Genomic DNA, 115,343 nt, shown 5'->3' with positions numbered 1-115,343 from the left:
CGCGAGCAGGTGCGCGTGGCGCAGGACCTGGCCGAACGCGAGAAGGCGTCGCGACGGCCGAACTAGGCCGCCGCGTGAGCCGGTGACCGCGTGACCTGATGGCCGCGTGACCTGGTATCCGGGTGAACCACGGCCCGGCGCGCGGGGTCGGACGGGTGCCCGAGCCCCGACACGTCAGTGCGGCATCGGCGTGAGGCTCAGGCGGCTGGGGCGCTCGAGCAGCCAGAAGCGGTAGAAGTCGTCGCGCATCAGGCGGTAGTTCGCGTTCGTCGTGTGCGCGTACATGTTCCGGATGTCCTCCGGACGCTGGTACGACGTGCGGAGTTCCGGCGTGAGGTCGGACCGGATGGCCGAGGGCGAGGTGCCCTTCGAGCTGCAGCCGACCAGAGCGCTGAGCGCGAGCACGGGAACGACGAGAGCGGCAGCACAAGCGCGACGCGGCATGGCAAACTCCTGATTCGACTCGGTGGCGCCGCTCCCTGTCCGGGCGCGACGCGCGGCCTGAAGTTGTACCCGAAACTGCCGCGGGCCGTCAAGCCGCCGGGCAAGTTCTGGTACGGACTCTGTTCGCTCCCAAACGGGTCGCGACGCCGGCCGACGATACGCCGCCGGGACGGAGGCGGTTGCGGCTGCCGCTGTGGCAGGCGAGCGGGCCGGGCGTGTGGGGCGCGGGTGCGGGGTGCTTCATGCGACGGGCATGCGTTCGGCGCACGGCTTGCATGGTTCGAGCGCAGGAGGGCCGCCCATGCGTGCAGACCGATTGACGACCATTGCCCAGCAGGTGCTTTCCGACGCGCAGAGCGACGCGGTGGCGCGGCGCAGCCCCGAGGTGTCGGGGCTCCACATCCTGGCGGCGATCATCAAGGACCGATCCGGGCCGGGGTGGTCGATCCTGACCCGCGCGGGCGTGGAGCCGATGCGCGTGGCGCAGGTGACGGGGGCGGAGATCGGGCGGCTGCCGACGACCTCGACCAACGCGGGCGTTCCTGGGCGGCAGGTGCTGGACGTGGTGACGCGGGCCGAGCAGGAGAGCACGCGCCTGGGTGATGCGTATATCAGCAGCGAGCACCTGCTGCTGGCGCTGTGCGACGCGCCGACGCCGGCGAAGGACGTGCTGAGCACGCTGGGCGTGTCGAGGGGGCGCGTGGAGCAGGCGGTGAAGGAGATCCGGGCCGCCAGCGGGGTGACGAACGTGACCGATCCGGACGCCGAGAGCAGCTTCGAGGCGCTCAAGAAGTACGCGATCGACCTGACGGAGAAGGCCCAGCAGGGGAAGGTCGATCCGGTGATCGGGCGCGACGAAGAGATCCGGCGCTGCATGCAGGTGCTGGAGCGCCGGACGAAGAACAACCCGGTGCTGATCGGCGAGCCGGGCGTGGGCAAGACGGCGATCGCCGAGGGGCTGGCGCTGCGGATCATCAACGGCGACTGCCCGGAGAACATGCGGGGCAAGAAGATCATGGCGCTCGACGTGGGCCAGTTGCTGGCGGGCGCGAAGTACCGGGGCGAGTTCGAGGAGCGCCTGAAGGGCGTGCTGCGCGAGGTGCAGGCGTCGGCGGGGCGGATCATCCTGTTCATCGACGAGCTGCACACGATCCTGGGGGCGGGGGCGGCCGAGGGCGCGGTGAGCGCGGGCAACATGCTCAAGCCCGCGCTGGCGCGGGGCGAACTGCGCTGCATCGGCGCCACGACGCTGGACGAGTATCGCAAGCACGTCGAGAAGGACCCGGCGTTCGAGCGGCGATTCCAGCCGATCATCGTCGACCAGCCGAGCGTCGAAGAGACCGTCGCGATCCTGCGCGGGCTCAAGCCCCGGTACGAGGCGCACCACGGCGTGCGGATCCTCGACGAGGCGATCCTCGCCGCGGCCCAGCTCAGCCATCGGTACATCGCCGACCGGTTCCTGCCCGACAAGGCGATCGACCTGATCGACGAGGCGGCGGCGAAGCTGCGCATCGAGAACGACAGCATGCCGGGCGAGCTCGACGAACTGCGCCGGCGCGTCATGCAGCTCGAGATCGAGCGCGAGGCGCTCAAGATCGAGGCCACGCAGGGGGGCGAGGGCACGAAGCGCGAGCTCGACCGCATCGAGAAGGAGCTGTCGGAGCTGCAGGAGACCAACCGCACGCTGACGGCCCGGTGGGACGAGGAGAAGAAGGAGCTCGACGCCGTCAAGCGCGTGAAGGAACTGATGGCGGCGAAGCAGGTGGAACTGGAGCAGGCGCAGCGCCGGGGCGACCTGGAGGCCGCCGCCCGGATCCGCTACGGCGATCTGCGCGACCTGGAGGCGCGGCTGAAGGAGGCGGAGCGGGGCCTGGACGCGCGCCAGGCGCGGGGCGACGCGATGGTGAAGGAAGAGGTCGACGCGGAGGCGATCGCGGGCGTGGTGGCGCGCTGGACGGGCGTGCCGGTGTCGCGCCTGGTGGAGAGCGAGCGCGACAAGCTGCTGCGGATGGAGGAGAACCTGCGCGGTCGCGTGGTGGGGCAGGACCATGCGCTGACGGCGGTGGCGGACGCCGTGCGCCGGAGCAGGGCGGGCCTGAGCGACCCCAATCGGCCGGTGGGGAGCTTCCTGTTCCTGGGCCCCACGGGCGTGGGCAAGACCGAGACGTGCAAGGCGCTGGCGGAGTTCCTGTTCGACACCGACGAGGCGGTGGTGCGCATCGACATGAGCGAGTACGGCGAGAAGCACGCCGTGGCGCGGCTCATCGGCGCGCCGCCCGGGTACGTCGGGTTCGACGAAGGCGGGCAACTGACCGAGAGCGTGCGGCGCCGGCCGTACTGCGTGATCCTGCTCGACGAGATCGAGAAGGCGCACCCGGACGTGTTCAACATCCTGCTGCAGGTGCTCGACGACGGGCGCCTGACCGACGGGCAGGGGCGCACGGTGGACTTCAAGAACGCGATCGTGGTGATGACGAGCAACTATGGGTCGGCGCAGATCCAGGAACTGACCGCGCAGGGCGCGGAAGACTGGGAGATCGAGGCGGCGATCCGCGAGATGCTCAAGCGCGGGCCGGCGGGGATGATGGCCGAGGAGTTCGGCAAGGCGGCCGGGCTGCCCAGCCGCGTGACGGAGGTGATGAGCCGCGCCGCGATGACGATGTCGGGCGGGCTGATGCGCCCCGAGTTGCTCAACCGCATCGACGAGGTGGTGATCTTCCACCAGTTGCGGCGCGAGGACCTCGGGCGCATCGTGGACATCCAGTTGGAGCGCCTGCGCGGGCGGCTCAAGGAGCGCGGCATGGCCCTGGACCTCACCGACGAAGCGAAGGCGCAGTTGGCGAGCGAAGGATGGGACCCGCAGTACGGGGCGAGGCCCCTGAAGCGGACGATCCAGTCGCGGATCGAGAACGCGCTGGCGAGCCGCATGCTCGCTGGCGAGTTCGGCGCGGGCGACACGGTGCGCGTGGCGTGGGACGGCGGGCGGTTCGTGTTCGCGAAGGCGTAGGCCGGCGGTCGCCTTGCCGGAACGAGGCGGTCGGGTTCAGGTTGCGCGAAAGTCGGGCGCGCGCGGGGTCGGGAGGCCCGTTGCACGTCGGCGGCGGCGGTACGCTGGCGGCGCCATGGCCCGTCGCGCGTTCACGCTCATCGAGCTGCTCGTCGTCATCGCGATCATCGCGCTGCTCATCGGCATTCTGCTGCCCTCGCTCGGGTCGGCGCGGCGTGCCGAGCGGTCGACCCGCTGCATGTCGAACATGAAGAACCTGGTCGCCGGCTGGACGATGTACGCCGACGCGCACCGCGAGGTGCTGGTGGCGCACCGCGCGCCCGGGCTGCCCGGGGGCACGTCGAGCCCCGACAACTGGCACGAGGTGGGCAACGGGCTGAAGTTCCGCCCGACGTGGATCGCGCGCATCGGCGGGTACGTGGGCATCTACGCCTTCGCCGAACCCCGCACGGACTTTGATCGCCAGGACTTCGACAGCCGCGTGTACGTCTGCCCCGAGGCGCCCGAGCGCGTCGACGAGCGCAACAGCACGTACGGGTACAACTACCAGTTCCTGGGCAACAGCCGCCAGACGGGCGGGGTGTGGCACAAATATCCCGTGCGGATGTCGGCGATTCTCCAGACCTCGCGCACGGTGGTGGCGGGCGATGCGTCGGGGTCGTCGGCGGATTTCCCGCCCGAGCAACGCCGCCCGTACGAGAACGACGGGCGCACCGAGGCGGCCCTGGGCAACGAGGGGTACACGATCGACCCGCCCCGCCTCACGCCGACCTCGGACCTGGGCACCGCGCCGTACCGCAACGGGATGGACGCGCGCCACTCGTCGAAGAAGGCGGCCGCCATGTTCGCCGACGGGCACTCGGGCGTGCTGGGGCTCACCGACCTGGGCTATCGCGTGCTCGGCGACGGCCGCCTAGCGCGCACCGCCACGGGCCCGCGCACCGACGGCGGGCCGGGCGACGGCCCCGACCCGCGCAACGACCTCTTCGGCGGCACGGGCACGGACATCGACCCGCCCAACCTGCCGTAGCCGGCGCGTGACGCGCTGGCGTGACGCCTGCGCCGCCCATGCAGAACACTGCTGCAATCCAGGCAACCGAAACCAACCCAGGCGGGCGGTCAGTCGCGGCGCGTGTGGTCTTCCCAGCGGGTCTTGAGCGCGTGGGAGACGCCGAGGTGGTCGAGGACCTTGCCGACGACGAAGTCGACGATGTCCTCGATGCGCGTGGGGTGGAGGTAGAACCCGGGGTTGGGTGAGCAGATGGTGGCGCCGGCGAGCGCGAGGGATTCCATGTTGCGGATGTCGATGAGGCTCAGCGGCATCTCGCGGTGGCAGACGATCAGCGGGCGGCGTTCCTTCAGCGTGACGGCCGCGGCCCGGCAGAGGAGGTTCGAGCCCGAGCCGGTCGCGACCGCGCCGAGCGTGGCGGAACTGCACGGGAGGATGACCATCCCGCCGTGGAGGAACGACCCGCTGGCGATGAGCGCGCCCACGTCCTTGTTGGGGTGGATGAAGAGTGTTCCGGAGGGAAGTTCCGAAGTTCCGGAGTTCCGAAGTGAGGGAAGTTCCGGAGTTCCGGAGTTCCGAAGATCAGAGGATGACCCCTGCGCGGTTGCCCGGCCGCCGAGCAGTTCTTCCGGCGTGAGGTTCTTGATGCCCGCCTCGTCGAAGAGCAGTCGCCGCCCGTAGTCGGAGACGACGAGGTGCACGTCGTGCCCGTTGCGCAGGAGGAGGTCGAGCAGGCGGAGGGAGTAGACGGCCCCCGACGCCCCCGAGATGCCCAGCACGAACGGGCGTGGGGGAGGTGCGCGGTGAGTGCGGGTGTCGTCAGGCACGGGCGAGTGTCTTTCGGGGTTGCGTCGGGGCGCGTGCTCAGACCTCGGGGCGTTCGGTGGGAAGCACGCCCCACAACCGCCGGAGGTATTCGTTCCACAGCCCGTACGGATGCGTCGCGGTGCGGGGGGTCTGTGCGTCGTAGTGCAGCAGGGCGTGGGCGGCGAGGTCGACCGAGCCGTAGCACTCGTGCATGATCGTCGCGATGATGAGCAGCTCGCGGGGGGAGCGCTCGCGGAAGCGGGTGAAGTCGCGGACGTAGATGGCGTCGGCCCAGAGGTGCTGGCGGAGCGTGTCGAGGGGGTTGCTGTTGAGGACGATCGGCTTGAAGGTGCGCCCGCTGGGCGTCAGCAGGCTGTGCAGCACGAACCCCTGGGCGCGCAGGTGCACGTCGACGTCGCCGAAGAGCGGCTGGCCGACGTACAGCGGCACGAACTCGACCTCGGTCTGGACGACAACCGTGCCGCTGAGCAGGCGGGGCGCGCCGCGGAAGACGTCGAGCTCCGCGCCCTGCACGTCGATCTTGAGGTAGTCCATCGCGTCGATCGCGGCGACGTCGTCGAGACGCGTCGTCTTGACACGCTCCGTCTGCACGACGCGCGTGAGTTCCTCCAGCGCGTTGAAGAGGCGCAGCAGCGGGGTGTTCGGCGGGTAGAGCGAGGACGTCATCGTGAGTTCGCAGATGTGGAAGTCACGCTCCGCGCCGTCGCCGACGACGTTGGGCAGGTAGCGGCATTTGCCCGCGTGGCGCCCGGACGTCTCGAGCTGCTCGCGTGCCGCGTCGTCGGGCTCGAACCCGGTGAGCGTGCCCGCGCCCGCCGCGAGCAGGGGCTCGTAGGGCGGCTCTTCGCCGATGTTCGACGCGCCGACGTCGACGATGCGCACGCGGGGCGTCAGTTCGCCGAGCATCTCGATCAGGCTGAAGGGGAGTCGGCTCATCGGAGATGGGCGCGGGGGCGCCGCCGGGCTCAGTAGCTCGAGCGGTCCGGCGGGTTGACCTGGTCCTGCTCCAACTGCCACTCGAACTGGTCGACGCGGTCGAACTCGGGCATGGGGTAGGGCGGCGGGATCTGGACAGGCTCGTCCGGGGGCCAGGCCCGCGCGTGCACGACGCGCCAGGGGGAGAGCCCGCCGGTGAGGCGGACGGTCACCGTCTGGTAGATCGGGGCGCCGTCCGGGCCGGGCCCGAGCTCGGGCATCGGGCGGAGCACGTCCACCGTCGCCTTGTCGAAGCGCATCCAGACGCGAGTGATGTGAAAGACCGGGTCGGGCCCGAGCGTGTTGGTGGGCGAGGCGGGCTGCGCCTGCGGGCCGACCTGCTTCACGAGGCGGTCGTAGAACGTCTGGCGCAGGCCGCGGGGCGGGTTGACCACCAGCGGGTAGGGCGCCTGCAGCGACATCGCTTCCTCGACGGTCTCGGCATTGGCGCCGAGGTCGCCGGGCGGGTAGCGGGTGGCGACGTAGCGGACGGCCTCGACCATGCAGGTGAGGGCCGCGGGCTTGTTGGGGTTCTCGGGGATGCCCCTCGCGGTGGGCACGCCCGGGGACGAGACATACTGCTGGCAGCCCACGCCGCCGACGCCGGCCAGCACCGCACACCCCGCCAAGAGGGCCCGCGCCGCGAAGCGCCCCAGCCCGCCGCCCGAAATCGCATTCATGCCGAGTTCCCCGTGCGAAGGGCGCCGTCCGTGGGCCGCTCGCGCCGGGAGTTTACGCCGGTGCCCGAAGCGAGCCGGTCGCGGCGGGCAATCGCGGGCGGAGCGAGCGGACCCGCCGAGGGCGGGTGCCGCCGTACACTCGCCCCGCATGGCCCGAACGGCCCTGATCACCACGCCCCACGCCCGCTGCCTGCTCGGGCTGCAGGCCGCGCCCGCCGAGTTTCTTCGTCGGCTGCTGGCGCTCTCGCGAGACGCCGCCTCGCCCGGGCCGGGCGTTCCCGGCGCGATCGTGGCGAACCTGTTCTTCGAGGATTCGACCCGCACCCGCACGAGCTTCTCCGTCGCCGCCCGCCGGCTGGGGGCCGAGGTCGTCGACCTCCTGGGGGGCGTCTCGAGCGTCAGCAAGGGCGAGACGCTGATCGACACGGCGCGCAACGTCGAGGCGATGGGCGTGGCGGCCCTGGTGGTGCGGGCGCGTCAGGCCGGCAGCAGCGCCATGATCGCGCGGGCCGTGCGCATTCCGGTCATCAACGCCGGCGACGGGCGGCACGAGCACCCGACGCAGGGCCTGCTCGACACGCTCACGCTCGCGCAGGCCTTCGGGCGCGAGGGCGACTTTGACCTGGCGGGCCTGCGCGTCGCGATCGTGGGCGACGTCGCGAGTTCGCGCGTCGCGCGCTCGGCCATCGCCGCGATGACGACGCTGGGCGCGGACGTCACGGTCGTCGGCCCGCCCGCGCTGGCGCCGCGCTCGTTCGAGAGCCTGGGCGCGCACGTCTCGCACACGCTCGACGACGTGCTGCCCCGCATGGACGCGGTGATGATGCTGCGGATCCAGTTCGAGCGCCACGCCGGGGGCACGCCCCCGCCCGCGGGCGTGCCGCCAAAGTCCGCGGCGATCGCGTCGGTGCGCGAGTACCGCGCGTTCTACGCCCTGACGCCCGAGCGCGCCGAACGCATGAAGAAGCGCGCGATCGTCATGCACCCCGGGCCGATCAACCGCGGGATCGAGCTCGACGAGGCCGTCGCCGACGGCCCGCGGAGCGTCATCCTCCGCCAGGTGTCCAACGGCGTGCTGGTGCGCATGGGCGTGCTGCGATGGTGCCTGGGGGAGGCGTGAGCCTCTCGCCCGCGAAGGCGGCCCAGGCGGCGCAGGCCCGGGCGCTGCTGGCGCAGGGGAAGGGCGAGCAGGCCCGGGCGGCGGCGCTGCGCCTGGCGCAGGGTTCGCCCCGCAGCGCCGAGGCCGCCCTGCTCGTCGCCGACGTCTGCGAGTCGCTGGGCGCGTACCCGCAGGCGCTGCACTGGGCGCAGCGGGCGGCGGAACTGGCGCCGGCCGACGCGGGCGTGCAGGAGCGGGCGGGCTACCTGGCGTCGGTCGAGGGTGATGCGCGCCGGGCCGAGGCCCTGCTGCGGGCGGCGCTGGCGCTGGAGCCGGGGCGTGCGAGCGCGCGCCAGCACTTGGCGGGCGCGCTCTGCGACGCGCGGCGTTTCTCCGACGCGCGTGACCTGCTGCGCGCGGGGCTGGCGCTCGAGCCCGGGCACGTCGGGCTGGCGAGCATGCTGGCCGGCACGCTGCTGAACCTGGCGCGCGTGGACGAGGCGCTGGACGTGATCCGCGTGCACGCCGCCCAGCACCCGGACAGCGCGGGGCTGGCGATGGGCGAGGCGCTGCTGCTGAACTACGCCGACGTGCCGGCGGGCGAGGTCTTCGCGGCCCACCGTCGTTTCGGCGAGGCGCTGTCCCGTTCGATCACCGATCCGCCGTTCGCGCACGCGAACACGCGCGATCCCGCGCGCCGCCTGCGCGTGGGCGTCGTCTCGCCGGACCTCCGCGCGCACTCGGTCGCGGCGTTCGCGGCGCCGATCCTGCGGCACCACGACCGCGAGGCCATCGACCTCGTCGTCTACCAGACCAACTACGCCAGCGACGACGTCACCGCGCGCCTCCGCACGCTCGGGGGCGCGTGGCGCGTCATGGACACCGCCACCGACGACGCCCTCGCCCGCGCCATCCACGCCGACTCGATCGACGTGCTGATCGAACTCTCGGGCCTCACGCACGGGCACAGCCTGCCCGCGCTCGCCCGGCGGCCCGCGCCGGTCATCGTCACGTACATGGGCTATCCCAACACCACGGGGCTCGGGGGCGTCTCCGAGCGCTGGGTCGATGCGCACACCGACCCGCCCGGCGCCGAGGCGTTCTGCGTCGAGCGCCTGCGACGCCTCGATCCGTGCTTCCTGTGCTACGACCCGCCAGCGGACGCGCCCGCGCCGGCGCCGCGCGCGGCGGACGCGCCCGTCACGTTCGGTTCGTTCAACTCCGCGCAGAAGATCAGCAGCGCGACGGTCGCGCTGTGGCGGGGCGTGCTCGGGCGCGTGCCCGGCGCGCGACTGCTGCTCAAGGCCGTGAACTTCGAGGACGCGGCGCTGCGCGACGATCTGCGCGCGCGCCTCGCGCAGGGCGGGATCGCCGCCGACCGCGTCGAACTGCGCCCTCCGGTGCGCGACAAGGCCGGGCACCTGGCGGCGTACGCCGACGTCGACATCGCGCTCGACCCGTTCCCGTACCACGGCACGACGACGACGTGCGAGGCGCTGTGGATGGGCGTGCCCGTGGTGACGCGCGCGGGCGACCGGCACGCGTCGCGCGTGGGCGCGACGCTGCTGCACGCCGTGGGGCGCCCCGAGTGGATCGCGCCGAGCGACGAGGCGTTCATCGAGATCGCGGCACGCCTGGCGCACGATCGGGGTGCGCTGGCGCGCGAGCGCATGGACCTGCGCGAGCGCGTGCGCGCCTCGCCCCTGTGCGATCAGCCCGCGTTCTGCCGGCGGTTCGAGGGCGCCATCCGCGATGCGTGGCGGGCGTGGTGCGACGCCGCCAGTACGGCGCGGGCCGGCGCGCCCGCTCGCGCCGGAGGCGGCACATGACGCTGGTGCAGGCGCTTCTGGTCGCGGCGGGCGGGGCCGTGGGGTCCGTGGCGCGGTTCGCGCTCTCCCGGGGCGCGGTGGCGCTCGTGGGCGCGTCGTTCCCGTGGGGCACGCTTGCGGTGAACGTGCTCGGCTGCGCGGCCGCGGGCGTGCTGCTGGGCGCGGCGTCCAGAGACCAGGGCGCCTCGCCCGCGCGGTTGTTCCTCGTCACGGGCGTGCTGGGCGGGTTCACGACGTTCTCGGCGTTCGGGGCCGAGACCGTCGCGCTCGCGCAGCGCGGCCAGTGGGGCGGGGCCGGGCTCAACGTGCTGGCGAACGTCGTGCTGGGGCTTGGGGCGGCCGGGCTCGGCTTCGTGCTCGCGCGCCCGTGAGCGGGCGAACGTCGTGCGAGACAGAGCAAGCGAACGCGGAGGAAGACAGAGGCCTGAAGGCTGAGAGCACGGAGAGCCTACAGCGATCAGATGGAGAAGCGGAGGTTCAACGCGAAGATCGCGGAGCGCGCAAAGGCGGAGAGCTCAAAGACAGAGAGGCTACACAGACGAAACCACAGGCAGAGAGATCAGAGGCAGAGAGATCAAGACTGAGCGATTGAGACCATCAGGTGTCTGCATGCAGCAGTGAACACGCTACGGGATCGCGCCGGGCGCGATGAGCCGTGCCGTCCCGTCACTCTTTCTCTTCTCTGTCTTCCTCTGCGTCCTGTTTTCGCGGGGGCCGATCACTCGCCGCGCAGGGCGTCTTTCAGGAACTGCACGATCCGCGCCTGCAGGCGCATGGCGGTCTCGGGTTCGTTGGGCGCGTGCGTCACGCCGGCGAGGGGCAGGAAATCGAACGCCCGCCCGGCCCGGAAGAGCGCGTCGGTCATCTTGAGGCTGTTCACCATGTACACGTTGTCGTCGGCCGTGCCGTGGATGATGAGCAGCGGCACGCGCAGGTCCTTGCAGTACGTCAGCACGTTCGCGCTCGCGTACCCCTTCGGGTTCTCCGCCGGCAGGCCCATGTAGCGCTCGGTGTAGTGCGTGTCGTAGTCGATCCAGTCGCACACGGGCGCGCCGGCGACGCCGACCTTGTAGACGTCGGGCCGGCGCATCGTCGCGTGAGCCGCGAAGTAGCCCCCGAACGACCACCCGCTGATCCCGACGCGGGAGGCGTCGAGGGCGGGCATGCGGGCGCACAGGGCCTTGAGCACCTCGGTCTGCTCGCGCAGCGGGATGTCGATGACGTCCTTGTGGATGGCCCGCTCCCAGGCGCGCCCGCGCCGGGGCGTGCCCCGCGCGTCGATCGACACCACCGCGAACCCCTGCGCCGCCAGCCACCCGTCCATCAGGTACGCCCACTGCGAGGCGTTGACGTCGTTGACGTGCGGCCCGCCGTACACGCTGTTCACGACCGGCAGCTTCGCCGCCCCGTCGTGCCCCGGGGGCAGGACCACCGCCGCGTGGTACGTCCGCCCTTCCCACCGGACTTCTTCGAGGCGGACCTCCGGCGTGAGCAAGGGCCGCTCGACGCTGGCGGGGATGGGCGCGCCCGACCGCGCCCCGCCGGTCAGCACTTCCCACGATGGCCCGCTGGTGAGCGTGGCCGAGGAACGCACCCACGTGTCGCCCTCGCGCGCGAACTCGCCCGCGAACTGCCCGGGCACGTCGCGCGGCGTGATGGCCTCGGGCGTGCCGCCGCTGGCGGTGAGGGCGACGCGGTACAGGTGCACGTGCGCCGGGTGCTCGCTGGCGGAGACGACGGCGAAGCCCCGCGCCTGGTCGACATGGACGAGCCCGTTGAGGGGGAAGCCCTCGGGGGTGAGGGCCGCGACGAGCGTGCCGTCGCGCGCGCGCTTCTGCAATCGCCAGGTATCGCCGCCCCCCTGCTCGGTGAGCCAGAGGAAGCCGGATCCGTCGCGGAGCCAGGCGGGGGTGTTGGAGGTGAGGTTGAGCCAGGCGTCGTCGCGTTCTTCGAGCAGCGTCGAGGTCGCGCCGGTCGCGGGGTTCACTTCGAGCAGTCGCTGCACGGTCTGCCGCCGGTTCTGCACGAGCACGGTGAGCGGGCCGTGCTTGGGCCAGTCGACGCGGGCCACGTACGGGAACTCGGCGCGATCCCACTCGATCCACACGGGCGTGCCCGACCCGCCCGCGCTGAAGACGCCGAGGGTGACGCTCGCGTTGACGCCCCCGGCGCGCGGGTACGGCCAGGTCTGTCCGGGCGAGCCCGGGTTGAACGGGTCGGCGATGTGGAAGAGCTCCATGCCCGCGGTGTCGGTCTTCTGCACGACCAGGCGCGTGCCGTCGGGCGACCACCAGAACCCGTGTCGCCGGTCCATCTCTTCCTGCGCGACGAACTCGGCCTCGCCGTACGTCACGCTCCCGGCGGCGCCGGGCGTGATCTTCACCTGGGTCTGCGCGCCCACGTCGATGACGTACACGTCGCCCTCGCGGACGCAGGCGATCTTCGTGGCGTCGGGCGAGAATCGCGGGTCGAGCGCGAAGCCGCCCTCGTCGGGCATGACGCGCGGCGCGACCGTGCCGCCGAGCGCCGCGGCGAGGTTCAGCACGTACATCCGCCCGGAGAGCGGGACGAGCAGCGACGAGCCGTCCTCGGAGAGCGCGTAGAAGGCGATGCCCCGGGCCGCCAGGCGCATGCGCTCGCGCCGGGCCAACTCCTCGGGCGTGAGGTTCTCTTCCTTCCCGCCGAGCAGCGACTCGGCGGTGAGGAGCACGCGTTCCTTGCCCGTGGCGACATCGAACGCGTAGAGGTCGCGCACGAACGAGCGCGCGGGCGAGCGGAGGTAGAGCACGGCGTCGCCCTTGGGCGTGAGCGAGATCGACGCGGGCAGCCCGAGGCGGAACCGGTTGGTCTTCGCCCACTGCTCCAGGAACTCGGGGTGCGCGAGCCCGTCGAGGCCGCCGTTTCGCGCGCCGGCGATGGGCGGGGCGTCGCCCGGCGGGGTGGGAGAAGCCTGCCCGAGAATCGCCGCCGCGACGAGCGTGTGGATCAGCATGCGCTCAGGATACCGGGTGCGCCCGCGGCCGGCGTCATTCGCCGCCCGGCGGCGTGCCGCCTTGCGCGGGTGGTTGGTCGTCCGGCGGTTGTCCATCCGGGCCCTGGCCGCCGGGGGGCGGGGCTTCGGCGGGAATGCGCACCGGCCCGGGGAGGGCGTCCGTGCCGGCGTCCGCGTCGGCGCCGGAGCCCGCCGGCGCGAGGAGGCTCTCGAGCGGCCCGCGCAGAACCTCGTTCTTGTACGCGGGGAGTTGGTATGCCCAGCCGCTCCACTTTTCGTTGAGCCGCGCCGCCTCCTCGCGAATCTCGGCCGACGCGCCGTCGGTGGCCTCCGCGCTGAATGCCGCCCACGTCTTGGCGTCTTTCTCGGTCGTGCGGATTCGCACGACCAAGCCGTCAAACGTTCGCAGTTCGGCCGTGATCGTCGGCGTGCCTTCCGCGATCTCGCCTTCCCCGAATACGCCGCCCGCGGGCAGCACGTCGTCCAGCGTCATAAAGGCCATGACGTTCGCGAGGCGCGTGAGCACGAACTGGTCCTTGAGCGAGCGCCCCTCGGGCATGGGCGTCAGCGTGAACGCCGTGTCTTCCGCCGAGGCGCGCGACACCGTGTACGCCCCGCCGGGCGCCCCGGACACGCCCGCCGCCATCACCCGCTCGTTCTCGATCGCGCCGATGTCCCGATCGAGGTAGTGCTGCGTGTCGCTGCGCACCTGCCCGAGCCCGCGCACGAGCAGCGACGCCGCCTCGCCCGCGCGGCGTGCGAACCGCCCGACGCTGTCGTCGGACGACTGCGCGCCGCTCTCCGCCTTGCCGACGATGATCGACGCGATCGGCGTGGCGCCCTCGCCCTCGATGACGACGCCCGTGGACGCCGCGCCCGGGGCGGCGGGGTCCTCGACCCCCAGGCGCGGGTAGAACTCGGGGTTCGAGGTCTTCACGTCGGCGACCGTCGCGCCGTCGATGGAGCGGAGCAGGTCGCGCACCGCGCTCTCGCTCGCGGGGTACCCGCCCTTGCTCGCGACGACCCAGCGGTCGCCCGCGCGTTCGAGGGTCGTCACGGCGTCGCCCTGGCGGACGGTGACGCGCCGGATGCTCGCGCCCTTCGAGGCGAGATCGGGGACGAGCGCCGGGCGCTGCCGGGGGTCCGGGGCGGCGGTGCGCGGGGTGCTCGCGAGCCAGGCGGCTCCCGCGGCGACGATCAGCGCCGCGACCGCGAGCGCACCGATGGTCTGTGTCTTCATGGGCGGGTCTCCCGGGCTCCTACAGCGCCCGCGCGCGTCGCGCGCGCCGCAGGATGGCGAGCAGGATCGCGATGAACGCGACGAGCAGGGGCATGAGGGCGGTGTTGATGAACTTGAGCTGCAGCCCGAGGGTCTCGATGTCCGCGCGGAGGGTGCGGTTCACCTCGCGCAGCTTCTTGCGGGTGTCGAGCATCGTCGCGCGGAACTCCTCGACCTTCGCCCGCTGCTCGGGGGTCAGCATGGGCGAGCCTTCCGCGTCGCTCCGGGCCGCCTGCAGCTTGTCGAGCTCGGCCTGCGTGTCGCGGAGGCTCTCTTCGAGCATCGCCTGCTCGGCGAGGGCCCGCTGGTCGGCGTCGCGCTGCATGCGCTCGACGACGGTGAAGGGCCTGTTGGTGTCGCGCCGCGCCCGCACCGTCGTCAGGTCCTTCCCGCCGGTCAGGTTCTCGAGCGCGCCGAGCACGAAGTCGCCGTTGTCGGCCAGGCGCTGCACCATCGGGCTGCCGAAGAAGTCCTGGCGCCGGATCCACATGCCGTCGGCGAGCATGTCGACGTCGCCCGCGATGATCATCGTCACCGGCCCGGTGCTCGCCGCCATGTGCGCCGGGAGGTCCGCCGGCGCTTCCTGCCCCTCGGGCGGCGGGGGCGGGCCGTCGGGGAACGCGCTCGTCACCGCCCCCTCGACACGGGCGGCCAGCACCAGCGCCGCTGAGCCGGGCGTGAACTTCTTCTGCAGCGCCTTGGGATCGGGCGGGAACCCGATGTCCGTCGTGGGCATCGCCATCGCCGTGCCGGTCGTCGAGATCAGGGGCGTCAGGGCGAGCGTCGAGCCCTCCGCCGTGTTGAAGTACCCGCTGCTCGCGAGCATCACGCGCCCGAGCACGCCCGTCACCGCGTCGTCCGAGGCCATCTGCCCGGCCCGCGCCTCCAGCCACACGACGTAGGGCACGGGCTCGGGGTTGTTCCGGTCGCCCGCGAAGACCCGCAGCGCCATGGCGGCGTCCGCCGCGACCATGCCGTCCGGGCTGTCGATGCCCCAGGCCTTGAGCAGCGGCTCCAGCGACGACGACCGGTCACCCCCGAAGGCGAACTGCCCGCCGGTGTCGTCGTTCTCGCAGTTGGGGTCCTGGAAGAGCAGCAGGTGCCCGCCCCGCATGACGAACTGATCGATCGCGTACAGCGTCGAAGGCGGCAGGTCCTTGGGGTGCACGACCATCAGCGCGTCGAGATCGTCGGGGATCGAGGTCGGGGCGTTCAGCATCCGCACGTCGAACAGGCCCTTCATTTCCTCCATCACGCGCCACGCCGGGGTCTGCGTGGGCTGGCGCGTGCGCGGGTCGATGGCGAACCCGCCGTCGATCCGCAGCGACGAGATCACACCGACCGCCTTGCGCGTGGGGTTCGCGAGCGAGTAGACCAGGCGCGCGACGTCGTACTCGAGGAACCGCTCGCGCCGGGGGTCAAAGAACGCGATCACCTCGCGCGTGTCGATGGTGTTCGTGCCCACCAGCCCCAGGTACAGCGTCCTGCCCGCGTCGAGGGGGACGCCCGTGAGCCCGGCGCGCACCGCGTCGTCCTCGGCCTCGGAGAACGGCGCGGGGTCTACCTCGCGCAGCACCACCTTGCCCCGCGACGCGCCGGCGAACTCGCGCAGCAGTTCGCGCACGCGCCGCGCGTACGACTCCAGCTCCGGGCGCCCCGTCGCGGCCGACGCCGCGTAGTACAGCGTCAGCGTCACCGGCTCGGCGGGCGACCGGGCGATGTTCCGCGAGCCCTGCGTCAGCGTGAAGATCGAGCCCTGCGTGGTGTCGAGGCGCGCGCCCGCCAGCAGGCGCTCGCTCAGCATGTTGACGCCGATGAAGAGCGCCAGCACGCACGCGAACAGCACGATGGTCTGGAGGCGTGCGGACACTACTCCCCCTTCCCCGCGTCAAGGAGCGACGCGTTCAGCACCAGGCACCCGCCGATGAGCGAGCCGAAGAACACGAGGTCGCGCAGGTCGATCACGCCCTTGCCGATGGAGTCGAATCGCGTCAGGAAACTGAACGACGCGATGGTCTCGAGCACGCTCTGCGGCGCCCACGGGCTGAAGACGTTGATCACCGGCCCGTACCCCGCGAGCAGGAACCCGAAGCACACCACCACGCTCACCACGAAGGCGATCACCTGGCTGCGCGTCGCCGCCGACACGCACGCGCCGATCGCGAGAAAGCCCCCGGCCATCAGGAAGCTGCCGATGTACCCCGCGCCGATCGCGCCGTTGTCCGGGCTGCCCAGATAGTTCACCGTGAGCCACATCGGGAACGTCAGCACCAGCGCCACGCCGCAGAACAGCCACGCGGCCAGGAACTTCCCGGCCACCGCCCCGGCCTTGGAGACCGGCAGGGTCATGAGCAGCTCCAGCGTGCCGCCCTTGCGCTCCTCGGCCCACAGACGCATGGACACCGCGGGGATTAGGCACAGGTACAGCCACGGGTGGAAGTTGAAGAACGCCCGCAGGTCGGCCTGTCCCTGCTGAAAGAACGCCCCGATCTCGAACGTGAACACGCCCGTCAGGATCAGGAAGATCACGATGAACACGTACGCCACCGGGGTGACGAAGTACCCCGCCAGTTCGCGCTTCAGGATCGGCAGCCAGCCCCTCACCGCGCGCCCTCCTTTGGCGTGCCCGTCGCACGCGCACCGCCCGTTCCGTGCGCCCCCCCGTCGCCGCCCGCGCCGGCCGTGAGATCGCGGAAGACGTCGTCCAGCCGCCCGCCCTCGACGCGCAGGGTCTCGAGGCGCCAGTTCCTGGCGCGCACGAACTGCCCCGCGGCCGACGCGAGGTCCGCGCCGGTCGCGGGGATGAGCGTGCACGTGGCGCGCACGCCCTCGCCCGTCGGCACGCTGGAGGTGTTCTCGACGCTGGCGACGCCCGGCACGCGCGCGAGTTCCTCGAACACGCCCGCCCCTGCGCCCCCCCCCGCGCCAGGCAGCGGAATGACGCACAGGGTGACCGCGCCGTGGTAGCGCGAGCGGGCGGCCAACGCCGCGGGCGTGGTATCGGCCACCACGCGTCCGCGTGCGATGACGATGGCGCGGGTGCAGACGGCGTCGACTTCTTCGAGGATGTGGGTGGAGAGCACGATCGCGCGTCCGCCCGCGCCGGCCATCTCGCGGATGAGCTTGCGCACCTCGTGCTTCTGGTTGGGGTCCAGCCCGTCCGTGGGCTCGTCCATGATGAGCACGGGCGGCTCGTGGAGAATCGCCTGCGCCAGCCCGACGCGCCGCTTGAAGCCCTTGCTGAGGGTGTCGATCGGCTGGCGCAGCACGCCTTGCAGTTGGGTGCGCTCGACCGCGCGGGCCAGGGCGTCGGCCCGGGCGGCGCCGCCCAGCCCGCGGACCTCGGCCGCGAACGACAGGAACGACGCGGGGGTCATGTCCGGGTAGGCGGGGGCGCCCTCGGGCAGGTAGCCGATGCGTTCCTTGACGCCGATGGGGTCGTCCTGGACATCGAGCCCGCAGACGCGGACGGCGCCGGAGGTGGGGCGCAGATAGCCGGTGACCATCTTCATGGTCGTGGACTTGCCGGCGCCGTTGGGACCGAGAAAGCCCACGACCTCGCCCGCGCGGACGTCGAACGTGACGCCGTTGACCGCGAGGATGGCCGCCCCGCCGCCGCCGAACTTCTTGGACAGGTTCCGTATCGAGATCAGTGGTTCGCTCATGGCGTGATGCCCGGGAGCCGCGGATCAGGAATGCAGGGGCCGATTCGTAGGCGCGTGGGGTGGCCCGGGTCTACAAGACGCCGGCGGGCGGCAGATCCGTCAGAGACGGTACGGGCGTCGTGATCCGACGCGCCCCGGCCCGTGCGGCGCTCGGGTGCTGGCAAGCGGCGCACCTGAAACGCACCTTTACAGGGCCAGCCGACCCGGCGTTCGACCGGGCGGGCACGCGGAGGAACGACCAGCATGTTCGCCATTCAGGAGTCCCACCAGTTGCCGGACACGATGCTCACGCTCAGCCGCGTCGGCGACGCGGCGATCGTCAGCCTCACGTGCCCGGCCATCCACGACCAGCAGACCGGCGTGCTCGAGCGGTTCCTGCGCGATCTCGCCCCGGGGGTCGGCGGGCGGATCGTGCTCGAGGTCGCGTCCGTCGGGCGGTTCAACTGCTCGTGGATCAACGCGCTCATCGCCCTCTCGCGCGACTGCACGCGCATGGGCGGACGCCTGGTCATCCTGGGCATGCCCACCCGCGACGAGCGCCTGCTGCGCTCCACCGGCATCGACCGCTTCCTCGACCTGGCGTCGGACCGGCGCGAGGCCCTCGCGCGCTTCGACGCCGGATCCGCCGCCCCGTGGCGATTGGGCGTCGAGCGGCTTCTTGACATGCCCCAAGGAAAGGCCGCCTAACAACACCGATCGCCTGCCGAACAAATCTCGTATTCGCGCGATCCCCGCCGTTTCGGCAGAATCCGATTCCCCGGCGTGGCGTATGAGAGTGTGGGCACGCGTCCGCCCGGCGGGGGCGGCGTGGTGGTTCTCTCCAGTTCGCCCGGCGCACCTTCGTTGATGGATGTGACCATGGAAGCAACCCGTTTGGGCGGCGCGGCGGTCGTGGCGGCGATGCTCGCGGGATTGGCGGGGGGCGTGTGCTCCGCGCGGCCGGCGGCCGCCGCGGATGTCGCGCTCCCGTCCGTCGTCGCCCGCCAAGGGGTGCTGAACCTCCGTACGGGCGACGTTACCGTGGCGGCCCTTCCCAACGCGCTCGAGGCGGCGGGGTTTGCGCCCGGGCGCCATGTGCTGGTGACCGACGGACCGATGACCCCCGAACGCCGCGCCGCGCTGTCGCGCGCGGGCGTGCGTCTGCTGTCGTACCTCCCGCTGAACGCGTGGATCGCGGACGTGTCCGGGTCGACGCCGCGGGGCGTGGGCGCGCTGGGGTTTGTCACGTGGGCCGGCGCGTTCCGGGCCGAGTGGAAACTGGAGCCGGCGCTGCTGGCGGGCGTTCGCGCGCCCCAGACGCCCGAACGCCGCGCGATCGCGCAGGACGGGCGGGTGCTGGTGTGGGTGCACCTCTTCGCGGACGGCTCGCGCGAGGCGACGCTCGCGGGCATCGGGCTGCTGGGCGGCGCGCGGGTGATGTCGGACGAGCTCGTCGGGGGCTCGTGGATGCTGGGGGTGGACATCGCGCGCGACCGCCTGGGCGCGCTCGCCTCGCTCGAGGACGTGCAGTTCGTCGAGGAGTTCCCCGAGTACACGCTCCGGAGCAACGCGGTCACGCGCTGGGTGGTGCAGAGCAACGTGCAGAACGTCACCCCGCTCTACGCCCGCGGGCTGACGGGCCTGGGCGAGATCATCGGCGTGATCGACGGGCGGGTCGGGGTCCAGCACTGCGCGTTCTTCGACAGCCTGAACCCCATCGGCGTCGACCACCGCAAGATCGTCGCGTACAACGCGACGCCCGGGTACAACCTGCACGGCACGCACGTGGCGACGACCGCGCTGGGCGACGCCGGCAGCACCGGCGACACGCGGGGCGTCGCGTACCAGGCCCGGATGGCGTTCAACACGCACCCGGACGCGACCGAGCTGAGCATGTACGAGCGGTTCGAGACGCACGTCATGGACGGCGCGCACATTCACACGAACAGCTGGGGCGCCGACTGGACCCGCGAGTACGACGGCGGGTGCCGGGGCATCGACAGCGTGCAGCGCGACTTCCCCGACATCCTCATCGTCCACGCCGTCTCCAACTCCGCCACCGTCAACAACCCGGAGAACGCCAAGAACAGCCTCGCGGTGACGGCGTCGGTCAACGCGCCCAACCAGCAGAACTGGTGCGACGGGGGCGACGGCCCGACGCAGGACGGGCGCCGCAAGCCCGAGATCGCCGCGCCCGGCTGCGCCATCCAGTCCGCCTCCGGCTCGACGGGCTGCGGCACGACGACCCTCTCGGGCACGTCGATGGCCACCCCCGCGGTCGCGGGTGTCGCCACGCTCGTGCGTCAGTACTACCTCAAGGGCTTCTACCCCTCGGGGCTCGAGAACCCGTCCGACGCCCTGCTCCCCTCGGGCCAGCTCATCAAGGCGACCCTGGTGAACAGCGCCGTCGACATGGCGGGCGTCGCGGACTTCCCGTCCAACCGCGAGGGCTGGGGGCGCGTGCTCGCGGACGAAGCGCTCTACTTCGCGGGTGATGCGCGCCGCCTGGTCGTCGAGGACGTGCGCAACACCTCGCCCGACGCGATCTCCACCGGCGATGTCGCGTCGGTGCGCCTCTCCGTCGGCGCGGGGCAGGCGCTCAAGGTCACGATGTCGTACGCCGACGCGCCCGCCGAGGTGAACGCGACGTTCGTCCCCGTGAACGATCTTGATCTCGAGGCCCGGTCGCCCTCGGGCGTGGTGTACCTCGGCAACGTGTTCTCGGGCGGACAGTCGACGCCCGGCGGCACGCCCGACACGCTCAACAACCTCGAGCAGGTGCTCATCAGCGCGCCCGAGAGCGGCGAGTGGACGATCCGCGTGCGCGGGCGCGCGGTGAACGTGGGCATGCAGGGCTACGCGCTGGCCATCACCGGCGACGTCGCCCCGATCGTGTGCGACCCCGACGTGAACGCCGACGGCAACATCGACCAGGACGACATCGTGTGCCTCATCCAGACCGTGGGGGGCGGGGCGTGCGCGCAGGTCAACCCGGACTTCAACGGCGACGGCAACGTGGATCAGGACGATGTCGCGCTTCTCACGCTCATCGTCGCGGGAGTACCGTGCCCGTAGCGGCAACCGCGCCGCGAAACGCCGCGTAGAGCAGGGTGTCACGGGCGGCCTTCGGGTTGGCCCGCGGGACGGCGAGGGAAGGCTCTCGCAGGCTCGATGCCGGTTCGCAGGAGAGACCTGGAAACACAACGTCGAACGGGACGCCGCGTGAAACGCGCGGCGTGGTGCCCCATGGCACCGGCGCCGGGTGGTCGCGGCGCGCCCGCTTGAGGGGAGTTGGCGGGAGGTGAGAGGCGGCCCGGGGGTCGAGAGGGTCCCCGGGCCCGCATTCCGCGGTCGGGCGGCGCGCGGGGCTACATTCGCGCGATGCCCACGGTCTTCCTCGACGGCCGCTTCGTCCCCGCCAGCGACGCCTGCGTGTCGGCGTTCGACGCCGGCTTCCAGCATGGCGTGGGGCTCTTCGAGACCATGCTCGCCGTCCGCGACGGTGCGCGCGTCGTCCACCTGCACGAGCACCTCGAGCGCCTCCGCCGCTCGGCGCGCACGCTCGGCCTGAGCGACTCGCTGCGCGTCGGCGCGCTCGCCGAGGCCGTGCGACGCACGGTCGATCGCGCCTTCCAGGACGACGAACGCAGCGCCCGCCTGCGCGTGCGCCTCACGATCACCGGGGGCGACCTCAACCTGCTCTCGCGGGGCGAGACGCGCGCCGAGCACCTGCCGACGCTGCTCCTTGCCGCCCAGCCCGCGACCGACTACCCCGCGGAGATGTTCGAGTCCGGCGTGCTCGCGACCCTGGCCGACCTCCGCGTCAACCCGCTCGACGACACGCAAGGGCACAAGACGCTGAACTACTGGGGTCGGCTGCGCGAACTGCAGGCGGCGGCCGCGAAACGCGCCGGCGAGTCGCTCGTCTTCTCCATCACCAATCACCTCGCGGGCGGGTGCGTGTCGAACGCGTTCGTGGTGCACGCCGGCGAACTCTGGACGCCCATCGCGCGCGGCGAGGAGGAAGACGTCGCGTCGCAGGGCGACGAATCCGCCGTCGCTCCCGCCGACCCCGACGTGGGCCCGCCCGACGAGCCCGCCCACGCCGGCGCCGGTCCTGGGGCGCAGCGCGGCGCGGTCATTCCCAGCCCGGTGCTGCCGGGCGTCGTGCGCCGCTGGGTGATGGACTGGGCGCTGGCCGAGGGACGCACCGTCCGCCGGCGCATGATCTCGCTGGACGACGTGCTTCGCGCCGACGAGCTGCTGCTGACGAACTCGTCGTGGGGCGTGCTGCCGGTCACGCGGTTCGAGTCGCGTCCGATCGGCACGGGCGAGGTGGGCGAACTGGGCACGCGCCTCGCGGCGGCGTGGCGCGATCTGATCGCGGCCGGGGGCTGAGCACGGGGGGCGGGCGCACGCCGTCGCGCCCGGCGCGATACGCTCGCGGCGCATGGCGGGCCCAGTGGACGTGCCGTTCGACATGACCCGACGCGGGCGCGTGGGCGTCGTGACAGGCAGCCGCGCGGAGTTCGGGCTGCTGCGCCCGGTGATGGCGGCGGTGCGCGACCACCCGCACCTGGAACTGCTGTGCATCGCGGCGGGGTCTCACCTGGTGTCGCCCGCGCTCACGTACTACGAAGTGAAGCGCGAGTTCCCCATCGCCGCGGCGGTGCCGATGCAGACGCCCGGGCGCACGGGGCGCGACGCCGACGTGCAGGCCCTGGGCCTGGGCATCACGCGCTTCGGGCGGGTCTTCGCAGACCTCGCCCTTGATTGGGTGGTCGTGCTGGGCGACCGGATCGAGGCCTTCGCGGCGGGGGCGGCGGCCAGTGTCGGGGGCGTGGCGCTCGCGCACGTCCACGGCGGCGACCGGGCCGAGGGCGTCGCCGACGAGGCCATGCGCCACGCGCTGACGAAGCTCGCCCACGTGCACTTCCCCGCGACGAGCGCCAGCGCCGAGCGCCTGCGTCGCATGGGCGAGCCGGCGGCGTTCGTGCACGAGGTGGGCTCGCCCGCGATCGACGACCTGGCGAGTTACCCGGCGATCAACGACGAGACGTTCCGCCACCTGGGCGAGCCTGACACGCTGGTGCTGATGCACCCGATCGGTCGCGACGACGAGCGGGAAGAGGCCGCGATGGCCGAGGTGCTCGGCGCGTGCGCCGGGCGGCGGGTGCTGGCGCTGCACCCGAACCTGGACCCGGGCCGCGGCGGCATCGTGCGCGCGCTGCGGGATCTGATGGCGATAGACGACCAGACGCCCGCGCCCGGCGACGGGCGCCCCGTGGCGGCCCCGCACTTGGAACGCCGCGTCTTCGTCGGGCTGCTGAAGCGCCTGGCGTCGGGCGGCGGGGTGATGGTCGGGAACAGTTCGGCGGGGCTGATCGAGGCATCGGCGCTCGGGCTGGCGGCGGTGGACGTTGGGCGTCGCCAGGCGGGGCGGGAACGCCCGGCGTCGGTGGTCCACGTGGACGCCGAGCGTTGCGACGACGTGCGGGCCGGGGTCGAACGGGCGCTGGCGTGGCGTGCGCCGGCGGGCGGGCCTGTGCACCCCTACGGCGACGGGCACGCGGGCGAGCGGATCGCGGCGGCGTTGGCGCGGGTCTATCCCCGCGATCCCGACCTGCTGCGAAAGCGGTGCGCGTACTGACGCGGCTCCCGGATAACCCGGCCTCCGGACGCCCGAAGGTCCGTCGCGGGCGAAAGTGACGCCCCGCCTCCGCCGATGGAGACACTGCCCGGGTCCATCGCCGGGAGGGAGTCCATCATGACCGTCGCCACCCAAGACCGGGTTCAGGTTGTCGCGAACGCGATCCGCGAGATCAGCCACATCGCCACGCTGCCCGAGATCACCGTGAAGGTGGTCGAACTGGTCGAGAACCCCAAGTCCACTGCGCAGGACCTGCACAAGGTCATCTCGGCCGATCCCGCGCTGTGCTCGCGCATCCTGAAGGTCGTGAACTCCTCGTTCTACGGGCTTCCGGGGCAGATCGCGTCGATCAACCGCGCGATCGTCATGCTGGGCCTGAACGCCGTCAAGAACATCGCGATCGCCGCCAGCCTGGCCAAGCTCTTCCGGGGCGGCGACCTCTCGCCGACGTTCTCGGCCCGCGACCTCTGGACGCACTGCAACGTCACGGCGGCGGGGGCGAAGATCGTCGCGAACTCGCTCAAGCTCGGGCTCTCCGACGAGGCCTTCCTCGCCGGGCTCATCCACGACATCGGGATCATGGTCGAGATGCAGGCGGACCGCGCCAAGCTCATCGAGGTGCTCCGGCGCGTCGGGGCCGACAGCAAGGGCGTCCCCGCCAACGACATGCTCGAGGCCGAACTCTCGGTCTTCGGCGCCACGCACGAGGACTTCGGCGCGGGCCTGTGCGAGAAGTGGAAGTTCCCCAAGAGCTTCGCCAACGTCACCGGCTTCCACCACCGCCCCATGCAACTCCCCGCCGAGAGCCGCACCCTCGTCGCGATCGTGCACGTCGCCGACCGCATCGCGGCCGATCTCGGGCAGGGCTTCCGCCAGGACCTCATGAACACCCTCGTCGCGCCCGACGTGCTCGACACCCTCAAGCTCACCACCGAGAAGTACACCGAACTGCGCAACCAGGTCGGCGCGCAGTCCAAGGACGTCGCCAACCTCCTCATGTGAACACCCCCGCGATCCCGGTCTCTTCGGGCGCGGCATGATCTCTCTCTTTCTCCCTCCGGGCGGCCCGCGCGGACACGCGTGGGCCCCCTTTTTCTTTCCGGCGCTAGACTTCCGCCCTCCCCATCCCGGGAGCACACCTCGGAAGCCGCCATGCCTTTCACGATCAAGCCCGACGACGCCCTGACGGTCGATGCCGACACCACGACGTACCTCAAGGACCACGTCGACACCGGCGACCGCTGGGTCCTGAACTTCGGCCCCCAGCACCCCGCGACGCACACGACGCTCCGCCTGGTCATGGAGCTCGACGGCGAGCGCATCGCCCGCGTCACGCCCCACATCGGCTACCTCCACAGCGGGTTCGAGAAGCTCGGCGAGGCGCTCGACTACAACCAGTACGTCACGATCGTCAGCCGGATGAACTACCTCTCGCCGGTCTCGAACGACATCTGCTGGCACCACTGCGTCGAGAAGCTCTTCGGCATCGACATCACCCCCCGCTGCAAGGTGCTCCGCACCATCATGGCCGAGGTGGGACGCATCCAGGACCACCTCCTGTGCGTCGGGGCCGCGGGGCTCGACCTCAACGCGTTCACCGGCTTCATCTACGCCTTCAACGTCCGCGAGAAGATCTACGACATCTGCGACTTCATCTCCGGGCAGCGCTTCCACCCGGATTGGACGCGTGTCGGCGGGCTCATGCAGGACCTGCCCGACGAGGAGACCTTCAAGGCGATGGTGAAGGCACTCATCCGCACGGAGGTGCCGCTGGCCCTCAAGGACCTCGAAGGCCTCCTGAACCGCAATCGCATCTTCATGGATCGCACGCAGGGCATCGGCGTCCTCACGAAGGAAGAAGCCATCGGCTGGTCGCTCTCGGGGCCCATGGCCCGCGCCAGCGGCGTGGTGCGCGACCTGCGCAAGGACGACCCGTACCTCTGCTACGCCGACAACTGGGACGGGCTGGGGGCCGAGAAGGTCACCTTCCGCGTGCCCGTCGCGGAAGAGGGCGACGCGTACTGCCGCTACCTCGTGCGCGTCGAAGAGATCAAGCAGTCGTGCGCGATCATCGAGCAGCTCATCGACAAGATCCCCGGCGGCAGCGTCGACGCCTTCGCCGACAGCAAGGTCGTGAAGCCCAACAAGAAAGACGTCTACGGCAGCATCGAGGGGCTCATCCAGCACTTCGAACTCATCATGACCAACCGCGGGTGGAAGGCGCCCATCGCCGAGTGCTACGGCGCGAACGAGACGGCCAACGGCGAACTCGGGTACTTCATCATCAGCGACGGCAGCCCCCGCCCCTGGCGCGTGCGCACCCGCCCGCCGAGCTTCATCAACTACGCCGTGGTGAGCAAGCTCGCCGAGGGACACCTGCTCAGCGACATCGTCGCCGTGATCGGCTCGATCAACGTGGTGGCGGCGGAGTTGGACCGGTAGGACGCCGGCCCGCCCCGAGAGGAGGGTGCCGGAATGAACACGTCAGCAGCACGCGTCGCACGCGCGGCAGGCATGGTGTTCGCGCTGGGCGTCGGCATGCTTGGCGCGGGCGGATGCCAGCCTTCACGCTGGGTCGTCGTCGTCGAGAATCAGTCCGCACGCCCCGTCAACGCGTGGTACTCGATGGAAGAGCCGGCCGCGGCGGTCATCGGCCCCGGCTCGCAGGTCGGGCTCGAATCGCGCCGACCTTTCGAGGCCACCCTCGGCCGTTGGGACGACGGTAAGGTTGAGTACGGCGCGAAGGTCGAATCCGTGAGAGGTGGCCCGTCGATGGAACCCTCGGTCGTCGCGTTCGACGAGGACGGGCGTCTGCGCTGGCGCGTGCGGACCGGCGCCGATGAATGGCGCGTGCTCGACGTCCCGCGGAGCTACGAGCATCTCCAGACGGTCAGGCCGTTCATGCCGTGAGAGGGCGAGGTGCAACCAGCGCTCATGCGCCGCTGATCGCCGCGAGTTGTCCGCGTGGGTGCGCTACTCGACGTCGCCGAGCAACTCGGTCAGGGCCGCCTCGAACTTGTCGGGCGTGTCGTACGTGCCGGCGGCGATCTCCGCCTTGACGCGATCGACGAGATCCTGGCGGACGGGCAGGTCACGCAGCTTGCTGAGATATGTCGCCACGGCGGAGAACTCCACGCGATCGGCACCTCGTCGGATCGCCGGCCCCTCTTGCTGCGTTGAGCGCGGGCGATCGCTGCTGAGGCCCGTCGCACGTCCTGGTCCCTGCGTCGAAAGAGGCATGATCTCCATGTCCGGCTTCACTCCTGGATGACCCGGGCACGGTCTCGCCCGCTCCGCGCGGCGGCCCGTCCGCTTGTCCATACGCATCGCCGTCCCCGGCGGAGCGGTACGCTCTCGCAGCGTCCCGCCGCGCACGCCGGTGGGCACTGTGCCCCACCCGCGGGACAACCTATCGGCCCTCGTTCAATGAACCCTCCAAAATGCGATTGTCGCGCGGAGATTGCGCTAGACTGGTATCTCTCAAGGACTTGCGCATGATAACCCCCCCGCGGACTGGACAGAAATTTTCGTACGCCGTCGGCCTGGCGCTCGTGCTCGGCGCGCTCCTGCTGGGCGGGTGTTCGCGTGGCGAACCCGGCGCCGGGGCGTCCGACGCGGATCGCGCGCGGCTCGCTGACCTCGCGCCCGAAGGCCGCGCCGTCTTCTCGCCCGGGTCCGGCGCCCGTGATGCAGACTCGCCCGACCCGACGTGGACGATCGTGCTCTCGACCATCCCCGCGTCGCAGGAGGGCCTGGAGGTCATGCGCACGGTCGCGACCGTCCGTCAGCAGGCGGGCCTGCCCGAGGCGCGCCTCCTCCGCCGCGGCCGCTCGACCGTCGTCGCCTACGGCTCGTACCCCAGCGCGACGGACGAACGCGCCCGCGCCGACCTCGCCCGCGTGCGGGCGATCGAACTCAACGGCGAGCGCCCGTTCGAGCACGCGGTGCTGGCGCCCCCGGCGTTCGAGGGCGTGCAGGGCGGGCGCCCGGAACTGGACCTCGCCGGCGTGCGCGCCCGGCGCGGGGGCGACGCGCTCTACACCCTGCAGGTGGCGGCGTACGAACGCAGCGACGGCAAGGACCCCACCGACGCCGACCTCGCCGAGATCCGGGCCGCCGCCGAGAAGGCCGCCGAAACCCTCCGCGCGGACGGCGCGGACGCGTACTACTGGCACGGCCCGCGGCGCAGCATGGTCACCGTGGGCATCTTCGGCCCGGCCGACCACGACGTGCTCCGCCCGGAGCGCGACAGCCCGGCGCTGCGGGCGGCCCGCTCGAAGCACCCGCTCAACCTGGTGAACGGGCGTCCGCTGCTCGTGCGGACGCGCGGCCAGACCGAGTCCACGCCCCAGCCGAGCTTTCTCGTCGCCATTCCCGAGTAATGAGAATCGAGCGACCCGCGCGGACGCCCGGCTCGTAGAAGACGGGTGAATATGCCGATACTGCCGGGGGCCGGCCAGCCCGCCCGGAGTTCCGCCATGCCCGGCACGCCCAGCACCGACCTTTCGCCCGAGCTCCGCGAGCACATGGCCCGCATCAAGGCCAAGGCGCTCGAGTACGGGCTCAACTTCTTCGAGGTCGTGTTCGAGGTGCTGCCCTTCGAGGTCATGAACCAGATCGCGGCGTACGGGGGCTTCCCGACGCGGTACCCGCACTGGCGGTGGGGCATGGAGTACGAGCGGCTCAGCAAGCGCGACGCGTACGGGCTGGGGCGCATCTACGAGATGGTGATCAACAACGACCCCGTGTACGCGTACCTGCAGGAATCCAACGCCGTCACGGACCAGAAGCTCGTCATGGCCCACGTCTACGGGCACGCGGACTTCTTCAAGAACAACCTCTGGTTCGCGAAGACCAACCGCAAGATGATGGACGAGATGGCGAACCACTCGACCCGCGTGCGACGGCACATCGAGCGTCACGGGCACGAGGTGGTGGAACGGTTCGTGGACGCCTGCCTCACGATCGAGAACCTCATCGATCCGCACAGCGTCTACAAGGGCGCGGTCGACGCCCGCCCGCCCTCCCCGCGCGACGACGACGGGCAGTCGTCCGACGCCTTCCACGCCGAGAAGCTCCCCGCCAAGGACTACATGGACCCGTTCATCAACCCGCAGGAGGAGCTCGACCGCCAGAAGCGCGAGCACGAGGCGGAGATGAAGGCCCAGCGCGCCCGCACCCCCGCCAGCCCCGAGCGCGACGTGCTGCTCTTCCTGCTGCGCCACGCGCGCCTGGAATCATGGCAGCAGGACGTGCTCGCGATCGTCCGCGACGAGGCGTACTACTACGCCCCCCAGGGCATGACCAAGGTCATGAACGAGGGCTGGGCGACGTACTGGCACTCCAAGCTCATGACGCAGCACTTCCTGGAAGCGCGGGAGATCGTCCACTACGCCGACCAGCACTCGGGCGTCGTCTACATGCCCCCGGGTGGGTTCAACCCGTACAAGATCGGCGTCGAGCTCTTCAAGGACATCGAACGCCGCTGGAACACCGGGCAGCACGGCCCGCGATGGGAAGACCTGCGCGAGCTGGGCGCCAAGGACGCCTTCGACGACAAGTCCATGCGCGGGCGCGACAAGATCTTCGAGGTCCGGCGCATCTACAACGACGTGTCGTTCATCGACGAGTTCCTCACCGAGGAGTTCGTCGAACGCCACCGCATGTACCAGCACGCCCGCGACCCGCAGACCGGCGAGATCAAGATCGTCTCGCGCGACTTCGCCCGCGTGAAGCAGACCCTCCTCCACCACCTCACCAACGCCGGCCAGCCCTTCATCTACGTCGTCGACGCCAACTACCTCAACCGGGGCGAGCTCGTCCTCGCGCACAAGTTCTCCGGGGTCGAGGTCGACGCGGCGCGGGCGGCCGAGGTGCTGCGCTCTCTCCGCGTCATCTGGGGACGCCCCGTCCACCTGCTCCTGCGCGTCAACGAAGAGCCCCACATGCTCACCCTCGCCGAGCACGCCGGGAAGATCACCAAGGAACGCGTGAACGAGGACACGCCCCGCCCCGCCCACAGCGTCTAGGCGCCGCGCCCCTGGTCCCGGGCCTTCGCGAGCATCTCGCGCAGCATCGGGGCGTTCTGGCGCAGCACCCGCGCGTTCGAGAGCCCCGAGGGCGTGATCGCCCCGAAGGGCGACATGATCGTCCAGTCGGTGAGGCGCGTGAAGGGATGGCGCCCGCGCTGGCCCTGGCGCATCGACGCGATGTCGTGCGGCTGGTTCACGAGCGTCGCGTCCACGCCGTCGTCGAAGACCTCGTGCACCTCGAACCACAGGTGCTCGCGCCCGCCCTCGCCCTCGGCGTCGGTCGGGTAGCCCATCTTGACGAGCGCGGGCAGCTCGAACTCGCGGAACTCCTCGAGGAACGCGCGGAAGACCCCCGTGGTCGCCGCGGCGCGGGCGCTCATGAGATCGGTGGCGGCGGAGGAGATCCGGAGCACGACGCCCTCGAGCGAGCCCTCCGAGCAGAAGCGCGACGGGCGCACCCCGCCGCCCTTGCCCAGCATGCGCGACATCAGGCCGCGCTTCGCCGGCTCGCACAGCACGCTGCGCGCGTCGGTGTGCCCGGGCTCGTTCCCGCCGCCCCGCAGCGCGACGTCCTCGGGCGGGGCCTCGCGGTCGAAGTCCGCCGCGGGCACCATCCGGACGACGCCCCCGGGGTGGGCGATCATGAACTCGGGCGTGTCCGGCTTCACCGCGCCCTCGAGGACCGCCTGGGCCATGGCGCTGACGAACCCGGAGCAGTCGGCGCTGAACTCCTTGCTCGGGCGCACGATGTCAAAGTCGAACGCGCCCAGCTCGCCCAGCCCGTGCGTGTGGATCCACGACGCGCGGGGCGATTCGGCGTTGGTGTCGTCGCACACGGCGTGGATCGCGAAGATCGCGGCGATGTCGAGGTCGGCGTCGTGCGACAGCTCCTCTTTCAGCATCTCGCGCGTCCAGAACAGCGTGGACAGGTGGTCGAGCGCGACCACCGCGTCGCGCCCCATCGCCGACGCCATGAACTTCAGCAGGTTCTTGCGGTCGCGCAGCACGTTCTTGCGGGCCGCGGGAACGCTGAACGACACGCCCTTGCCCGCGGCCTTGGCCTCGCCCTTCTCCGCGTCCGTCAGCCCGTTCTGGTAGTCGATGAACATGGGGTCAAACGGGGGCTGGTCCTGCCCGCAGATCATCGTCGCCTCGCCCCACTTCGCGTGGCGGAGCGTGAGGACCCAGCTCGCGGGCGAGTTGTTCGCGCGGGGCGTGATCTCCACGCCGTGCCGGCGCATGAAATCGAACTCCTCGGCCCGGGGCACGAGGTTGCCGCGGAAGAAGACGGTCCCGATCGACGGATTTTCCCTGCGCAGGAACTCGAACACGCCCCACCCCCCCGTGAAAGTTCGCGCGCCAGAATACCAGCGCGTGTCGCCCTCGGAGCGCGCGCGCCCCGGCAACAATCGGCCATGACGTACACCGCCCTCGCCCGACGCTATCGCTCGCAGCAGTTCGACGAGGTGGTGGGGCAGGAGCCCATCGCCCGCACGCTCCGCAACGCCATCGCCTCGGGACGGGTGGCCCACGCGTACCTCTTCACGGGCACGCGGGGCGTGGGCAAGACGACCATGGCCCGCCTCTTCGCCAAGGCGCTCAACGGGGGCTCGCCCGAGGTCGACGCCGCCATCATGAGCGGGCAGGACACCGACACCGTCGAGATCGACGCCGCCAGCAACACGGGCGTCGACAACGTCCGCGAACTCATCGCCAACGCCGCGTACCGACCGCTGCGGGGCAAGTACAAGGTCTACATCATCGACGAGGTGCACATGCTCTCGACGCAGGCGTTCAACGCCCTGCTCAAGACCATGGAAGAGCCCCCCGAGCACGTCAAGTTCATCCTCTGCACCACCGACGCTCAGAAGGTGCCCGCCACCATCCAGTCGCGCTGCCAGCGCTTCGACTTCCGCAACATTCCCGCGGCCCAGATCGCCGAGCACCTCGGCCAGGTCGCCCGCGCCGAGGGCGCCGCCGCCGACCCCGAACTCCTCCACCAGGTCGCGCGCCTCGGCAACGGCTCCATGCGCGACGCCCTCAGCCTCCTCGACCGCCTCCTCGCCGGGGGCGACAAGAAACTCACCCTCACGCTGCTCGAAGAGCTCCTGGGCCTGCCCGACCGCGAACTCATCGGCCAACTGATCGACGCGCTGGGCGCGGGCGATCCCGGCGTCGCCCTCGCCCGCGCCGACGACCTCCTCCGCAAGGGCGCGTCCGTCGACGTCCTCTTCGACGCCCTGCTGCTGCGCCTGCGCGACCTCATGGTCCTGGCGGCGTGCGGCGGGGCGACCCCGCTCGTCGAGCTCTCCGACGCCGCCCGAAGCGAAGAACTCGCGCGCGCGCGCCCCTTCGACGTCGCCGGGATCATCCACATGATCGCGCTCTGCGAGAACGTCCAGCGCGCCGCCAAGGGCTCCAGCGTGCCCAGAGCGCTCCTCGACGCCCTCGTCGTGCGCCTCGCCATGACCGACCGCGTCGCCGACGCCACGGCCATCGTCGCCGGAAAGGCCCAGGAGCAGCCGGCAAAAAAACGCTGACGCCGGCGCCCGCGGCCTTGCTCCCCACGGCCCGCGACGCCGGCGTTGAACCCACGCCCCCTCGACCACAGCCGCCCGCCCACACGGCCTCAGCCCCCGTGCTCCCGCCCGCCCCGGCGCCCACCACCCCCGGGCCACGCGACCCCGCCGGCGACCCCTGGGCCCAGGTCCTCTCCGCCGCCGCCCCCAACCGGCGGCTGCGCGTCCTCCTCAACGACTGCACCGTCGCCCGCGTCGAGGACGACCTCGTGGTGCTCTCCGTCAGCGACGCACTGCTCGGGGCGGCCCAGGCCAACGAGAAAGACCTGTGCGCGCTGCTCGCCAAGGCCTGGGACCGGGCCGTCCGCCTTGAACTGCGCTCGTCGAATCCTCCCGCGCCTTCGGGCGCCGCCGCCGAAACCCCGGCGGCACCCGGCGGGGCCCCGGGCCCGGACGCGCCGGCGAAGGCCGCCGAACTCCCGCTCGTGCGCCACGCCATGGAACTCTTCCAGGCGAGGCTCGTGAGCGTGCAGGCCCGCAAGCCCAAGGGCGAGTGAGGCGCGCGCCGGGCGACAGCCCGCGCGACCCGGCGCGCCGGTACCATCGCGCATGGCCGAACCCACCACTCCCCTCGCCGCCGAGATCGCGCGTGTCGCGCTCCTGCGGGGCTCGTTCACGCTCCGCTCGGGACGCACGAGCACCTACTACCTCGACAAGTACCTCTTCTCCACCCGCCCCGAACTGCTGCGCCAGCTCGCCCCGCTGTTCGCGGCCAGGGTCCGCGCGCTGGAATCGCGCCTCGGCGTGCGCGTGGCCCGACTGGCCGGGGCCGAACTGGGCGGCATCCCGCTCGTGACCGCCGCCAGCCTCGAGACCGGCCTCCCCTGCGTGTTCGTGCGCAACCAGAAGAAGGACTACGGCACGGCCAAGCAGTTGGAAGGCAAGGTCGGGCCGGGCGACATCGTCGTGCTGCTGGAGGACGTGGCGACCACCGGCGGGCAGGCGCTGGAGGCCGTGCAGGCCCTGCGCACCGCCGGCGCCGACGTCCGCGCGGTCGTCGCGACCATCGACCGGCTGGAGGGCGCCCGCGAGAACGTCGAGGGCGCGGGGCTGGCGTTCGAGGCGCTGTTCACCACGCGCGACCTGGGCGTGGCGGAGTAACACCCGCTCGCGCGGCTGCTTCTCCCCTGCGTTGCTCGCCTTTCCTGCGTTGCCCTCTGGCTGTCTCGCTGTCTCGCTCTCTCGCTCTCTCGCTTCTTCCTTCCGCTCACTTCTTTCCGATGGTGTCGTTCAGGAACTGCACCATCCGCTCGTAGAAGTACACGCGGTTGTCGAGCTTGGCGAAGCCGTGCCCCTCATCGGGCGCGATGAACACCCGCGGCATGATGTCCATGTTCTTCGTGGCGAACGCCTTGTCCTTCATGGCGACGCTGAGCTGCATGGCCTCTTCGACGGGCACGCGCGGGTCGTTGAACCCGTGCGCGATGAAGATCGGCACGTTGAGCTTGTCGTAGTACGACGAGGGCGATACCTCGGCGAGGAACTCCGGGTCGCTCAGCGGGCCGTACTCCACCTCGCGCAGCTTGCGCCGGTACCCGGCGGTCTTCTCGAGGAAGGTCTTGAGGTTGACGATGCCAACGATGTTGACGCCCGCGCCGAAGAGGCGCTGCGTGCGGTCGTTGCCGTCGACGTGCTTCTGGTCCTGCACGAGGCACGCGACGGACATGTACCCGCCGTACGACCCGCCCCAGGTCGCCATCTTGCCCGGCGCGCTGTAGCCCTCCTTGTCGAGCCACTCCGCGGCCTCCACGCCGTCGCGCACGCTGTCCCAGCGGTTCTTGTAGTCGTCCATCATGTGGAACGCGCGCCCGTAGCCGACGCTCCCGCGCACGTTCGGCAGCAGCACGCCGTAGCCCTTGGACACGAGGTACTGGATCGGGGCGGCGAAGGTCGGGCGGTGCTGGCCCTCGGGCCCGCCGTGGTAGTGCACGAGGAACGGGATCCGCGTGCCCTTCGCGTAGCCCGGGGGCAGGTAGAGGAACGCGGGGATCGGCGTCCCGTCGAAGCTGGCGTACGTGATGAGCTCGGGCAGCGGGAACGAGCCGAGGTTGATCCCCTGCGTGTCGGGGTAGGTCAGTTGCCGCGTGAGCGGCGCCCCGAGCTGCGCGCCGGGCTTGGGATAGGTCGTCGCGAACGCCGCCGAGGGCGTGCGCGCGTTGTTCATGGTCCACACGAGCGTGCGGTTGCGCAGGCCCGCCGAGCCGACGACGCCCTGCTCGGCGGTGGGGGCGGGCATCTCGCGGAGGTCCGGCAGCGAGTAGACGTGCACGACGCCGAACCCGTTCTCGTTCGTGTTGACGACGAGGAACTCGCGCTCGTGGTCGACGCCCGCGCCGTCGACTTCCACCGCGCTCAGCGAGGGCAGGGGCTCGCTCACCGCGCCGCTCGCCAGGTCGCGCAGGTACAGGCGCCGGATTCCCTGCTCGTTCGCGTCCGAGACGAGGAACACGCCCTTCTCGTCGGGCGTGTAGCCGGCGACGGTGCACGACGCCGTGCCGCCGCCCTCCGGGCGGATGGTGATCTCGCGGCGCTGCCCGCTCGCGACGTCGAGCTCGAACACCTGGCTGTCGGAGATCGACGTGTACTTGCCCACCAGCACGCGCCCGCCGTCCCGCGTGACGTCGTCGGCGCTCCACGACCCGGTCTCGCTCAGGATCCGCGTCGTCTTCCCGCTCGCGAAGTCGTGGCGGTACAGGTGGAAGTCCGTCGGGCTGTCCTGGTTCGCCGAGTAGATGAACCCGCTGCTGTCGTGCAGCCACGCGTTGATCGACGCCTGCACCTTGGGGTCGGCGAGGATCGGCCGGGTCTTGCCCGTCGCCGGGTCCATGTGCGTGAGCTGCGTGTTCTCGTTCCCGCCCACGGCGTGCATCAGGATCACGTGGCGCGAGTCCGGCGACACCGAGAACCCGCCCAGCCCGTCCGTGTAGTTCGTCAGGCGTTCGAACGTCGCCTCGCCCGGCTTGTACGACGGGGCGGCGTCGGCCTTGCCCTTCCCCTGCGCGGGCGTCACGCGGTACAACTGCCACACCCCGTCGGGCCAGTCGCGCAGCAGCAGCGACCCGTCGGGCATCAGCGTCGGCGCCCCGGGCGCCCGGATCTTCAGGAACTGCTCGATCGATGGGGCGCTCGTCCCGGGAGCCCCCCGCGCGGGCGCGCCGCCCCCCGCCGGCTGGCCCCCCTGCACGACACCCACCATGGCCGCCAGCCCGACCACCGCCGCCAGCCCCACCGCGTACGCACGATGCATGCCGTCGCCTCCTGGTTTGTCCGGGCCGCACGCCCGTCAGCCCCGATCGTTCAGAACATCCACCGCCCAAAGATGCCCCACAGCATCAGGCCCGTCAGCAGCACCGCCACGACCACCACCCACGTCTTTGCGCCCGTGCCCCGACGCTCCTCGCTCGACACGGCATGGCCGCACTTCCAGCAGATCGCCACGTCGTCGTACAGTTCGGCCCCGCACTCGCGGCAGGTCGTGGTGACATCGCCGAACGCCTCGACGTCCGCGTCGCTGGGACCCTCGTCGAACTCGTCGTCCGGCCCTGTGCCGGCGCGCCGTGCCATGCCGGGGAGTCTACACCCGACGCCCGGCGCAAAGCACCCGTCAAGTTTCATGGGCCCGCCGTCAGGTTTACTGGCCAACCCCGTTCGCGCGTGTATGGATTATCTTCCGGCCAGCGCCTGGCCCGGAATGTCGGAGGGGTTCCCATGCGCCGTGTCTTCGTTCCCGTGGCCTTCGTTCACGCGGTCCTTGTCCCCGTCCTCGCCGCCGGCACCGCCGTCGCCCAGCCCGCCGTCGACCAGGACAACCTGCTCCCGGCCTTCTTCTTCGGCGGCGCGATCATCCGCGAGGTCGGCCGCGCCCAGACCTTCACCGTCGGGCTCGGCGGCACGCTTACGTCGGTCGACCTGCAGCTCTGGCGCAGCCCCAGCACGCCGCTGCCGGACGTCACGTTCACGCTGCTCGGCACCACGCCTCTGGGCTTTCCCGATCCCGCCAACGTCCTCGCGACCCGAACGATCCCCATCACCAGCATCCCCGAGTCGACGTTCATCCCCGACCCGCCCTTCCCGCCGATCACGGTCGACCTCGCGGCCGACATGATCCCCGTACAGCCCGGCGAGGTGTACGCGATCGCCCTCACCCGCGCCGGCCTGGGCTCGCCCCCCTGGGTCCTCTGGGGCAGCAGTGGCGGCGAGTCGTACGCCGGTGGCAACGGGTACTTCATCCAGCCCAACGGCCAGGGCTGGCAGATCGGTGACGCCGATTTCGGCTTCCGCACGGTCGTCAATGTGCCCGCGCCCGGGGCCGCCGTCTTCGCCGGCCTGCTCTTCGCTCCGCTCGCCCGTCGGCGGCGGTAAGGCCCTCTCGTGGGCGACGCGGCCTTTCGCGCGGTTGTCCTGTCGTTGCGCCGGGTTTCGTGCCGGGTTCGCGCCGAGTTTGGGCGTGGCTTTGTCGCGCCGGCCCGCTCGCGCGGGGAGAAAAGAACTCCCCCCGATCGACGGCCAGGACACCGGCGGCACCGGGCCCGGAACGCTTATGGCTGCTGCGGTCAAGCCCTGACCAGGTTCACGCCCAAACCCGTGCACCGGGCCCGGCCGTCGATCGGGGGAAGCGGGCAAGCGTAGCGCCCTACCCCTCCAGCCGTCCCCGCCACGCCGCCAGCGTCTCTCCACGTGTCAGGTCGAACTTCAGCGGCGTCACCGTGATGCACCCCCGCAGCAGTTCGTCCACGTCCGAGCCCGCGTCGGTGCCCATGAAGTCCAGCCCGTGCCCGGCCGCCCAGTAGTACGCGCCCCCCGCCGGGCTTACCCGGCGCTCGTACTTGTCCACCAGCCCGTGCGTGTTCATCGGGCACACCCGGATCGGCGGCACCTTGCCCGCATCGACCGCCGGGCCGCTCCCGTCCGTCGCCGGCACGTTCACGCTCAGGCACTCGTGCGGGCGGGGCAGCCCGCCGGCGAGAATCCGGTCGATCGCCGCGCGGCACCACGCCGCCCCAACCTCGTAGTTCGCCTTCCCGCGACCGCGGATCATGCTGCACGCGATGCTGGGCACGCCCAAGAACGCGGCCTCGATCGCCGCGGCGACCGTGCCCGAGTAGATCACGTTCACGCCGACGTTCGCGCCGTCGTTCATCCCGCTCACCACCAGGTCGGGGCGCGATCCCTCGCCGAACCGCTCGGGCCACAGGTTCGCGATCGCCAGCTTCACGCAATCCGCCGGGCGTCCGTCCACGCTGAGCCCCTCGAACTTTGCGCTGCCCGCGAGCTCGACCGTTTCCTCGCCCACCATCAGGGGCGTGTGGTAGGTCACGCCGTGGCTCGTCGCCGACTGCACCGTGAGCGGCGCGATGACGTGCACCACGTCGCGCGGGGCGCGGCTGGCCTCGTCGGGCACGCGGGGCATGCCCCCGTGCCGCCGGTGCAGGTCGATCAGCGCCTCGTACATCGCCCCGATGCCGGGCGCGCGGATGCCGTCGTCGTTGGTCAGCAGGATGCGCATGGGCGACGGTACGCGCCGCGCGGGCCCGATCGCGCCCGCGGCGCCTGTCAACGCATCTCGACGATCACCGGCACCGTCACACGACGCGTCCACTCCGACGGCGCCTGCGTCCACCACAGCACGCTCTCGGGCGTCGTCTCCTGGCGGGCCAGCGGCTCGGCCAGTTCCTCGAGCTGCGCCTCGCCCTGCAGGCGTTCGGCCAGCAGGTCGCGCGCGCCCTCGATCGCGTCCGCCGTCGCGGGGATGTCCATCGTGTACGCCCCGCGCACCCGCAGCAGCGGATCGTCCGGGTTCGGCGCGCCCGCCCCGGGCAACGCAGCGCCGGGCCCCACCAGCGGCGCCAGCAGCCGGCGAGCCGCCTGCTCTTCCGACGATGCGAGCACGGGCCCGCCGTCGCGCGGCGTGGCGAGCGCGATCACCGCCTCCGGCGGCAGGTTCTTCGTCAGCCGCCACGCGTGCCCGGATCGGCCCGCGCCCGCGGCTTCCAGGCTCCGCAGCCCGCGCACGTCGTTGGACTTCACCCGCAGCGCCAGGCGGCCCTCGCTCGCCAGCGACAGCGCCCGCTCGCCCGAGGGCGACGCCGCCACGTCGAGCCCTTCCTCCGCCGACGCGATCATGGTGGCCGGGGCCTCGGCGACACTCGAGCCCGCGTCGGCGATCGCCTCGCGCGCGTTGGACGCCGCGGCCCGCTCCGGGGCCGGCGCGGGCGTCGCGTCCGCGAGGCGGGGCTCCTGCCGCGCGCCGCCCCGCGGGACGAGCAGCAGCGAACTCCAGTAGATCCCCCCGCCGACCAGCAGCATCAGCCCGGCGGCGAGCGCGAACGCCGGCGCATGACGCGTCCAGTGTCCGCTTCCCCGGTGGCGCACGTCGTCGGCCAGCGAGATGGGGATCGACGACCGCTCAGACCCGACGAGCGCGTCGCGCTCCAGGGCGGCCAGCACGCGGCCCATCAGTTCCGGCGGCGCCTTCTCCAGCCCCACGCTCCGCAGGGCGCGCTGGTTGGCGCGCATCTGCTCGATCCGCGTCCGCACGCCGGCCCGCCCCGACGCCGCCTCGAGGCGCGCCTGCTCGGCCGCGGACAACCGCCCCTCGATCCAGTCGATGAACTGGCTCTCGTCGAGCGGGCGGTCGCCCGGTCGGTCGGAGTTGGGCAGGTTCGTCGTCACGCGGTTCCAGACCTCTTGGGCGATGCCCGATCCATCGATTCCACGCCTTCCCGCAACGCCGTCCGCGCGCGGAAGAGACGGCTCTTGACCGTTCCGATCGCCACGCCCAGCACCTCGGCGATCTGTTCGTAACTCTGCCCGTGACAGTCGCTCAGAATGAGCACCGCACGCTGATCCGGATCCAGCAGACGCAGGGCCGCCATCACGCGGGCCCGGTCCTCGTGAAGTTCGACGCGGTCGTCGGCGTTCTGTTCCCGTTCCTGTTCGAAACCGACGCCCCGCCCTCCCTCGCGGGCCCCGGATTCCGCGGGGTCGGTCAACGCGTCCAGGCTGGCGTGGCGACGGACTTTCTCGGCCCGCAGGCGCGAGAGGCACACGTTCATGGTGATCCGGATCATCCAGGTCGAGAGCTTCGCCCGCGCGTCGAAGGTGTGCAGCCCCTGGATGATCTTGACGAACGCGTCCTGCGTGAGGTCCGCGGCGAGGTCCCGGTCTCTGACCATCCGCACGCAGACCGAGAAGAGCCGGTCCTGGTACCGCGCGATCAACTGGGTCCAGGCGCGGCTATCGCCCCGCCGGATCGCGTCGACGATCTCCAGGTCGCGGGAATCATCGGTGTCGAGCGCGCCGGGCTCGCTGCGCGTGTGGCGGTTGGTGGGCACGGGTCGGAGCACAGTGTACGGGTGCGGGGAGAACCCCGGTTGCGATCCGCGCCCATCCCTACCATGCCCGAGCCCCCATGCCGAACCCCACCCCCGAGACCCCCCGCCGGGCGACCAGCCTGCGAGCGCAGGGTGCCCGCGCGCGCCGGGGCGTCTATCTCGCGGCGGGGCTGCTGTGCGTCGGGCTGGGCGCGGTGGGCGTGTTCGTGCCGGGCATGCCCACGACGATCTTCCTGATCGTCGCGTCGTTCTTCCTGGTCCGCAGCAGCCCGACGCTGCAGGCCCGCCTGGTCCGCAGCCGCTTCTTCGCGCCGTACGTCCGATACCTCGACGGCGACACGCCCATGCCCCGCAAGGCCAAGGTCCTCGCCATCACGATGATGTGGGCCATGATCGCCGCCAGCAGCGCCCTGCTGGTCTGGCGGGAAACCCCTGCCTGGGTCGTCACCATCGTCGTCGCGTCGGGCGTCGTCGGGACGGTCGCGATCATCCGGTTCAGGGGCGTTCGACGGGGGTAAGTGCCTGGACGACCAGTTGTATTCGCGCGTAGCATTTGCGGGGACAAAAATATACTGTAAGACCAAAAAGTAGAATTTGGGCTACGTCATTCTATACTCCGGTCATGCGACGGTCAGACTTCCAGGGGCTGGTACCGGGTCGAATAACGACGACCGAATTCGAGGATCGCGGGCGCCGGATTGCCATTGAGGCGTTTGTCCCTTCGCCGCTGCCCCCCGCGCTCGACCGGGTGTCGTTCCTCGGGCGGTTGTACGATTCGTTGGAGTACGCCGAGCGCTCGTTGCAGCGGCTTGACGGCGTGATCGACGCCCTGCCGGGGCGCACGGTACTTCTCGGCGCCTTGCGGGTGCGCGAGGCGCAGACATCGTCACGAATCGAGAACACGTTCGCGACGGTGCGGGAGATCGTCGGTGCGAGCGCGGACGCTCCGAACACACGTCCCGAAGCGTTGGAGGTGCTGCGCGCGAGGCTGGCGATAGAAAGAGCGCTCCGATCGGACCTGCCGATCAGCGGGCGGCTGCTGCGCGACATGCACCGCGTGCTGGTGATTGATGCGTCCAAGCGGCCCGGGGAGTTCCGCGACGTGCAGGTCTGCATCGGGGACGAGCACCGTGGGATCGAGTACGCGCGCTTCGTGCCTCCGCCCGCGGCGGAGGTCGAGGCGTGCATGCGCGACTGGGAGTTGTTTGCGAATCCGGGCTCCCTGAACGCCCCGGGGCGCGAGCGCTGGCCGGACCTCGTCGAGCTCGCGTTTGCGCATTACCAGTTCGAGACCATCCATCCGTTCAGCGACGGCAACGGGCGGCTCGGGCGCGCCATCGTGACGCTGACGCCCGTCAAGCAGGGCTGGCTGAAACACCCGGTCTGCACCGTCAGCGAGTGGGTCTCGGAGCACCGCGCCGAGTACTACGACGCCCTGCTGCGGGTCAGCACGCACGCCGACTGGGAAGGCTGGGTGCGGTTTTTCTGCACCGCGGTCGCCGAGCAGGCAAAGGCCGACATGGCCCGGGCGACGCGTCTGAGCGCGCTGTACGAGCGGTACTCGAACCTGATCCTGGGGAAGCCCGGCAGCGTTCGCCTGATCCGGCTGCTCGATCACCTGTTCGATCGTCACGCGCTGACCATTCCGGATGTGGCGAGCCTGCTCGGCATCACGTATCCGCCCGCGAAGAAGCACGTCGAGAAGCTCATGACGATGGGCATTCTGCGTCTGCTGTTCGAGGCGAACTACGGCAAGGTCTACATCGCTGAGGAGGTCGTTCGGGCGATCCACGGTGCGGACGAATCAGAACCCGACGCGCCGCCCGCATAATCATCCGTGAGGACTGGTGAACTGCGGCGTTTGAGCACCACGTTCGCCCGCCGTACTCTGCACGTCTATGCCGATTCTCGTCCATGCCCAGACCCGCGTCATCTGCCAGGGAATCACCGGCTCGTTCGGGGCCAGCCACACGAAGGGGTGCCTGCACTACGGCACCAAGATGGTGGGGGGTGTCACGCCCGGCAAGGGCGGCACGAAGGACGACAACGGGCTCCCGGTCTTCGACACCGTCGAGAAGGCGGTGCGCGAGACCGGCGCCGACGCGACGATGATCTTCGTGCCCCCGCCGTTCGCGGCGGACGCGATCCTCGAGGCCGCCGACGCGGGCATCCGGGTCATCAACTGCATCACCGAGGGCGTGCCGGTGCAGGACATGATCCGCGTGCGGGCGCTGCTCGATGAGCGCAACGGCACGAAGGTGATGAGCGAGGCGAAGAACGGGGTCATTCTGATCGGCCCCAACTGCCCGGGCGTGATCACGCCGGGGCCCAAGACCGGCGGGGGCACGGGCCCGGGCGATCCGTACACGAACGCCGGGTGCAAGATCGGGATCATGCCCGGGTACATCCACACGCACGTGAGCCAGTCGAAGCTGGGCAAGAGCGTGGGGATCGTGAGCCGCTCGGGCACGCTGACGTACGAGGCGGTGTGGCAGACCAGCCGCCTCGGGCTTGCGCAGTCCACGTGCGTGGGCATCGGGGGCGACCCGGTGCGGGGGGTGGATCACATCGACGTGATCCGGATGCTCGAAGCGGACCCCGAGACGCACGCGATCCTGATGATCGGCGAGATCGGCGGAACGGACGAGATCGTGGCCGCCCAGTTCATCGCGGCGCACGTCAAGAAACCGGTGGCGGCGTTCATCGCCGGGCGCACCGCGCCCCCCGGGCGACGCATGGGGCACGCGGGGGCGATCATCGGCGGGGCGGACGACACCGCCGACGCGAAGATCGCGGCGCTCACGAAGGCCGGCGTCGAGGTGGCGATGAGCCCTGCGGACATGGGCACGGCCGTGGCGAGGGCGATGAAGCTCGGCGTGTAAGCGAGGGCGCCGTGGGACGACTACCCAGCCCATCCAAGCCGTGGCTGCATACGTGGGCCCCGCTCCTCCTGGCGGGGTTCGCTGGGGTCGCGGCGATACTTGGCGCCCTGGCTGCTGCATGGAAGGCGATCATCGATGCCCGAGCGGGGCAATCCTGGGTGTTACCCGCGTTGGTGACGGCCGTCCTTTTCGCGGTGTTTGCCCGAGAGGTGCTCTCGCTGCATCGTGCATTCATGGAGGCAAGACGCCAGCGCCGCTTCGAGGAAGCCCACGAACTTCAGGCCGCGTGCCAGGTTTTGCGAGAGCAGCTTGGATCGCGCTTGCGGAGGGAAGTCGAGGCGCTGCCGGAGGATCGTCGGCCGACTGCAATCCGGGTGTGTGTCTATAGAGTGGCTCCGGTTGGAAGGGAACTGAGTCCGGAGTTGGAGCGCGTGACTCCATATGCCGTCGGCGAGGGCGGTGATCCCGGTGAGGTCGGAAAGCGGATCTCCAGTGCGTGCGGCGTTATCGGATTGTCGTATCGCACTCAGTCTCCGCAGATCGGGAATAGACAGGGCGAGTCCATCGAGGACTTCCGGAAGGAGATGATCGCAGAATGGGGGTTCGACCCCGACGCCGCTCGAACGCTGAACGAGACTCGCTGGAGTTTCCTCGCCTTGCCGATACAGACGCCTGAGGGCAAGGTAGATGCCATCGTTTTTGTGGATTCGGAACTCAAGAACTGCTTCATGGTTGACGTCGTAGAATGGTTCGTCATGCCTGCCTGTGACGCCATGCGGATCGTGATCGAGCGGAGATACGGAAATGCCGGCTGAGACCGCGGTACCCCAGACACCTCGCCCGATGATCATCGATCGGCGCCTCGTCTCGAAGCCGGGCGCGCAGCTCGAGGTCTATACCCTGGTGCTCAGCGACGAGTGGAAGAAGCGGCTGACCATTCGGCGCAAGCCCGGGTTCTGGAGCTTTCTCCGCCCCCGTCAGGCATTCTGACCGTCCGCGCGGCATGGGCGTATGAACCCCCGCGCGTCTGTCACCCGGGCCGCTCCCGGCAACCGATACCATCGGGCGTCATGGCGAAGAAGCCCGCGGCCAAGAAACCCGACTCGCCGCCACCCGCGCTGCCGCGCGTCGCCCTCCTGCCCGGCAAGGAGTCGTTCCTCCGCCACATCCGCACGCAGGAACTCCGCGACGAGCTTTCCAAGGCCCACGGCACCATCGACACGGTGCTCTACGACGGGCTCTCGTGCTCGGCGGCGGACGTCCTGGACGAATGCCGCAGTTTCGGGCTGATCGCGTCGTACAAGCTCGTCGTGCTCGACAACGCCGAGTCGCTGATCAAGGACGACACCCGGGCGCTCTTCGAGCGGTACTGCGAGTCCGTCGCCGAGCAGCCGGAGGTCGGGGCGACCCTGCTGCTCCGGGCCGACATCTGGCGGAAGGGCAAGCTCGACGCGTTGATCGAGCGGGTCGGGTGGATCCGCGTCTGCGACGAGCCCCGCGAGGACGACGCGGTCCGGTGGGTCATCGGACGCGCCCAGAAGGAGCACAAGGCGCCCATCGACCCCGACGCCGCCCGCAACCTGGTCGATCGCGTGGGCCCGCGCCTGACGCGGCTTGACAGCGAGCTGGGCAAGCTGGCGGCGGCGAGCGGGGGTGGCACCATCACCAGCGACCTCGTCGCGTACTTCGTCGGGGCCTCGCGCGAGGAAGCGGTCTGGGGCATCCAGGAAACGCTGCTGCGCGCCGGGCCGGAAGAGGCCCTCCGCCACGTGCGCTACGTGCTCGACGTGTCGCGCCAGCCGGCGCAGCTCGTCTCGTACGCGCTCGTCGACCTGGCGCGGAAGGTCCACGCGGTGTCGCGCGCCACGCGCAGCGGCGCCAGGCCCGACGACCTCAAGCCCCTCAAACTGTGGGGGCCCTCGGGCGACGCCATCCGTGACGTGGCACGCCGCACCGACCCGGACCGGGCGCTCGAACTCTTCCGGGCCGCGGTGCGGGGCGACGCGCGCTCCAAGAGCGGCCTGGGCGAGCCCGAACGCACGCTCGAGATGATCGTGCTCGAGTTCGCGAAGACGCTCGGCACCGGTTGAGGGCCTACCCCGCGCGACGCTGACGGCGCGGCGGTGGCGGAAACTCGATCGCTTCGATGAGCAGCACGTCGACGAATGACCCGCCTTCGCCCTTGGGGTTGAAGACGTACGCCGAGCGCCCGTTGCTGCTGACGGCGACCAGGCCGGGGTTCGCGACTTCGATGGTCCTGCCACTCCCGAAACGGAGCACGAACGGCACGAACGGCTCCGCCGCGAGAGCATCCTTGAGTGTGTCGACGTGCATGCGCTGCTCCCTGCTCTGCAAACAATAGTGCGGCACGCCGGGCGGCTGCGGCTTCACACAATCCGGGTCGGCGAGAGCGCGGGGTCCGTGTCGGGGCGCCGCGATCAGCCGGAGTGCTTCTCGGGCGCTGGTTTTTTTCGGGCGTTCGCGCTCGCGGGATGCGCGGGCGGCGCGGCGTTGGTCGGTCCGAGACCTCGGCGCCGGGGGCACGCCGTGGAAGTGCCGGCCCGCGAGCGGCCGATCCTGTCGTCGCGTGGACGGGGCGCCGGCCGCAAGGCGGCGCCGGGAGAGGGTTTCCATGCTCGTCCGCTCGCTCGTCGTCGGTGCCGGGTTGGCCGCGTCGCTCTGCGCCCTGGCCCAGCCGCCCAAGGAATCGGACTGCGGGGTGACGACGCCGGCGTCCGCCCGCACGCCCCGGGCCGAACACGCCATGTCGCTGCGCGAGCAACTCCGCGGCGAGTGGGACGGGCAGATCCAGGTCGTGACCGCCGAGGGCGCCTCGAGCACCGGCTACGCCAGCATGTCCGTGCGTCCGCGCGAAGGCCGCCTCATCCTCGCCTTCGAGGGCGTCGCGGGCAAGAAGGTCGTGGAGGGCGTGGGGGCGATGTCGTTCCAGGGCGACGAAGCCGCGAGCGTGGTCGATTCCGCGATCCTCGGCGCGCAGCGCGCGATGATGCGCGTGCCCTGCGAAGAGCAGGGTGTGCTCGTCTTCCGGGCGTTCGAGACCGACGCGAAGGGCTCGCCCGAGATCGAGCAGGTCGTGCGGATGCCCGACGCCAACGCCGTGCGGATCGAGTTCGCCCGCGTCCACGCCGACGGGCGGCGTGAGCGACTCGCGGTGATGGACATGATCCGCCTCCCCGCGGGCGAGGTGGCGATGGCCTCGGCGATGCTGCAGAACGAGGCGAAGATCAAGGCCGTCGGCCAGCAGGTGCAGGCCTCGGTCCCCGCCACCGACGAGTGACGACGCGCACACCCCCGCGGGCGTGGATCGATGCGCCGGTTCACGCCCGCGCGGCCCGGGACGGGGCGGTGTGCCGCGCCCCTGACCCGTCCCGCTCAACCCTTGTTCTTGTAGTAGTCGAGGTTCACCTGGACGAACTTGTTCCACTCGGTGGGCAGGTCTTCCTGCTGGAAGATCGCCTTGACGGGGCACTCGTCCACGCAGAGGGCGCAATCGATGCACGTGTCGGGGTCGATGAAGAGCTGCGTCGCGGTCGCGAAGTCCGGCTCGTTCTTCGTCGGGTGGATGCAGTCCACCGGGCAGACCGCCACGCACGAGGTGTCCTTGGTGGCAATGCAGGGTTCGGCGATGACGTGAGGCATGGTCCGTCCTTACGAAGAGAGGAGTCAGAACCGCGGATCGTACCCGCGCGCGTTGGGGGCGATGTCCTCGCGCCCGGCCGCGCGAGCGCCGGAGACGGCGTGCCGCCCTTGCTCTCGCGCTCGGGGGCGGTATTCTTCTCGTGCGGTGGCATTCGCGCGGCGTCCCCTTGGCGAGGCCGGACGTGCGCGCGGATCGGTGGCGTCCGACGGCGTAGCGCCGGGCGGACGACGGAGGCGTGGCGCGCTGTTCGCCCGTCGCCGGCAAAGCGCCCGAGCGTCAAGCCACTCGCGCGACGGCCCGCCGTCGCTCGCCGACCGCACCGCACCGATCCGGCCCGTCGCCGTGAGTCGGACGGGGATGAATCTCCACCCATGGCCGCCATCACGCACTCTCGGTCCGCGTTCCTCCACGGGCAATGGACCCCCGAAGAAGCCGGCGCGCTCTATGGCGTGCCGGACTGGGGCAAGGGCTACGTCGGCGTCAATCCCGCCGGGCACCTCACCGTCATGCCCATGAAGGACCCCGCCCGCCAGATCGACCTCTACGAGGTCATCAAGGGCCTGAACGAGCGGGGGATCCACACCCCCGTGCTTCTCCGCTTCAACGACATCCTCGTCCATCGCCTGCGCGAGCTGCGCAAGGCCTTCGACGACGCCATGCACGACCAGGGGTACACCGGCGGGTACTCCTGCGTCTACCCCATCAAGGTCAACCAGCAGCGCCACGTCTGCGAGCAGATCGCCCGCCTCGCCGTAGAACTCAACTTCGGCCTGGAGGCCGGCAGCAAGCCCGAACTCCTCGCCGTCCTGGGCCTCTCCGCCTCCGCCGGCGGGCCGGGCACCAACGGCATGCCGATCATCTGCAACGGGTTCAAGGACGACGAGTTCATCGAGACCGTCACCCTCGCCACCAAGCTCGGGCGCAACATCATCCCCGTCGTCGAGAAGTTCAGCGAGCTCGAGCTCATCGTGAAGCACGCGAAGGCCTACGGCGTGCGTCCGCGGATCGGCCTGCGCGTGAAGCTCTCCGCCCGCGGCGCGGGGCGCTGGGAGGGGTCGGCGGGCGTCCGCAGCAAGTTCGGGCTCTTCGTGTCCGAGTGCCTCAAGGCCGTGGAGTACCTGAAAGCCCACGGGATGCTCGACTGCCTGAACCTGCTGCACTGCCACGTGGGCAGCCAGCTCTACGACATCAAGGTCCTCAAGAACGCCGTCAACGAGCTGGCCCACGTCTACTGCGAACTCCGCGAGATGGGCGCCGGGCTGAGCATGCTCGACATCGGGGGCGGGATGGGTGTGGACTACGACGGCTCGCAGAGCGCGTGGTCCAGCTCGATCAACTACACGCCCCAGGAGTACGCCGCGGACGTCGTCTACCGCATCAAGAGCGTCTGCGATAGCGCGGGCGTGCAGCACCCGACGATCCTGAGCGAGTCCGGGCGGGCGATGGTCGCGTACTCGTCGGTCCTGATCGTCGATGTCCTGGGCACCAGCCACTTCGAGAGCAACCCGAACCTCGCCGAGATCGAGGGGGCGATCAAGGCCGAGGCCGAGCCGCCCCAGCCCGTGCTCGACCTGCTCGATGCCTACCGCAGCATGACCGACCGCAACCTGCTCGAGACCTACCACGACAGCACGCAGGCCCGCGACGAGGCCATGAGCCTCTTCAGCCTCGGGTACATGTCGCTGTCGATGCGCGGGGCGGCCGAGCAGCTCTTCTGGGCCATCTGCGCCAAACTGCTGGAGAAGGCCTCCAAGAAGGGCGAACTCCCGGACGAGTTCGAGGGCCTGCCCGAACTGCTCAGCGATATCTACTTCTGCAACTTCTCGTTGTTCCAGTCCATGCCCGACAGTTGGGCCATCGACCAGCTCTTCCCGATCGTCCCCATCCACCGCCTGAACGAAGAGCCCACCCGCCGCGGCATCCTCGCCGACATCACCTGCGACAGCGACGGCAAGGTCGATCGCTTCGTCGACAAGCGCGTCGACAAGAAGACCCTGGAACTCCACGACGTCCGCCCGGCGAAGGGCGCGGAGGCCGACGGCGTCACGGGCGTCGAGCCTTACTACCTCGGCGTGTTCCTGCTCGGGGCGTACCAGGAAATTCTGGGCGACCTGCACAACCTGCTCGGCGACACTCACGCCGTGCACATCTCGCTCGACGACCACGGCGGGTGGGAGATCGACGAGGTGATCGAGGGCGACACGGTCGAGGAAGTGCTGGCGTACGTGCAGTACGACGTGCCGGACCTGAAGAAGGCGATGCGCCAGGACGTCGAGGCCGCGTGCCGCCAGGGGCGCCTCACGCTCTCCGAGGGCAAGAGCCTGCTGAAGTACTACGACGACGGGCTCGAGGGGTACACGTACCTCGAGGGCTGAGCGGCACTGGCGTACGAGCCCGATGCTCTACGAGCCCGACGCGCACGCGAGGGGTCCGTTCGCCGTCCTCCCCGTCGGGAGATGTGGTGGGCCGTCGAGAACCACGAGCGTCTTGTCGTGCTGATCTCGATCTAGAAGAACCGGTGCCCGTTGCGGCGGAAGCGCGCGACGTCGTCCTTGGTCGGCATGGCGAAGTGGCTCTGCTCGGCCTCGGGGTTGGGCGTGAGCGGCGGGCTGCCCGCCTCGACCAGGCGGACGCACTCGATGATGGCCTCGGCCGCGAGGTCCTTGCTCCGCGCCATCACGTCCTCGAGCGAGTCGTGCTTCCAGATGCGGTACCGCTTCTGCACGACGATCGGCCCGTTGTCGAGCTTGCGATCGACGTAGTGCACGCTCGAGCCGCCCCACGCCTCGCCGTTGGCCAGCGTCCAGAAGCTCGGCATCAGCCCGCGGTACTTCGGCAGCAGCGCGCCGTGGCAGTTCACGATGCCGAAGGGCGTCTGCATCCGCAGGTCCTTGCGGTAGAGCTGCGTCCCGCTGATCGAGACGATGAACTCCACGCCCCGCTCGCGCAGCAGCCCCCGGAACGCCTCGCTGTTCACGTCGTCCGTGCGGTCGACGGGCACGCCGTACTTGCGCGCGACGGCCTCAACCGAGTAGCACCGGCGCGTGCTGCCGAGCACGCCGTTGACGATCTTCGCGCGCACCTTGTTGAAGACCATCCGCGCGGCCTTGTAGCCGAAGTAGACCGGGCCGTAGACCTTCAGCAGGTCGCGCGCGGTTTCGACCATCGTGCGCTTGCCCTGGTTGTTGCCCTGGATGTTGACGCCCGCGGTGCTGTCGGCGAACTCGCGCAGGTACTTGTCGAGCACCTTGGGCAGGTAGTCGGTCTCGTCCTGGATGAAGACGTACTTCTTGAGCGTGCGTCCGGGCGGGGTGAGCACGAGGAACTCGTACCCGCTGGCGGCGCTGCCCGCCAGCGTGGGCTCGAGCTCGAAGGCCGACCCCGACGACGCGAACGCGCGACCCGCCGCTGAAGCCCGTACGTCCGGTGCGATCGTCATGCGAACTCCACTCCGCGCCGCGTCGGCGCGCCCGCCTCACGCGGCGTTGGTCACGCCGCCCCGCGCCCCGGCCGCGTCCGGCTGCGCTCCTACTGATTCGATCAGTTCGACCCAAGCGCGGCAGGCGGTCTCGCGGTCGTACCGACCGCTGATCGCCCGGCGCGCGTTGTCGCCCATCGCCCGCCGCCGGGCCGCGTCGTCACGCAGGGCGAGGATCGCCCGCGCGAGCCCGTCGGCGTCGCCCTCGCGCACGGTCACGCCCGCGTCGCTCTCGCTCAGCACCCGGGCGATCTCGCTCGACGTGTTGCCCACGAAGATCGACGCCCGTCCCACCGCCATGATCCCGAACAGCTTGCTCGGCACCATGATCCCCTCGACCCCCTCGCGCAGCGAGATCAGGTGGATGTCGCCCGCGGAGAGCGACGCCCCGAGCTGCTCGCGCGGCTGGTAGTCGTGCCACGCGGCGTTGGTCAGTCCCTTCTCGCGGATGAACGACTCGACCTCGGCCCGGCGCTTGCCGCCCCCCACGAAGACGAACCGCAGGCCCGCCTCGGCGCGCAGGCGTTCCATCGCGCCCAGGATGGTCGTGGCGTCGTGCCCGATGCCGAAGTTGCCCGAGTACATGACCACCAACTCGCCGCCGGGCGCCCACCGGGCCCGGTACGGGTTGGCCTCGTGCGCCACGGGCTCGACCCCGGCGAGATCGGCCCAGACAGGGATCAGGCGGACCTTGGATTCCGGCACGCCCTTGGCGAGCACGCGATCGCGCATGCAGCGCCCGAGCACGACGTCCACGTCGCTGCGCCGCAGCAGGAACCGGTTGAGTCTCTCGAACAGGCGGGTGGGGAGGGCGGCGGGCTTCATCACGCCGCACGCGACCGGAAGGTCGGGGTACAGGTCCATGACCCAGTAGATGGCGCGCGAGCCGCGGAGCACGCGGCAGATGAGCCCCACCAGCGCGATGAACGGCGGGGTCGTGTAGCAGATCACCACGTCCGCCCGGGGCAGGGTCAGGGCCTTGATCAGCGCGAGCAGGTAGAACAGCGCGAAGTCGGCGATGCGGGCGGCGTACCCGGCCTTGCCGAAGAGACTCGCGCCGACCCGGTGCACGCCGATCGGCAGCCCCCCCGGCACCTCGATCGCCTCCCGGCGCGGGAGCACCGCGCCGGACCGCCCGTAGATCGAGCGGCTCGCGATGGCCATGACCTGGTGCCCGCGCCGCGAGAGCTCGTCGGCCAGGTCCTTGCCCATCTGGGCCGTGGCGACAACGTCCGGGTGGAACGCCTGGTTCAGCAGGAGCACGCGTCGGGCTGGACGGGTCGGGGCGGGCACGTCGGGGATTATCGGCACCCCGGGGGAGGAAGTTCGCGCGCAGCCGAACGGATCAGTGCCCGCTGTGCAGATCGTCGAGCGGGCTGTTCGTGTGATCGGACCGGACCGTGTTCTTCGCGGTGTCCAGACGCCACGAGCAGTCCTGCGGCGTGGTCGTGCCGTCGATCCGGATGGACGGGCACACCGTGTACGGGTTCTGCGGGACGGAACGCAGGTACGACCCGAACCGGCCGGCGGGCGTGAGGTTGCCGCGGGCGTCGGTTCTGCCCGTCAGCCTGGCGGCGATTGCACCGTGGTCGGTGTCGATGTTGCCGTCCGGGTCAAAGGCCGGAGACCGTCCGTCGTGCTCGGCGGCGTACAGGTCGATCGCGGTCTGCAGGGCGATCGTGTCCGCGTGCAGCCGTCGGAGCATCGCGTTCTCGGCGCCCCGGGACACCCTGGGGATCGCGATGGCGACGATGAGGCCGAGCACGACCACGACGACCACAAGCTCGAGGAGCGTGAACGCGGGGTGGGCGGAACGTCGGCGCACGCTCCGACATCGGACGCCGGGACCTCGGGCTGTATCCGACCGAAGGCCCGGCGAGGGCCGCGTGCCCGGGCGACCCGCGCACGCGGCGAAGGTCACGCCGTGTGCGACCGGTACCACTCGATCGTCCGCTTCAGCCCTTCCTCGAAGGGCATGGCGGCCCGCCAGCCGAGGAGGTCGGCGGCCTTGTCGACGCTGAGTTGACGCCGCGGCTGGCCATCGGGCTTGGTCGGGTCCCAGGTGATCTTGCCGGCGAACCCGGTCAGTTTCACGATGAGTTCGACGAGGCTCTTGATCGTGATCTCGAAGCCCGCGCCCAGGTTGATGGGCGTGGGGTCGTCCATGACTTCGGCGGCCCGGAGGATGCCCTCGGCGGCGTCGTCGACGTACAGGAACTCGCGGCTGGCCGCCCCCGTGCCCCAGCAGACGATCTCCTTGTCGCCCCGGGCCTGGGCCTCGACGCACTTGCGGATGAGCGCCGGTATGACGTGCGAAGAGTGGAGGTCGAAGTTGTCGTACGGGCCGTAGAGGTTCACGGGCAGCACGTACGACGACTTCATGGCGTACTGGAGCTTGTACGCGTCGAGCATCTGCCACGCGGCCTTCTTGGCGACGCCGTACGGCGCGTTGGTCTCTTCCGGGTAGCCGTTCCAGAGGTCGTCTTCCTTGAACGGAACGGGCGTGAACTTCGGGTAAGCGCAGATGGTGCCGACCTGGATGAAGCGTCCGTCGCGCTCGACGAGCCCGTCGAGGCGCGCCTGCTCGATGAGGTGCAGGGCCATGGCCATGTTGGCGTAGAAGTACCGCCCGGGGTTGGCGCGGTTGGCGCCGATGCCGCCGACTTCGGCCGCGAGGTGGATGACGACGTCGGCCTTCGCCCCCTTGAACGCGGTGCGGTAGAGCGACTGCACGCTGGCCATGTCGGTGAGGTCGAAGTGCTTGCGCCGGGGGATGAAGATGTTGGCGTCGGGCACGCCCCGGGCGCGGAGGCGATCGACGACGTGGCGCCCGAGAAACCCGGCGCCGCCGGTCAGGATGATCCGCTTGGACGAGAGGTCGGTTGGCATGGCGGGGATGGTACGGGGACGGGCCCGGGGCGGGGTGGATGGCGACGGGGCGGGCCCCGTCTCGCGACAGCGGCCGCGGGACGCCCACGGCGTAGCATCGCGCGTGATCGGCAAAGACCCCGCGGCTCAGGTCAAGACGCTCCGGAAGTTCCGGGTGGCGAAGCCCGTCGACCGCTCGCTCAAGGCCACCGTCGAGGCGCTGACCAAGGACCTGGTGAAGGCGGCCCGGGCGCGGGGCGGGATGGACGGGGCCTGGGCCGAACTCGTGCCGCCGACGCTCGAAAGCGCGTCGTGGGTCGAGAAACTCACGCCCGGCGGCATCCTGTGCGTGCGCGTGCGCGACGCCGCGACACGGTACGAACTCGAGGTCTGGCTGCGCAGCGGCGGGCTCGACGCCCTCCGCGCGCGATGCTCGACGACGCTGCGGCGGGTGAAGATGGAGGTCAGGAAGTAGGGGCGAGACAGCGAGACAGCACGACAGCGAGACAGCGAGACAGCGAGACAGGGAGGGAAAAGGCGCGAAGCGAGGCGGAAGAGAAGAAGGCATCAAGGCACGCGGCATCGAGGCATCGAGGCATCGAGTAAAGCGGTATCGGGGCGTGCGGGCTCAGCGGTGCACGAGCGCCAGCAGTTGCTCCGCGCGGGTCCGCCAGGTGTGGTCGCGTTGCACGCGCGCCCGGGCGTTGGCGGCGATAGCCTCGCGTTCCGCGGGCGAGTCGCGGAGCGTCCGCAGCAGGTCGAGCGCGTGGGGCGGCGAGGTGAAGGGCAGGATCTCGCGCCCGGGTTCGAAGTGCGCGTCGAGGCCGAGGCGCTCGCCGATAAGGCACGGCACGCCAGCCGCGGCTGACTCGTAGGGCTTCAGGTTGATCCCGACCTCGTCCTGCCAGCGCATGACGTTCAGCGCGGCGGTGGCGCGGCAGTAGTGCCGGGGCATGTCCTCGAAGGGCACCTCGCCCAGGCGCGTGCCGCCGAAGGGCCACGCGGGCGACATCGCGCCGAAGGCGAGCACCGAGCAGCGTCGGGCGAGCCAGCAGACGGTGAAGGCGCGCTCGAAGGCGCGGCTTTCGCGGATGATGGCGGCGGCGGTGGCGAACGCCGCCGGGTCGCCGACGAGCGCCCGGGCGAGGGGCGCGAGCGATTCGTCGCGGGCCGCCAGGGCGTGCAGGCGGTCGAGCAGCGGCATGGCGGGCGAGGCGGCGTGTGCGCGGGCGAGCGGCTCGAGCAGGGGCATCGCCGCGCCGACGACGCCCCCGGCCCGCGCGAGGCGCGCAAGGGCGAGCGCGGCGCGGGCCGCCCGCAGCGCGGGCATGTCCGGCTGGTCGTCGCCGAGCGCGGCAAGTTCGGCGGGGGTCGGGTCCGGGTCGCCCGGGCCGACGGACACGGCCAGGTCGTGGTCGCGGCGCTCGGGGAAGGGGCGGAACGTCTCGTCGTCGATGGCGTAGGGAAGCGCGTGCGTGGGCCCGAAGCCCAGGATGTCGGTCATCTCGCGCGCGGTGGCGGCGTTGTTGATGACGTGCGTGAGGCGCGGGGCCCGGAGCATCGGGTGGCGGAAGAACGGGAGCCAGGTGCTCTGCGAGGCCCAGTGCGGGGCGTCGAGCCAGTAGCAGATGTGCGGGAGGTCGAGGATGTCGAAGGCCGACACGGGTACGCCCTCGCGCAGCGAGCCCGCGAACGTCGTGAGCGCGTTGCCCCACATGGCGATCGAGGCGTCCGGCCGGTGTTCGCGGCAGAGTCGCGCGAGTTCGGCCGCGGCGAGCGTCGCCAGGCGCGCCGGATCGGCCCCCGGCTGGGCCCGGGCCTTGAAGAGGGGTTCGAGTTCCAGCACCAGCGGCTCGTGCCCGGCGCGCGCGAAGCCCCGGATGAGCCCCTGGAAGATGGAGCGGGAGTTCGTGCCGGGCTGGAGGAAGCAGAGAACGCGCACACGGGAGTATCGGTGCGCGGGGGCTATCGCCCGGAGGCGTTGGGGATGCCGGTGATGGCGATCGGCTGCAGGGCGTCGACCCGCCAGGCGTTCCCGTCGCGCACGTAGTCGAGACGCCACCAGGAGATGACGGGGAACTGGCTGTCGGCCGCGGTGACGCGGACTTTCACCTGCACGCGGGCGGCGGCGGGAGATTCGAGCGAGGCCTGCACCGCGAGCACGGTGTGCTCGGCCACGCGGTACCGACCCCCCGTGCTGAAGTCCGACTCGATGCGGTCGAGGATCAGGTCGAAGGGCAGCCCGTCGGGATTCACCCACCAGTACATCACCGCGTCGGGCGTGAGGATCTCCCGGGCCGCGGGGATATCCGCGCGGGCGACAGCGTCGACCAGCGCCCGCGTGCGCGACGCGACGGCCTCACGCGGGGTTTCCACCGCGCGCGCCAGCACGAACACGCCCGCGCCGAGCACCGCCAGCGCCAGCGCGACGATGTTCGCCCGGCGCAGTTGCCCCCGCTGGTTGAGGATGTACCACGACGCGAACGCGCCGGCGAGCAGCAGCAGCAGCAGCGGCCAGGGGTTCTCGAGCAGGGCGCGCTCGAGCAGCGGCCCGCGCGGGAGCGCGGGGGGATCTTGCACGATCAGCGGGTTGGAGGCCTGCGCGAGCGTTGCGGGGAGCGTCGTGTGGAGGGGTGGCGTGGTCATGATTTGAGGGTGCGGGCCGCCCCGGTCGATTGTAAGGATTGCGATCGGTGAAGGTTGCGGGCATCGGGCGCACGGCGCGCCAGGGGGACGAGTGACGAAGGCGCCGGACAATCGCGTGCTGGAGGCGAACCTGCGGGCGCTGGGCGCGCGGAGCGCCCGGGCCGCGGAGATGGTGCGGGCCGCCCCCGACGCGGTGGCGGCGGGGAGCGCGTCGCTGGAGATGGCGCCCGACGCCGGGCTCACCGGATGGGTGCGCGACGCGGCCGGGGTGGTGCGTCAGTTGGCCAGCCGCCGGGGCCCGCGCGAGGAGGGCGCGAAGCTCGCGGCCCAGGTCGATGTCGTGGCGCACGCGGCGACGGCGGTGCTGGGGTTCGGGCTGGGGCACCATGTGCGGGCGCTCGCCGAGCGGTACGGGCGCCATGGCGCGGTGATCGTGTTCGAGCCCGACGCGGCGTTGCTGCGGGCCGTGCTCTCGCGCGAGGATTTCACGGGCGTCTTCCGCGGGAACGTCGTGCTGCTGGCCGACGAGCACGACACCGGCGCGATCGCCTCGGCGTTGCAGGGCATGGAAGCGGTGGTGGGCTCGGGGCTGAAGCTGCTGGCCCACCCGGCGAGCGCGGCGCGCCTGGGCGTGTCGCGCGAGCGATTCTCGGCCAGCCTGACGCAGGTGATGAAGGCGGTGCGCACGAACGTCGTCACGACGCTCGTGCAGGTCGACGTCACGGTGCGGAACCTGCTGCAGAACCTGCGGTGGTACGCGGGCGGGCCGGGCGTGGCGGACCTCGCCGGGGCCGCGGCGGGCCGGGCGGCGGTGGTGGTGGCGGCGGGGCCGAGCCTGCGCCGCAACGTGGAACTGCTGGCCAGGCCTGGCGTGCGCGACCGGGTGGTGATCATCGCGGTGCAGACGGTGCTGAAGACGCTGTTGGCCCGGGGCATCCGCCCGCACTTCGTGACGGCGCTGGACTACCACGAGATGAGCCGCCGGTTCTACGAGGGGCTGACGCCGGCGGAAGTCGAGGGCGTGACGCTGGTGGCCGAGCCCAAGGCGAACCCGGCGATCCTGCAGGCGTTCCCGGGGGCGATCCGCTGCGCGGGCGACGAGGTGCTGGATCAGATCCTGGGGGCGGGGCTGGCGCGCGACATGGGGCGCCTGCCGCCGGGCGCGACGGTCGCGCATCTGGCGTACTACCTGGCGCGCCACCTGGGGTGTGATCCGGTGGTGCTGATCGGGCAGGACCTGGGGTTCAGCGACGGCCAGTACTACGCGCCCGGGGCCGCGATCCACGCCGTGTGGGGGGGCGAGCTCAGCGAGGTCAACACGCTGGAGATGCTGGAGTGGCAGCGGATCGCACGGATGCGCAGCCTGCTGCGCCGGGCGGAGGACGTGCACGGGCGGACGATCTACACCGACGAGCAGATGTCGACGTACCTCGTGCAGTTCGAGCGTGACTTCGGGCGCGACGCGGCGAAGGGCCTCCGCGTGATCGACGCCACCGAGGGGGGCGTGCGCAAGCTCCACACGACGACCATGACCCTCGCCGAAGCCTTGGAACAGCACGCCGGCGCCGGCCCGGCGGGTGCGCTCGCGCTGCCGGCGCCGGGCGTGGCGGATGCACGCGCGCGCGCCGAGCGGCTGGAGCGCGTCGCGGGGCGGCTGCGCGAGCTGCGCCGCGAGAGCGGGCGCGTGGGCGACCTGGCCCGCGAGGCGACGGGCGTGCTGCGCGAGATGCTGGAGCGCCACGCCGACCAGGCACGCGTCAACGCGCTCATCGGGCGCGTGCACGACATCGGCACGCGTGCCGCGGCGAGCCCGGCGCACTGGCTCGTGCAGCACGTGAACCAGGCGGGTCAACTGAATCGATACCGCGCGGACCGCGCGATCGCCGCGGAAGGGCTGACGGGCGTCGCGCGCCAGAAGCGCGAGATCGAGCGCGACCTCAAGAACGTCGAGTGGCTGGGCGACGCGGCCGGGCTGGTGACGGGCATGCTCGACGACGCGCTCGTGGCGCTCGCGGGTGGCCCGCTGCGGACGCGCGAGCACGCCGCGGCGCCCGCCCCCGGCGCGGACGACAGCACCCCCGGCAGGGGGCGGCACGAGCGGGCGCGGGCCTGGGCGTTCGTGCGGGTGGATGCGCAGCGCAGCGGGCTGGGCCTGCCCCGCGATCTGTCGGCGGAGTTCGCGCCCGGGATGAACCCGCTGCGCCTGCTGCTGGCGCGCCTCGCGCGGTGCGTGCGGCTGGCGGGCGTGGCGCTGATCGCGGACGACACCGACACGGCGCGCCGCCTGGCCGGCACGCCCCCCGCCGGGCTGCGTCTCGAGTTCGCGCACGCCGACCCGCGCGACGCCGCCCGCGCCGGGTGGGTGGGCGCCGGGCGGGCGTGGTCGCGCCCCGCGTGGCGCGGCGGGCGGGGGAACCTGAGCGCGGCGGACGAGTGCCTGGCGCCCCACACGATGGCGCGCGAGATGGCGCGCCTCGACGCCACCGCCGGCGTCGTGCTCGGGGCCGATTGGGCGCTCACCGACCCCGCGCTCACCGATGCGCTCGTCGAGCGCCACGACGAACGCCCCGACGCGCACCCCATGACCTTCGCGCCCGCCGCCCCCGGCCTGTGCGGCGTGCTGCTGGCGCGACCGCTGGTCGAGGAACTGGCGCGCGTCGGCGGGAGCGCCGCGACCATCGGCGCGATCCTGGGCTACCACCCCATCGCCCCGCAGGCCGACCCGATCTCCAAGCCCGTGTGCGTGGAGGTCGAGCCCGCGCTGCGCGACGCGCTCGTGCGGCTCATCCCCGACACGCCCCGCCAGCGCGAGCGCCTGCGGGGCGCGCTCGCGGGGATCGACTGGGTTGCCGCCGACGCGCGGACGATCGTCGACGCCACAAGCCGGGCGGGGCTGCACGCCGAAGGGCCCGCCGAAGCGATCACGGTGCCGATGTCGCGCGCCATGAACCGGCCGGTCGTGCTCGCGGCGCTGCGCGAGCAGATCGCCGCGGGCGATCACCCGACGGTCACGCTCGCGGGCGAGGGCTGCGACGCGCTCGAAGTGCCGGGCGTCACCGAGTTCGCCGCCGCGGCGGGGGCGTTCGGCGCGAGCGCCGTGTGCGTGCGCACGCGCCTGGCGGGCGTGGGGCACGCCGACCGGCGCGCGCTGCGCCTGGCGGACGTCGTGTGGGTCGAGGGCGTGGCCGACACGGAGGAGACCTACGAGGCGCTGACGGGCGAGCGGGGGCTGCACGCGGTGCGCGAGGGCGTGCGGTCGCTGTGCGAGCGTGCGAGGCAACGCCGCGAGGGCGACTCGCCGGGCGACGACGCAGGCGCCGAGGGCGGCCCGTGGTGGGTGGTGCCGGCGATCGAGAAGCGCGACGAGGTGCTCGACGAGATGGAGAGCTTCTACAACCGGGGGCTGCTGGGCGCGGGCGCGTGCGTGATCGAGCCGCCCCGCGAGGCGAGGCCGGGCGCTCGCGTCGAGCCGCTGCCCCTGCCGCCGAGCGTCGCGGCACGGCTCGCGTGGTCGCGGCGCGTCGTGCGGGCGGTCGACGTGCGCGAGGACGAGCACGCCGACGCCGCGGCGCTGGCGCAGGCCGGGGGCGTGGCATGAGCGCATGGGCGATCATCCTCGCGCGCGCGGGCAGCAAGGGCGTGCCCGGGAAGAACGTGCGCGACGTCGCGGGCAGGCCCTGCATCGCGTGGACGATCCTGCACGCGCAGCGTTCGGCCCGCGTGTCGCGGGTCATCGTCTCGACCGACGACCCGCGCGCGATGGACGTGGCGCGGTCGATGGGCGCGGAAGTCGCGGAGCGCCCCGCCGACCTGGCGAGCGACACGGCGCGGGTCGACGACGCGGCGAGGCACGCGGCGGCGTGGGCGCGCGAGCACAGGCCGGACGCCTGTGCCACCCATGCCGAGGCGCACGAGGAAACAGGCCGCGGCGTGACGCAGAGCACGCCGCTCGCGATCCTCTACGCGAACGTGCCGGTGCGTCCGCCCGAACTCACGGATCGCGCGCTCGCGCTGCTCGACGCCAGCGGGTGCGACAGCGTGCAGAGCTACCAGCGCGTGGGCAAGCACCACCCGTGGTGGACGGCGCGGCTGGATGACGCCGGGCGCGTGGGCCCCTGGGAGGGCGACGTGCTGAACCACGGCGTGTTCCGCCGCCAAGACCTGCCGCCCGCGTTCGTGCCCGACGGCGGGGTGATCGCGCTGACGTGGCGTGCGCTGATGCTCGGGGCGGGCGCGCCGCCCGGGCCGCACGCGTTCTTCGGGGTCGATCGGCGTGGCATCGTGAACGAGGAGGGGAGCGTGGTGGACATCGACGCGGAAGTGGACGTGCTGGTGGCCGACGCGCTGCTGCGGGGGCGGGCGTGAGGATCGGCGACCGCGAGATCGGGACTGGCGCGCCCGTGTACGTGATCGCCGAGATCGGCGTCAATCACGACGGGGACGCGGCGCGCGCGGTGGAGCTGACGCGGCTGGCGGCAAAGGCCGGGGCCGACGCGGTGAAGTTCCAGTACTTCGAGGCCGACCGGCTGATGAGCAAGGCCGCGAAACTGGCGGCGTACCAGCGAGCCGCCGGCGAGACCGACCCGCTGGAGATGCTGCGCCGGCTGGAACTCTCGCTCGACGATCTGGCGGCGTGCGCCGCGGAGGCGCACCGGCTAGGCGTGCACGCGATCGTGAGCGTGTTCAGCGTCGAGCACGTGGCGCCGACGGCGGCGATCGCCTGGGACGCGTTCAAGAGCGCGAGCCCGGACATCGTGAACCGCCCGCTGCTCGAAGCGCTCGCCTCGACCGGGCGCCCGCTGGTGGTGAGCACCGGGGCGAGCACGCTCGAGGAGGTGCGCGAGGGCGTGTCGTGGCTGGCCGACGCGTCGGGCCGCCTCGCGGTGATGCAGTGCGTGAGCAGCTACCCCACGCGCTTCGAGGACGCGGAGTTCGGCGGGGTGCTCGCGCTGCGCGAAGCGCTGGGGCTGCCGACCGGGTACAGCGACCACACGCCCGACGCGGGCGAGAGCGCGCTGGCGGCGGTGGCGCACGGGGCGTGCGTGCTCGAGAAGCACATGACCTACGACCGGCGCGCGCCCGGGCCCGATCACCGCGCATCGCTGGAACCCGAGGCGTTCGGCGCGTACTGCGCGGCGGCGCGGCGGCGCGGCGGCGACGGGCCCTCGGACACGATCGAGCTGCAGCCGGCACGCAAGCGCGTGCTGGTGTGCGAGGAGGACGTGCGGCGTGTGTCGCGCCAGAGCCTGACGACGACGCGGGCGCTGCGCGCCGGGCACGTGCTGACCGGCGCGGACCTCACGGTGAAGCGCCCCGGTACGGGCGTGCCCGCGCGCGACCTGCGGGGCACCATCGGGCGCTCGCTGGCGCGCGACGTCGACGCCGACACGCCCCTTTCTCCCGACGACCTGGCGCCCGTCGCGGGGCCCCGCCCCGGGGCTTGATCGAGCGAACGGGGCGGCAAGGATGAAAGACCCGCGAGGGGCGGACGCACGCCGCGCACGGCGGCGCCGGGGAGATGTGGCATGAGCGGCGCGACGGCGGATGTGACGGGCCTGTACGAGCATGCGGCGGAGGTGCTGGGCGACGTGGCGCCGGTGCTGACAGCGCGCACGTTCCTGGGGAACACGGCGGCGGCATGGCTCGTCGCGGGGCTGGTCGCGGCGGGCATGTTCCTGGTGCTGCTGGTGGTGCGGGGCGTGCTCGTGGCGCGGGCGCGCAAGGCCGCCGAGCGGAAGTTCTCGCCCGTGTGGGAGCTGCTGCGCCAGATCGCGGTGCGCACGAGCATCACGCTCGTGCTGGCGATCTCGGTGCGGGTGGGCGTGCTGGGGCTGGAGCTGTCGGGCATCGCGCAGGAGGGGGCCGAGGCGCTGGTGGTGCTGCTGGTGGGCGTGCAGGCGGTGATCTGGGCGACGGCGGCGGTGGACTGGGGGCTGGTGTGGTTCATGCGCCGGCGCGCGGGCGAGGGCGTGGACGTCGGCGAGCGCCAGGTGAAGGCGTCGATGGCCGCCGTGCGGTTCCTGGTGCTGCTCGCGGTGTACTCGGTCATCACGCTGCTGGCGCTCGACAACCTCGGGGTGAACGTCACGGCCTTGGTCGCGGGGCTGGGCATCGGCGGGCTGGCGGTGGCGCTCGCGACGCAGAGCATCCTGGGCGACGTCTTCGGGTCGCTGTCGATCACGTTCGACAAGCCCTTCGAGGTGGGCGATTTCATCATCGTCGGGCAGCAGATGGGCACGGTCGAAGAGATCGGGATCAAGACGACGCGCGTGCGCGCGCTCTCGGGCGAGCAGCTCATCTTCACGAACACCGACCTGCTGAGCAGCCGCATCCAGAACTACAAGCGCATGCGCGAGCGCCGGGTGGTGTTCAAGTTCGGGGTCGAGTACGGGACGCCCCCCGAGACGCTCGAGGCGATCTCGCGCGCCGTGCGCGAGATCATCTCGGCGCAGTCGGGCGTGCGCTTCGACCGGGCGCACTTCCAGGGCTTCGGCGCGTCGTCGCTCGACTACGAGGTCGTGTACTGGATGCTCGATCCCGACTACAACAAGTACATGGACATGCAGCAGGCGATCAACCTCGAGCTCGTCCGGCGCCTGGGCGAGATGCGGGTGAACTTCGCCTTCCCGACGCAGACGCTGCACGTCGCGAGCCTGCCCCGCATGGGCTGAGGCGCCCGCTAGATCGCGATGAGGCGCACGAGCAGCAGGCCCATCGCTTCGAGCGAGACGACGACGCCGATGCAGACGCCGAAGATGAGCCCCCCGTGCGGGCGGCGCACGCGCGGGGCCTGCACATAGTGACGCGCGAGGAAGATGGACGCCACGCAGCCGGCCAGGAAGGGCGTGAACGTCAGGGCCCACGCGGCGGTCCGCCACATCGACGGGCCGGACGCCGAGCCGATCCCGTGCAGGATGAGCGTGAGCGCCCAGAACGCGCCGGGGATGATCGTGGCGCGGAGCAGCAGCGCTCCCCACCCGGGCCACGCGACCAGGCCCTTCTCGAGCGTGTCGGACCACGCCGCGTTGCACTCCGGGCACACGGCGATGCCCGTCTGCTCGTTCAGCAGCCCTGACAGGTCGTAGTCGCAGGTCGGGCAGCGCGGCACGGGCGGCTACTCCCCGGCGTCCGCGCGGGGCGTCAGGACGCGGACGTTCTCGCGCCCCTCGCCGTCGTGTCGCGGCACGGGCGCGGGCCCGGCCACGCGCGGGCGCATCAGCACGCCCGCGAGATACGCGCCCGCGACGAACACCCCGCCCACGACCAGCGCGATCAGCACGAGCGGCAGAAGGAGCAGCAGGAGCGCGCCCGCGAAGAGCGACAGGAGCACGGTGGCCGCGAGACGCGACGACCTCGACGGGCGCGGGCCGTTCGGACCCGGCGAGCCGGGGCCGCCGGACCACGTGCGGATGGTCGTGACGCGGATCACGCGAAGATCGTACTGGCGCGGTGGCCCGCGGGTTCGGGGGGCCGCGCGGGCCGCGCGTGCGGCGGTCAGTCCTTGGGCGGGGTGAGGGCGGCGGTGGGGATGATCTGGAAGGGCACGCCCGGGCCGGCCCAGTAGACATCCAGGGCCGCCCCGCCCCCGCCGTTGAACCATTCGACGACGATGTCGTACGTGCCGGCGGCGAGGGTGGTCTTGCCGCTGCGCAGGCGCGGGCCGTGGCGGCCTTCGTCCTCGCACACGACCTGCCCGCGGACCGAGACGCGCACGCCGTCGTCGGACGAGACCCCGAACGTCCACGTGCCGGACTCGGGGATGGTGATCTGCCCGCGGAATCGAGCGGCGGCGACCACGGGGCGGCGGAGAACCTCGGTGAGCATGATCTCGGGCACGACGCCGGTCTCGGCGGGCGTGAGGCGCGAGAAGTCCGGGATCGAGCGGAGTTCGCCGAGCGTGGCGGGGAAGGCGCAGCGCTCGAACCGCACGCCGCCGGGCGCGTCGGGCGCGATCACGCGGTACGTGCCGATCGCCTCGGCGCTCTCGCCGCCCTTCGCGTACGCGCGGGCGCGCAGCGTGCCGTTCTTCGACAGCGAGACGGGGGCGGCGTAAAGAGGCGACTGGTGCGTCACGGGCGTGCCGTCCGTCGTGTAGCGGATCTCCACGTCCGCGTCGCGCGTCGAGAGCGGGATGGTGATGGTGCCGGTGGTGTGCAGCCCGGGCGGGAGGCCCAGCTTGGGACGCTGGACGAGCGGGGACGCGACGACGTCCGGGCCCTGGTACGACGCGAGGGCGGCCTTCACGGGGCGGCCCGTGGCGGCGGGCGTCAGCGTCGAGCCCAGCAGCATCGCGACGGTCGCCGCGGTGTCCTCGGTGTTCACCGGCGCGAGGATCCGCCGGCCCTGGGCGATCCCCGGCCCGCTGATGATCCAGGGGATCTCGAGTTCGGCCATGCTCTCGCCGCCGTGCCCGTTGCCGATCCCGCCGTGGTCCGACGTGACGATGATGGCCGTGGACTCCAGCAGGTTGTGCGTGCGCAGGCCCGAGATGAGGCGTCCGATGATGGCGTCGGCGCGTTCGACGGCCTGGATGTACGGCGCGCTCGACCAGCCCTGCTCGTGCCCGGTGATGTCCACGTGGTCCAGGTGCAGGAAGGTCAGCGTCGGCGCGCCTTCGGCGAACCACGCGAGGGCGGTGTCGGCGACCTGCTCGGGCGAGGAGCAGTGCCGGTCGAGCGTGAGCGGCTTCTTCTCGCACAGGGGCGAGAACCCGCCCCACTCGTAGATGGCGGCGATGCGGGCGTCGGGGTGGGCGGCCTTCACGCGCCCGAAGATCGTCGGGAAGATGCCCTCGGGCCCGACGTCGGCGGGCTCGATCGTGCGGGCGTCGTGCGCCCACTCGTTGCTCGTGACGCCGTGCTGGGGCGGGGTGGCGCCGGTGATCATCGACGCCCAGTTCGCGCCGCTGGAGGTGGGCAGGACGGCGCGGGCGTTGATGGTCCACGAGCCGGCGCGGATGAGTTGGCGCATGTGGGGCGTGTCGGAGATCTCGATGCCCTCGGGCGACAGGCCGTCGATGCCGATGACCAGCACGTGCGTCACGCCCGGCGCGGCGGGCTCGGCGTGCGTGCTCGTGGCGGCGAGCAGGAGCGGGGCGGCGAGGACGGCGAGGCGGTTGGCGGTGCGCATGGCGTGGGTCCGGGTGTTCGGTGAACTCGCGGGGTGGGAGACGGTGTCCACGATACCTGCGGGAGCGCGACGGGGCGGCCCGGAATGTGAAGATGTCCTCAATTCTGCGCGCACGGGCGGTCGTGCGGGCGTCGGGCGGTTGCGTCGGGCGCGGGGCGCCGGTACACCGGCGCGCATGAACACCACGGCACAGGCGGGCGCGACGCGTCGGGAAGTTCTCGCGGGGATGGGGATGGCGGGCCTGGGCGTGGCGGGGCTGGCCGCGGGTTTGGGGGCGATGGGCCTGCCCGGGGTGGCCCGGGCGATCGTGCCGCGCGGGGCGGAGCGTCGGCGGGTGCTGCGGATCGCGCACCTGACGGACACGCACGTGCAGCCGGAGCGCAAGGGCATGGAGGGAATGGCGGCGTGCCTGCGCCACGCGCAGTCGTCGCACGGGACGATCGACCTGGTGCTGGCAGGCGGCGACAACGTGATGGACGTGATGGGCAACACGCGCGAGCGCGGGGACGTGCTGCGCAAGGCCTGGACGAGCGTGCTGTCGAGCGAGTGCTCGGCGCCGGTGGAGTCGTGCGTCGGCAACCACGACGTGTGGGGCTGGAAGAAGGACAAGAGCAAGACCACCGGGAGCGAGGCGCTGTGGGGCAAGAAGTGGGCGCTGGACGCGTACGGGCTGCCCGCGCCGTACCGGCACTTCGACAGGAACGGGTGGCGGTTCGTGCTGCTCGACAGCACCTTCCCGGACACGAGCGGGCACTCGTACACGGCACGCCTGGACGACGAGCAGTTCGCGTGGCTGGAGACGACGCTGCGCGACACGCCCGCGGGCACGCCGGTGCTGGTGCTCTCGCACATCCCGATCATCTGCGCGTGCGCGATGTTCGACGGCGACAATGAGACGAGCGGGGACTGGAAGATCCCCGGCGCGTGGATGCATACGGACGCGCGCCGCATCAAGGACCTCTTCCGGAAGCACCCGAACGTCAAGGTGTGCCTGAGCGGGCACATCCACCTGGTGGACCGCGTGGACTACCTGGGCGTGACGTACTTCTGCAACGGCGCAGTGAGCGGCGGGTGGTGGAAGGGCCCGTACCAGGAGTGCGAGCCGGGCTACGGGCTGGTCGACCTGTACGACGACGGCTCGTTCGAGAACCGGTACGTGACGTACGGGTGGACGGCGGCCGACAAGGACTGATCGCGGGGGTGTTCCGGGCGGCTAGGCGGGCGTGGCGGCGCGGGCCTCGAGCAGCGCGGCGCGCAGGTGCCGGTAGATGCGCCACTGCACCACGAGCATGATGATGAGGGCGGCGACGGGCCCGAGGAACAGCACGATGATGCCGACCGTCATGAGCAGCGGGCCCAGCCAGACCATGCGGGCGCACAGGCGGGCGAGACGCTCGTCGGGGACGCGCAGCGCGAGGCGCTTGAGGTAGAGCATGGAGGGGAAGTAGGAGACGGCCCCGAAGACGAACCAGGCGATCTCGCTGATGTCCTCGAACGCCGGGTCGAAGCTCGTGGGGCTGGTTGTCCGGACGATGTCGAAGATGCTGACGAGCAGGAGCGCGCCGAGCGTGGCGCGCAGGAAGCGGCGCAGGCCGGTGGCGGGCTCGGAGTGTTCGTACGCGGGGTCGGGCGCGCTCAGCCACCACCAGCCGATGATGTTCAGGATGTCGAGCGAGATGTCGACGATTGCGCCGGCAAAGTCCACCCAGCGGGGGAACGTGGCGTCGAACTCGCGCGAGATGAGGATGGAGAGCTCGGCGACGACGACGAAGAACACGGCGATCCCCGCCCAGAAGACGAGCAGCGCGCCGCGCGACGTCCAGGCGAGGTACTCGGGCGACGCGTCGGCGAGGCGCGCCCCGCGGAGCGAGCGTTCGATCGGCAGGGCGCACTCGGGGCACGGGAGGGTGGGGTGCAGCCCGGCGAGGCTGAAGCCGCAGCGACGGCACACGACCTGGCCCGTCGGGGCGGGGAGCGGGGGCGTGGTTGGCCCGTCCGGGGGCGTCGATGGAACGTCCACGGGCGGAGGATATCGGGTGTGGCGGCGGGTTGACCGGTGCGACGCCGGGGCGCACAATGCCGGGATGCGCGTGCTCGTCGCGATCCTGGTGCTGGTGTTCGCGGGGGCGTCCGCGCTCTGGGGTGGGGTGGGAACGGGCCGCGGGACGGGGCACGAACCGGGCGGCGTGTGCGCGGGCGAGGCCCCGTCGGGGTCGTCGTGCTGTTGCTGCTGCCCGCTCAGCGGGGACGGATGCTCGGGCGTCGGCCGCGCGGGCCAGGCCAGGGCGGAGGCGGAGAACGACCGGTGCGGGTGCCGGTGTCCGACCGGGCCGCGTCACCCGGTGCGCAGCCAGGCCCCGGCGTCGGGGGGCGAGCCGGTGGCGAGGCTGTTCCCCGCTGCGGTGGGCGTGGCGATGGCGCTGCCCGAGGCGAGCGGTCCCGGTGCGGGCTGGGCGCGCCGGGCGGTGTGCCCGGGGCTGATGGGCCTGGAATCTTCCCACCGGCTGTGCGTCTGGCGGACATAGCGGCGCGGGCGGCGGCGCGCGGGCACTGCGCGCGGGCCGGGCAGAGGCGTCCTGGTGTTCGACATTGACAGTCACAGGTCGGGTTGATGAACGCCGCGACTGGTTCGCGGCGGAAGGAGCGATTGTCATGGGTATCTCGCGTGTTCACGCGGCGAACGCCGCGCGGGTGGTGGCGATGGTGATGGCGGGCGCGGTCGGGTGGATGTGCCTCGGGTGCGCGTCGACGGGCGGCGCATCGGGGGGCGAGGGGGCGACGGAGGAGAACCCGGTCTTCCATCAGGTGACCGAGGCGGACGTGCGCGCGGTGGAGTCGAAGGAGCCCCTGTCCTCGGACGGGGCGCTGCTCTACGTGAACGGCATGGGGTGCCCGCTGTGCGCGACGAACATCGACCGGCTGCTGGCGCGCAAGCGGTCGATCTCGACCGCGGTGATCGATCTGGGGGCGGGGACGGTGCTGGTGGGATTTGAAGGTGGGAGAGCGAAGCCCTCGCCCTACGACCTTCGGGAGTGGGTGGCGGACGCGGGGTTCACGCTGGTGAAGGTGGTGCCGCAATGAGCGGGGGCGTCAGCGCCCCGCGGCGGGGAGCCGCGGCGCGGGGACTGGTGCTCGGCGCCGCGTGCGCGGGCGGGCTGCTGGGCGCGGTCGACGCGCGCGCACAGGAGGCGATGTACACGCACGCCGCGACGATGCCCGCGCCGGGAACGATCGTGCTGCGCGAGCAGTTCCACTGGTACGAGTACGGCACGAACCCGGCGTCGGGCGTGGACGAGACCACGAGGCTCGAGGCGATGACGAGCATCGCGTACGGGGTGGACCGCGGGTGGGCGGTCTATCTCGACGTGCCCCTCACGCACACCGAGGAGCGCGACGCGGCGGGCGATGAGTCGAGCTTCGGGGTGGACGACCTGTCGGTGTGGGCGAAGTGGCGGGTGTACCAGCGCGACACGGGCGGGATCAACACCGTGCGGGCGGCGGTGTTCGGGGGCGTGGAGTTTGCGTTCGAGGACACGTTCCAGGCGCACCCGTTCGTGGGCGGCGTGGTGACGATGGTGCGCGGGCGCCACGGGTTCAACCAGGACCTCATCTACCACCTGAACACCGACGGGAGCGCCGCGGACAACTACGGGGGCGAGGGCCCGGACGACGCGCTGCTGTTCAACAGCGCGTACCTGTACCGGATCTTTCCGACGCGGTTCACGGCGGACTCACGCGGGGCGTGGTACGTGACGGCGGAGGTGAACGGCATCTACGAGACCAACGGCGACGTGGAGCTGCGCTGGTCGCCCGGGCTGATGTACGAGGGGCGCGACTTCGCGTTCGAGCTCATGGCGCAGTTCCCGCTGTGGAACGAGCTGGACGAGCGTGCCGAGCTCGACTTCGCCGTCGGCGTGGGGGTGCGGTTCATCTTCTAGGAAGTTCCGGAGTGCAGGAGTTCCGAAGTTCCGGAGTGCGGAAGTACCCAAAGTGCGGGAGTTGGGAAGCCGCGGCGTGCCGAAGCGCCGGGGCGGCGCGCGTACGCTCTTTGTCCAGGCCCTGTAGCTCAGTTGGATAGAGCACCGTGCTTCGAACGCGGGGGTCGCAGGTTCGAATCCTGCCGGGGTCGTTAGTGGGGCGCGGGCCGGGTGCGGCGCGGCGGCCCGTCGCGCGGAGGCGGTCATGCCAAGGCTGGGGACACTGCTGGTCGGGCTGGCGGTCTGCGCGGGGGCGGCCTTCTGCGCGTGGCCCGCGCGGGCGCAGCCGATCGTGATCGCCCACCGCGGGGCGTCGGGGTATCGCCCCGAGCACACGCTGGCGGCGTACGAACTGGCGATTAACCAAGGCGCGGATTACATCGAGCCCGATTTGGTGATGACGCGGGACGGCGTGCTGGTTTGCCGCCACGAGAGCGAGATCGGCGAGACGACGGACGTCGCCTCGCGCCCGGAGTTCGCGGGGCGCGCGACGACCAAGGTCATCGACGGCAAGCCGGTCAGCGGGTGGTTCACCGAGGACTTCACGCTGGCCGAGCTGCGCACGCTGCGCGCGAGGGAGCGGATCCCGCGCACCCGGCCGGCGAACACGGCGTACGACGGGCGGTTCTCGGTGCCGACGCTGCAGGAAGTGATCGATCTCGTCCGCCGGCTGGAGCGCGAGCGCGGGCGGACGATCGGCATCTACCCGGAGATGAAGCACCCGACCTACCACGAATCGATCGGCCTGCCCATGGAGCGGACGCTGGTCGATGTGCTGCACGCGAACGGGTACATGGATACGCGGGCGGCGTGCTTCGTCCAGTGCTTCGAGGTAGGGCCCCTGCGCCGGCTGAATGGGATGACGGAGCTGCGCTTGGTGCAGTTGCTGAACGCGGGCGAAGGCAGCCGCCCGTACGACTTTGTGGTGTATGGCGACCCGCGCACGTACGCCGACCTCGCGACGCCCGAGGGGCTGGCGTTCATCCGCACCTACGCGGACGGCGTGGGGGCGAGCAAGCAGTACGTGATCGCACGCGACGCGTCGGAGAACCTGTTATCGCCGACGGCGTTCGTGCGCGAGGCGCACGCGCATGGGCTGGTGGTGCACGTGTGGACGCTGCGGGCCGAGGACGAGTTCCTGCCGGCGAACCTGAAGGGCGACCCGCTCGGCGAGGCGATCGCGTACGTGGAGGCGGGCGTCGACGGGTTCTTCACCGATCACCCGGACATCGGGCGCAGGGCGGTGCCCGCGCCGGGGCTGTGCCTGCGGGCGGGCGGGCGGTCGGTCGGTGGGGCGGGGGCGGCGGGCTCGCGCTGAGCGTCGGGCGCGGGGCGCACGACGACCAGGAACTCGGTGTTGCGCAGGTGGCTGACGGCGCCGACCTTCTCGCCCTTGGGGTTGTGGATGCCGATCTGCGCGCCCACGTAGCGCTTGTAGTCGACCTCGATGGTGGTGATGGTGCTCTGCGGGCGGAGCGGGGCGAGCATGGCGTGCATGTCGTCGCGCGAGAGGTACCCCTCGTTGCTGCACGAGATGATGAGCGTCGGCGCGCGGACGGCGTCGAGGAGCGTGCGCAGGGCGGCGGGGCCGGCGCGCCGGGAGTTGAACGGGCTGCGCCGCTCGCGGACGTCGGTGCGCTTGCACGCGACGCCGTAGACGCACGGCTTGTCCCAGCGGACGAGCGATTCCCACACGTGGTAGTTGCCGAGGTACGAGTGCTGGTTGTACGGCGGGTCGATGTAGGCGATGTCGGCGTCGTACGCGCGGGCCGCGTCGAGCGCGTCGAGGCACGCCGCGTTGCCCTTGCCGTGCGCCGCGCGGGGGAGCACGTCGGGCACGCGCAGTTCGAGGTCGTTGCCCGAGCGCGCCGACCAGCCCTTGAGGTACGCCATCTGCACGCCCGTGGTCGAGTCCACGCGGTCGGCGGCCTCCATGAGCGAGGTGAGCACGACGGCCTCGAGGTCCGGCGGGAGCGCCTTGCGCGCGATCGCCTCGCGGATGGCGTCGATGCGTTCGCCGTTCTTCGGGCGGATGTAGCGTGACTGCTCGCAGAAGGTGCTCGTGAAGTAGCCGGGCGCGCCGGGCAGCGCGTTGAACTCCGCGACGAGACGCGAGGCGTCGGCGAGGACGTCCTCGGCGTCGGCCTGCACATAGCAGCAGGCGAGCGTGGCGGCGTAGGCGTTGTGGTCGTTGGCGAACACGCGGTAGCCCGCGCGCTTCAGGGCGTGCCCGACGCGCGACGTGCCGGAAAAGAGATCGAGCACGGTGCGGGCGCCCGGCACGCGCGCAACCTCGCGCAGGATCGCGGGGAGCAGCGTGCGCTTGGAGCCGATGTACTTGATCACGACGCGCCCTTACAGGCACGGGCCGGGGTTAGAAGTTCTCCGCGAGTTCGGCGAGCAGGCGTACGCCCCAGCCGGTGGGGCCTTCGATGTACATGCCGGCGTTCTTCTCGGCGACGTGGACGCCCGCGATGTCGAGGTGGCACCAGGGGATCTTTTCGTCGACGAAGTACGAGAGGAACGCGGCGCCCTGGATGGGGTGGGCCTTGCGGTTGGGGTTGCTGTTGACGATGTCGGCGACGGGGCTCTTCATCATCTCGCGGTACTCGGCGTGCATGGGCAGGCGCCAGACGCGCTCGCCGCTGGCGTCGGCGGCCTGCTGGACGGCGTCGCGGAGCGCGTCGTCCTCGCAGAACATGCCGGCGTAGGTGCTGCCCAGGGCGACGATGACGCCCCCGGTGAGGGTCGCGAGGTCGACGATGGCGGCGGGCTTGTCCTTCTCGCAGGTGTAGCAGAGGGCGTCGGCGAGGACGAGGCGTCCTTCGGCATCGGTGTTGGTGACCTCGGCGGTGACGCCGTTGCGGAAGCGCAGGACGTCGTCGGGGCGGTAGGCCTCGTCGGAGAGGGAGTTTTCGGCCGCGGGCATGTAGGCGATGACGCGGCGCTTGGGGCGGACGAACGAGCCGATGGCGTGCATGGCGCCCAGGACGGCGCACCCGCCGTCCTTGTCGCGCTTCATGCCGACCATGCCGTTGTTGACCTTGAGCGAGAGCCCGCCGGTGTCGTAGGTCATGGTCTTGCCGACGAGCACGAGGGGGCGCTTGGCGGAGGCGCCCTTGGGGGCGTACTCGAGGCGGATGAGGCAGGGCTTGTTCTCGCTGGCCTTGCCGACGTTGATGAGGCCTTCCATCTTCTCGCGTTCGAGGGCGTCGCCCTCGATGACGGAGATCGAGAGCCCGGCGAGGCGGGCGACCTTTTTGGCCTGGGCGGCCATCCAGGCGGGGGTCGCGACGTTGGGCGGGGTCTGGCTGAGGGTGCGGGCGAGGTTGGCGGATTCGGCGAGTCGCAGGCCGAAGGCGACGCCGTCGGCGAACGGGCCCTCGGCGACGACGGCGAGGGCGGGTCGCTTGGGCGCGGTGGTGCCCTTGCCGCGGAACTCATCGCACCACCAGGCGAGCAGGCCCAGGGCCTCGCCGGTGCAGAGGCCCGAGCGGTACCCGTCGATGTCGGTGCTGGAGAGCGGCCCCCCGAGCTCGAACGCGACGGTGGAGGCCTTGACGACCGAGAGGCGGCGTGCGGCGCCGGCGACGGCGTCGCGCAGGCGCGACGCGGTGAACGTCGCTTTGTCGCCCAGGCCGACGACCAGCACGCGCGCCGGCGCACCCTTGGCGGCGGAGAAGACCTCGACGGTGGAACCCACGTCGCCGGTGGCTTCCGGGCGCTTGAGCGCCTTGGCGATGTCGTCGGCGACGCCGAGCCCGGCGGCGCGGGCGCGGCTGGCGCTGTCGAGCGGGAGGGCCGCGCCCTTCTCGCCGAAGACGCCGAACACGACACACTCGGGGGCGCTCGCGCGCTTGGACGACTTCAGCGACACCGCGTCGAACATCGGGGGATCTCCTGTGGATGAGGCGTGCGAGTGTACAACCGGCGGGGCGCCCGGAGCGGGTACCATCGCGCCATGCCCGACGACGACTCGGCATCTCTGGGCCCGCCGTCGATCCACGCGCCGTGGCGGATGGACTATCTCGCGGCGATGGACGAAGCGGAGAAGCGCTCCGGCCCGCCCGGGCCGAGCTCGGGCTCGTTTTTGCTCGACTACTGGCGGTCGCCCGAGCACGACGAGCGGCACTTCGTCATCGTGCGGACCGAGCACGGGATGATCCTGCTGAACCGCTACCCGTACGCGAACGGGCACTTGCTCGTCGCGCTGGGCGACCCGCGCCCGACGCTGCTGGACTACGAGCCCGCGCAGCGGGCGGAGTTGTGGAGGCTGGTCGACCGGGCCGCGGCGGTGCTGCAGCGGGCGCTGGAGCCCCAGGGGATCAACATCGGGGTGAACCAGGGTCGGGCGGCGGGGGCGGGTGTGCCACAGCACCTGCACGCGCACCTCGTGCCCCGCTGGGGCGGGGACGTGAACTTCATGACGGTGGTGGGGCGGGTGCGGGTCATCCCGTCGTCGCTGGAGGCGATGTACGCCCGGTTCAGGGCGGCGGCGGGGGATGGCGGGCCCGGGTCGGCGTCCTGACCGAGGGGGCCCTCCCGCGGGGGGAGGGCGAGGGCGGGCCGGGCACGGGTGAGACGGGAGTGAAGTCTCGTCGGAACGCGTCCGATAGATCCACCGGCGACGCCTCGTGCCGGGGCGGCCCGGGGGACTCCTGCATGCTCACGCTGCACACCGACGACGCCTGCCCGATGAAGCTCGAATCTGACCGGCGCAAGACGCCGCGTCGCACGATGAACGGCGGGGCGATGGCGGTCTTCAGCGACGGGCCCGGGCCCGGCACGCTCTCGCGTGTCGAGGTGCTGGACGCGTCGTGGACGGGGATCGGCGTGCGCAGCCCGGCGCCGGTGATGCCGGGGTCGAGCGTCTCGCTGGTGCCCGAGTCGCCGATGTGGCCCAGGCAGACGGGGATCGTGGTGCGCTGCGAGCCCGACGGGCAGGGCGCGTACCGCGTGGGCATCATGAGCAAGCGGCGCTCGGCGGTGGCCTGAACGCCCGCGGCGGGCTACTTGAGCACGCCGGCCCGCTCCATCGCGATCATGGCGGCGCCGTACACGCCGGCGGTGTCTTCGAGCATGCTGGGGACGACCTCGACCTTCTTGCACGCGTCGGGGAAGGCGACCTCGCGCGCGACGGTCTGGACGCGCTCGACGAAGGGCATGCCCAGGGCCTCGGTGAGCCCGCCCCCGAGCACGACGCGCGGGAGGCTGAGCAGCGTGACGACGCTGCCGATGGCCTGTCCCAGCAGGTCGGCGGCGGCGTCGGCGACCTCGATAACGAGCGCGTCCTCGCGGTCGCCCTCGTGGTAGTGGCGGGCGAGCGTGCGCGAGCGGATCTTGGTGTAGTCGTCGCCGATCTCGGCGGTGAGGCGCGACTTCTGGTTGGAGCGCAGGAGCGCGGCGAGGCGCTCGACGATGGCGGTGCGCGAGCAGTGCTGCTCGAGCGTGCGCACGCCCCGGGGCATGTTGGGCAGCAGGATGGTGTGCCCGATCTCGCCGGCGGTCCAGAAGTGCCCGTAGTAGAGCGCGCCGTTGAGGATGAGCCCGCCCCCGACGCCCGTGCCGAGCCAGACGCCCAGCAGGTCGCGCGCGTTCTTGCCGGCGCCCAGCTTGTTCTCGCCGAAGACCGCGACGTTCACGTCGTTGTCGAGAAAGACCTTGGTCTTGAGACGCTTGGCGAGCAGGTCGGCCAGGGGGACGTTGTCCCAGCGGAGGTTGACGGCCTCGAGCACGAGCCCGCGCGTCGGGTCGACCGCGCCGGGCGCGCCGATCCCCACGCCCCCGATCGCCCCCGGGCTCACGCCCGCGTCCGCGCAGGCCTCGGCGATGCCGGCCTCGATGCGGCCCAGGACGCCCTCGAGTTTTTCCTCGGCCTTGGTCTTGCGCTTGGCCTCGCCGATCAGCTTCAAGTCGTGCGACACCACGCCGAACTGGATGTTCGTGCCCCCGAGATCAACCCCCACGAACGGCTTGGCTGGCGGCATGCGACTCCTCCCACGGGTCCCGAGTGTACTCGGCGCCCCCGACGGCGGACGGGCTAGACGAGACGGTGCGCCTGCACGGCGCAGTCGGCAGGGGCCGCCCGGCGCACCTGTTCCATCGTCTTGGCGGGGCGGGAGGTCTGGATGAACACGCAACTTCCGCTCCCGGTCAGGTGGGCGTCGAGGCGCGTCGCCCGGGAGAGATCCCGCAGAAGGGGCGCCAGGCGGGGTTCCACGCGGCAGGCGGCGGGGGTGAGGTCGTTGAAGAGCTGGCGCCCGTCCAGCCCGTCGGCCGAGCGGGCCAGACGCGCCCGCACGAGATCGGCGCGCAGGTGGTGCGGCTGGGGCGGACGCCCGCCCCCCGAGGCGTGCATGAGTTCCCACTCCTGGCGGCGCTCCTGGTCTGCCTGGGCGATGACCTCGTCGAACGCGCGGTAGACGGCGCCCGTGGCGCACGGGTACGGCGGCACGACGAGCACCACGTCGCCCTCGGCGCGCTCCACCCGTTCCACCCGCTCGCCAAAGCCCTCGACGATCGCCGGCGCGGGCGGGGCCTGCGGGTGCGGATCGATGAAGAACGCGACGTCGGACCCGAGCTGCGCGCCGATGCCCGCGAGCGTCTCGACCGGCAGGTCCGGGACGAAGAGCGTGCGCAGCGCCAGCAGCGTGGCGGCGGCGTCGGACGAGCCCCCGCCCAGCCCCGCGCCGACGGGGATGCGCTTGCGCACCTCGACGCGGGCGGCGAGCGGACGCCCGAGGTGGGCCTCGAGCAGGTCGTGGGCGCGCCGGGCGAGGTCGGCCTCCGGGGGCCAGTCGATGGGCGTGGGGCGGAGCGCGTCGGGGGCCCAGGAGACGGCGAACGCGCGCGGGGCGCCGGGCGCCAGGGGCGTGACGGTGACGTCGTCCCAGAGGTCGATGCAGGCGACCCACGTGCAGATGGGGTGCCAGCCGGGGCGGGGCGCGTGGGCGGGCTCGGGCGGGCCGAGCGAGAGCGCCAGGTTGACTTTGGCGGGCGCGCGCCGGGTGATTGGTTCGCTCATCGGTGTGCGCGTCGGCGCGCTGCCAACAATACGCCGCGGGCGACGGCCCACGGGAGGTTGCATGAAGGTCGGCGACCTGGTGCGCGCTATGGAGCGGCTGGCCCCGCTGGGGCAGGCGGCGGAGTGGGACAAGGTGGGGCTGCTGGTGGGCGATTCGGCGCGGGACCTGTCCGGGCCGGTGCTGCTCACGATCGACCTCACCGAGCGCGTGCTGCGCGAGGCGGTGGAAATGCGGGCCGGCGCGGTCGTGGCGTATCACCCGCCGATCTGGGAGCCCCTCACGCGCATCACCGACGCGACGCCCCGCCAGCGGGTGTTGCTACGCGCGATCGAGGCGGGGCTGGCGGTGTACGCGCCCCACACGTCGCTGGACGCGGCGTCGGGGGGCATGACGGACTGGCTGTGCGAGGGGCTGTCGGGGAGCACGCAGCCGGGGAAGATCCTGGGCGATTGCCGGGCGCTCGTGCCCCACGCGCGGGAAGCCCCGACGCAGGAACTGAAGATCGTGACGTTCGTGCCCGCGGCGAGCGTGGAGGGCGTGCGCGACGCGCTGGCGTCGGCGGGCGCGGGGATCATCGGGCAGTACACGCTGTGCTCGTTCACGACGCCCGGCGCCGGGACGTACCTGGGCGGCGAGGGCACGCACCCAGCCACGGGGATCCCGGGTCGGCGCGAGGAAGTGGCGGAAGTGCGGCTGGAGATGGTGTGCTCGCGGGCGGCGCTGGCGCTGGCGCTCGAGACGCTGCGGCGTTTCCACCCGTACGAGGAGCCCGCGATCGACGTGTACGAACTGGTGCGCCAGCCGCGCCGGAACGTGGGGGCTGGGCGGCGGCTGCAGTTGGATCGTCCGGCGACGGTGCGCGAACTGGCGGAGCGGCTGAAGGCGTTCATCCGCAGGCCGTTCGTGCGGTTCGCGCTGGCGGACCCGGACCAGGACCGCGTGGTGTCGCGTGTGGGCGTGGTGTGCGGGGCGGGGGGGTCGCACAGCCGGGAGGCGGCCCGCCAGGGGTGCGAGGTGTTCGTGACCGGCGAGATGGCGCACCACGACGTGCTGGGCGCGCTGCACGCGGGGATGAGCGTGATCCTGGGCGGGCACACGAGCACGGAGCGCGGGTTCCTGCCGCGGCTGCGCGAGAGGCTGGCGCTGGAAGGCTTCGACGCCCGGGTGAGCACGATGGACCGCGACATCCTGACGACGATCTAGCCGCGCACGAATCGCCCCGGCGCGGCGCTATTGCGGGGGCGCGCTCGGCGCGGGCGTGGCCTCGCCTTCGAACGACGAGGTGAGCGCGGGCCAGCCGGATTCTTCGAGGGTCTGGCGGATGACCCCCAGCGGGCGATACGTGATCTCGCCGGTGATACGCAGCGGGGCGCCGGGCGCGAGGCCGGTGCGCGCGGGGATGCCCGCGGGCAGGAAGACGCTGCGCGTGGCGTAGCCCGGGAGGGTGGCCTCGGCGGAGCGTTCGCCCTCGAAGACGCGGGTGCCCCCGCTCCAGACCTCGTACCGCACGTCGCGCAGGTGCAGGGCCTCGCGGTTGGGGTTGGTGGCGGCGACCTCGAAGACGACCTGCGCGCCTTCGGGCGTGCGTTCGCCCGGCGCGGCCCCGAGCACCTGCGTGCGGGGTGGAGCGCCCGAGGAGCAGCCCGTCAGGCCCGTGCTCAGGCCGACGAGGGACGCGATGGTCGCCGCGGCGAGTGCGGCGGCGAGAGCGGGTTGGGTCGGCGGCATCGCGCCAGTGTACTCAGTCGGCGGGGAACTCGACCCAGCGGGCGTCGCCGCTCATCGCGATGAGGTGGTAGTCGGCGCCGGCCTCGCGGGCGGCCTCGGTGAAGAGCAGCCAGTGGGCCATGAGCCCGCAGAGGACCGCGAAGACGAGCCAGGTGGCGATCTCGGCGTGTCGCTTGCGCCGCGAGTAGAACAGCACGCCCACGCCGAACACCGTCAGCGCGACCTTCCAGAGCACGACGAGGGCGGGCGAATCGTGGGCCATGACCATGCGGGCGACGGGGTTTGATTCGAGCATGCCCACGTGCGTGGCGAAGAGGAGCGTCATGTAGAGGTCGGCCAGGCTCATGCACGCCGTGCCCACGAGCAGCGAGGTGACGCGGACGCAGCGCGCCGGCTCGGAGAGTGTCTCGTGGAGCGGACGCACCCGCCACGCGGAACAGGCTCGTGCGGCCCGGAGCGGGAACGTTGCGCTCGCTCGGAGAGTGGACATGCGCTGGACGCAGGCATCGGCGGAGAGCCCGGGCATGTTGAGCCGATGCGTGCACGGGGCGAAGAGCACGTGAACAATGCTGCGTCCCGTCGGGTTCGTGTGAAAGATCCGGATGAAACCGCCGATGCTGCCAAGTCCGAGCGCACCGGCGCGCGGCGCGGGGCGTATGGACGGTCGGAGGTTCGATGCGTCCGATAGTGGCCCTGTCGTTGCTCGCCCCGCTCGCCCTGGTCGCGCCCGAGGCGTTTGCGCAGCGGGCCAGGGCCGTCAACCCCGACGATTCGGTGACCGCGGCGGACGCGCTGGTGCGGGTCCTGGAACTCGACGCGGGCGGGAACACGCCCGAGGGGCTCCGCGTGCTCCAGCAGGTGCTGGAGAACGAGGGCGAGCGTCTGCTCCCGGTCGAGGGCGACGCGGACCTGTACGTGCCGGTGCGACGGGTGGTGCACACGCTGCTGGTGCGGCGGCCCGAGCTGCTGGCGCGATACCGCGCGCAGGAAGGGCCGCGGGCGGCGGAGTTGCTCCAATCGGGCGATCTGGCGCGCGTGGAGCGGACGCACCTGCTGACGCCCTCGGGGTTCGAGGCGATGCTGCGTCTGGCGCAGTTGGAACTGGAATCCGGGCGGTTCGAGAGCGCCCGGCTGATGCTCGAGCAGGGCGAGGACCATCCGGACCGCACCGGCGCGAACGCCGCCGACGCGGCGCGTCTGGCGTTGGCGATCGCCGCGCGTGTGGAGCGTGAGGGCGTCGCCGCGTGGGCGGCGCGGTGGGCACGCGAAGGGGGCGTGGGGGCGCCCGCGCCCGGGGGCGACGAGGCGGGCGTGCCGGAACTCGCGCGGCCGGCGCGCACCATCCTCGACGCGGGCCCGCCCATCGACGCGGCCCAACTCCCCACCATCCCGCTGCGGTCCGTGCGCCTCGCGCCCGTCACCGACGAGCCGGAGGTCGCCGGGTTGGCGGCGTGGGCGCCGGTCGTTTCCGGGCGGAGCGTGTTCGTGAACGACGGGCGGGGCGTGCGGGGCCTGGACGCGGTCACGCTGACCCCTTTGTGGAGCACGCCCTTGGGCTCGCCGGGGCGGTCGCGGTCGCGCGCCGGGTTCGACCGCATGAACTCGATGACGTTCGGCGGGGCGCAGGGCGCCGACCTCGGCTTCCCGGGCGTGGGCGGGGGCGTGGTGGTGGCGCACAACGCCGGGCCTGATCAGCCCGTGCAGCGCCCCGACCGGCAAGTCGTGGGCCTGGACGTGCGGGACGGACGCTCGCTGTGGGAGGTCGCCGTCGGGGACATCGACGGGCGCCTGGAGCAGTCGAGCGTGCGGGGGGGCGTCGTGGTCGACGCGGACACGGCGATCCTGGCGTTCCGCGAGTCGGGGCCGACGGTGCGCCTCAACCGCACGCACCTGGTCGGGCTCGATCTGTACACCGGGCGCCCGAAGTGGGTCCGCCTGCTGGGCAGCGTCGGCACGAACCCCTGGGGGCGGCTCTCGTCGCGCCCTGACCTGACGGTGGTGCACGAGGGGATCGTGTACCGGGGTGATGAGATGGGCGTGATCGGGGCGTTCGAGGCGGCGACGGGGCGGCCCCGGTGGGTGCGCACGCTCGCCCCGCCGCGGGCGCAGGACGCGATGGGGTTCCGCCCCACCGCGCCCGTCCCCGCGCACGAGTCGAACGCGCCCGCGCTGAGCGGCGGGTCGCTGTTCTACGTGGAGCCCGGGCGCGGGAGCGTCGTCGAACTGGACGCGGCGACCGGCGCGCTGCGGGCGCAGCGTGACGCGGCCCCGCTGGGCGAACCGCGCTACGTGCTGATCGCGGGCGATCAACTCGCGTGCGTGACGCCCACGCGGGTGGTGTTCGTGGCGCGCGAGGCGCTGGCGGAGGGGAGCATCCGTCTGTCGCAGGAGTTCCGCGGGCAGGTGCCCGTGGGGCGGGTGGTGACGTTCGGGCCGCTGGTGTACGTGCCGTTGGCCGACGGTGTGGCGGTGATCGACCCCGCGCGCCCGTCGGAGGCGCGACGCCTGGCGATGCCGGCGACGGGGTCGATGCTCGCGGTGGCGGGGGAGGACGGCGGGGGCGCGCACGTGCTGGCGCTCGACGCGACGTCGATCCACACGTACGTCGCGTGGGAGCACGCGCGGGCGCTGCTGGAGCGCCGGGTGGCGCAGTCGCCGGCGGATCCGGCGCCGCTGCTCACGTACATCGAACTGGTGGACCGCGCCGGGCGCGGGGGCGAAGTCGCGCCGCTGGCCGACCGGGTGCTCGCGCTGCTCGAGGCGCGCGGGGCGGACGAGGCGTCGACGCCCGCCCGCACGCAGCTCACCGAACTGCTGCTCGCGATGATCCGGCGGGCGCGGGCGGCGTGGAGCCAGCCGTCGCGCCCGGCCGACCCGCTCGGCACGCCCCCGATCACCGACGCCGCGGTGCTGGGCGAGATCCTGGCACGCCTGGCGCGGGCGGCGGACGCGCCGCGCGACGCGGCGCGGGTGCTGCTCGAGACGGCGTGGCTGGCGGACGTGCAGAACCGACCCGACGCGGGCGTGGACGCGTACCAGCGCATCCTGCTGGACCCCGCGCTGGCCGCGGCGGCGCTGGAAGAGGCCGAGTACGCCGGCGATGCGGCGGGCGACGTGGCGGCGGCGCGACTGGCGGCGCTGCTGCGACGGTCGGGCCCGGGCGCGTACGCGGCGTTCGACGAGGAAGCGCGCCTCGCGGCGGACGCCCTGCCCCAGGACGCGGGCGCGGACCAACTGGCCGGCATCGCGTCGCGCTATCCGGGGTCGTCGATGGCGCCGGACCTGTGGCGCCGGGCGGCGGAGGCCCACGCGCGCGACGGGCGCGACGAGCGGGCCCGCCGGGCCGTGGGCGCGGGGCTGGCGGCGGCGGAACTGGCGCGGGACCTGGGGCGCCCGGGCCTGGAGCCGGTGGTGGGGGCGCTGGCCAACGCGCTCGTCGCCGGGCCCGAGACGCCGGCTTTGCGGGGCGGTCTATACCGCGAGATGCGCCGGGTGGCGCTGAACTTTCCGGGCGTGCGGGTGACGACGCCCGCGGGCGAGGTCTCGGCGGGGGCCGCGGCCGAGGCGCTGCGAACGGCGCTCGCGTCGCGCGATTGGCCGGCGTTGCTGGGGACGCAGGTACGGGCGGAGCGGTTCATCGAAGGGCTGGACCCGCGGACACCATTGTTCACGCAAGCGCCCGGGCTGGCGACGGACTGCGTGCTGCTGGTGGGCGAGGGGCGCGTGGAACTGTGGGGCGTGAACGCGTGCACGGGCGAGTTGTCGGCGGTGTGGCGTCGGGAGAGCGAGGCGGAGCCATCGCCGATCCTGCTGACGCCCGACGCGGCGCTGCTGCACTGGCCCGGCGCGGGGGGCGGCTGGCTGGAGCGGATCGGGGTCGACGGCAGAACGGCGTGGAAGTCGCGTGAGTTGGGGGGCGTGCTGCGCGGGCCCGCGGGGCTGCCCGAAGCGCCGGCAATGCCCACGCCGCTCGACGGCGACGCCGGGCCGGCGGACCTGGTCGTGAGCACGGACGGGCGGACGGTGACGATCGTGCGTCGGTCGGGCGCCGCGGCGACGATCGACGTGGCGACGGGCGAGGCGTTGTGGGGGTCGGTGCTGCCGATGAGCCCGGTGTTCGAGGTCGCGCACGCGGGCGACACGGTGATCATCGCGGGGCTGCGCGCGTCGGACGACGGACGGACGCAGGAGACGGCGGTGATCTCGGTGGACGCGCGCACGGGCGAGCCTCGCGCCTCGCTGCCGGCGTCGCGGCTGGGGGACCACCCGCGCTGGATCCGCCCGCTGGACGGGGGCGACGCGCTGCTGGCGACGAGCGACGCGCTGCTGCGGTTCTCGCCCGCGACGGGCGAGGTGAAGTGGACGGCGGCGGGGAACCTCGGGCAGACGTCGGTCGCGGGGTGGCAGGCGGGGTCGGCGCTGCTGGTGCTCGACGCGGACATGCGTCTGCGCCGGGGCGAGGCGGGGAGCGGGGTGTTCGATCCGAACCCGCTGCCGATGGGCGAGGATTCGCACAGCCGCCTGTCGCTGCCGGTGAGCGCTGGGGTGGTCAACGGCCGCCTGGTGCTGGCGGGAGCGGAGGGCGTGCGGATCGTGGATCAGCAGGGGGCGCTGGTGGGGGCGGATTCGCTGCGCGAGAGCCGGCTGATGCCCGCGGCGCTGGGGCGCGACGTGCTGGTGACGCTGGACGTGCCGGGCGACGCGTTCTCGCCCGGGTCGAGCGATCTGGCGCGGGTGCTGCTGCTGTCGTCGACCACGGGCAAGGTGCTGGGCGTCGAGCGGGTGCGGGTGTTCGACGTGCCCTCGGCGCTTCTGACGATCGACGGGAAGATCCTGATCGGGCAGGGGGCGGGCACGATCGTGCTCGACGCGCCGGCGCGGTGACCGGCGGGCCCAAAACGCAGGACGACCCCGCCATCACAGAGCGGGGTCGTCTGACGGCGTCCGTGCCGTGCGTTCGGGGGGCCTCAGGCCGCGGCCCGGGCGATGCGCCGGGTCGTCGTGCGGGTGAAGCCGGAGATGGTCGTCGGGCGGGTGTTGGTGCGGGTCGAGGTGGCGCGCGTGGTGGTCGAGCGGGTGGCGCGGGGCGAGGTGGTCGTGCCGCGGGCCGTCGTGCGGGCGGTGGTGCCGCGGGTCGTGGTGTTGCGGGTGGTGGTGTTGCGGGTCGTCGCGCGGGCCGTCGTGTTGCGGGTCGTCGTGTTGCGCGTCGTCGTGCCGCGGGTCGTGGTGCGACGGGCGGTGGTGCGACGGGTACGGGTGTTCGAGCGGCGGGTGGTCGGGGGCATGCGAGGCTCCTGGTCTTCGGACGGACAACGGCGTGGGCGGCGGGCGCTGCTGCCTACCGGCGATAACCACCCGTGCGCACCACCCATCGGCACCGGGAAGACTCCGGTTGAGCGCATGCGGCGCATTTCGTTGGCCGATCTAGACTCCCGACCCGTGCGCACCCCCGACGCCAACCCCGTGCCCCCGCCCGACTGGACGCCCGACTCGTGGCGTGCGCGCCCGCAGGGCGGGACGCCGACGTACCCGGACGAGGGCGCGCTGGCGCGCGAGGTGTCGCGCCTGGGGGCGTTGCCGCCGCTGGTGACGAGCTGGGAGATCGAGCGTCTGCGGCGCGAGCTGGCCGAGGCCGAGGCGGGCAAGCGGTTCGTGCTGCAAGGGGGTGATTGCGCCGAGACGCTGGACGATTGTCGCCCGCAGCTCATCACGAACAAGCTGAAGATCCTGCTGCAGATGTCGCTGGTGCTGGTGCACGCGGGGAAGCGCCCGGTGACGCGCGTCGGGCGGTTCGCGGGGCAGTACGCCAAGCCCCGCTCGAGCCTGGTCGAGACGCGCGGGGGCGTGACGCTGCCGAGCTACTTCGGCGACCTCTTCAACCGGGCGGAGTTCACGCCCGAGGCGCGCACGCCCGACCCGGCGCTGCTGAGCCGCGCGTACCAGCACGCGGCGCTCACGCTGAACTTCATCCGCGCGCTGGTGGAGGGCGGGTTCGCCGACCTGCACCACCCGGAGTACTGGGACCTGTCGTTCTTCCGGCGGGCGACGCTGTCGCCGGAGGTGCGCGCGGAGTACGAGCGGATGACCGCGAGCCTGGCCGACGGGCTGCGCTTCATGGAGGCGCTGGGCGAAAAGGAGATCCACGACCTGACGCGCGTGGAGTTCTTCGCGAGCCACGAGGGGCTGAGTTTGCCCTACGAGTCGTCGCAGACGCGGACCGTGCCGCGGCGCGAGGGGTACTACTGCCTCACGACGCACCTGCCCTGGATCGGCGAGCGGACGCGCGCGCTGGAGGGCGCACACGTGGAGTTCTTCCGGGGCGTGCGCAACCCGGTGGGTGTAAAGCTCGGGCCGAAGTCCACGCCCGCGGAAGTGCTCGCGCTGGTCGAGCGGCTGAACCCGGCGAACGAGGCGGGCAAGCTCGTGCTGATCACGCGCCTGGGCGCGGGGGCGCCGGGGCGGGTGCTGCCCGGGCTGATCGAGGCGGTGCGCGGCGCCGGGCGCCGGGCGCTGTGGATGTGCGACCCCATGCACGCGAACGGCGTGGTGACGCCCGGGGGGATCAAGACGCGCTCGTTCGACGCGATCCTGCGCGAGCTCGAAGAAACGGCGGACGTCTTCGCCTCGCAGGGCATGCGCCTGGGGGGCGTGCACTTCGAACTCACTGGCGAGGACGTGACCGAGTGCATCGGCGGGGCGAGCGGCGTGACGGAATCAGACCTGTCGACGAACTACCTGAGCGCGTGCGACCCGCGCCTCAACTACCAGCAGGCGCTCGAGATGGCCTTCCTGCTCGCACGCCGCCTGCGCGCGCCGAACGGGGCGGGCTCAGCGGGCGCCTGACCTGTCGCGCGAGGGGCCGGGCGTCTTGCCCTCGATGGTGAGCGTGGTCTTCTTTTCGCCCCGGCGTCGCTTGAGCGGGTTGATGCGGGCGGGGAGGACTTCGCGCAGCACGAACGCGGCCCCCAGCAGGGCGAGCACGGTGACCACCCAGAACTGCCAGTCGCCGATGGGCAGGCTCACGCCGAACCGTACCCGCCGGCGAGGGCGAACGCGACCGCGGCCAGGGCCCAGGCGAGCACGGACATCCAGCCGAGCTGGAGCAGGGCCCACTTCGTCCCGCCGCTCTCGCGCGCGGTGACCGCCAGGGTGGGCAGGCACTGCATCGCGAGGACGTAGTAGACGAGCAGGGCCCAACTGACGGGCGGGGTGAAGATGCGCGTCACGCCGTCGTCGCGCGTCGCGGTGGCGAGCGCGGTGAGCACGCCCTCGTCCTCGGCGTCGTCGTGCCCGGTCACGACCACGGCCATGGTGCCCACGAAGACCTCGCGGGCGGCGAAACTCGTGAGCACGCCCACGGTGAGTTTCCAGTCAAAGCCCAGGGGCTCGAAGACCGGCTGGGTGAGGCGTCCCAGGCGGCCGGCGAACGAGTGCGCGAGCGCGTGGCGCGATTCGAGGGCGTCGGCCTCGGCCCGCCACGCCGCCGCGGTCTGGGTGCGTGCGTCTCCCCCGGGCGTCGGGGCGTGCTCGATCAACTGGTCGTCGGGCGCGACGCGCGTGACGACGCGGATGCTCGTGACCGCCTCGGGCGGGTCGACGTGCGGGTAGGCGCTGAGCCACCAGAGCACGATGCAGATCGCCAGGATGTTCGTCCCCGCGTTCTTGAGGAACATCCACGCGCGGTCGTAGGTCGTGACCAGCGCCGTCCAGAGGGAGGGCGCCTTGTACGTCGGCAGTTCCAGCGCCATCGGGCGCGATGCGCCGCGCAGCACCGTCCGCCGGGCCAGGAGCGCGCTGGCCAGGCCCGCGATGATCCCCAGCGCGTAACACCCGACGAACGCGAGGGCCTGTGTGAGCGGGCGACCCGGGAACAGGACGACCGTCAACAGCACGTACACGGGGATCCGGGCCGAGCAACTCATGAACGGCGCGCACAGGATCGCCGCGAGGCGCTCGCGCCGGTCGGGAATGGCCCGGCACGCCATGATCCCCGGGATCGCGCACGCGTGGCTGGAGAGCAGGGGCATGAACGCGTGCCCCGAGAGCCCGAAGGGCGCGAGGAACCGGTTCATCACGAACGCCGCGCGGGCGAGGTACCCCGTGTCCTCGAGCACGGAGATGAGGAACATCAGCAGGCAGATCTGCGGGAGGAAGACCAGCACGCCCGCCAGTCCAGACACCACGCCCCCCGCGAGGAACTCGCGGAGGATGCCGTCGGGCAGCGTCGCCTCGATCCAGCCGGCCAGTGCGCCGAAGACGTCCTCGATGAGCGTCATCGGCAGCTGGGCGAGGCTGAAGATCGCCCAGAAGAGCCCGACCATCACCCCGGCGAACACCAGCAGCCCCAGCACCGGGTGTGTGAACACGCGGTCCAGCCGGTCCGTCCAGCCCGTCCGGCGCGCGGCGACGCCCGACGACGCGACGGCGTGGCAGAGGTCCTCGGCCCAGGATTCCAGCCCGTCGCGCGTGCCGGGGGGCGTGACGTTCGGCACCGTGGCGCGCCCGAGCGCGCCGAGCAGTTCCACCACGCCCGCGCCGGTGCGTGCGTTGGTCGTGATGACCGGGCACCCCAGGCGGAGCGCCAGCGCGGCTCCATCCACACGCAGCCCGCGCCGGGCCGCCAGGTCCATCATGTTCAGCACGACGACGGTGGGCAGGCGGCGGCGGAGCGTCTCGCCGACGAGCGCGAGGTTGCGCTCCAGGTTCGTCGCGTCGACGATCACACACGCCACGTCCGGAGCGGCGGCGACTTGCCCCGGGGGCGCCAGCGTGCCGGCGAGCACGCGCCGGGCGATCTCGGCCTCGGACTGCTCGAGTTCGAGCGAGTAGATGCCCGGGAGATCGATGATCTCGATCGTGTCGGGGCCGTTCCGGGCGAATCCCAGCCGCGCTTCCTGCGTGGTGCCCGGGAAGTTGCCCGTCTTGTGGCGCAGGCCGCAGAGACGGTTGAAGAGCGTCGTCTTGCCGGTGTTGGGGTTGCCGATGAGCGCGACGCGGCGAATGCCCCGCTCGTCGCGCGGCGTGATCGGCCCGCCCGACGCCTCAGGCCGCATGCACGTCACGCGTCCGCCCGCACCTTCACGCGGCTTGCCAGCACCCACGCCAGACCCAGGCGACACCGACAGTCGGCCCGGGCACACTGCGAGCCCTCGCCCGGGCGGCTTGGGTACACCTCGACGATCGTCGGCTCGCCCGTGCGACACACGCGGATCGTGGCGTTGGGACGCAGGCCCATCGCGCGCAGCAGCGTCGCGTCGGCCGGGTCCATGCAGTGCTCGCACACGGCGCCGGTCTGCCCCGCCGCCATGTCCGTCAGCGCGAGCGGCGGGCGCAGGTCGCGTGCCGGCGGCGCGGCGGGCGGCTGGGCCTGCGCTACGGCCTGCGGTACAGGCCCGGGAAGGGCGGTCTCGCCACCAACGTGCTCGCAATCCGCGTCCGCAACCGCCATGAAGCCTCCTGCGATGGGCGAAACGCCCGCTGCCGGAGAATAGTGCAGTTGAGATTCGGTTTCAATGACCTGCGGGTCATGAATTGGCCGCGGGCGGACCCGACGCGGGAGAGGTCGGGCTCAACCGACGAACCGGATACACGCGGGGTAGCGGTAGTACTTGCCATTGCTGGCGGCCTGGGCCGCCAAGACCATGCCGACGAGCCCGAGGACGTAGACCACGGGGACGAGCACGATGCCGACGCACGTGAGGGCCGCCAGCGCGAACGCCCCGATCATGTAGATGACGAGGGAGATCTGGAAGTTCAGCGATTCCTTGCCGTGGTCGTCGATGAACGGCGACTGATTTCGGCGGGCGAGCCACATGACGAGCCCGACGAGGACGGGGACGAAGAAGAGCGAGGTGAGGAGCGAGAGGTGCGTGAGCGTGGCGTAGGTGCGCTCATCGCTGGAGGCGTGAGGGTCGTAGAGGGGGTCGGCGCCGGGATGGGAGGTGTGCGGGTCCATGCTGGCGGGGCTCGCGCTCATGCCATGGGCTTGATTGGGCGAGCGGGGTCGGCGGTTTCAGATTCCTGCCGGGATTGTTGCTGGCATCGCGAGACGAACACAGGCGGGACGCCGGTGCCTCTCAGACAGACGCCTGTACCACCCAGACTGGAGAAACGGCGTCAGTGCCCGAACAGGTTGCGTTCGCCGAAGTAGCCGTTGGCCTCGAAGTAAGCGAGGGCCTCTTCGGTGCTCTTGAAGATGCGGGTGGCGGTCTCGGTGATGAACGGGCTGGGCGACTTGCGGGGCTTCCAGACGACGAAGACTTCCTTGGTGTGCTCGAAGGCGTGGTGGAGCTCGCGTTCGACGCCGCTGGAGAGGCCGGGGAACTCTTTCCCGCCGGCGGTGGGGATCTCGGGGATGTAGCTGACGATCATGTCGGCCTGGTCGATGAGCTTGAAGTCGCGCATGTAGATCTGGCCGTCGATGTCGCCGGCGATGTCGAGGACCTCGCGGACGCGCACGCGGATGGGGCGTGCCGGGCCGCCGGGGGCGCCGGAGGCGGGGATGGCCCCGCCGAAGGCATGGGGCGCGACGTCGAGGTAGTCCTTGCCGTCCTTGCTGGCGGCGATGGCGCGTTCGAGCAGGAGCTTCTCGTCGACATCGCCGGGGTCGAAGGTGATGAAGTGCTCGGCGAGCTGGGCGCGGAAGGCGTCGATCTCGGCGAGCACCTCGGGCATGTCGACGACGTGGCTCATCGGGAAGCTCGGGTACACCTTGCGCATGCCCGGGCGGCAGACCAGGCGGAAGAGCGTGCGCGTGGTGGGGGAGTGACGCCCGCGCGCCATGATGTAGAAGCGGCTGTCGGGGATCGTCTTGCTCATGAGCTCGGTCGCGAGGATCTCTTCCTCGCGCCAGACCATGCAGTCCTTGAGCGTGGCGTCGATCTCGTGGTCGGCGTGGAGTCGGTGGTGCACCACCTCGATGTTGTCGACGAGGCAGATGAAGAGGTCGGGCTGGAGCTTGGAGATCTGGTCGTAGTCGAAGGCGGCGAACAGGCCGTGCCGCCAGCGGAACGTGGCGTGCGTGTTCACGATCATGTTGGGGACGTCGCGTCCTTCGGAGATGACGTCCTTGAACGCGGCGCGGCGCAGCGAGTTCAGGCGCGAGATGGGGAGATCCAGGATCTTGCCCGGGCGGACGTCGGGCGCTTCCTTGTACATGATGTCGCCGACGTGGAAGACCTGGAGCGACTCGCCCTGCTGCCCGGCGAAGCGTGCGGCCCCGTCGAGGTAGGGCTTCTTGTCCATCCCGATCTGACCGGTCACGATCGCGCGCATGCAAGGCTCCCGGAGGAACCCTCACGATAGGGGGCGCGGCCCGGGGGCCATGCCACGCCCCATCCGGAGGTCCGGGCACCGGGTGTTGCGAGCCCCCGCAGCCGGCTAGCCGGGGTTCTGCCCGAGGCGGCGGAGGATCTCCTCTCGCACGCCCTTGGCGTCGGCGGTGCCGCCGGCGAGTTTCATGACCTCGCCCACGAGGCGTCCGGCGGCGGCGACCTTGCCGCCCCGCACATCATCGACGACCTTGGGATTGGCCGCGAAGACCTGCTCGATCCAGCGGCCCAGGGCGGCGTCGTCGCGGACGATGAGCAGTGCGCGTTCGGCCGCGACGCGCTCGGCGAGCGCGAGGGCCTCGCGCGGGTCGCGTTCGTGGGCGGCGAGGTCGCAGAGCGTGGTGAAGAGTTCGTCGGCGCCCTGGTTGCTCAGGCGTGCGTCCTCGCGGAGTTTGGCGATACCCGCGAGGCACGCGGGCGAGAGGCCGACGTCGTGGGCGTGCCCGCCGCGTTCGTTGGCGCGCTTGGCGCAGGCGCCGAGCACCCAGTTGGCCGCGAGCTTGCCGGCGCGGGAGCGTTCGATGTCGAGGGCGACAAGCGCGTCGACGGCGTCTTCGTAGAAGCGGCAGGTGTCGGGCTCGTCGATGAGCGCGAAGGCTTCCTTGGCGGGGAGGTTGGCGTCGGTGGTGTAGCGGCGCAGGCGTGCCGCGGGGAGTTCGGGGACGCGGAGGCGCACGCGCTCGCGCCAGTCGTCGTCGATGGCGACGGGGGGGAGATCGGGGTCGGGGAAGTAGCGGTAGTCGTGGGCGTCTTCCTTCTCGCGCTGCGGGAAGGTGACGGCGCGGGCGTCGTCCCAGCCGCGGGTGACCTTGGCGCCCGGGCCCATCTCGCGCCGGTCGGCGAGCCAGCGCCGGGGCTGCTCGGCGTGCTCGAACTCGATGGCGCCCTTGAGCGAGCGGAACGAGTTGAGATTCTTGACCTCGACGATGGGCGTGCGGACCTCGCGCCCGTCGGCGAGCGCGAGGACGCAGTTGATGTTCGGCTCGAAGCGCATGTGCCCGCGCTGCATGTCGCCCTCGGTGACGCCCAGCAGGCGGCAGGTGGCGCGGAGGAGCTTGGCGAAGAGCACGCACTGCTCGGCGCTGCGGAAGTCCGGGTGCGTGACGATCTCGAGCAGGGGCGTGCCCGCGCGGTTGAGGTCGAGGATGGAGAAGTCGATCGCCCCGCCGCCGGGCGCGTCGTGCAGGAGTTTGCCGGCGTCTTCCTCGAGGTGCGCGCGGATGATGCCGATGCGGGCGCCGGGGCGGGCGGGGTCGGGAAAGCCCCGCTCGTCGGGCGCGGGGAGGTCGAAGCTGCCGTCGAAGCACAGGGGCAGTTGGTACTGGCTGATCTGGTAGGCCTTGGGCATGTCGGGGTAGAAGTAGCTCTTGCGGTCCCAGACGGGGCGGCGGCCGATGGAGCAGTTCAGCGCGAGCCCGACGAGCATGGACATCTCGACCGCCGCGCGGTTCATCACGGGGAGCGCGCCCGGCAGACCCAGGACCACGGGGTCGAGCAGCGAGTTGGGCGGGGCGTCGTGCTCGCCGAAGCCCTGCCCGCCGGCGGCGGCGGGGCTGGGGGCGCCCGAGAACATCTTGCGACGGGTGCTGAGCTCGACGTGGACTTCCATGCCGACGACGAGCGTGCTCGACACGATCTGCGGGGCGGTCATGGACGAAGCGTATCGGGCGGGTCGCGCGGTCAGCGCGTGCCGGCGCGTGCCGCGTGCCGCAGGGCCTCGGATTCGAGGATCGGCGCGCGGGTGGGGCGGATGCCGAGTTCCGCGCAGAGCGCGCGCAGCGTGCGGGGCGGCCCGCTCCAGCCGAAGCGGGCGCGCAGGAACGCGGCGTGCGGATCGTTGGCGGGCGCGCCAAGCGCCCAGTCGCGCACGCGCGCGGGGGGTTCGAGCCAGCGCTGCCACGGGCAGAGCGCGCGGGTCCAATCGGGCAGGCGCACGTCGGGGCCCAGCACGGGGCGGGCGCGCTGCGGGGCGGCGTGCACACCCCGCGCCCAGCGCACGCCCACGCGATCCACCGCGAGGCCCACCGGCCCGGCCAGGCGCCCGCCGCGCCCCGGGTCGAAGGCGTCGACCCCCGCGGCGGCGGCGTCGATGGCCTCGAGCAGCACGCGCTGCATCGACGCGACCGGGAGCGACGCGAGCCCCCCGGGAAGCCGCGCATCCAGCACGCGGACGATCAGCGTGAGTTCGCCCCGCACGAGTTCGGCCTTGAGCCGGGCGGCCCAGCGCAGGTCCGTCTCGATCGCGTCCAGCGCCTCCGCGCGCGGGTGGTCGTCGTCGAGCGGGGCGATCGCCCCCGCCGCCCGGGCGCGCAGGAACTGCAGCGCCAGCCCCCGGGCTCGTTCGAGCGACGGGCGCGCGGGCGTGCGATCGGCGGCGAGCGCGAGGACATCGGCCAGGGGCGCCTGCCCCCCCGCGCCCAGGTCGGCGCCGACGCCCGGCAGGGCGAGCGGATCGGCGGTGTCGCGCGTCGGGCGGGCGGGCGCGTGATCGGCGTGCGCGAGCGCGCCGGACGAGGCGAGTTCGCGCAGGCGCCGGGCGCGCTCGACGTTGATGGCGTGGCGCACCGACGCGCGCGAACGCTGCACACGACGCGCGAGCGTGCCGAGATCGATCCCCAGACGGGCGGCCCGGAAGAGGAGCGCCCGCTCGCGCGCGGACAAGCGCGCGACGCCCCGGAACACCTCGCCCGCGCCGCGGAGGAGCAACGCGCGGATCCCCTCGACGCTGCGCCCGGTGCGCAGGCTCAGGTGCCTGGCGATGCGCGTGCGCGACCACCCGAGCAGCCGGTGGTAGCGGGCGGCGCGCCGTAGCAGCCGGGCCGCCTCGGGCGGGGAGATCCGCTCGTAGGCCCCGGCCCGCGCGAGCAGCGCCCCGTGCCGCGCTTCGAAGGATTCCACGACGTGCGGCATGAAGACGGCGCGCGAGCGCCCGTGCGCGTCGAGCACGCGCCGGGCCGGCAGCCCCTGGCGGCGCAGACGCCCGAGGGTGGCGCGGCTGATCGACCAGCGCGCCAGCAGCGCCGGGACGTCGAGCGCGCCGGGCGCCTCGGAGGCGAGCATGCGGGCGGCGTGGCACTGGCGCTCGACGAACGCGCCCAGCCCCGCGACGACCTCGCGCCCGTCGAGCGGGCGGTCGTCGTGCCCGTCGGGGCGGAAGCCCGTGACGCCCTCGACGAGGCGCGCGTGCGAGCACGGGGCGAGGGGCTCGAGCGTGGTGCAGAGCGTCTCGGCGTTCTCGATGAGGCGCCGACGCGCCTCGCGCGGGGCGAAGCGCACCTGCGACTCGAGTTCCAGCAGCGCGGCGCAGGGCTGACGCGGGATCGGGGGCACGCGGGGGTGATCAGCGGCCGCGCACGCCCGGGGGCGGGGCTTCGGCGGGTGCGGGCTTCCAGGACTCGGCGTTGCCGAGCGATGTGGCCGCGCCCGCGAGGGCGCGCACGACGAGTTCGTACCGCGCCAGGTCGAGGGTGTCGAGCGTGTCGCCGGGCGTGTGGTAGTGCGGGTTGCGGAAGTTCGCGGTGTCGGTGAGCATGAAGCCCGCCAGCCCGGAGTGCACGAACGGCGCGTGGTCGGAGCGCATCATGTCGGGGACGGGCACGGGCAGGAAGTCCACCGGCGTGATCTTGAGCGCGGGCTCGGCGTCGCGCATCGCGGCCATGAGCGGCTGGCTGAACGCGCGGTCGCGCGCCAGGCCGACCACGGCGATCGTGTCGCCGACCGTGGGCGGGTCCCACACGCCCTCGATGGGCGGGATCGGGCTCTGCTGGCTGCCCGGCTTGTCGCTGTAGTACCCGAGCATCTCGAGGCTCACCATCCCCACGACGCGGGCGCGCTCCGCGGGCGAGAGCGACTGCACGTACGCGCGGCTGCCCACGAGCCCGACTTCCTCGAGGTTGAAGAAGCACAGGCGCAGCGTGCGCCGGCGGGGTACGTCTTTGAGTACGCGCGCCAGTTCCATGAGGGCCGCGGCCCCGGTCGCGTTGTCGTCGGCGCCCGGCGAGTTCGGCACGGCGTCGAAGTGCGCGCCCAGCACGAGTACCTCGTCCGCGAGATCGGTGCCGGGAAACTCGACGATGTAGTTGTGCCACGTCTGTTCGGGGGCCGGCTCGGGCGGGGCGGCGGGCACGGCCTCGCCGGGCGTCTGGGTGGGGCGCGTCGGCCTCGGGCGCCAGGGGAAGGGCTGCTCGACCGGGGTCAGGCCGAGTGCGACGAGGCGGTCGCGGACGAGGGCTTCGGCCCGGCGCAGGCCATCCTGGTGCGCCTGATCGCCCATGGGGCTGCGGGCTTGGGGCAGGGCCTTGATGAACTCGACGAGGCGGTCGCGTTCGACGGTGGGGCGCTGGGCGTCGGGGGTGACGGCCTCGGCGGGCGGGACGGGCGGCGCGGGGGCGACCGGCGCCGCGAGGGCGCACGTGCCGCACGCGGCGGCGAGAGCGAACTGGGCGAGTGTGCGCATGACTAGTCCTCGTCGCGCCGGTTCTTCCAGCGGGGTTTGGGGTTCTCGGGCTTCTCGATGGTGGTGCCGGCGACCTTGACCATTCCCGGGCCGAGGGCGGCCTCGAACTGCGGGAGCATGTCGGGCGCGAGCGCGACGCGGAGGCGCGCGTCGGCGGCGAGCGTGGCGACCTGGTGCTCGGTGCCGATGACGATCTCGACCCCGAAGAGCGCCGGCCCGCCGGGCTCCTTCAGCGATTCGGCGGCGGGCGGGGCGGTCGCGGCGCCGCCGCGGACGATCTCGGCGAGGCGCGAGACGGCGGCCTCGGCCTGGCCGTTCAGGCGGACCTCGTCGACGAACAGGCGCAGGCGCCCCGCGTCGACCGGCACGCCGTCGATCGGCACCAGGCGATCCACGATCACCTGCGCATCACCCCGCGAGTGGTCGAGGCGTCCGAGCACGAAGACGACCTTCTCGGCCTCGGCCAGGTGCCCGTAGCGCACGAACGCGTCGGTGAAGAGCACGCTGTCGCACGAGCCCGAGAGGTCTTCGACGGTCACGATGCCCATCTTCTGACCCGCCGAGCGCCCGTTGCGCACGACGATCGTCCGCACCGACTGCACCATGGCGTACAGCACGACGCGCGCGTCCTGCGGCAGGTCCTTCAGCCCCGCGGTCGTGCTGGTCGCGAACACCTGCCCCCACGCGCGCCAGCGCTCCAGCGGGTGGCTGCTCACGTAGAAGCCCAGCGCTTCCTTTTCCTGTCGGAGCGTTTCGGCCTCGGACCATGGCTCCACGCGCGCCAGCGGCGGGGTCACGCCCGCACGCTTCGCGGGGGCGTCGGCCGGGCCGAAGAACAGCCCGCCCTGCCCGGCGGCCTTGTCGGCCGCGATGTTCGCGCCCGCCCCCAGCGCCTGGTCGATGGTCGCGATCACCGCGGCCCGCTGCGGGCGCCCGTGGATCGCGTCGAACGCGCCGCTGCGCACCAGGCTCTCGATCGTCGGGCGCGTGAGCACGCCCGGGGGCAGGCGCTCGCAGAAGTCGAACAGGCTCGTGAACACCCCGCCCCGCTCGCGCTCGCGGATGATCGCCTCGATCGCCTTGTCGCCCGCGCCCTTGAGGGCCTTGAGCCCGAAGCGGATGTGCGGGTGCCCGTCCGCCTCGGCGCGCACGACCGTGAAATCCGCCTGCGAGAGATTGATGTCCGGGGGCTTCACCTCGATCCCCGTGCGGATCGTGACGCCCGAGGCGGGGTCGACGACGCGCGTGCGACGGCAGTCGTCGAGGTACGGGATCCACTCGCTCACCTTGTTGGCCTGGCTCTCGTACGTGAGGAACGCGGCCATGTACTGCGCGGGGAAGTAGGTCTTCAGGTACGCCGTCTGGTACGCGACGATGGCGTAGCCCGTGCTGTGGCTCTTGTTGAAGCCGTAGCCGGCGAACTTCAGGATGAGTTCGAAGAGGTCCTCGGCGTTCTTTTCGGAGAGCCCGTGGGCCTGCGCGCCCTTGACGAACTTGGGGCGCTCCTTGGCGATCTTGTCTTCCTTCTTCTTGCTGATGTTCTTGATGAGGGTGTAGGCGTCGCGCAGGGAGATCCCGCCCAGGCCGTGCACGATCTGCATGACCTGCTCCTGGTAGACCATGACGCCGTAGGTCTCGCGCGTGAACGCGTCGACGATGTCGTGGACCTGCGGCACGGGCTCGGTGCCGTGCTTGCGCCGGTTGTAGTCGGGGATGAGGTCCATCGGGCCCGGTCGGAAGAGCGCGTTGGCGGCGATGAGGTCCTCGAGGCGGTCGGGCTTCATCTCGACCAGCAGCCGGCGCATCCCGCCGGATTCGAACTGGAAGATGCCGGTGGTTTCGCCCCGGCGGAAGAGCTCGAAGACGCGCTGGTCGTCGTAGGCGAGGCGGTCGAGGTCGAGGGGGTGCGGCCCGCCGTCCGTGGGGCGTCGACCGACCCCGGCCCACACATCCTCTTCCGCAATCGTCGCGCGGATCAGCGCCTTGGCGCGCTCGATGACGCTGAGCGTGCGCAGGCCCAGGAAGTCCATCTTCAGCAGGCCCATCTTCTCGCACGTCGGGCCGTCCCACTGCGTGATGATCGCGTCGAGCCCCTCGGTGCCGGGCTGCTTGTAGAGCGGGACGATCTCGTGCAGCGGGCGGGTGGCGACGATGACGCCCGCGGCGTGGACGCCCGCGTGGCGCGTGTGCCCCTCGAGCTGGACGGCGTTGTCGAGCAGCCGCTGGAAGCGGGGCTCGCTCGCCGCGAGACGGCGCAGCTCGGGCTCTTTCTCCAGCGCCTCCTCGATGGTGATGTTGAGCTGCTCGGGCACGAGCTTGGCGACGCGGTCGACATCGGGCAGCGGGATCTCGAGCACGCGTCCGACATCGCGGATGGCGGCGCGGGCCTTGAGCGTGCCGAAGGTGATGATCTGCGCGACGTGCCCGTACTTGCGCCGCACGTAATCAATCACCGCGGCCCGGCCGTCCTGGCACAGGTCGATATCGATATCGGGGTACTCGCTGCGGTCGGGGTCGGTGAAGCGTTCGAAGAGCAGGCCGTACTGCACGGGGCAGGCGTTGGAGAGGCCCAGCACGTAGCCGACCATGGTGCCGACGCCCGAGCCACGGGCGTTGGCGGGGATGGCGCGCTGGCGTCCCCAGTTGACGAAGTCCCAGACGATGAGGAAGTAGGCGGAGATCTTCTTGCCCGCGAGGATGCCCAGCTCGCGCTCCAGGCGCTGGGACTTCTCGTCGGCGCCCGGGGCGTGCCCGTAGCGCCAGCGGAAGCCGGCCTCGGCGAGCATGCGGAGCGCGGCGTCGCAGTCGGCGTTGGCCTTGGCCGTCTGCTCGGGGGTCGGGGCGGTGGTGAAGGGGCGCAGCTCGAACGCGGCGCAGTAGGCCTTGTACCACGCGGTGAGGTCGCCGGCGAAGGCCGGGTCGGCGGGGTCGGGCAGGGTGCCGGGGCCGGGCACGTCGATCTGCACCGCGGGCGAGTTGTTGGCGCCCAGCGGGAGGTCGACGGCGCAGCGGTCGGCGATCGACGCGGCGTTGTCCAGCGCCTCGCGCCCGGCGTCGGCGTAGGCCTCGAACATCGCCTCCATCTCGGCGGGAGACTTGACGTACAGGTCGCGCGGGTAGCGCAGGCGGTTGGTGTCTTCCTTGCCCTTGCCCGTGCTGATGCAGATGAGCGTGTCGTGCGCGTCGTGATCGTCGGCCTTCAGGAAGTGCGCGTCGTTGTCGCACACCAGGGGCGCGCCGATCTCGCGCGCCAGGCGGATCAGGTGCGGGTTGATCGCGTTCTGCTCGGGGATGTGGTGCTGGAGTTCGACGAAGAAGCGGGGCGGCGAACCCGCGCGGTTGAAGACCCGCGCGTGCCACTCGGCCGACTCGCGCGCGAGGGCCCAGTACTTCTCATCGCGCGAACGGTGGTACGCGAGGAGATGGTCGCCGATCTCGCTGCCCAGGTGCCCGTTGATGGCGATGAGCCCGGCGCTGTGCACCTCGAGCAGTTCTCGATCGATGCGGGGCTTGTAGTAGAAGCCGGTGAGGTACGCCTCGCTCGCGAGCACCAGCAGGTTGCGCCAGCCTTCGTTGGTCTCGGCGAGCAGCACCAGGTGGAACCCGCCCTCGCCCCCGCCGCTGTACGTGCGGTCGGTGCGGGGCTTGCCCGGCGGGGTGACGTAGGCCTCGCACCCCAGGATGGGCTTGATGCCCTTGTCCTTGCAGGCCAGGTAGAACGCGGCCGTGCCGAAGAGGTTGCCGTGGTCGGTGATCGCGCACGCCTTCATGCCCAGTTCGGCCACGCGCGCGACGAGCTTCTCGACCTGGTTCCCGCCGTCGAGCAGCGAGTACTCGGTGTGCAGGTGCAGGTGCGTGAACTCGCCCGGCCTGGCCCGATCCTGCCCCATGCGACCTCCGTGTGCCTCAGCGTATCCGCCGCGTCGCGCGTGCTCTTCTCAGTCTGGGTGGCACGGGCGTCCCGCCTGTGCATCGTTCCGGCCTCGTACGTCCGCAAATCACGGCGCGGCCCCCGCGCCCTCCGCACGGGCCGCACACCCGCGCACCCGGGCGTCCCGGCGGGCGCCCTTCGCTGGCGTTCGTCCCGTCGCGTGTCACGTTCATCTCGACCGCCGACATCACCCGGCTCGCCGCCGGGACCAAGAGGAGATCGAGAGATGAAGACGACCCGCCTGATTCCCGCCGCCCTTCTTGCCTCGCTCGCCCTCGCGGGCGCGGCGGGCGCCTCGACGATCGACGTCCGCTTCACGGGCACGCAGCGGGGCAGCAACGTCCGCATCACCAGCCCCGACCTCACGGGCGCCGTGTTCGCCGGCCAGCTCAAGCACCGGCTCTCCGACGGCCCGGCCGCCCTCAACGGCGACTGGATCACCTTCTGCACCGATCTCGCCCAGCACGTCACGTCCAACACCCGCTCGTACGAAGTGGTAGACGTCGCGATGCTCCCCGGCTCGTCTCCGATGGGCGCCGACGCGGCCCTCGCCATCAACGACCTCTACGCCTTCTCCAACGGCGCGCAGCTCTCGACCTCGACCAGCAACGACCTCGCCACCGCCTTCCAGCTCGCCGTGTGGGAGATCGTGGTGGACTTTGATCCCGAAGCCCCCGGCTTCAACCTCAGCGTCTTCGACGGCGACTTCCGCGCGACCAAGTCCGACGGCTCAAACCTCTCGTCGGGCGTGCTCACGCACCTCTCCTCGCTCTTCGGCGCCATCGGCGGTTCGCACGCCCCCGCGTCGCTGCTCGGGCTTCGCAGCGGCCAGCACCAGGACCAGTTGATCCCCGTGCCCGCGCCCGGAGCCACCGTGCTCGCCGGGCTTGGCCTCGTGTGCGTCTCGGCCCGACGCCGCACCCGCTGAACACACCCCGTCTCACCAACGCCAGACAGGACGTCTCGGCAGACACCGCCTGCGCCGCCGGATGACCCACTCCCATCCGGCGGCGTGGCGTTTTTGCACCCGGGCATCCCGGGGGGCCCACGTCTTCGCCCCGCCGTTTCCTACACTCCCGCGCATGCCCTTCCACCCCAGCGGCCTCACCACGTCCACCCCCTCCGGCAAGGTCAACCCCCGCCTCGACGCGCTCGCCCACGGCGGCGGGCCCATCCTCACCAAGCGCATCCCGTCGTGGCCCTACGCCGACCCCAAGGACCGGCACATCGTCGGCTACGACGAGTTCGTCCGCACCGGCGGCTACGTCGGGCTCCGCAAGGCCCTCACGCTGAAGCCCGACGCCGTCACCGAGGAGGTCAAGAAGAGCGTGCTGCGCGGGCGGGGCGGGGCCGGGTTCCCCACCGGCCTCAAGTGGACGTTCCTGCCCAAGCTCGGCACCGACGACCAGGGGCGCGAGGCCGACCCGGGCGTGCGGTACCTGGCCATCAACGCCGACGAGAGCGAGCCGGGCACGTTCAAAGACCGCCTGCTGATGGACTTTGACCCCCACCTCATGCTCGAGGGCATCGCGATCTGCTGCTACGCCTGCCGCATCAGCCGCGCGTACATCTTCATCCGGGGCGAGTACCACCACCAGGCCCACGTGCTCGAAGAGGCCATCAAGGAGGCGTACGCGCACGGCGTCTTCGGCGGCAACGGCCTCATGGGCGGCGCCGACACCGCGCGCGGCGGGCCCTGGAAGGTCGAGTGCCACGTCCACCGCGGCGCGGGCGCGTACATCTGCGGCGAGGAGACCGGCCTGCTCGAAGCCCTCGAGGGCAAGCGCGGCTGGCCCCGCATCAAGCCCCCCTTCCCCGCCGTCAAGGGCCTCTTCGGCAAGCCCACCATCATCAACAACGTCGAGACCCTCGCCCACCTCCCCAGCATCATCGAGTTCGGGGGCGAGTGGTTCACGAAGCACGGCACGCCCAGCTCGCTGGGCGCGAACACCCCCGGCTCGTTCGGCACCAAGCTCATGGGCGTCTCGGGGCACGTCAACCGCCCGGGCGTCTTCGAGCTCGAGCTCGGCACGCCGCTGCGCGTCATCGTCGAGGAGCTCTGCGGCGGGATCCGCGCCGGCAAGAAGTTCAAGGGCGCGATCGCGGGCGGGGTCTCGATGGGCATCCTCGGCCCCGACCAGTACGACGCCGAGATGGACTTCGACATCGGTCGCAAGTACAACGTGCTGGGCCTGGGCACCGCCTGCCCGACGGTGTTCGACGAGGACACCGACATGGTGGGCGTGGCGCGGAACATCGCCCGGTTCTTCAAGCACGAGTCCTGCGGGCAGTGCACCCCGTGCCGCGAGGGCAGCGGGTGGCTTTACCAGCTCATGTGCCGCATCGAGGAAGGCAACGCCAAGACCAAGGACCTCGACCTCGCGCTGGAGATCGCCACGAGTATGGGGAGCATGCCCGGGACGACGATCTGCGGCCTGGCGGACGGCAACAACTGGGCCGTCCGCACGATCATGAACAAGTACTGGAGCGAGTTCGAGAAGAAGGTGAAGCCCACGTTCGTCGCCGTCAAGGTGAGCATCGGCGCCGACGCCAAGCGTGCCGTCGCGGGCGGCGCGAAGGCGTAGGCGGCCGGGTTTCCTCGTTCGTCAGAACACGCGGCTCGGGGCGGGGGTTGCTCCGGGACGGGGCCTTTCAGGCCCTGTGCATGGTCATCCCGGCACGCACTGACTTCCGCAGACGGAAGTCAGTGGCACGAGACACGAAGTTTCCGTGTGTGTGCCACCAGCCGCCGAGAAGATGCGACGAAGCCGATGAAGAAAGCGCAAAGAACACCGGGCGCGGGGATGGTGGCCACAAACCCGTCGCGGACCTGACCCGGCAGGCCGGTGTACCCGACGATGGTCATCCCATCCGCCGATACCGCGGTTGCCGTGAGCAGATTGACCCCCGCCGGCACCTGCACGCCGTGGAACGCGAGGTAGTCGCTCAGCCGCTCCATGCCGCGATCGGGCGTCCAGATCGCCGCTGTCTGCCCACCACCGTCGAGTTGGCCCACAACAACCGTGCCCGCATCGCTCACGCCGTAGGCCCGACTTCGGATGGATCCCGGCGCGAGGCCCAGCGACGTCGGCACGCCGTTCATCCACATGGTCGCGACCTGCTCGAAAGGACCGGGACTCGCGTTGCCCACGATAATGCTGCCGTCGAAGTTGACGCCGAACGCCTGCGCGTCGTTGGACGCGTCCAGCCCCGGCAACGGCTGCATGCCGAGGGTCGAGGTCCACACGAACGCCTCGTTGCGGCCCGCGCTCCCTCGCCCATGCCCGACAATCGTCGTGCCGTCACGCGAGATCGCCGCGGCCTCGCTGTAGAAGTGGTCCGGCCGCGCGAAGCCCAGCCCGACAAGCCCGGTGCTTTCCGTCCATCGGAACGCCTGGCCGACGGCGTCGCTGCCGAACGGCGTCGCACGCCCGACCGCGATCGACCCGTCGCCGCTGAGATCCATCGTCTGCGTCGTCGCGTACCCGGGCAGGAACCCGAGCATCTGCAACGCTGCGTTGCCCACGCGGTAGCGATATGCCTGCGTCCCGTCGAACCCGCCGACGTACAGGGCGTCCCCGGAGATCGCGAGCGCCCGCGACGTGCCCGGCATGCCCGGGAGCAGGCCGAAAGCGTTCAGACCCCCACCGCGCGTCCAGGTGAATCCCGCGCCGGAAACCGAGAGTTGGCCGGCAGCTACTTGGCCGTCGTCGGACAGCGCGTACACGCGCCCGACGCGATCCGAGTCCGGGTACCCAATCAGATCGAACGTCTGCCCCGCCGCGGGCGCGGCCACCACGCCCGAGACAGGGCGGCTGCCAGGGCGAGGGTGGTGGGTGCGTGCCGCATACGTATCAAGGTACCGCCACTCGTGATTCTGGCAACCGGCGCGTGTGAAGGGTTTGCGCCCGGCGGGTGGCCGGCGGGGGCGGATCGCGGGTCTGTGGCCGCCCAACCCCGCGCGGCGCGGGCGGGCAACAATCCCGCAGCGGGCACGGGGTGCCCGGGGCCCGTCGGGAGCACACCGGACATGAAGACCCAGCCGTTGGTCGCGCCCGTGCCAGCACCGATCGAGGTCCACGTTTCGCGGCCAGACACCACCATGCGCGCGCTCATCAAGCACCACGCCGGCCAGGGCCTCAAGTTCATCCCCGATCACCCCCGCCCCGAGCCCGGCCCGCGCGATGTGCTCATCCGCGTGCGCAAGGTCGGGATCTGCGGCACGGACCGGCACATCTGGGAGTGGGACGCGTGGGCGTCGGGTCGCATCCCGGTGGGCATCGTCACCGGGCACGAGTTCGTGGGCACCATCGAGCGCGTCGGCAGCGCCGCGACGAAGTACCGCCCCGGGCTGCGCGTGAGCGCCGAGGGGCACGTCACCGCGTGGAAGGACTACAACAGCCGCACCGGCAACGCGCACATCGCCAGCGATACCAAGATCATCGGCATCGACCGCGACGGGTGCTTCGCGGAGTTCGTGGTCGTGCCCGAGGACAACGTGTGGCCCGTGCACGAGTCGATCCCCGATCGCGTGGCGGCGGTGCTCGATCCCCTGGGCAACGCGGTGCACACCGTGATGGCGGCGAACGTGTCGGCCAAGAGCGTGCTCGTGACGGGCACGGGCATCATCGGGCTCATGGCGGTGACGGTGGCCAAGGCCGCCGGCGCCGGGCGGATCTTCGCGACCGACATCGACCCGCGCCGGCGTGCGCTGGCGAAGAAGCTGGGCGCGGTCGAGGCCTTCGACCCGCGCGACGACGCGTGGATTAGCGAGGTCCGCAGGTCCTGCCGGGGCGAGGGGGCCGACGTGCTGCTGGAGATGAGCGGCGCCGAGGCCGCCCTGTCGCAGGGGCTCGAGGGGCTGCGCAACGGCGGCACCGCCGCGCTGCTGGGGCTCTTCAAGGGCCCGATCCGGTTCGACATGAACCGCCTGGTGATCTTCAAGGGCTGCACCGTGCTGGGGATCAACGGGCGCAAGATGTTCGAGACCTGGTACCAGATGGAAGAACTGCTGCTCAGCGGCAAGCTGGAGCTGGACGAGATCATCACGCACGAGTTCCCGCTGGAACAGTTCGAGAAAGCGCACGAGACGATGATCTCGGGCGAGGGGATCAAGGTCGTCATGCATGTCGGGTAGCGTGCGCCCGGGCGTGCTGCGATCCGAGCGCCTCGCGGCGCGCGCCGTGCCGCACGCGTTCACGACGCGCGTCGGGGGCGTCTCGGCGGGCGTCTTCGCGTCGCTGAACTTCGGCAATCCGATGGACCTGGCCGGCGAGGACCGCGACCCGACGTCGAACATCGCCGAGAACTTCCGGCGGGTGCTGGTCGAGGTCGGGGCGGCGGGGCGCGAGGTGGTGCAGACGTACCAGGTGCACGGCGCGCGGGCGCAGGTCTTCCGCGCGGGCGATCCGTCGCGCGACGCGGGGACGCAGGGCGCGCTGGACTTCAAGGCCGACGCGCTCGTGACCGACGACCCCGCGCGCGTCCTCGCGGTGCGCGTGGCGGATTGTGCGCCGGTGCTGCTCGCGAGCGAGGACGGGCGCGTGGTCGCGGCGGTGCACGCGGGGTGGCGGGGCGTGGTCGCGGGTGTCGCGTCCGAGGCGGTGCGGGCGATGCACGCGCTCGGCGCGACGAGCATCATCGGCGCGATCGGCCCGTGCATCGGCCCGGACGAGTTCGAGGTCGGCCCCGAGGTGCTCGCGGAGTTCCGGCGCGTCTTCGGCCCCGACGCGCCGGTGCGCGAGCGCGCGGGCGGCAAGGGCGACGTGGACCTGAAGGCCGCGTTGCGCACGCAGCTCGCGCGCGCGGGCGTATCCGAACTCGACGTGCTCCCCGGGTGCACGGCGGGCGAACCCGCGCGGTTCTTCTCGCACCGGCGCGACAAGGGCGTGACGGGGCGGATGGTGGGGCTCGTGGGGCCGCGGTGAGGGGCGGCGCTACTCCTCGGGCGAGTGCTCCCGCCATCGCGTGACCCTGAGGGCCGGCGCGAACGCCGATTCGTCGAACGTGTAGAACTGCGCGATGGTCTGTGCGCCCGTCGAAGTCTCGGCCAGGGCGGGGGTCACCTGCGTGGTGTACACGCGTCGCGGGGCGTACACGCGGAGGGTGTAGGTCGCCGCCGGGTTGACGCCGCCGAAGTGGGCGACGAGCGGGAGCTGGCCGGCATGCCCGGACGCGACGCCGATGTCGCGCCGCGCGATGAACGCGGTGTTGTCCTCGTTCCAGAGTTCCACGCGGGTGCCCGCGCCCGCGTGGTTGATGCCGCCGGGCCCGCGTCCCAGGACGCGCACGAGCAGGTACCGCGTGCTGGCGAGCTGGTTCGAGAAGAGGAGCGTGGTGTTGGTGGCAAGTTCGCCCGACACCGCGAGATCGAGGTTGCCATCGAGATCGATGTCAACGAAGGCGCACCCGCCCGCGCGCGTGCGGGTCGAGACGCCCTGCAGATCGTCGCGGGTGAAGGTCCACGTCGGCGCGCCGCCGTTGCCGTACAGCTCGCCCTGCCCGTTGGCCGCGGTCAGGAACAGGTCCTGGTCTCCGTCGTTGTCGAAGTCGCCGAACGCGCAGCCGACGACGCCGGCCGTGGTCGTGAGGCCCGCCGTCGACGCGACGTTCGCGAAGGACCCGCCCGTGTTGCGGAAGAGGTATGGCGTGGCGCCGCGCTGCCGTCGGGCCACGAACAGGTCGAGGTCGCCATCGTTGTCGTAGTCGACCCAGGCGGACCCCATCTTGTGCGCCCCGCCGGTGGCGACGCCCCCGGGCAAGGCCGCGCCGACGTATCCACCCGCGCCGTCCGACAGGAACAGCCGTCCGCCGTTGTAGTGATAGAAGAAATCGGGGAAGCCGTCGGCGTTGACATCGGCGGAGGAGACCGAGTCGCCGTCGCCGGCGTTGGGCGCTCCTCCGGGGAGCATCGCGGGCGCGGGCGTGAACGTGACGACGCCGTTCGCGTCGCGCGAGGCGAGCAGCGCGAGATTCCCGCTGGGTCCGAGGATGGCGACATCGCAGAGCCCGTCGGCGTTGAGATCCGCGGCCACGAGCCCCTCGGCCCCGCTCTGGCCCGGCACCGTGAGCAGCGACGACGTGTCGAGCGTCCCCGAACCGTTGTTGATTACCGCGCGGGGCTGCCCGTTCACGAGCCCGGCGAAATCGAGGTGCCCGTCCGCGTTCAGATCGGCGAACGCGCCCTGGGCCGAGAATGCGGGCACCGCAAGGGGCACGAACGTGCCGTTCGTGTTCGAGAGCAGGCGCGTCGTGGCGCCCCCGGTGAGCATGACCCCGGGCCACAGGTTGGCGTCGATGTCGCCGAACGCCAGCCCCGCGGACTGCCCGGATGACACGGCGAAGCCGAACCCGCGGAATCGCCCGCTCTCGATGTACGCGGGCAGGTACGGCGCTGCCTGCGAGGACTGCACCACCCGTACGTTGTCGATGCCCCAGGATTCGTCGTTGAGGCCCTGGAGGTTCGAGGCGCCGAACGAGATGAAGGTGGAGGTTGTTTCCGCGGTGAACTCGATGACAACGCGCCGGAAGATCGCGTCTTCCCACTGGTACGCGACCAGGTTCTGGCCCCAGACCTCGGGCACGTCTGGCCAGGAATAGGCGTTCGCGGAGCGCCCGTAGTGCGTGGGGAAGGCGTACGTGGCGCGCCATACCTCCTCGCCGTCGACATTCACGAAGAACACGTCGGGGCCGACGGTCGTGCTCACGCCGTCCCAGCTGTCGAGCATGCAGGCGTCGAAGATAAGCGTGTAGTCGCGTCCGGCCACGGTCGAGAGGCGCAGGCTCAGCGAGGTGTTCCCGTGGGCTCCCGCGAAGCGGGTGAGTGTCGCGCTCGAGGCGGTCGTGGTGCTCGTCCATTCGGGCCCCGGCGTAGACGCGGCCTCGAAGTCGGTGAAGTACGGGATCGTCGCCGAAGGGCCGGTCACCTCGTACGCGCCGATGTCGAACGCCGGCCCGCGCGGGCGCGGCTGCCCGCGCCGGTCCACGGTCGTGATCGTCGCGCCGTTCATGCCCACGTCGATGGCGGGCGACGTGCTCTGGATGTTCCAGTTCGACGAGGGGTTGATGAACCGGGGATCGGCGAAGACATCGGTCGTCTGCGCGGATGTGCCCTCGTGGTCGGTCGTGTTGCCGAAGAACAGGTTGTGCGAGTGCGTGAGTGCGCCCCCGTCGAGGTCCAGCCCGCGCGTCGAGGTGTAGAAGATCGAGTTGCGCACCGTCGCCGAGCCGCTCTGCACCCGCACGCCCGCGCTCGCCTGCGACACCAGCGTGTTGTTCCACGCCGTCACCGTCGGGCCCGCAACCCCGATGCGCCCCACGAGCATCCCCCCCCCGCCCGGGCGGAAGAGCGTGTTGACCACGGTGACGCTTCCCGATTCGGCGGTGATCCCCCAGCCCGGGTTGTTCTGCAGCGTGCACTGCTCCACGCGGACGGCCCCGGTGGTCTGCGAGAGCACCGCCCCGCCGGGGATGTCGCGCAGCGTGCACGAACTCAGCGTCACGGAGGCGTTGCCCGTCGCCACGACGCCCGCGTCGCGGACGGTGCACGAGACGAGCGAGAGCGAGCCGCCCGTGACGAGCACGCCGTCATCCGTTGCGGAGCGGATGACGCAGGATCGGAGCATGCCGTCGACGCCGGACCACACGACGCAGCGCGTGCCCCGGCGGATGTTGATGCGTTCGAAGTCGATGTAGTTGTGCGAGACGGTGAGCGTCGCCGCGCCGGTCGCGTCGATGGTGGGCGTCCCGCGCGGGTCGCCCGTGAAGACGCCCTGATAATCGCCCACGACGCGGATCCGCGCGGTGGGAGTTCCGGACCGCACGCTCGCGACCGCGCCGGTGTACGTCCCCCGACCCACGTAGATGGTGTCGCCCGGCTGCGCGAGCGCCAGCGCCCGGTTGAGCGTCCGGACCGCGGTGGCGGGCGACTGCCCGGTGTTCGCGTCGTTCCCGACGGTCCGGACGTACAGCGTCCCCGCCCAGGCGGGCACGCACGCCGACATGAGGCACGCGAGCCACAGGATCAGTCTCACGCGTCGGGTCTCCGGGTGTTCGCGCTTGCAGGCGGGGAATCGGCGAGAACACCAGCGGGCTTGGACAAAGCCTGCGCAGGGCGCCGCGCCGGGGCCGTCCGCGCGTGCCCGCGGCCCCGAGACGCGTCCGAGAACGTGCGATCAGGGCGACGAGGCGTCGGCCCGGAGCGACGCCGCGATCGCGACTTCCTGCAGGCGCAGGCTCGCCTGCTCCAGGTCGCCTTTGGCGCGCGAGAACGCCCCGGTGTCGACGCCCCGCCAGTCGCGCTCGCCCGAGGCGATGAGGGCCCGCACGCCGGCGAGGCGCGCGTCGAGATCCGCGGCGTAGGCGGGGTCCAGGGCCGCCCGGTGACGCTCGAGCGAAGCCCCGATCCACCCGACGTCCAGCCGTGCGGCGGCGACCAGGTCGGCCACGCGCCGGCGGGTCATGTCCTCGCGCGCGTGCGCCAGGCTCTCGCGCTCGATGCGTTCGATCTCGCCGGCCGAGAGCCCGTGCGTGGGGATCACCTGCAGCGACGCCGCCTTGCCGGACCGCCGCTCGCGCGCCGAGACGTGCAGCACGCCGTTGGCGTCGACGAGGAACTTGACCTCGACCTGCGCGAGCCCGGCGGGCATCGGCGGGATGCCCCGCAGGTGAAACTCGCCCAGCGTGCGACAGTCCGCCGCCATCTCGCGCTCGCCCTGCACCACCGTCAGGCGGATCGCCGTCTGCCCGTCGACCTGCGTCGAGAACATCTCGGTGGCGACGGCGGGGATCGTCGCGTTCTGCATGATGATCTTCGCCACGCCCCCGCCGGCGGTCTCGATGCCCAAGGACAGCGGGATCACGTCCAGCAGCAGCGCGTCGCGCCGCGCGCCCGAGAGGATCTGCGCCTGCACCGCGGCCCCGAGCGCCACGACCTGCTCGGGGTCCAGCGCGGTGTACGGCTCGATCCCGAAGAACTCCTGCACCCGCCGGCGCACCAGCGGGAGTCGCGAACTCCCGCCCACGAGCACGACCGCGTCCACGGGCGCGCCGTCCAGCTCGCCCGACGCCTGCAGCAGCGTCCGCCGGCACGACTCGATCGTCCGCTCCACGAGCGGCGCGATCAGCTCCTCGAACTCCGCGCGCGTGATCTCCGGCTCGAGCACGCCCCCCGCGTGCTCCACGCGCGCCCGTGCGGCCTCGCGGGCCGAGAGCTCGATCTTCACGCGCTCGGCCTCGCGCAGCAGGTCGGTGCGGACATCCGACGTCTCCACGCCACCCGCCCGCGCGTGCGCGTCCAGGCGTGCCGCGAGCAGGCGGTCGAAGTCGTCGCCCCCCAGGCGCGTGTCGCCCCCGACGCCCAGCACGCGGAAGAAGAACGGCTCGTCGCCCGTCGCGGGCAGCAGGCGCAGCACCGAGACGTCGAACGTGCCCCCGCCCAGGTCGTACACCACGATGGTCGACGGGCGGCGCGACGCGGCCCCGCCCGCGCCGATGCCGTACGCCAGCGCCGCCGCGGTCGGCTCGGGCACGAGGCGCACGACGTCGAGCCCAGCGAGCTGCCCGGCGGCCCGGGTCGCCTGGCGCTGCGCATCGTCGAAGTACGCCGGCACGGTGATCACCGCGCGCGTCACCGGCTCGCCCAACGCCCGCTCCGCCCGCGCCTTGAGCGCGCGCAGGATCATCGCCGAGACTTCTTCGGGCGTCACGACGCGGTCGGGGGCGGATCCCTCGCCCGGCACGCGCACGCGGGCCGACCCGTGCTCGCCGGGCACGACCTCGTACGACCGGAACGGCGCGTCCGCCGACACCTCCGCCGCACTGCGACCCATGAGGCGCTTCACGCTGGCGATCGTGCGGCCCGGGTCCGCGTGCGCGCGAGCGCGCGCGTCGTGCCCGACCTCGACGGCGCGCAACCCGAGGTGCACGACGCTCGGCAGGGTCGCGCGACCGGCGTCGTCGGGGATGACGCGCGGCCCGCGCGCGTCGGCGATGGCGACGAGGCTGTTGGTGGTGCCGAGGTCGATGCCGACGATGGGGCCGCTGGCCGTCATGCTCGCAGCGTAGGGATTGGCGGGCAGCGCCTACGGGGGCGAGACCCAGGCGAGTTCCGCCAGCCGGGCGGCGAGGCGCGCGACGTCCGGGCGCGCGTCGATCTCGTCGAGGACCACCGTGCTGCGTCGCCCGTCGCGCGCCAGGTAGAACGAGCCCTCGCCGGGCCCGGGCGCACCGGCGCTGACCGCGCCCGGCGCATCGGCGTCGATCGCGGCGGCGAGGCGCCACACTTCGGCACGCTCGTCCGGGCGGAGCACGCGCACCAGACCGGGCGCGGGCGTGCGTTCATGACGGACGCCCAGCCCGGCGCGCAGCGTGCCGTCCGCCTCGACGATGTACCACGCCGGGGCGAGCGCCGTTCCCGCAGCGCCCCGCACGCTCAGGCCGAGCGCGAAATCCGGGGGCGGCGTCCCCGCCGGGCGCGGGGGCGCGGCGCACGATCCCGCGACGAGCAGCGCGACGAGCAGGGTCCGCACGGGTCGATCCATGGGGCGATCGTACCCCGCGCACGAAAACGCCCCGGGCGAGGGCCCGGGGCGCGAGTTCAGCCGTGCGTGTCGGCCCGCGAGGATCGTGTTACGGGCAGTTCGCCCCGCCAACGACCTGCTCGAGGCTCATGATGTCGTCCTGGTCGACGTTGCCGTCGCGGTTGAAGTCCGGATCAGCCGCGGAGCAGGTCGGGTCGCCGCCGACGACCTGCGCGAGGCAGGCGATGTCGTCCTGGTCGACGTTGCCGTCCTGGTTGAAGTCGGGGTCGCAGGTCGGCCCGCCGTTCGGGTAGCACACGCCCGTCAGGAAGATCGAGTACGGGGTGGTGCTCGACGCCACGGCGCCCGACCAGGCGAAGACGGGGCCGGCGCCGGCGTTCGCGGGGTGTTCGATGTTGAACGGGGTGTTCGGGAAGATGAGCGCCCCGCAGCCGTTGGACACCGGGTCGTGGTTGTAGCGGCTGACGGCGAGGTAGTAGTTGCCCGGGGCGGTCACCAGCGCGTTGGAGAGTCGCGACTGGAGCGTCGCATCGCCAGGCTGGCCGTCCGGCACGTCGTCGTTGGCGGCGACGCCCGTGCCATCGGCGCGGAACAGGAAGAGCTGCGTGTCGAGCGTGGTGCCCAGGTACGTCGTCGCGCTGAACGACGCGGGATCGCAGATCTCGATGAGGTACATGTTCGCCTCGTTCGCGGCGTCGAACACGCCGTCGATCTGCGTCAGCGATCCGCTGCCCGAGGGGATCTCGGCCGTCGCGGGCAGGCTGCTCCCGCTGGAGTAGACCGACGCCGCGTTCGCGACGGCGACCGTGACGTTGCCCGTCGCGGTGCGCGACTCGGCGTCGGTGACGGTGAAGGGCAGGGGGTAGTTCCCGGTGGAGTATCCGGCCTCGATCGAGCGGACCGCGCCGTAGACGTTGTCGCCCGCGGCGCCGTCGCCGTTCAGGCCGTCGTCCAGCAGCACGATGTTCGACGCGAGCCCGACCGCCGAGCCGTCGAGCGTGACGCTGACGCCCGTGCTGGGCGGGTTGTTGCCGGGTGAGACGGTGACGCGCATGATCGCCGTGCCGCCGTCGGCGGGCGTGACGCAGCCGGCGTACGAGCCCACGGCGCCCAGGGGCAGCGTCGGGTTGAAGTCGATCTGCCAGGAGTTGAGCGTGCCGGTGTCGCCGCCGAGGTCGTCATCAATCACCAGGTCCCACGCGCCGTTGGAGTCCTGCCCGTTGAAGCCGGCCAGGTTCGCGAGGTAGGTCGTGGGGATCACGATCGTGCCGGTCCAGCCGGGGGTCCCGCCCTCGGGGCGGAAGTCGCCCGTGAACGGCGCGACCCCCGCGCTGATGGAGGTCACCGCCGAGTCGATGAACCGCGTGTCGATGAAGTTGTCGCCCGAGCCGCCGCTGTCCGTGGTCAGGTGCAGCGTCTGCCCATTGAACACCAGCACGATGTCCAGGTCGCCGGTGTAGGTGTGCGTGATGTTGATGGTCACGGCCAACGCCGTGATGCTCGTGGGTCCGCCCGACACCGTGATGGTGTCCTGCACGGACGGCCCGCTCGAATCCGGGATCGCCAGGAACGGGCTTGAGGTAAAGACCTGTCCGTACGCCACCGAACCAGCGGTGAGCGCCGCCAAGGCCAAGATGCGAGCAGTGCGCGAGTTCATCACCCGTTCTCCCTTGTAAATACCGACCCCCGTCCGCGACCGCTCATGCGATCGCCTCACACGGCATTCAACCGCGCCACGGGGGTTTGTCAAGGCTCCGCCAGCGGTTCTCTTGGGCGATCGCCGCCCCAGCGGAAAAAAACACCCCGGGGCGGTGAAGCCCCGGGGTGCGGTCAGGAACACGATGGGCGGGTCGGGCGCGGCGTAGCCGCATCGACCCGCGTGGAAATCACTTACGGGCAGGGGGAGCCGGCGACGACCTGCTCGAGGGCAGCGATGTCGTCCTGGTCCACGTTGCCGTCCTGGTTGAAGTCAGGATCGACCCCACCACCCAGGCAGCCGGGGTTGCCGGCGACGGCCTGAGACAGGCAGGCGATGTCGTCCTGATCGACGTTGCCGTCCTGGTTGACGTCGGGGTCGCAGGGCGACCCGCCGCAGCCGTTGCCGAGGGTGAGCGTCGCCCACCAGTTCTCGGTGTTGGTCCCGCAGACCGAGACGTTGGTGAAGTTCGTGGAGGCGATGAAGAAGACGTACTCGCCCGGGGGCAGGTTGGCGGCGGAGACGTTGAAGCTGGGGTCGCACGCCGTGTTGTTGCCCAGCGCGATGATCGAGATGTCGAAGGTCGCGCAGTCGTTGATCTGAAGGAGGTAGGCGTTGACCGGGATCTGCGCCTGGCCGGTGACGGTCACCGAGTCGACGTCGCCGAGCGTGAAGGTGAACCAGTCGGTGTCACGCGTGGTGTTCGGGATGACGAAGGTCGTGCCGATGATCGTCTCGCCGCAGGCGATGGGCAGGAACGACGGCGGGGTGCTGTTGCAGCCGGAGTTGATGGTGTCGGGGTTGTTGCCGCAGGCCTCGGCCTCGGTGGTCCCGCTGCCCGGCGGGGTGTAGGGCGTGGAGGGCGAGGACGTGAAGGTCACGACGCCCGCGCCGGACTGGCCCGCGAAGCCGGAGACGCGGACGAGGACCGGAACGCCGGCCGTCACGCTGGGGATCTCGATGCGGCTCTGGAGCCCGCACGCGTCATCGTTGCAGAGGACCGACGTGCCGCAGGCGCTCAGCACCTCGAGCACGGTGTCGTAGCCCGAGCCGCAGGTCTCGATCAGCCCGCAGCCGCTGTTCGTCGGGGTCCAGAGGTAGAAGATGTCGGGCGAGGCGGCCGAGCCGCCGCAGACGCCGGGGCCGTTCGCGAGAGCGCCGGTCGTGTCGAAGGAGATCGTGGCGTCGCCGGTGGCCTCGGCGTTGGCGCAGAGGTCGTTGGGCTGAGGACCGGGGAAGAGCTGCGCGATGTTCAGCACGCCAGCGCCGGTGTCGCCCTGCCAGCCGGCGACGCGGATGGTCAGCGGCACGCCAGCGGTGACGTCGAGCTGGATCCCGCTCTGCAGGCCGCAGAAGTCGTCGTTGCAGGCGATCTCGGCCGCCTGGCTGCAATCGGAGTAGGCCGTCAGGATGGTGTCGACGGCGGAGTTGCAGGTATCGATCTGGCACAGCCCGGTGAAGGTGGGGGTGTAGGTGAAGTAGATGTCCGACGAGCCGGGGTCGGCGCCGAACCCGCACGAGGCGAAGCCCTCGGTGCCGGTGCCGGAGTTGTCCCAGCTGAACGAGCCTTCGCCCACGGCGGTCGCGTTCGCGCACAGGTCGTTGGTGGCGGGGGCCAGCTCGGTGATCGTGAACGTGCCCGAGCCGCGCGCCGCCGACGACCAGGACGCGATGCGGACGATGACCGGCACGCCGGTCGTCACCGGGATCTCGACCTGGCTCTGCAGGCCGCAGGTGTCGTCGTTGCACGCGATCTCGCCGGCGAGACACTCGGACAGCACCGTGAGGGTGGTGTCCAGGCCCGTCTGGCCGCAGGTGTTGATGCGGGCGGTGCCGGTGAACGTCGGCGTGTAGAGGTAGAACACGTCGTAGTTACCGATCGGGCAGGTCACCGCGGCGTACTCGGTGTTCGCCAGCGTGTTGTCGAAGGCGTGCGTGCCCTCGCCCACCGGGGTGGCGTTGATGCACAGATCGTTCGGCGGGCCCGGGGGCGGCGGGGGTGGCGCGCCGGGGCTGAAGTCCAGCGTCCAGGAGTTCAGCGTGCCGACGTCGGCGCCGATGTCGTCGTCGATCACCAGGTCCCACGCGCCGTTGGAGTCCTGACCGTTGAAGCCGGCCAGGTTCGCCAGGAACACGCCCGGGATCACGATCGTGCCGGCCCAGCCCGGATCCCCGCCCTCGGGGCGGAAGTCGCCGGTGAACGGCGCGAGGCCCGCGGTGATCGACGTCGCGGCCGAGTCGATGAAGCGCGTGTTGGTGTAGTTGTCGCCGCTGCCGCCGTTGTCGGAGGTCAGGTGCAGCGTCTGGCCGTTGCGCACCAGAACGATGTCAAGATCGGCGTCCCACGTGTGCGTGATGTTGATGATCACGGCCATGTTCGAGATGCTCGTCGGGCCGCCGGTCACCGTGATGGTGTCCTGCACCGACGGGCCGGGCTCATCCGGGATCGCCAGGCCCGGCGACGACGTGTACTGCTGGCCCATGGCGGTGTTGAACCCCGCCAGTCCAGCGGCAGCGGCGAGGAACGCCGCCACCTTCATGCGATTCTGCCTCATTCGACACACCCTTTCTGAATCGGAAGACACGAGCGCCCCCACAAGAGACTCGCCGGACGCCGGCGTGGGAGCAGAAGCGCCCATTTGACACAAAATCTGCGCGAAGTCAAGCGATTGGCGGGAACATGTACTTGACCGTCTCTTTTCCAGTGGGAAATGCGGGTCGTCTGTCGCCCGGCCGCGCATCCAATCCCCAGGTCCGAAAACACAAACACCCCGGGGTGTTGCTCCCCGGGGTGCGGTCAGGAACTGCGATGCGACTGCGAAGTCGCTTTCAGATCAGTGCTTCCGTCACGGGCACGGCGAGCCGGCGACGACCTGCTCGAGCGTCGAGATGTCGTCCTGGTCGACGTTGCCGTCCTGGTTGAAGTCAGGATCGACCCCGCCGCCCAGGCAGCCGGGGTTGCCGGCGACGGCCTGCGCGAGGCACGCGATGTCGTCCTGATCGACGTTGCCGTCCTGGTTCACGTCGGGGTCGCAGGGCGCCCCGCCGCAGCCGTTGCCGAACGTGAGCGTGGCCCACCAGTTCTCGGTGCCCGTGCCGCAGACGGCGACGTTCGTGAAGTTGGTGGACGCGATGAAGAACACGTAGTCGCCGGCGGGAAGGTCGGCGGCGGTCGCGGTGAAGCCGGGGTTGCAGCTCGTGTTGTTGCCGGTGGCAAGGATGGTGATGTCGAAGGTCGCGCAGTCGTTGACGCGCATGATGTAGGCGTTGACGGGGATCTGCGCCTGCCCGGTGACCGTCACGCTGTCGGTGGCGCCCAGCGTGAAGCTGAACCAGTCGGTGTCACGCGTGGTGTTGGGGATGACGAACGTGGTGCCGATGATCGTCTCGCCGCACGCGATGGGCAGGTACGACGGCGGGGTGCTGTTGCAGCCCGCGTTGATGGTGTCGGGGTCGTTGCCGCAGGCCTCGGCCTCGGTCGTCCCGCTGCCCGGCGGGGTGTAGGGCGTGGAGGGCGAGGACGTGAACGTCACGGTGCCCGCGCCGGCGGCGGCGTTGAAGCCCGACACTCGGACGAGGATCGGCGTGCCAGCGGTGACGCTCGGCAGCTCGATGCGGCTCTGGAGTCCGCACGCGTCGTCGTTGCAGTTCAGCGACGTGCCGCAGACGCTCAGCACCTCGAGCACGGTGTCGAAGCCCGAGCCGCACGTCTCGATCACCCCGCAGCCGGTCGTGGTCGGCGTCCACAGGAAGAACACGTCGGGCGAGGCGGCGGAGGCTCCGCAGGCGCCGGGGCCCTCGGGCGTGGCCGTCGTCGTGTCGAACGCGAACGCGCCGTCGCCGACGGGCTCCGCGTCCGCGCACGCGTCGTTCGGCGGCGGGGGCGGGGGCGGGGGCGGGGGTACCGGGTCAAAGTCGAGCGTCCAGGAGTTCAGCGTGCCGACGTCGCCCCCGGCGTCATCGTCGATCACCAGGTCCCACGCCCCGTTGGCGTCCTGCCCGTTGAAGCCAGCAAGGTCCGCCAGGAACACGCCCGGGATGACGATGGTGCCGGTCCAGCCGGGATTTCCGCCCTCGGGGCGATAGTCGCCGGTGAACGGGGCGGCGCCCGTGGTGATGGAGGTCGCCGCAGCATCGATGAAGCGCGTGTCGACGAAGTTGTCCCCGCTGCCGCCGTTGTCGGAGGTCAGGTGCAGCGTCTGCCCGTTGCGGACCAGCACGATGTCGAGATCGGCGTCCCACGTGTGCGTGATGTTGATGGTGACGGCCATGTCCATGATGCTCGTCGGTCCGCCGGTCACCGTGATGGTGTCCTGCACGGAGGGACCGACCGAGTCCGGGATGGCGAGTGAGGGGGACGACGTGTACTGCTGGCCGTACGCGGTGTTGAACCCCGCGAGGCCGGCGACGGCGGCGAGGCAGGCCGCCGCCCGAGACCGAGAAATCATCATGGACACACCCTTTCGATGTGCTGCGCTCGCGGGCGTCCCCGAGGGTGAGTCCTGCCGCTGCCCGCTTTCGAGTTCCCCACCGCAATGGACCACGACTTGGGCGTGCGGCAACGCGAGCGCATCAATCTGCCGTTCAGACGACGCGTAACTGGTAAAACCCCGAGATCGCGGGACGTCCGGAGCCAGAGGCCGCGGCCGGGCGCGCCGTCCCCGCCCGGGCGCCCGCGTCGCTACCCTCGGGCCATGCTGATTTCCGTGGCATGGCTGCGCCGGTACCTGGACGCGGAGGTCTCCGCACCGGACATCGAGCGCGCCCTCATCGACGCCGGATTCCCGGTAGAGCACCGCGAGCCGCTCCCGGATGGCGACGTGCGTCTGGATGTTGAGGTCACAAGCAATCGCGGCGACTGCCTCTCGCACCTGGGGCTCGCGCGCGAGGCCGCCGCCCGGCTGGGGATCGGCCTGCGCCCCCCGGTCGGCCCGGCGTTGGTCGAAGGGCCCAAGCCGGTGTCGGGGGTGGCGTCGCTGGAGAACCTCGTGCCCGAGTCGTGCCCGTGGTTCACGCTGCGGGTGGTCCGGGGCGTGCGGGTGGGCCCGAGCCCGGCGTGGCTGCGCGAAGCGCTGGAGAACGCCGGGCAGCGGTCCATCAACAACGTCGTGGACGTGACGAACTTCATCGCGGGCGAGCTCGGCAACCCGTGCCACGCGTTTGATCTGGATGCGCTCGACGGGCGGGCGCTCGTCGTGCGCCGGAGCACGCCCGGCGAGACGCTCACGACGCTCGACGGCAAGGTGCGCACGCTGGCGGGCGACGAGATCGTGGTCGCCGACCGCGCCCGACCGCAGAGCCTGGCGGGCGTGATGGGCGGGCAGGCGAGCGAGGTCACCGAGCGCACGCGCGACGTCGCGTTCGAGATGGCCACGTGGGACCCGGTGGCGGTGCGCCGGTCGTCCAGGCGGCACGGGCTGCGGACGGAGGCGTCGCACCGGTTCGAACGCGTGGTGGACGCGCGGACGATCGACGAGGCCGCTCGGCGTGCGGCGGGGCTGCTGGCCGAGGTCGCCGGCGGGTCGGTCTGCGCGGGCGTGCTGGAGGGCGGGCGGCCCGTGCCCGGGCCGACGCGGGTGGTGCTGCGCCCCAGCCGCTGCCGCGCGCTGCTGGGC

At 71.7% G+C, this 115,343-nt stretch carries 98 protein-coding genes, 1 tRNA gene and 1 other RNA gene (2 of these 100 running past the window's edge); 48 read left to right on the top strand and 52 right to left on the bottom strand.

The genetic code is table 11. From position 1 onward, the window contains the following. Positions 1-66: the 3' end of a hypothetical protein gene (locus SFY69_02260; protein MDX2130860.1), read on the top strand. Its footprint begins 540 nt before the window's first position; 66 of the gene's 606 nt are visible here — the last part of the coding sequence; its start codon lies beyond the left edge, outside the window; the stop codon is at positions 64-66. 108 nt (positions 67-174) lie between these two features. Here the strand turns inward: SFY69_02260 and SFY69_02255 are convergent, their stop codons facing one another. Further along, positions 175-444 (bottom strand): hypothetical protein, encoded by a 270-nt coding sequence (locus SFY69_02255; GenBank protein ID MDX2130859.1) that lies wholly within the window; start codon positions 442-444, stop codon positions 175-177. A gap of 301 nt (positions 445-745) precedes the next feature. Here SFY69_02255 and SFY69_02250 point away from each other — a divergent pair, with 301 nt between their 5' ends. Together SFY69_02250 and SFY69_02245 are read left to right on the top strand one after the other, a co-directional pair. Then, positions 746-3,451, top strand: a complete 2,706-nt coding sequence (locus SFY69_02250) for an AAA family ATPase (GenBank protein ID MDX2130858.1) — start codon at positions 746-748, stop codon at positions 3,449-3,451. Between the two features lie 115 nt (positions 3,452-3,566). After that, positions 3,567-4,481, top strand: coding sequence for a prepilin-type N-terminal cleavage/methylation domain-containing protein (locus SFY69_02245; GenBank protein MDX2130857.1), 915 nt, complete (start codon positions 3,567-3,569; stop codon positions 4,479-4,481). A gap of 89 nt (positions 4,482-4,570) precedes the next feature. Here the strand turns inward: SFY69_02245 and SFY69_02240 are convergent, their stop codons facing one another. From SFY69_02240 to SFY69_02230, 3 genes are read right to left on the bottom strand one after another with little or no spacing between them, the layout of a single operon-like run. Continuing rightward, a complete protein-coding gene (locus tag SFY69_02240; protein MDX2130856.1) occupies positions 4,571-5,287 on the bottom strand; it encodes a UbiX family flavin prenyltransferase in 717 nt (238 codons plus the stop codon). 37 nt (positions 5,288-5,324) lie between these two features. After that, positions 5,325-6,224 carry an FkbM family methyltransferase gene (locus tag SFY69_02235; GenBank protein ID MDX2130855.1) on the bottom strand — a complete coding sequence of 300 codons (900 nt, stop codon included), beginning with the start codon at positions 6,222-6,224 and terminating at the stop codon, positions 5,325-5,327. A 29-nt stretch (positions 6,225-6,253) separates the two neighbouring features. After that, positions 6,254-6,943, bottom strand: a complete 690-nt coding sequence (locus SFY69_02230; protein MDX2130854.1) for a hypothetical protein — start codon at positions 6,941-6,943, stop codon at positions 6,254-6,256. Between the two features lie 148 nt (positions 6,944-7,091). Between SFY69_02230 and SFY69_02225 the strand changes: the two genes are divergently transcribed. Genes SFY69_02225 through crcB form a run of 3 tightly spaced genes read left to right on the top strand, consistent with a single transcriptional unit; the run spans position 7,092 to position 10,242 of the window. Then, positions 7,092-8,063, top strand: a complete 972-nt coding sequence (locus SFY69_02225) for an aspartate carbamoyltransferase catalytic subunit (GenBank protein MDX2130853.1) — start codon at positions 7,092-7,094, stop codon at positions 8,061-8,063. Continuing rightward, the gene (locus tag SFY69_02220; GenBank protein ID MDX2130852.1) at positions 8,060-9,871 is read left to right on the top strand and encodes a glycosyltransferase; all 1,812 of its coding nucleotides are present in this window, start codon (positions 8,060-8,062) and stop codon (positions 9,869-9,871) included. The genes SFY69_02225 and SFY69_02220 overlap by 4 nt, the downstream gene beginning before the upstream one ends. Then, positions 9,868-10,242, top strand: coding sequence for a fluoride efflux transporter CrcB (gene crcB / locus SFY69_02215; protein ID MDX2130851.1), 375 nt, complete (start codon positions 9,868-9,870; stop codon positions 10,240-10,242). The genes SFY69_02220 and crcB overlap by 4 nt, the downstream gene beginning before the upstream one ends. A 347-nt stretch (positions 10,243-10,589) precedes the next feature. Here crcB and SFY69_02210 read toward each other — a convergent pair whose 3' ends face one another. From SFY69_02210 to SFY69_02190, 5 genes are read right to left on the bottom strand one after another with little or no spacing between them, the layout of a single operon-like run. Beyond that, positions 10,590-12,863, bottom strand: coding sequence for a DPP IV N-terminal domain-containing protein (locus tag SFY69_02210; protein MDX2130850.1), 2,274 nt, complete (start codon positions 12,861-12,863; stop codon positions 10,590-10,592). A 34-nt stretch (positions 12,864-12,897) separates the two neighbouring features. After that, positions 12,898-14,103 carry a DUF4340 domain-containing protein gene (locus SFY69_02205; GenBank protein MDX2130849.1) on the bottom strand — a complete coding sequence of 402 codons (1,206 nt, stop codon included), beginning with the start codon at positions 14,101-14,103 and terminating at the stop codon, positions 12,898-12,900. 19 nt (positions 14,104-14,122) lie between these two features. Beyond that, the gene (locus SFY69_02200; GenBank protein ID MDX2130848.1) at positions 14,123-16,012 is read right to left on the bottom strand and encodes a Gldg family protein; all 1,890 of its coding nucleotides are present in this window, start codon (positions 16,010-16,012) and stop codon (positions 14,123-14,125) included. After that, positions 16,012-16,746 (bottom strand): ABC transporter permease subunit, encoded by a 735-nt coding sequence (locus tag SFY69_02195; GenBank protein MDX2130847.1) that lies wholly within the window; start codon positions 16,744-16,746, stop codon positions 16,012-16,014. The genes SFY69_02200 and SFY69_02195 overlap by 1 nt, the downstream gene beginning before the upstream one ends. Further along, positions 16,743-17,807 carry an ABC transporter ATP-binding protein gene (locus tag SFY69_02190; GenBank protein ID MDX2130846.1) on the bottom strand — a complete coding sequence of 355 codons (1,065 nt, stop codon included), beginning with the start codon at positions 17,805-17,807 and terminating at the stop codon, positions 16,743-16,745. Before SFY69_02190 ends, SFY69_02195 begins: the two co-directional genes overlap by 4 nt. Before the next feature lie 243 nt (positions 17,808-18,050). Here SFY69_02190 and SFY69_02185 point away from each other — a divergent pair, with 243 nt between their 5' ends. The 7 genes from SFY69_02185 to SFY69_02155 all read left to right on the top strand — a co-directional run bounded on the left by SFY69_02185 (position 18,051) and on the right by SFY69_02155 (position 26,346). After that, on the top strand, positions 18,051-18,494 hold the full coding sequence (locus tag SFY69_02185; protein ID MDX2130845.1) for an STAS domain-containing protein: 444 nt from the start codon (positions 18,051-18,053) through the stop codon (positions 18,492-18,494). A 171-nt stretch (positions 18,495-18,665) separates the two neighbouring features. After that, positions 18,666-20,861 carry a S8 family serine peptidase gene (locus SFY69_02180; GenBank protein ID MDX2130844.1) on the top strand — a complete coding sequence of 732 codons (2,196 nt, stop codon included), beginning with the start codon at positions 18,666-18,668 and terminating at the stop codon, positions 20,859-20,861. Between the two features lie 306 nt (positions 20,862-21,167). Continuing rightward, positions 21,168-22,184, top strand: a complete 1,017-nt coding sequence (locus SFY69_02175) for an aminotransferase class IV (protein ID MDX2130843.1) — start codon at positions 21,168-21,170, stop codon at positions 22,182-22,184. Between the two features lie 52 nt (positions 22,185-22,236). Then, the gene (neuC, locus tag SFY69_02170) at positions 22,237-23,436 is read left to right on the top strand and encodes a UDP-N-acetylglucosamine 2-epimerase (protein ID MDX2130842.1); all 1,200 of its coding nucleotides are present in this window, start codon (positions 22,237-22,239) and stop codon (positions 23,434-23,436) included. 117 nt (positions 23,437-23,553) lie between these two features. Then, on the top strand, positions 23,554-24,438 hold the full coding sequence (locus tag SFY69_02165) for an HDOD domain-containing protein (protein ID MDX2130841.1): 885 nt from the start codon (positions 23,554-23,556) through the stop codon (positions 24,436-24,438). A 150-nt stretch (positions 24,439-24,588) separates the two neighbouring features. Beyond that, a complete protein-coding gene (locus SFY69_02160; protein ID MDX2130840.1) occupies positions 24,589-25,878 on the top strand; it encodes an NADH-quinone oxidoreductase subunit D in 1,290 nt (429 codons plus the stop codon). A gap of 33 nt (positions 25,879-25,911) precedes the next feature. Next, the gene (locus tag SFY69_02155; GenBank protein ID MDX2130839.1) at positions 25,912-26,346 is read left to right on the top strand and encodes a hypothetical protein; all 435 of its coding nucleotides are present in this window, start codon (positions 25,912-25,914) and stop codon (positions 26,344-26,346) included. A gap of 63 nt (positions 26,347-26,409) precedes the next feature. Here the strand turns inward: SFY69_02155 and SFY69_02150 are convergent, their stop codons facing one another. Next, entirely contained in the window at positions 26,410-26,676 is a 267-nt protein-coding gene (locus SFY69_02150) for a flagellar biosynthesis anti-sigma factor FlgM (protein ID MDX2130838.1), read from the bottom strand. A gap of 254 nt (positions 26,677-26,930) precedes the next feature. On the opposite strand from SFY69_02150, the gene SFY69_02145 reads away from it, so the two are divergent. Both SFY69_02145 and SFY69_02140 read left to right on the top strand, forming a co-directional pair. Beyond that, positions 26,931-27,818: a hypothetical protein gene (locus SFY69_02145; GenBank protein MDX2130837.1), complete on the top strand. Its 888-nt coding sequence runs from the start codon at positions 26,931-26,933 to the stop codon at positions 27,816-27,818. 96 nt (positions 27,819-27,914) lie between these two features. Next, entirely contained in the window at positions 27,915-29,465 is a 1,551-nt protein-coding gene (locus tag SFY69_02140) for a SpoVR family protein (protein MDX2130836.1), read from the top strand. On the opposite strand, the gene SFY69_02135 is transcribed toward SFY69_02140, so the two are convergent. Then, positions 29,462-30,799: a DUF4026 domain-containing protein gene (locus SFY69_02135; protein ID MDX2130835.1), complete on the bottom strand. Its 1,338-nt coding sequence runs from the start codon at positions 30,797-30,799 to the stop codon at positions 29,462-29,464. The genes SFY69_02140 and SFY69_02135 overlap by 4 nt on opposite strands. Positions 30,800-30,883: 84 nt before the next feature. On the opposite strand from SFY69_02135, the gene dnaX reads away from it, so the two are divergent. The 3 genes from dnaX to pyrE all read left to right on the top strand — a co-directional run bounded on the left by dnaX (position 30,884) and on the right by pyrE (position 33,148). Then, a complete protein-coding gene (dnaX, locus tag SFY69_02130; protein MDX2130834.1) occupies positions 30,884-32,008 on the top strand; it encodes a DNA polymerase III subunit gamma/tau in 1,125 nt (374 codons plus the stop codon). A 98-nt stretch (positions 32,009-32,106) separates the two neighbouring features. Continuing rightward, positions 32,107-32,544 carry a hypothetical protein gene (locus SFY69_02125; protein ID MDX2130833.1) on the top strand — a complete coding sequence of 146 codons (438 nt, stop codon included), beginning with the start codon at positions 32,107-32,109 and terminating at the stop codon, positions 32,542-32,544. Between the two features lie 52 nt (positions 32,545-32,596). Next, on the top strand, positions 32,597-33,148 hold the full coding sequence (pyrE, locus tag SFY69_02120) for an orotate phosphoribosyltransferase (protein ID MDX2130832.1): 552 nt from the start codon (positions 32,597-32,599) through the stop codon (positions 33,146-33,148). Between the two features lie 106 nt (positions 33,149-33,254). Here the strand turns inward: pyrE and SFY69_02115 are convergent, their stop codons facing one another. Both SFY69_02115 and SFY69_02110 read right to left on the bottom strand, forming a co-directional pair. Continuing rightward, complete coding sequence (locus tag SFY69_02115; GenBank protein ID MDX2130831.1) at positions 33,255-35,294, bottom strand: S9 family peptidase; 2,040 nt, start codon at positions 35,292-35,294, stop codon at positions 33,255-33,257. Between the two features lie 50 nt (positions 35,295-35,344). Continuing rightward, positions 35,345-35,611, bottom strand: coding sequence for a hypothetical protein (locus SFY69_02110; GenBank protein MDX2130830.1), 267 nt, complete (start codon positions 35,609-35,611; stop codon positions 35,345-35,347). Positions 35,612-35,755: 144 nt separating this feature from the next. Here SFY69_02110 and SFY69_02105 point away from each other — a divergent pair, with 144 nt between their 5' ends. Then, positions 35,756-36,409, top strand: coding sequence for a hypothetical protein (locus tag SFY69_02105; protein MDX2130829.1), 654 nt, complete (start codon positions 35,756-35,758; stop codon positions 36,407-36,409). Positions 36,410-36,548: 139 nt separating this feature from the next. Here the strand turns inward: SFY69_02105 and ffs are convergent. The 4 genes from ffs to SFY69_02085 form a co-directional block, all read right to left on the bottom strand. Further along, positions 36,549-36,648, bottom strand: an RNA gene (gene ffs / locus SFY69_02100) — signal recognition particle sRNA small type. A gap of 32 nt (positions 36,649-36,680) precedes the next feature. After that, positions 36,681-37,553 (bottom strand): 5'/3'-nucleotidase SurE, encoded by an 873-nt coding sequence (gene surE / locus SFY69_02095; protein MDX2130828.1) that lies wholly within the window; start codon positions 37,551-37,553, stop codon positions 36,681-36,683. 47 nt (positions 37,554-37,600) lie between these two features. Then, positions 37,601-38,719 (bottom strand): hypothetical protein, encoded by a 1,119-nt coding sequence (locus SFY69_02090; protein MDX2130827.1) that lies wholly within the window; start codon positions 38,717-38,719, stop codon positions 37,601-37,603. Next, on the bottom strand, positions 38,716-39,381 hold the full coding sequence (locus SFY69_02085) for a sigma-70 family RNA polymerase sigma factor (GenBank protein ID MDX2130826.1): 666 nt from the start codon (positions 39,379-39,381) through the stop codon (positions 38,716-38,718). Before SFY69_02085 ends, SFY69_02090 begins: the two co-directional genes overlap by 4 nt. Before the next feature lie 77 nt (positions 39,382-39,458). Between SFY69_02085 and SFY69_02080 the strand changes: the two genes are divergently transcribed. The 6 genes from SFY69_02080 to SFY69_02055 all read left to right on the top strand — a co-directional run bounded on the left by SFY69_02080 (position 39,459) and on the right by SFY69_02055 (position 44,353). Then, a complete protein-coding gene (locus tag SFY69_02080) occupies positions 39,459-39,899 on the top strand; it encodes a YbaN family protein (protein ID MDX2130825.1) in 441 nt (146 codons plus the stop codon). A gap of 104 nt (positions 39,900-40,003) precedes the next feature. Then, the gene (locus SFY69_02075) at positions 40,004-41,212 is read left to right on the top strand and encodes a Fic family protein (protein ID MDX2130824.1); all 1,209 of its coding nucleotides are present in this window, start codon (positions 40,004-40,006) and stop codon (positions 41,210-41,212) included. A 67-nt stretch (positions 41,213-41,279) separates the two neighbouring features. Continuing rightward, positions 41,280-42,263 (top strand): succinate--CoA ligase subunit alpha, encoded by a 984-nt coding sequence (gene sucD, locus SFY69_02070; protein MDX2130823.1) that lies wholly within the window; start codon positions 41,280-41,282, stop codon positions 42,261-42,263. A gap of 173 nt (positions 42,264-42,436) precedes the next feature. Beyond that, positions 42,437-43,078 carry a hypothetical protein gene (locus tag SFY69_02065; protein ID MDX2130822.1) on the top strand — a complete coding sequence of 214 codons (642 nt, stop codon included), beginning with the start codon at positions 42,437-42,439 and terminating at the stop codon, positions 43,076-43,078. A 28-nt stretch (positions 43,079-43,106) separates the two neighbouring features. Next, on the top strand, positions 43,107-43,253 hold the full coding sequence (locus SFY69_02060) for a hypothetical protein (protein ID MDX2130821.1): 147 nt from the start codon (positions 43,107-43,109) through the stop codon (positions 43,251-43,253). Between the two features lie 80 nt (positions 43,254-43,333). After that, a complete protein-coding gene (locus SFY69_02055) occupies positions 43,334-44,353 on the top strand; it encodes a hypothetical protein (GenBank protein ID MDX2130820.1) in 1,020 nt (339 codons plus the stop codon). Between the two features lie 4 nt (positions 44,354-44,357). Here SFY69_02055 and SFY69_02050 read toward each other — a convergent pair whose 3' ends face one another. Then, on the bottom strand, positions 44,358-44,597 hold the full coding sequence (locus SFY69_02050; protein ID MDX2130819.1) for a hypothetical protein: 240 nt from the start codon (positions 44,595-44,597) through the stop codon (positions 44,358-44,360). 298 nt (positions 44,598-44,895) lie between these two features. On the opposite strand from SFY69_02050, the gene SFY69_02045 reads away from it, so the two are divergent. Then, positions 44,896-45,561 carry a hypothetical protein gene (locus SFY69_02045; GenBank protein MDX2130818.1) on the top strand — a complete coding sequence of 222 codons (666 nt, stop codon included), beginning with the start codon at positions 44,896-44,898 and terminating at the stop codon, positions 45,559-45,561. Between the two features lie 95 nt (positions 45,562-45,656). On the opposite strand, the gene SFY69_02040 is transcribed toward SFY69_02045, so the two are convergent. Then, positions 45,657-45,923, bottom strand: a complete 267-nt coding sequence (locus SFY69_02040; GenBank protein MDX2130817.1) for a 4Fe-4S binding protein — start codon at positions 45,921-45,923, stop codon at positions 45,657-45,659. Between the two features lie 372 nt (positions 45,924-46,295). Here SFY69_02040 and speA point away from each other — a divergent pair, with 372 nt between their 5' ends. After that, the gene (gene speA, locus SFY69_02035; GenBank protein ID MDX2130816.1) at positions 46,296-48,299 is read left to right on the top strand and encodes a biosynthetic arginine decarboxylase; all 2,004 of its coding nucleotides are present in this window, start codon (positions 46,296-46,298) and stop codon (positions 48,297-48,299) included. A 131-nt stretch (positions 48,300-48,430) separates the two neighbouring features. Here speA and SFY69_02030 read toward each other — a convergent pair whose 3' ends face one another. The 4 genes from SFY69_02030 to SFY69_02015 all read right to left on the bottom strand — a co-directional run bounded on the left by SFY69_02030 (position 48,431) and on the right by SFY69_02015 (position 52,291). Next, positions 48,431-49,363 carry a formyltransferase family protein gene (locus SFY69_02030; protein MDX2130815.1) on the bottom strand — a complete coding sequence of 311 codons (933 nt, stop codon included), beginning with the start codon at positions 49,361-49,363 and terminating at the stop codon, positions 48,431-48,433. Between the two features lie 36 nt (positions 49,364-49,399). Continuing rightward, the gene (locus SFY69_02025) at positions 49,400-50,695 is read right to left on the bottom strand and encodes a glycosyltransferase family 4 protein (GenBank protein ID MDX2130814.1); all 1,296 of its coding nucleotides are present in this window, start codon (positions 50,693-50,695) and stop codon (positions 49,400-49,402) included. A 52-nt stretch (positions 50,696-50,747) separates the two neighbouring features. Beyond that, on the bottom strand, positions 50,748-51,227 hold the full coding sequence (locus SFY69_02020) for a prepilin-type N-terminal cleavage/methylation domain-containing protein (GenBank protein ID MDX2130813.1): 480 nt from the start codon (positions 51,225-51,227) through the stop codon (positions 50,748-50,750). Positions 51,228-51,319: 92 nt separating this feature from the next. Then, on the bottom strand, positions 51,320-52,291 hold the full coding sequence (locus SFY69_02015) for a GDP-L-fucose synthase (protein ID MDX2130812.1): 972 nt from the start codon (positions 52,289-52,291) through the stop codon (positions 51,320-51,322). 103 nt (positions 52,292-52,394) lie between these two features. On the opposite strand from SFY69_02015, the gene SFY69_02010 reads away from it, so the two are divergent. After that, a complete protein-coding gene (locus tag SFY69_02010; GenBank protein MDX2130811.1) occupies positions 52,395-52,745 on the top strand; it encodes a DciA family protein in 351 nt (116 codons plus the stop codon). Positions 52,746-52,898: 153 nt separating this feature from the next. Here the strand turns inward: SFY69_02010 and SFY69_02005 are convergent, their stop codons facing one another. Both SFY69_02005 and SFY69_02000 read right to left on the bottom strand, forming a co-directional pair. Next, on the bottom strand, positions 52,899-54,212 hold the full coding sequence (locus SFY69_02005; protein ID MDX2130810.1) for a glycosyltransferase: 1,314 nt from the start codon (positions 54,210-54,212) through the stop codon (positions 52,899-52,901). A gap of 23 nt (positions 54,213-54,235) precedes the next feature. After that, on the bottom strand, positions 54,236-54,916 hold the full coding sequence (locus SFY69_02000) for a nuclear transport factor 2 family protein (protein MDX2130809.1): 681 nt from the start codon (positions 54,914-54,916) through the stop codon (positions 54,236-54,238). A gap of 91 nt (positions 54,917-55,007) precedes the next feature. Between SFY69_02000 and SFY69_01995 the strand changes: the two genes are divergently transcribed. From SFY69_01995 to SFY69_01980, 4 genes are all read left to right on the top strand, one after another. Continuing rightward, a complete protein-coding gene (locus SFY69_01995) occupies positions 55,008-58,514 on the top strand; it encodes a 6-hydroxymethylpterin diphosphokinase MptE-like protein (GenBank protein ID MDX2130808.1) in 3,507 nt (1,168 codons plus the stop codon). Beyond that, the gene (locus SFY69_01990; GenBank protein MDX2130807.1) at positions 58,511-59,281 is read left to right on the top strand and encodes an acylneuraminate cytidylyltransferase family protein; all 771 of its coding nucleotides are present in this window, start codon (positions 58,511-58,513) and stop codon (positions 59,279-59,281) included. The genes SFY69_01995 and SFY69_01990 overlap by 4 nt, the downstream gene beginning before the upstream one ends. Continuing rightward, positions 59,278-60,360 (top strand): N-acetylneuraminate synthase family protein, encoded by a 1,083-nt coding sequence (locus SFY69_01985; protein ID MDX2130806.1) that lies wholly within the window; start codon positions 59,278-59,280, stop codon positions 60,358-60,360. Before SFY69_01990 ends, SFY69_01985 begins: the two co-directional genes overlap by 4 nt. Before the next feature lie 81 nt (positions 60,361-60,441). Further along, positions 60,442-61,587 (top strand): mechanosensitive ion channel family protein, encoded by a 1,146-nt coding sequence (locus tag SFY69_01980; GenBank protein ID MDX2130805.1) that lies wholly within the window; start codon positions 60,442-60,444, stop codon positions 61,585-61,587. Between the two features lie 8 nt (positions 61,588-61,595). Here SFY69_01980 and SFY69_01975 read toward each other — a convergent pair whose 3' ends face one another. The 3 genes from SFY69_01975 to SFY69_01965 all read right to left on the bottom strand — a co-directional run bounded on the left by SFY69_01975 (position 61,596) and on the right by SFY69_01965 (position 64,045). Next, positions 61,596-62,024: a hypothetical protein gene (locus SFY69_01975; protein MDX2130804.1), complete on the bottom strand. Its 429-nt coding sequence runs from the start codon at positions 62,022-62,024 to the stop codon at positions 61,596-61,598. Positions 62,025-62,030: 6 nt separating this feature from the next. Beyond that, entirely contained in the window at positions 62,031-62,345 is a 315-nt protein-coding gene (locus tag SFY69_01970) for a hypothetical protein (GenBank protein ID MDX2130803.1), read from the bottom strand. A gap of 65 nt (positions 62,346-62,410) precedes the next feature. After that, positions 62,411-64,045: an alkaline phosphatase family protein gene (locus SFY69_01965; protein MDX2130802.1), complete on the bottom strand. Its 1,635-nt coding sequence runs from the start codon at positions 64,043-64,045 to the stop codon at positions 62,411-62,413. 175 nt (positions 64,046-64,220) lie between these two features. On the opposite strand from SFY69_01965, the gene SFY69_01960 reads away from it, so the two are divergent. Then, on the top strand, positions 64,221-65,237 hold the full coding sequence (locus tag SFY69_01960; protein MDX2130801.1) for a metallophosphoesterase: 1,017 nt from the start codon (positions 64,221-64,223) through the stop codon (positions 65,235-65,237). A gap of 21 nt (positions 65,238-65,258) precedes the next feature. Here the strand turns inward: SFY69_01960 and SFY69_01955 are convergent, their stop codons facing one another. Continuing rightward, complete coding sequence (locus SFY69_01955) at positions 65,259-66,065, bottom strand: hypothetical protein (GenBank protein ID MDX2130800.1); 807 nt, start codon at positions 66,063-66,065, stop codon at positions 65,259-65,261. A 64-nt stretch (positions 66,066-66,129) separates the two neighbouring features. On the opposite strand from SFY69_01955, the gene SFY69_01950 reads away from it, so the two are divergent. The 5 genes from SFY69_01950 to SFY69_01930 all read left to right on the top strand — a co-directional run bounded on the left by SFY69_01950 (position 66,130) and on the right by SFY69_01930 (position 69,340). Then, entirely contained in the window at positions 66,130-66,570 is a 441-nt protein-coding gene (locus tag SFY69_01950) for a hypothetical protein (protein ID MDX2130799.1), read from the top strand. A gap of 127 nt (positions 66,571-66,697) precedes the next feature. Next, on the top strand, positions 66,698-67,126 hold the full coding sequence (locus SFY69_01945; protein MDX2130798.1) for a heavy metal-associated domain-containing protein: 429 nt from the start codon (positions 66,698-66,700) through the stop codon (positions 67,124-67,126). After that, positions 67,123-67,983, top strand: a complete 861-nt coding sequence (locus SFY69_01940) for a hypothetical protein (protein ID MDX2130797.1) — start codon at positions 67,123-67,125, stop codon at positions 67,981-67,983. Before SFY69_01945 ends, SFY69_01940 begins: the two co-directional genes overlap by 4 nt. Before the next feature lie 117 nt (positions 67,984-68,100). Further along, positions 68,101-68,174, top strand: a tRNA-Arg gene (locus tag SFY69_01935). 53 nt (positions 68,175-68,227) lie between these two features. After that, a complete protein-coding gene (locus tag SFY69_01930; GenBank protein ID MDX2130796.1) occupies positions 68,228-69,340 on the top strand; it encodes a glycerophosphodiester phosphodiesterase in 1,113 nt (370 codons plus the stop codon). Here SFY69_01930 and SFY69_01925 read toward each other — a convergent pair. Together SFY69_01925 and SFY69_01920 are read right to left on the bottom strand one after the other, a co-directional pair. Next, complete coding sequence (locus SFY69_01925) at positions 69,241-70,368, bottom strand: DNA adenine methylase (protein MDX2130795.1); 1,128 nt, start codon at positions 70,366-70,368, stop codon at positions 69,241-69,243. The two genes, SFY69_01930 and SFY69_01925, sit on opposite strands and share 100 nt — an antisense overlap. A gap of 28 nt (positions 70,369-70,396) precedes the next feature. Beyond that, positions 70,397-71,911, bottom strand: a complete 1,515-nt coding sequence (locus SFY69_01920) for a leucyl aminopeptidase family protein (protein MDX2130794.1) — start codon at positions 71,909-71,911, stop codon at positions 70,397-70,399. A gap of 72 nt (positions 71,912-71,983) precedes the next feature. Here SFY69_01920 and SFY69_01915 point away from each other — a divergent pair, with 72 nt between their 5' ends. Further along, positions 71,984-72,550 (top strand): HIT domain-containing protein, encoded by a 567-nt coding sequence (locus tag SFY69_01915; protein ID MDX2130793.1) that lies wholly within the window; start codon positions 71,984-71,986, stop codon positions 72,548-72,550. A gap of 134 nt (positions 72,551-72,684) precedes the next feature. Next, on the top strand, positions 72,685-73,017 hold the full coding sequence (locus SFY69_01910; GenBank protein ID MDX2130792.1) for a hypothetical protein: 333 nt from the start codon (positions 72,685-72,687) through the stop codon (positions 73,015-73,017). A gap of 14 nt (positions 73,018-73,031) precedes the next feature. On the opposite strand, the gene SFY69_01905 is transcribed toward SFY69_01910, so the two are convergent. Both SFY69_01905 and SFY69_01900 read right to left on the bottom strand, forming a co-directional pair. Next, the gene (locus SFY69_01905) at positions 73,032-74,009 is read right to left on the bottom strand and encodes an ROK family protein (protein ID MDX2130791.1); all 978 of its coding nucleotides are present in this window, start codon (positions 74,007-74,009) and stop codon (positions 73,032-73,034) included. Between the two features lie 53 nt (positions 74,010-74,062). Next, a complete protein-coding gene (locus SFY69_01900) occupies positions 74,063-75,046 on the bottom strand; it encodes a hypothetical protein (GenBank protein MDX2130790.1) in 984 nt (327 codons plus the stop codon). A gap of 61 nt (positions 75,047-75,107) precedes the next feature. On the opposite strand from SFY69_01900, the gene SFY69_01895 reads away from it, so the two are divergent. Continuing rightward, positions 75,108-76,250: a Nif3-like dinuclear metal center hexameric protein gene (locus SFY69_01895; protein ID MDX2130789.1), complete on the top strand. Its 1,143-nt coding sequence runs from the start codon at positions 75,108-75,110 to the stop codon at positions 76,248-76,250. A gap of 27 nt (positions 76,251-76,277) precedes the next feature. Here the strand turns inward: SFY69_01895 and SFY69_01890 are convergent, their stop codons facing one another. Further along, entirely contained in the window at positions 76,278-76,775 is a 498-nt protein-coding gene (locus SFY69_01890) for a hypothetical protein (protein ID MDX2130788.1), read from the bottom strand. A 13-nt stretch (positions 76,776-76,788) separates the two neighbouring features. After that, positions 76,789-77,199 carry a DUF5658 family protein gene (locus SFY69_01885; protein ID MDX2130787.1) on the bottom strand — a complete coding sequence of 137 codons (411 nt, stop codon included), beginning with the start codon at positions 77,197-77,199 and terminating at the stop codon, positions 76,789-76,791. 251 nt (positions 77,200-77,450) lie between these two features. Here SFY69_01885 and SFY69_01880 point away from each other — a divergent pair, with 251 nt between their 5' ends. Further along, positions 77,451-81,659: a PQQ-binding-like beta-propeller repeat protein gene (locus tag SFY69_01880; protein MDX2130786.1), complete on the top strand. Its 4,209-nt coding sequence runs from the start codon at positions 77,451-77,453 to the stop codon at positions 81,657-81,659. A gap of 83 nt (positions 81,660-81,742) precedes the next feature. Here the strand turns inward: SFY69_01880 and SFY69_01875 are convergent, their stop codons facing one another. Next, positions 81,743-82,060 (bottom strand): hypothetical protein, encoded by a 318-nt coding sequence (locus SFY69_01875; protein MDX2130785.1) that lies wholly within the window; start codon positions 82,058-82,060, stop codon positions 81,743-81,745. Positions 82,061-82,214: 154 nt separating this feature from the next. Between SFY69_01875 and SFY69_01870 the strand changes: the two genes are divergently transcribed. Beyond that, a complete protein-coding gene (locus SFY69_01870) occupies positions 82,215-83,618 on the top strand; it encodes a 3-deoxy-7-phosphoheptulonate synthase class II (protein ID MDX2130784.1) in 1,404 nt (467 codons plus the stop codon). On the opposite strand, the gene SFY69_01865 is transcribed toward SFY69_01870, so the two are convergent. From SFY69_01865 to dnaE, 9 genes are all read right to left on the bottom strand, one after another. Next, positions 83,604-83,798, bottom strand: a complete 195-nt coding sequence (locus SFY69_01865; protein MDX2130783.1) for a hypothetical protein — start codon at positions 83,796-83,798, stop codon at positions 83,604-83,606. The genes SFY69_01870 and SFY69_01865 overlap by 15 nt on opposite strands. Continuing rightward, a complete protein-coding gene (locus SFY69_01860; protein ID MDX2130782.1) occupies positions 83,795-85,828 on the bottom strand; it encodes a ferrous iron transporter B in 2,034 nt (677 codons plus the stop codon). Before SFY69_01860 ends, SFY69_01865 begins: the two co-directional genes overlap by 4 nt. Positions 85,829-85,833: 5 nt before the next feature. Next, positions 85,834-86,223 carry a FeoA family protein gene (locus tag SFY69_01855; protein ID MDX2130781.1) on the bottom strand — a complete coding sequence of 130 codons (390 nt, stop codon included), beginning with the start codon at positions 86,221-86,223 and terminating at the stop codon, positions 85,834-85,836. 120 nt (positions 86,224-86,343) lie between these two features. Beyond that, a complete protein-coding gene (locus SFY69_01850; GenBank protein MDX2130780.1) occupies positions 86,344-86,751 on the bottom strand; it encodes a DUF4870 domain-containing protein in 408 nt (135 codons plus the stop codon). A gap of 140 nt (positions 86,752-86,891) precedes the next feature. Then, positions 86,892-88,049, bottom strand: coding sequence for an AAA family ATPase (locus tag SFY69_01845; protein ID MDX2130779.1), 1,158 nt, complete (start codon positions 88,047-88,049; stop codon positions 86,892-86,894). Between the two features lie 105 nt (positions 88,050-88,154). Further along, positions 88,155-89,756 carry an Asp-tRNA(Asn)/Glu-tRNA(Gln) amidotransferase subunit GatB gene (gatB, locus tag SFY69_01840; protein MDX2130778.1) on the bottom strand — a complete coding sequence of 534 codons (1,602 nt, stop codon included), beginning with the start codon at positions 89,754-89,756 and terminating at the stop codon, positions 88,155-88,157. Between the two features lie 29 nt (positions 89,757-89,785). After that, the gene (locus SFY69_01835) at positions 89,786-91,435 is read right to left on the bottom strand and encodes a hypothetical protein (protein MDX2130777.1); all 1,650 of its coding nucleotides are present in this window, start codon (positions 91,433-91,435) and stop codon (positions 89,786-89,788) included. A gap of 10 nt (positions 91,436-91,445) precedes the next feature. After that, entirely contained in the window at positions 91,446-92,561 is a 1,116-nt protein-coding gene (locus tag SFY69_01830) for a M20/M25/M40 family metallo-hydrolase (protein ID MDX2130776.1), read from the bottom strand. Positions 92,562-92,563: 2 nt separating this feature from the next. Beyond that, positions 92,564-96,451: a DNA polymerase III subunit alpha gene (gene dnaE / locus SFY69_01825; protein MDX2130775.1), complete on the bottom strand. Its 3,888-nt coding sequence runs from the start codon at positions 96,449-96,451 to the stop codon at positions 92,564-92,566. 267 nt (positions 96,452-96,718) lie between these two features. Between dnaE and SFY69_01820 the strand changes: the two genes are divergently transcribed. Next, complete coding sequence (locus tag SFY69_01820) at positions 96,719-97,420, top strand: PEP-CTERM sorting domain-containing protein (GenBank protein MDX2130774.1); 702 nt, start codon at positions 96,719-96,721, stop codon at positions 97,418-97,420. 154 nt (positions 97,421-97,574) lie between these two features. Beyond that, positions 97,575-99,077, top strand: a complete 1,503-nt coding sequence (nuoF, locus tag SFY69_01815) for an NADH-quinone oxidoreductase subunit NuoF (protein MDX2130773.1) — start codon at positions 97,575-97,577, stop codon at positions 99,075-99,077. A 119-nt stretch (positions 99,078-99,196) separates the two neighbouring features. On the opposite strand, the gene SFY69_01810 is transcribed toward nuoF, so the two are convergent. Further along, a complete protein-coding gene (locus tag SFY69_01810) occupies positions 99,197-100,219 on the bottom strand; it encodes a hypothetical protein (protein MDX2130772.1) in 1,023 nt (340 codons plus the stop codon). 303 nt (positions 100,220-100,522) lie between these two features. Here SFY69_01810 and tdh point away from each other — a divergent pair, with 303 nt between their 5' ends. Beyond that, positions 100,523-101,629 carry an L-threonine 3-dehydrogenase gene (gene tdh, locus SFY69_01805; protein ID MDX2130771.1) on the top strand — a complete coding sequence of 369 codons (1,107 nt, stop codon included), beginning with the start codon at positions 100,523-100,525 and terminating at the stop codon, positions 101,627-101,629. After that, on the top strand, positions 101,619-102,419 hold the full coding sequence (locus SFY69_01800; protein MDX2130770.1) for a polyphenol oxidase family protein: 801 nt from the start codon (positions 101,619-101,621) through the stop codon (positions 102,417-102,419). The genes tdh and SFY69_01800 overlap by 11 nt, the downstream gene beginning before the upstream one ends. 9 nt (positions 102,420-102,428) lie before the next feature. Here SFY69_01800 and SFY69_01795 read toward each other — a convergent pair whose 3' ends face one another. The 6 genes from SFY69_01795 to SFY69_01770 all read right to left on the bottom strand — a co-directional run bounded on the left by SFY69_01795 (position 102,429) and on the right by SFY69_01770 (position 114,179). Further along, the gene (locus SFY69_01795; GenBank protein MDX2130769.1) at positions 102,429-105,524 is read right to left on the bottom strand and encodes an FG-GAP-like repeat-containing protein; all 3,096 of its coding nucleotides are present in this window, start codon (positions 105,522-105,524) and stop codon (positions 102,429-102,431) included. 141 nt (positions 105,525-105,665) lie between these two features. Beyond that, positions 105,666-107,543 carry an Hsp70 family protein gene (locus SFY69_01790; protein MDX2130768.1) on the bottom strand — a complete coding sequence of 626 codons (1,878 nt, stop codon included), beginning with the start codon at positions 107,541-107,543 and terminating at the stop codon, positions 105,666-105,668. Positions 107,544-107,573: 30 nt separating this feature from the next. Continuing rightward, complete coding sequence (locus SFY69_01785; GenBank protein ID MDX2130767.1) at positions 107,574-108,032, bottom strand: hypothetical protein; 459 nt, start codon at positions 108,030-108,032, stop codon at positions 107,574-107,576. 88 nt (positions 108,033-108,120) lie between these two features. Continuing rightward, entirely contained in the window at positions 108,121-109,689 is a 1,569-nt protein-coding gene (locus SFY69_01780) for a choice-of-anchor X domain-containing protein (protein MDX2130766.1), read from the bottom strand. Between the two features lie 233 nt (positions 109,690-109,922). Continuing rightward, positions 109,923-112,283, bottom strand: coding sequence for a proprotein convertase P-domain-containing protein (locus SFY69_01775; protein MDX2130765.1), 2,361 nt, complete (start codon positions 112,281-112,283; stop codon positions 109,923-109,925). 291 nt (positions 112,284-112,574) lie between these two features. Continuing rightward, positions 112,575-114,179, bottom strand: a complete 1,605-nt coding sequence (locus tag SFY69_01770; protein ID MDX2130764.1) for a proprotein convertase P-domain-containing protein — start codon at positions 114,177-114,179, stop codon at positions 112,575-112,577. A gap of 243 nt (positions 114,180-114,422) precedes the next feature. On the opposite strand from SFY69_01770, the gene pheT reads away from it, so the two are divergent. Next, a protein-coding gene (pheT, locus tag SFY69_01765; protein MDX2130763.1) for a phenylalanine--tRNA ligase subunit beta crosses the window boundary here: on the top strand, positions 114,423-115,343 show its 5' portion. The gene runs 1,158 nt beyond the window's last position; the window shows 921 of its 2,079 coding nt (coding positions 1-921); the start codon lies at positions 114,423-114,425; its stop codon lies off the right edge, out of view.

The sequence above is a fragment of the Planctomycetota bacterium genome (assembly GCA_033763975.1).
Taxonomy (GTDB): Bacteria; Planctomycetota; Phycisphaerae; order Phycisphaerales; family UBA1924; genus RI-211.
Note: the sequence above shows the minus strand (reverse complement) of the source record. Positions and strands in the feature narration are given on the sequence as shown.

Bases quoted from the DNA above. Each gene is read 5' to 3' on its own strand.
- SFY69_01820 (MDX2130774.1), top strand. From the start codon at position 96,719: ATGAAGACGACCCGCCTGATTCCCGCCGCCCTTCTTGCCTCGCTCGCC.
- SFY69_01915 (MDX2130793.1), top strand. From the start codon at position 71,984: ATGCCCGACGACGACTCGGCATCTCTGGGCCCGCCGTCGATCCACGCG.
- SFY69_01960 (MDX2130801.1), top strand. From the start codon at position 64,221: ATGAACACCACGGCACAGGCGGGCGCGACGCGTCGGGAAGTTCTCGCG.
- SFY69_02225 (MDX2130853.1), top strand. From the start codon at position 7,092: ATGGCCCGAACGGCCCTGATCACCACGCCCCACGCCCGCTGCCTGCTC.
- SFY69_02145 (MDX2130837.1), top strand. From the start codon at position 26,931: ATGATAACCCCCCCGCGGACTGGACAGAAATTTTCGTACGCCGTCGGC.
- gatB (MDX2130778.1), bottom strand. From the start codon at position 89,756: ATGACCGCCCCGCAGATCGTGTCGAGCACGCTCGTCGTCGGCATGGAA.
- SFY69_01965 (MDX2130802.1), bottom strand. From the start codon at position 64,045: ATGCGCACCGCCAACCGCCTCGCCGTCCTCGCCGCCCCGCTCCTGCTC.
- SFY69_02040 (MDX2130817.1), bottom strand. From the start codon at position 45,923: ATGCCTCACGTCATCGCCGAACCCTGCATTGCCACCAAGGACACCTCG.
- SFY69_01945 (MDX2130798.1), top strand. From the start codon at position 66,698: ATGGGTATCTCGCGTGTTCACGCGGCGAACGCCGCGCGGGTGGTGGCG.
- SFY69_01860 (MDX2130782.1), bottom strand. From the start codon at position 85,828: ATGCGGCCTGAGGCGTCGGGCGGGCCGATCACGCCGCGCGACGAGCGG.
- SFY69_02230 (MDX2130854.1), bottom strand. From the start codon at position 6,943: ATGAATGCGATTTCGGGCGGCGGGCTGGGGCGCTTCGCGGCGCGGGCC.
- SFY69_02160 (MDX2130840.1), top strand. From the start codon at position 24,589: ATGCCTTTCACGATCAAGCCCGACGACGCCCTGACGGTCGATGCCGAC.
- SFY69_02000 (MDX2130809.1), bottom strand. From the start codon at position 54,916: ATGACCACGCCACCCCTCCACACGACGCTCCCCGCAACGCTCGCGCAG.
- SFY69_02080 (MDX2130825.1), top strand. From the start codon at position 39,459: ATGCCGAACCCCACCCCCGAGACCCCCCGCCGGGCGACCAGCCTGCGA.
- surE (MDX2130828.1), bottom strand. From the start codon at position 37,553: ATGCGCATCCTGCTGACCAACGACGACGGCATCCGCGCGCCCGGCATC.
- SFY69_01895 (MDX2130789.1), top strand. From the start codon at position 75,108: ATGAAGGTCGGCGACCTGGTGCGCGCTATGGAGCGGCTGGCCCCGCTG.
- neuC (MDX2130842.1), top strand. From the start codon at position 22,237: ATGGCGGGCCCAGTGGACGTGCCGTTCGACATGACCCGACGCGGGCGC.
- SFY69_01845 (MDX2130779.1), bottom strand. From the start codon at position 88,049: ATGCGCGCGATCGTGACCGGTCAGATCGGGATGGACAAGAAGCCCTAC.
- SFY69_01905 (MDX2130791.1), bottom strand. From the start codon at position 74,009: ATGCCGCCAGCCAAGCCGTTCGTGGGGGTTGATCTCGGGGGCACGAAC.
- SFY69_02050 (MDX2130819.1), bottom strand. From the start codon at position 44,597: ATGCACGTCGACACACTCAAGGATGCTCTCGCGGCGGAGCCGTTCGTG.
- SFY69_02140 (MDX2130836.1), top strand. From the start codon at position 27,915: ATGCCCGGCACGCCCAGCACCGACCTTTCGCCCGAGCTCCGCGAGCAC.
- SFY69_02245 (MDX2130857.1), top strand. From the start codon at position 3,567: ATGGCCCGTCGCGCGTTCACGCTCATCGAGCTGCTCGTCGTCATCGCG.
- SFY69_01800 (MDX2130770.1), top strand. From the start codon at position 101,619: ATGTCGGGTAGCGTGCGCCCGGGCGTGCTGCGATCCGAGCGCCTCGCG.
- nuoF (MDX2130773.1), top strand. From the start codon at position 97,575: ATGCCCTTCCACCCCAGCGGCCTCACCACGTCCACCCCCTCCGGCAAG.
- SFY69_01980 (MDX2130805.1), top strand. From the start codon at position 60,442: ATGAGCGGCGCGACGGCGGATGTGACGGGCCTGTACGAGCATGCGGCG.
- SFY69_02235 (MDX2130855.1), bottom strand. From the start codon at position 6,224: ATGAGCCGACTCCCCTTCAGCCTGATCGAGATGCTCGGCGAACTGACG.
- SFY69_01770 (MDX2130764.1), bottom strand. From the start codon at position 114,179: ATGATGATTTCTCGGTCTCGGGCGGCGGCCTGCCTCGCCGCCGTCGCC.
- SFY69_01780 (MDX2130766.1), bottom strand. From the start codon at position 109,689: ATGAACTCGCGCACTGCTCGCATCTTGGCCTTGGCGGCGCTCACCGCT.
- SFY69_01775 (MDX2130765.1), bottom strand. From the start codon at position 112,283: ATGAGGCAGAATCGCATGAAGGTGGCGGCGTTCCTCGCCGCTGCCGCT.
- SFY69_01855 (MDX2130781.1), bottom strand. From the start codon at position 86,223: ATGGCGGTTGCGGACGCGGATTGCGAGCACGTTGGTGGCGAGACCGCC.
- SFY69_01950 (MDX2130799.1), top strand. From the start codon at position 66,130: ATGCGCGTGCTCGTCGCGATCCTGGTGCTGGTGTTCGCGGGGGCGTCC.
- SFY69_01900 (MDX2130790.1), bottom strand. From the start codon at position 75,046: ATGAGCGAACCAATCACCCGGCGCGCGCCCGCCAAAGTCAACCTGGCG.
- SFY69_02045 (MDX2130818.1), top strand. From the start codon at position 44,896: ATGCTCGTCCGCTCGCTCGTCGTCGGTGCCGGGTTGGCCGCGTCGCTC.
- SFY69_01990 (MDX2130807.1), top strand. From the start codon at position 58,511: ATGAGCGCATGGGCGATCATCCTCGCGCGCGCGGGCAGCAAGGGCGTG.
- SFY69_02180 (MDX2130844.1), top strand. From the start codon at position 18,666: ATGGAAGCAACCCGTTTGGGCGGCGCGGCGGTCGTGGCGGCGATGCTC.
- SFY69_02250 (MDX2130858.1), top strand. From the start codon at position 746: ATGCGTGCAGACCGATTGACGACCATTGCCCAGCAGGTGCTTTCCGAC.
- SFY69_02055 (MDX2130820.1), top strand. From the start codon at position 43,334: ATGGCGAAGAAGCCCGCGGCCAAGAAACCCGACTCGCCGCCACCCGCG.
- SFY69_02155 (MDX2130839.1), top strand. From the start codon at position 25,912: ATGAACACGTCAGCAGCACGCGTCGCACGCGCGGCAGGCATGGTGTTC.
- SFY69_02110 (MDX2130830.1), bottom strand. From the start codon at position 35,611: ATGGCACGGCGCGCCGGCACAGGGCCGGACGACGAGTTCGACGAGGGT.
- SFY69_01940 (MDX2130797.1), top strand. From the start codon at position 67,123: ATGAGCGGGGGCGTCAGCGCCCCGCGGCGGGGAGCCGCGGCGCGGGGA.
- SFY69_02105 (MDX2130829.1), top strand. From the start codon at position 35,756: ATGCGCCGTGTCTTCGTTCCCGTGGCCTTCGTTCACGCGGTCCTTGTC.
- SFY69_02075 (MDX2130824.1), top strand. From the start codon at position 40,004: ATGCGACGGTCAGACTTCCAGGGGCTGGTACCGGGTCGAATAACGACG.
- SFY69_02015 (MDX2130812.1), bottom strand. From the start codon at position 52,291: ATGCCAACCGACCTCTCGTCCAAGCGGATCATCCTGACCGGCGGCGCC.
- SFY69_02165 (MDX2130841.1), top strand. From the start codon at position 23,554: ATGACCGTCGCCACCCAAGACCGGGTTCAGGTTGTCGCGAACGCGATC.
- SFY69_02150 (MDX2130838.1), bottom strand. From the start codon at position 26,676: ATGCCTCTTTCGACGCAGGGACCAGGACGTGCGACGGGCCTCAGCAGC.
- SFY69_02210 (MDX2130850.1), bottom strand. From the start codon at position 12,863: ATGCTGATCCACACGCTCGTCGCGGCGGCGATTCTCGGGCAGGCTTCT.
- SFY69_01850 (MDX2130780.1), bottom strand. From the start codon at position 86,751: ATGAGCGCGAGCCCCGCCAGCATGGACCCGCACACCTCCCATCCCGGC.
- SFY69_01785 (MDX2130767.1), bottom strand. From the start codon at position 108,032: ATGGATCGACCCGTGCGGACCCTGCTCGTCGCGCTGCTCGTCGCGGGA.
- crcB (MDX2130851.1), top strand. From the start codon at position 9,868: ATGACGCTGGTGCAGGCGCTTCTGGTCGCGGCGGGCGGGGCCGTGGGG.
- SFY69_01910 (MDX2130792.1), top strand. From the start codon at position 72,685: ATGCTCACGCTGCACACCGACGACGCCTGCCCGATGAAGCTCGAATCT.
- SFY69_01880 (MDX2130786.1), top strand. From the start codon at position 77,451: ATGCGTCCGATAGTGGCCCTGTCGTTGCTCGCCCCGCTCGCCCTGGTC.
- SFY69_02175 (MDX2130843.1), top strand. From the start codon at position 21,168: ATGCCCACGGTCTTCCTCGACGGCCGCTTCGTCCCCGCCAGCGACGCC.
- SFY69_02060 (MDX2130821.1), top strand. From the start codon at position 43,107: ATGATCATCGATCGGCGCCTCGTCTCGAAGCCGGGCGCGCAGCTCGAG.
- tdh (MDX2130771.1), top strand. From the start codon at position 100,523: ATGAAGACCCAGCCGTTGGTCGCGCCCGTGCCAGCACCGATCGAGGTC.
- dnaE (MDX2130775.1), bottom strand. From the start codon at position 96,451: ATGGGGCAGGATCGGGCCAGGCCGGGCGAGTTCACGCACCTGCACCTG.
- SFY69_02185 (MDX2130845.1), top strand. From the start codon at position 18,051: ATGTTCGCCATTCAGGAGTCCCACCAGTTGCCGGACACGATGCTCACG.
- SFY69_02255 (MDX2130859.1), bottom strand. From the start codon at position 444: ATGCCGCGTCGCGCTTGTGCTGCCGCTCTCGTCGTTCCCGTGCTCGCG.
- speA (MDX2130816.1), top strand. From the start codon at position 46,296: ATGGCCGCCATCACGCACTCTCGGTCCGCGTTCCTCCACGGGCAATGG.
- SFY69_01790 (MDX2130768.1), bottom strand. From the start codon at position 107,543: ATGACGGCCAGCGGCCCCATCGTCGGCATCGACCTCGGCACCACCAAC.
- SFY69_02030 (MDX2130815.1), bottom strand. From the start codon at position 49,363: ATGACGATCGCACCGGACGTACGGGCTTCAGCGGCGGGTCGCGCGTTC.
- SFY69_01890 (MDX2130788.1), bottom strand. From the start codon at position 76,775: ATGCCGCCGACCCAACCCGCTCTCGCCGCCGCACTCGCCGCGGCGACC.
- SFY69_02190 (MDX2130846.1), bottom strand. From the start codon at position 17,807: ATGAGCGAACCACTGATCTCGATACGGAACCTGTCCAAGAAGTTCGGC.
- SFY69_02205 (MDX2130849.1), bottom strand. From the start codon at position 14,103: ATGAAGACACAGACCATCGGTGCGCTCGCGGTCGCGGCGCTGATCGTC.
- SFY69_01830 (MDX2130776.1), bottom strand. From the start codon at position 92,561: ATGCGCACACTCGCCCAGTTCGCTCTCGCCGCCGCGTGCGGCACGTGC.
- SFY69_01875 (MDX2130785.1), bottom strand. From the start codon at position 82,060: ATGCCCCCGACCACCCGCCGCTCGAACACCCGTACCCGTCGCACCACC.
- SFY69_01920 (MDX2130794.1), bottom strand. From the start codon at position 71,911: ATGTTCGACGCGGTGTCGCTGAAGTCGTCCAAGCGCGCGAGCGCCCCC.
- sucD (MDX2130823.1), top strand. From the start codon at position 41,280: ATGCCGATTCTCGTCCATGCCCAGACCCGCGTCATCTGCCAGGGAATC.
- dnaX (MDX2130834.1), top strand. From the start codon at position 30,884: ATGACGTACACCGCCCTCGCCCGACGCTATCGCTCGCAGCAGTTCGAC.
- SFY69_02115 (MDX2130831.1), bottom strand. From the start codon at position 35,294: ATGCATCGTGCGTACGCGGTGGGGCTGGCGGCGGTGGTCGGGCTGGCG.
- pyrE (MDX2130832.1), top strand. From the start codon at position 32,597: ATGGCCGAACCCACCACTCCCCTCGCCGCCGAGATCGCGCGTGTCGCG.
- SFY69_01930 (MDX2130796.1), top strand. From the start codon at position 68,228: ATGCCAAGGCTGGGGACACTGCTGGTCGGGCTGGCGGTCTGCGCGGGG.